Annotated in this window: 103 protein-coding genes, 2 pseudogenes and 1 riboswitch (1 of these 106 running past the window's edge); of the genes and pseudogenes, 53 read left to right on the forward strand and 52 right to left on the reverse strand. The window is 72.2% G+C overall.

Annotated features, from left to right (window positions below; all coding sequences use genetic code 11):
- Positions 1 to 46: 46 nt before the first annotated feature.
- The 3 genes from ACFVYR_RS08315 to ACFVYR_RS08325 all read right to left on the reverse strand — a co-directional run bounded on the left by ACFVYR_RS08315 (position 47) and on the right by ACFVYR_RS08325 (position 4096).
- Positions 47 to 1288, reverse strand: coding sequence for a VWA-like domain-containing protein (locus ACFVYR_RS08315; protein WP_384253110.1), 1242 nt, complete (start codon positions 1286 to 1288; stop codon positions 47 to 49).
- Positions 1285 to 2562 (reverse strand): AAA family ATPase, encoded by a 1278-nt coding sequence (locus ACFVYR_RS08320; RefSeq protein WP_384253107.1) that lies wholly within the window; start codon positions 2560 to 2562, stop codon positions 1285 to 1287. The genes ACFVYR_RS08315 and ACFVYR_RS08320 overlap by 4 nt, the downstream gene beginning before the upstream one ends.
- A 100-nt stretch (positions 2563 to 2662) precedes the next feature.
- Positions 2663 to 4096: a hypothetical protein gene (locus tag ACFVYR_RS08325; protein ID WP_384253104.1), complete on the reverse strand. Its 1434-nt coding sequence runs from the start codon at positions 4094 to 4096 to the stop codon at positions 2663 to 2665.
- 246 nt (positions 4097 to 4342) lie between these two features.
- Here ACFVYR_RS08325 and ACFVYR_RS08330 point away from each other — a divergent pair, with 246 nt between their 5' ends.
- The 3 genes from ACFVYR_RS08330 to ACFVYR_RS08340 all read left to right on the forward strand — a co-directional run bounded on the left by ACFVYR_RS08330 (position 4343) and on the right by ACFVYR_RS08340 (position 10160).
- Positions 4343 to 5707: an FAD-dependent oxidoreductase gene (locus ACFVYR_RS08330; protein WP_384253101.1), complete on the forward strand. Its 1365-nt coding sequence runs from the start codon at positions 4343 to 4345 to the stop codon at positions 5705 to 5707.
- A gap of 195 nt (positions 5708 to 5902) precedes the next feature.
- On the forward strand, positions 5903 to 9211 hold the full coding sequence (locus ACFVYR_RS08335) for a BTAD domain-containing putative transcriptional regulator (protein ID WP_384253098.1): 3309 nt from the start codon (positions 5903 to 5905) through the stop codon (positions 9209 to 9211).
- Positions 9212 to 9497: 286 nt separating this feature from the next.
- A complete protein-coding gene (locus ACFVYR_RS08340; RefSeq protein ID WP_384253095.1) occupies positions 9498 to 10160 on the forward strand; it encodes a M15 family metallopeptidase in 663 nt (220 codons plus the stop codon).
- On the opposite strand, the gene ACFVYR_RS08345 is transcribed toward ACFVYR_RS08340, so the two are convergent.
- Both ACFVYR_RS08345 and ACFVYR_RS08350 read right to left on the reverse strand, forming a co-directional pair.
- On the reverse strand, positions 10161 to 10856 hold the full coding sequence (locus ACFVYR_RS08345; protein WP_384253092.1) for a type 1 glutamine amidotransferase domain-containing protein: 696 nt from the start codon (positions 10854 to 10856) through the stop codon (positions 10161 to 10163).
- Between the two features lie 83 nt (positions 10857 to 10939).
- A complete protein-coding gene (locus ACFVYR_RS08350; RefSeq protein ID WP_384253089.1) occupies positions 10940 to 11518 on the reverse strand; it encodes a TetR/AcrR family transcriptional regulator in 579 nt (192 codons plus the stop codon).
- Positions 11519 to 11761: 243 nt separating this feature from the next.
- Here ACFVYR_RS08350 and ACFVYR_RS08355 point away from each other — a divergent pair, with 243 nt between their 5' ends.
- Genes ACFVYR_RS08355 through ACFVYR_RS08370 form a run of 4 tightly spaced genes read left to right on the forward strand, consistent with a single transcriptional unit; the run spans position 11762 to position 16593 of the window.
- The gene (locus tag ACFVYR_RS08355; RefSeq protein ID WP_384253086.1) at positions 11762 to 12304 is read left to right on the forward strand and encodes a (2Fe-2S)-binding protein; all 543 of its coding nucleotides are present in this window, start codon (positions 11762 to 11764) and stop codon (positions 12302 to 12304) included.
- The gene (locus ACFVYR_RS08360) at positions 12301 to 13293 is read left to right on the forward strand and encodes an FAD binding domain-containing protein (protein WP_384253083.1); all 993 of its coding nucleotides are present in this window, start codon (positions 12301 to 12303) and stop codon (positions 13291 to 13293) included. The genes ACFVYR_RS08355 and ACFVYR_RS08360 overlap by 4 nt, the downstream gene beginning before the upstream one ends.
- Positions 13290 to 15428 carry a xanthine dehydrogenase family protein molybdopterin-binding subunit gene (locus tag ACFVYR_RS08365; RefSeq protein WP_384253080.1) on the forward strand — a complete coding sequence of 713 codons (2139 nt, stop codon included), beginning with the start codon at positions 13290 to 13292 and terminating at the stop codon, positions 15426 to 15428. Before ACFVYR_RS08360 ends, ACFVYR_RS08365 begins: the two co-directional genes overlap by 4 nt.
- Positions 15421 to 16593: an XdhC family protein gene (locus ACFVYR_RS08370; RefSeq protein WP_384253077.1), complete on the forward strand. Its 1173-nt coding sequence runs from the start codon at positions 15421 to 15423 to the stop codon at positions 16591 to 16593. The genes ACFVYR_RS08365 and ACFVYR_RS08370 overlap by 8 nt, the downstream gene beginning before the upstream one ends.
- Before the next feature lie 89 nt (positions 16594 to 16682).
- Here the strand turns inward: ACFVYR_RS08370 and ACFVYR_RS08375 are convergent, their stop codons facing one another.
- A complete protein-coding gene (locus ACFVYR_RS08375) occupies positions 16683 to 17405 on the reverse strand; it encodes a dienelactone hydrolase family protein (protein ID WP_384253074.1) in 723 nt (240 codons plus the stop codon).
- A gap of 232 nt (positions 17406 to 17637) precedes the next feature.
- On the opposite strand from ACFVYR_RS08375, the gene ACFVYR_RS08380 reads away from it, so the two are divergent.
- Positions 17638 to 18012 carry a VOC family protein gene (locus ACFVYR_RS08380; RefSeq protein ID WP_384253071.1) on the forward strand — a complete coding sequence of 125 codons (375 nt, stop codon included), beginning with the start codon at positions 17638 to 17640 and terminating at the stop codon, positions 18010 to 18012.
- 38 nt (positions 18013 to 18050) lie between these two features.
- Here the strand turns inward: ACFVYR_RS08380 and ACFVYR_RS08385 are convergent, their stop codons facing one another.
- On the reverse strand, positions 18051 to 18521 hold the full coding sequence (locus tag ACFVYR_RS08385) for a GNAT family N-acetyltransferase (RefSeq protein WP_384253069.1): 471 nt from the start codon (positions 18519 to 18521) through the stop codon (positions 18051 to 18053).
- 185 nt (positions 18522 to 18706) lie between these two features.
- On the opposite strand from ACFVYR_RS08385, the gene ACFVYR_RS08390 reads away from it, so the two are divergent.
- A complete protein-coding gene (locus ACFVYR_RS08390; protein WP_384253066.1) occupies positions 18707 to 19603 on the forward strand; it encodes an MEDS domain-containing protein in 897 nt (298 codons plus the stop codon).
- Positions 19600 to 20580: an anti-sigma factor RsbA family regulatory protein gene (locus ACFVYR_RS08395; RefSeq protein ID WP_384253063.1), complete on the forward strand. Its 981-nt coding sequence runs from the start codon at positions 19600 to 19602 to the stop codon at positions 20578 to 20580. The genes ACFVYR_RS08390 and ACFVYR_RS08395 overlap by 4 nt, the downstream gene beginning before the upstream one ends.
- A gap of 76 nt (positions 20581 to 20656) precedes the next feature.
- Here the strand turns inward: ACFVYR_RS08395 and ACFVYR_RS08400 are convergent, their stop codons facing one another.
- The 3 genes from ACFVYR_RS08400 to ACFVYR_RS08410 all read right to left on the reverse strand — a co-directional run bounded on the left by ACFVYR_RS08400 (position 20657) and on the right by ACFVYR_RS08410 (position 25728).
- Positions 20657 to 22207: an FAD-dependent oxidoreductase gene (locus ACFVYR_RS08400; protein ID WP_384253060.1), complete on the reverse strand. Its 1551-nt coding sequence runs from the start codon at positions 22205 to 22207 to the stop codon at positions 20657 to 20659.
- Between the two features lie 118 nt (positions 22208 to 22325).
- The gene (locus tag ACFVYR_RS08405) at positions 22326 to 24350 is read right to left on the reverse strand and encodes a CocE/NonD family hydrolase (RefSeq protein WP_384253057.1); all 2025 of its coding nucleotides are present in this window, start codon (positions 24348 to 24350) and stop codon (positions 22326 to 22328) included.
- 64 nt (positions 24351 to 24414) lie between these two features.
- Entirely contained in the window at positions 24415 to 25728 is a 1314-nt protein-coding gene (locus tag ACFVYR_RS08410; RefSeq protein WP_384253055.1) for an acetyl-CoA carboxylase biotin carboxylase subunit family protein, read from the reverse strand.
- Positions 25729 to 25887: 159 nt separating this feature from the next.
- Between ACFVYR_RS08410 and ACFVYR_RS08415 the strand changes: the two genes are divergently transcribed.
- The 7 genes from ACFVYR_RS08415 (at position 25888) to ACFVYR_RS08445 (ending at position 31818) form a co-directional block, all read left to right on the forward strand.
- Entirely contained in the window at positions 25888 to 26856 is a 969-nt protein-coding gene (locus ACFVYR_RS08415) for a tellurite resistance/C4-dicarboxylate transporter family protein (protein ID WP_384253052.1), read from the forward strand.
- 138 nt (positions 26857 to 26994) lie between these two features.
- Entirely contained in the window at positions 26995 to 27573 is a 579-nt protein-coding gene (locus ACFVYR_RS08420) for a suppressor of fused domain protein (RefSeq protein ID WP_384253050.1), read from the forward strand.
- A gap of 117 nt (positions 27574 to 27690) precedes the next feature.
- Complete coding sequence (locus ACFVYR_RS08425; protein ID WP_384253048.1) at positions 27691 to 28188, forward strand: winged helix-turn-helix transcriptional regulator; 498 nt, start codon at positions 27691 to 27693, stop codon at positions 28186 to 28188.
- A 104-nt stretch (positions 28189 to 28292) separates the two neighbouring features.
- Entirely contained in the window at positions 28293 to 28829 is a 537-nt protein-coding gene (locus tag ACFVYR_RS08430) for an SRPBCC family protein (RefSeq protein ID WP_384253045.1), read from the forward strand.
- Positions 28829 to 29881 carry an LLM class flavin-dependent oxidoreductase gene (locus ACFVYR_RS08435; protein ID WP_384253043.1) on the forward strand — a complete coding sequence of 351 codons (1053 nt, stop codon included), beginning with the start codon at positions 28829 to 28831 and terminating at the stop codon, positions 29879 to 29881. The genes ACFVYR_RS08430 and ACFVYR_RS08435 overlap by 1 nt, the downstream gene beginning before the upstream one ends.
- 98 nt (positions 29882 to 29979) lie before the next feature.
- Positions 29980 to 31140 (forward strand): 12-oxophytodienoate reductase, encoded by a 1161-nt coding sequence (locus tag ACFVYR_RS08440; protein WP_384253403.1) that lies wholly within the window; start codon positions 29980 to 29982, stop codon positions 31138 to 31140.
- An 81-nt stretch (positions 31141 to 31221) separates the two neighbouring features.
- Positions 31222 to 31818: a CGNR zinc finger domain-containing protein gene (locus tag ACFVYR_RS08445; protein ID WP_384253041.1), complete on the forward strand. Its 597-nt coding sequence runs from the start codon at positions 31222 to 31224 to the stop codon at positions 31816 to 31818.
- A gap of 60 nt (positions 31819 to 31878) precedes the next feature.
- On the opposite strand, the gene ACFVYR_RS08450 is transcribed toward ACFVYR_RS08445, so the two are convergent.
- The 3 genes from ACFVYR_RS08450 to ACFVYR_RS08460 form a co-directional block, all read right to left on the reverse strand.
- Positions 31879 to 32319, reverse strand: a complete 441-nt coding sequence (locus tag ACFVYR_RS08450; protein WP_384253038.1) for a nitroreductase family deazaflavin-dependent oxidoreductase — start codon at positions 32317 to 32319, stop codon at positions 31879 to 31881.
- 107 nt (positions 32320 to 32426) lie between these two features.
- Positions 32427 to 32834: a CoA-binding protein gene (locus tag ACFVYR_RS08455; protein ID WP_384253036.1), complete on the reverse strand. Its 408-nt coding sequence runs from the start codon at positions 32832 to 32834 to the stop codon at positions 32427 to 32429.
- A 51-nt stretch (positions 32835 to 32885) separates the two neighbouring features.
- Entirely contained in the window at positions 32886 to 33461 is a 576-nt protein-coding gene (locus ACFVYR_RS08460; protein WP_384253034.1) for a TerD family protein, read from the reverse strand.
- 150 nt (positions 33462 to 33611) lie between these two features.
- Between ACFVYR_RS08460 and ACFVYR_RS08465 the strand changes: the two genes are divergently transcribed.
- A complete protein-coding gene (locus ACFVYR_RS08465; RefSeq protein ID WP_384253031.1) occupies positions 33612 to 34028 on the forward strand; it encodes a BlaI/MecI/CopY family transcriptional regulator in 417 nt (138 codons plus the stop codon).
- A gap of 23 nt (positions 34029 to 34051) precedes the next feature.
- Complete coding sequence (locus tag ACFVYR_RS08470) at positions 34052 to 34984, forward strand: M56 family metallopeptidase (RefSeq protein WP_389611500.1); 933 nt, start codon at positions 34052 to 34054, stop codon at positions 34982 to 34984.
- Between the two features lie 30 nt (positions 34985 to 35014).
- Here ACFVYR_RS08470 and ACFVYR_RS08475 read toward each other — a convergent pair whose 3' ends face one another.
- Entirely contained in the window at positions 35015 to 35470 is a 456-nt protein-coding gene (locus ACFVYR_RS08475) for a tellurite resistance TerB family protein (protein WP_384252997.1), read from the reverse strand.
- Between the two features lie 159 nt (positions 35471 to 35629).
- On the opposite strand from ACFVYR_RS08475, the gene ACFVYR_RS08480 reads away from it, so the two are divergent.
- Positions 35630 to 36289: a transcriptional regulator gene (locus ACFVYR_RS08480; RefSeq protein WP_384252994.1), complete on the forward strand. Its 660-nt coding sequence runs from the start codon at positions 35630 to 35632 to the stop codon at positions 36287 to 36289.
- Positions 36290 to 36343: 54 nt separating this feature from the next.
- On the opposite strand, the gene ACFVYR_RS08485 is transcribed toward ACFVYR_RS08480, so the two are convergent.
- On the reverse strand, positions 36344 to 37021 hold the full coding sequence (locus tag ACFVYR_RS08485; protein ID WP_384253025.1) for a 4'-phosphopantetheinyl transferase: 678 nt from the start codon (positions 37019 to 37021) through the stop codon (positions 36344 to 36346).
- Positions 37022 to 37181: 160 nt separating this feature from the next.
- On the opposite strand from ACFVYR_RS08485, the gene ACFVYR_RS08490 reads away from it, so the two are divergent.
- The 3 genes from ACFVYR_RS08490 (at position 37182) to ACFVYR_RS08500 (ending at position 42282) form a co-directional block, all read left to right on the forward strand.
- Positions 37182 to 37808 (forward strand): YigZ family protein, encoded by a 627-nt coding sequence (locus ACFVYR_RS08490; protein ID WP_384252992.1) that lies wholly within the window; start codon positions 37182 to 37184, stop codon positions 37806 to 37808.
- A gap of 143 nt (positions 37809 to 37951) precedes the next feature.
- Positions 37952 to 39130 carry an exonuclease SbcCD subunit D gene (locus ACFVYR_RS08495; RefSeq protein ID WP_384252990.1) on the forward strand — a complete coding sequence of 393 codons (1179 nt, stop codon included), beginning with the start codon at positions 37952 to 37954 and terminating at the stop codon, positions 39128 to 39130.
- Positions 39127 to 42282, forward strand: a complete 3156-nt coding sequence (locus tag ACFVYR_RS08500) for an AAA family ATPase (RefSeq protein WP_384252988.1) — start codon at positions 39127 to 39129, stop codon at positions 42280 to 42282. The genes ACFVYR_RS08495 and ACFVYR_RS08500 overlap by 4 nt, the downstream gene beginning before the upstream one ends.
- A gap of 127 nt (positions 42283 to 42409) precedes the next feature.
- Here the strand turns inward: ACFVYR_RS08500 and ACFVYR_RS08505 are convergent, their stop codons facing one another.
- The gene (locus ACFVYR_RS08505) at positions 42410 to 42847 is read right to left on the reverse strand and encodes a hypothetical protein (RefSeq protein WP_384252985.1); all 438 of its coding nucleotides are present in this window, start codon (positions 42845 to 42847) and stop codon (positions 42410 to 42412) included.
- A gap of 16 nt (positions 42848 to 42863) precedes the next feature.
- Positions 42864 to 43616: a peptidase inhibitor family I36 protein gene (locus ACFVYR_RS08510; protein ID WP_384252983.1), complete on the reverse strand. Its 753-nt coding sequence runs from the start codon at positions 43614 to 43616 to the stop codon at positions 42864 to 42866.
- Between the two features lie 416 nt (positions 43617 to 44032).
- On the opposite strand from ACFVYR_RS08510, the gene ACFVYR_RS08515 reads away from it, so the two are divergent.
- The 3 genes from ACFVYR_RS08515 to ACFVYR_RS08525 all read left to right on the forward strand — a co-directional run bounded on the left by ACFVYR_RS08515 (position 44033) and on the right by ACFVYR_RS08525 (position 49024).
- A complete protein-coding gene (locus tag ACFVYR_RS08515) occupies positions 44033 to 48472 on the forward strand; it encodes a hypothetical protein (RefSeq protein WP_384252981.1) in 4440 nt (1479 codons plus the stop codon).
- A 117-nt stretch (positions 48473 to 48589) separates the two neighbouring features.
- On the forward strand, positions 48590 to 48778 hold the full coding sequence (locus ACFVYR_RS08520; RefSeq protein WP_384252978.1) for a hypothetical protein: 189 nt from the start codon (positions 48590 to 48592) through the stop codon (positions 48776 to 48778).
- Positions 48779 to 48895: 117 nt separating this feature from the next.
- Positions 48896 to 49024, forward strand: a complete 129-nt coding sequence (locus ACFVYR_RS08525; RefSeq protein ID WP_384252975.1) for a hypothetical protein — start codon at positions 48896 to 48898, stop codon at positions 49022 to 49024.
- Positions 49025 to 49346: 322 nt separating this feature from the next.
- On the opposite strand, the gene ACFVYR_RS08530 is transcribed toward ACFVYR_RS08525, so the two are convergent.
- Positions 49347 to 49715: an STAS domain-containing protein gene (locus ACFVYR_RS08530; RefSeq protein ID WP_384252972.1), complete on the reverse strand. Its 369-nt coding sequence runs from the start codon at positions 49713 to 49715 to the stop codon at positions 49347 to 49349.
- Positions 49712 to 51109: a PP2C family protein-serine/threonine phosphatase gene (locus tag ACFVYR_RS08535; RefSeq protein ID WP_384252969.1), complete on the reverse strand. Its 1398-nt coding sequence runs from the start codon at positions 51107 to 51109 to the stop codon at positions 49712 to 49714. Before ACFVYR_RS08535 ends, ACFVYR_RS08530 begins: the two co-directional genes overlap by 4 nt.
- Before the next feature lie 382 nt (positions 51110 to 51491).
- Here ACFVYR_RS08535 and ACFVYR_RS08540 point away from each other — a divergent pair, with 382 nt between their 5' ends.
- Both ACFVYR_RS08540 and ACFVYR_RS08545 read left to right on the forward strand, forming a co-directional pair.
- Positions 51492 to 51932 (forward strand): ATP-binding protein, encoded by a 441-nt coding sequence (locus ACFVYR_RS08540; protein ID WP_384252966.1) that lies wholly within the window; start codon positions 51492 to 51494, stop codon positions 51930 to 51932.
- A gap of 330 nt (positions 51933 to 52262) precedes the next feature.
- Positions 52263 to 53663, forward strand: a complete 1401-nt coding sequence (locus ACFVYR_RS08545; RefSeq protein WP_384252963.1) for a protein kinase — start codon at positions 52263 to 52265, stop codon at positions 53661 to 53663.
- A gap of 111 nt (positions 53664 to 53774) precedes the next feature.
- Here the strand turns inward: ACFVYR_RS08545 and ACFVYR_RS08550 are convergent, their stop codons facing one another.
- Positions 53775 to 54221 (reverse strand): Lrp/AsnC family transcriptional regulator, encoded by a 447-nt coding sequence (locus tag ACFVYR_RS08550; RefSeq protein WP_384252960.1) that lies wholly within the window; start codon positions 54219 to 54221, stop codon positions 53775 to 53777.
- A gap of 103 nt (positions 54222 to 54324) precedes the next feature.
- A complete protein-coding gene (locus tag ACFVYR_RS08555; protein ID WP_384252957.1) occupies positions 54325 to 55062 on the reverse strand; it encodes a S1 family peptidase in 738 nt (245 codons plus the stop codon).
- A 486-nt stretch (positions 55063 to 55548) separates the two neighbouring features.
- Between ACFVYR_RS08555 and ACFVYR_RS08560 the strand changes: the two genes are divergently transcribed.
- Positions 55549 to 56037: a rhodanese-like domain-containing protein gene (locus tag ACFVYR_RS08560; RefSeq protein WP_384252954.1), complete on the forward strand. Its 489-nt coding sequence runs from the start codon at positions 55549 to 55551 to the stop codon at positions 56035 to 56037.
- 138 nt (positions 56038 to 56175) lie between these two features.
- Here ACFVYR_RS08560 and ACFVYR_RS08565 read toward each other — a convergent pair whose 3' ends face one another.
- Positions 56176 to 57894: a DUF885 domain-containing protein gene (locus ACFVYR_RS08565; RefSeq protein WP_384252951.1), complete on the reverse strand. Its 1719-nt coding sequence runs from the start codon at positions 57892 to 57894 to the stop codon at positions 56176 to 56178.
- Between the two features lie 32 nt (positions 57895 to 57926).
- Complete coding sequence (locus tag ACFVYR_RS08570) at positions 57927 to 58442, reverse strand: Lrp/AsnC family transcriptional regulator (RefSeq protein WP_384252948.1); 516 nt, start codon at positions 58440 to 58442, stop codon at positions 57927 to 57929.
- Between the two features lie 60 nt (positions 58443 to 58502).
- Between ACFVYR_RS08570 and ACFVYR_RS08575 the strand changes: the two genes are divergently transcribed.
- The gene (locus tag ACFVYR_RS08575) at positions 58503 to 59780 is read left to right on the forward strand and encodes a trans-sulfuration enzyme family protein (protein WP_384252945.1); all 1278 of its coding nucleotides are present in this window, start codon (positions 58503 to 58505) and stop codon (positions 59778 to 59780) included.
- On the opposite strand, the gene ACFVYR_RS08580 is transcribed toward ACFVYR_RS08575, so the two are convergent.
- Both ACFVYR_RS08580 and ACFVYR_RS08585 read right to left on the reverse strand, forming a co-directional pair.
- Positions 59713 to 61200 (reverse strand): GNAT family N-acetyltransferase, encoded by a 1488-nt coding sequence (locus tag ACFVYR_RS08580; protein ID WP_384252943.1) that lies wholly within the window; start codon positions 61198 to 61200, stop codon positions 59713 to 59715. The genes ACFVYR_RS08575 and ACFVYR_RS08580 overlap by 68 nt on opposite strands.
- Positions 61201 to 61377: 177 nt before the next feature.
- Positions 61378 to 62958 (reverse strand): alkaline phosphatase D family protein, encoded by a 1581-nt coding sequence (locus ACFVYR_RS08585; protein WP_384252940.1) that lies wholly within the window; start codon positions 62956 to 62958, stop codon positions 61378 to 61380.
- Between the two features lie 284 nt (positions 62959 to 63242).
- On the opposite strand from ACFVYR_RS08585, the gene ACFVYR_RS08590 reads away from it, so the two are divergent.
- Positions 63243 to 63653 carry a VOC family protein gene (locus ACFVYR_RS08590; protein ID WP_384252937.1) on the forward strand — a complete coding sequence of 137 codons (411 nt, stop codon included), beginning with the start codon at positions 63243 to 63245 and terminating at the stop codon, positions 63651 to 63653.
- Here ACFVYR_RS08590 and ACFVYR_RS08595 read toward each other — a convergent pair.
- Entirely contained in the window at positions 63611 to 65101 is a 1491-nt protein-coding gene (locus ACFVYR_RS08595) for a PLP-dependent aminotransferase family protein (RefSeq protein WP_384253023.1), read from the reverse strand. The two genes, ACFVYR_RS08590 and ACFVYR_RS08595, sit on opposite strands and share 43 nt — an antisense overlap.
- A 150-nt stretch (positions 65102 to 65251) precedes the next feature.
- Here ACFVYR_RS08595 and ACFVYR_RS08600 point away from each other — a divergent pair.
- A pseudogene (locus tag ACFVYR_RS08600) lies at positions 65252 to 66040 on the forward strand (DMT family transporter); the annotation flags it as partial.
- An 87-nt stretch (positions 66041 to 66127) separates the two neighbouring features.
- On the opposite strand, the gene ACFVYR_RS08605 reads toward ACFVYR_RS08600, so the two are convergent.
- Complete coding sequence (locus tag ACFVYR_RS08605; RefSeq protein ID WP_384252934.1) at positions 66128 to 66958, reverse strand: alpha/beta fold hydrolase; 831 nt, start codon at positions 66956 to 66958, stop codon at positions 66128 to 66130.
- Positions 66959 to 67105: 147 nt separating this feature from the next.
- Between ACFVYR_RS08605 and sigJ the strand changes: the two genes are divergently transcribed.
- The gene (gene sigJ, locus ACFVYR_RS08610; RefSeq protein ID WP_384252931.1) at positions 67106 to 67996 is read left to right on the forward strand and encodes an RNA polymerase sigma factor SigJ; all 891 of its coding nucleotides are present in this window, start codon (positions 67106 to 67108) and stop codon (positions 67994 to 67996) included.
- Between the two features lie 308 nt (positions 67997 to 68304).
- Positions 68305 to 69051 carry a GntR family transcriptional regulator gene (locus ACFVYR_RS08615; RefSeq protein WP_384252928.1) on the forward strand — a complete coding sequence of 249 codons (747 nt, stop codon included), beginning with the start codon at positions 68305 to 68307 and terminating at the stop codon, positions 69049 to 69051.
- A gap of 101 nt (positions 69052 to 69152) precedes the next feature.
- Here the strand turns inward: ACFVYR_RS08615 and ACFVYR_RS08620 are convergent, their stop codons facing one another.
- The 3 genes from ACFVYR_RS08620 to ACFVYR_RS08630 all read right to left on the reverse strand — a co-directional run bounded on the left by ACFVYR_RS08620 (position 69153) and on the right by ACFVYR_RS08630 (position 72299).
- Positions 69153 to 70310 (reverse strand): ROK family transcriptional regulator, encoded by a 1158-nt coding sequence (locus tag ACFVYR_RS08620; RefSeq protein ID WP_384252925.1) that lies wholly within the window; start codon positions 70308 to 70310, stop codon positions 69153 to 69155.
- Between the two features lie 97 nt (positions 70311 to 70407).
- Complete coding sequence (locus ACFVYR_RS08625; protein WP_384252922.1) at positions 70408 to 71070, reverse strand: response regulator; 663 nt, start codon at positions 71068 to 71070, stop codon at positions 70408 to 70410.
- 14 nt (positions 71071 to 71084) lie between these two features.
- Entirely contained in the window at positions 71085 to 72299 is a 1215-nt protein-coding gene (locus ACFVYR_RS08630) for a sensor histidine kinase (protein WP_384252919.1), read from the reverse strand.
- 130 nt (positions 72300 to 72429) lie between these two features.
- On the opposite strand from ACFVYR_RS08630, the gene ACFVYR_RS08635 reads away from it, so the two are divergent.
- Genes ACFVYR_RS08635 through ACFVYR_RS08645 form a run of 3 tightly spaced genes read left to right on the forward strand, consistent with a single transcriptional unit; the run spans position 72430 to position 74617 of the window.
- Positions 72430 to 73362: an ABC transporter ATP-binding protein gene (locus ACFVYR_RS08635; protein WP_384252916.1), complete on the forward strand. Its 933-nt coding sequence runs from the start codon at positions 72430 to 72432 to the stop codon at positions 73360 to 73362.
- Positions 73363 to 73364: 2 nt separating this feature from the next.
- The gene (locus ACFVYR_RS08640; RefSeq protein WP_384252913.1) at positions 73365 to 74114 is read left to right on the forward strand and encodes an ABC transporter permease; all 750 of its coding nucleotides are present in this window, start codon (positions 73365 to 73367) and stop codon (positions 74112 to 74114) included.
- 53 nt (positions 74115 to 74167) lie between these two features.
- Positions 74168 to 74617 carry a hypothetical protein gene (locus ACFVYR_RS08645; protein WP_384252910.1) on the forward strand — a complete coding sequence of 150 codons (450 nt, stop codon included), beginning with the start codon at positions 74168 to 74170 and terminating at the stop codon, positions 74615 to 74617.
- Positions 74618 to 74659: 42 nt separating this feature from the next.
- Here ACFVYR_RS08645 and ACFVYR_RS08650 read toward each other — a convergent pair whose 3' ends face one another.
- From ACFVYR_RS08650 to ACFVYR_RS08670, 5 genes are all read right to left on the reverse strand, one after another.
- Positions 74660 to 75712, reverse strand: coding sequence for an enoyl-CoA hydratase/isomerase family protein (locus ACFVYR_RS08650; protein WP_384252907.1), 1053 nt, complete (start codon positions 75710 to 75712; stop codon positions 74660 to 74662).
- Between the two features lie 17 nt (positions 75713 to 75729).
- Entirely contained in the window at positions 75730 to 76737 is a 1008-nt protein-coding gene (meaB, locus tag ACFVYR_RS08655) for a methylmalonyl Co-A mutase-associated GTPase MeaB (RefSeq protein WP_384252904.1), read from the reverse strand.
- Between the two features lie 18 nt (positions 76738 to 76755).
- On the reverse strand, positions 76756 to 78957 hold the full coding sequence (scpA, locus tag ACFVYR_RS08660) for a methylmalonyl-CoA mutase (RefSeq protein WP_384252902.1): 2202 nt from the start codon (positions 78955 to 78957) through the stop codon (positions 76756 to 76758).
- Positions 78957 to 80804, reverse strand: coding sequence for a methylmalonyl-CoA mutase family protein (locus tag ACFVYR_RS08665; protein ID WP_384252899.1), 1848 nt, complete (start codon positions 80802 to 80804; stop codon positions 78957 to 78959). Before ACFVYR_RS08665 ends, scpA begins: the two co-directional genes overlap by 1 nt.
- Positions 80805 to 80955: 151 nt before the next feature.
- Positions 80956 to 81744, reverse strand: a complete 789-nt coding sequence (locus tag ACFVYR_RS08670; RefSeq protein WP_384252897.1) for a GNAT family N-acetyltransferase — start codon at positions 81742 to 81744, stop codon at positions 80956 to 80958.
- Between the two features lie 450 nt (positions 81745 to 82194).
- Here ACFVYR_RS08670 and ACFVYR_RS08675 point away from each other — a divergent pair, with 450 nt between their 5' ends.
- Together ACFVYR_RS08675 and lysA are read left to right on the forward strand one after the other, a co-directional pair.
- Positions 82195 to 82572: an SAV_915 family protein gene (locus tag ACFVYR_RS08675; RefSeq protein ID WP_384252894.1), complete on the forward strand. Its 378-nt coding sequence runs from the start codon at positions 82195 to 82197 to the stop codon at positions 82570 to 82572.
- Positions 82573 to 82597: 25 nt separating this feature from the next.
- Complete coding sequence (gene lysA / locus ACFVYR_RS08680; RefSeq protein WP_384252892.1) at positions 82598 to 84064, forward strand: diaminopimelate decarboxylase; 1467 nt, start codon at positions 82598 to 82600, stop codon at positions 84062 to 84064.
- 269 nt (positions 84065 to 84333) lie between these two features.
- Here lysA and purB read toward each other — a convergent pair whose 3' ends face one another.
- Both purB and ACFVYR_RS08690 read right to left on the reverse strand, forming a co-directional pair.
- Complete coding sequence (gene purB / locus ACFVYR_RS08685; protein ID WP_384252889.1) at positions 84334 to 85776, reverse strand: adenylosuccinate lyase; 1443 nt, start codon at positions 85774 to 85776, stop codon at positions 84334 to 84336.
- A gap of 98 nt (positions 85777 to 85874) precedes the next feature.
- Positions 85875 to 86654 (reverse strand): SGNH/GDSL hydrolase family protein, encoded by a 780-nt coding sequence (locus ACFVYR_RS08690; protein WP_384252887.1) that lies wholly within the window; start codon positions 86652 to 86654, stop codon positions 85875 to 85877.
- A 159-nt stretch (positions 86655 to 86813) separates the two neighbouring features.
- Here ACFVYR_RS08690 and ACFVYR_RS08695 point away from each other — a divergent pair, with 159 nt between their 5' ends.
- Positions 86814 to 87068 (forward strand): holin, encoded by a 255-nt coding sequence (locus ACFVYR_RS08695; RefSeq protein ID WP_384252885.1) that lies wholly within the window; start codon positions 86814 to 86816, stop codon positions 87066 to 87068.
- A 21-nt stretch (positions 87069 to 87089) separates the two neighbouring features.
- Here ACFVYR_RS08695 and ACFVYR_RS08700 read toward each other — a convergent pair whose 3' ends face one another.
- From ACFVYR_RS08700 to ACFVYR_RS08720, 5 genes are all read right to left on the reverse strand, one after another.
- Positions 87090 to 88103: a hemolysin family protein gene (locus ACFVYR_RS08700; protein ID WP_384252882.1), complete on the reverse strand. Its 1014-nt coding sequence runs from the start codon at positions 88101 to 88103 to the stop codon at positions 87090 to 87092.
- Complete coding sequence (locus tag ACFVYR_RS08705) at positions 88100 to 89434, reverse strand: hemolysin family protein (protein ID WP_384252880.1); 1335 nt, start codon at positions 89432 to 89434, stop codon at positions 88100 to 88102. Before ACFVYR_RS08705 ends, ACFVYR_RS08700 begins: the two co-directional genes overlap by 4 nt.
- A 295-nt stretch (positions 89435 to 89729) precedes the next feature.
- Complete coding sequence (locus ACFVYR_RS08710) at positions 89730 to 90155, reverse strand: GNAT family N-acetyltransferase (RefSeq protein ID WP_384252877.1); 426 nt, start codon at positions 90153 to 90155, stop codon at positions 89730 to 89732.
- A 114-nt stretch (positions 90156 to 90269) separates the two neighbouring features.
- Complete coding sequence (locus ACFVYR_RS08715) at positions 90270 to 92834, reverse strand: ABC transporter permease (RefSeq protein ID WP_384252875.1); 2565 nt, start codon at positions 92832 to 92834, stop codon at positions 90270 to 90272.
- A gap of 13 nt (positions 92835 to 92847) precedes the next feature.
- Positions 92848 to 93777, reverse strand: a complete 930-nt coding sequence (locus tag ACFVYR_RS08720) for an ABC transporter ATP-binding protein (protein WP_384252873.1) — start codon at positions 93775 to 93777, stop codon at positions 92848 to 92850.
- 164 nt (positions 93778 to 93941) lie between these two features.
- Between ACFVYR_RS08720 and ACFVYR_RS08725 the strand changes: the two genes are divergently transcribed.
- Positions 93942 to 94190, forward strand: a complete 249-nt coding sequence (locus ACFVYR_RS08725) for an antitoxin (RefSeq protein ID WP_384252870.1) — start codon at positions 93942 to 93944, stop codon at positions 94188 to 94190.
- A gap of 4 nt (positions 94191 to 94194) precedes the next feature.
- Positions 94195 to 94566: a fic family toxin-antitoxin system, toxin component gene (locus ACFVYR_RS08730; protein WP_384252868.1), complete on the forward strand. Its 372-nt coding sequence runs from the start codon at positions 94195 to 94197 to the stop codon at positions 94564 to 94566.
- Between the two features lie 72 nt (positions 94567 to 94638).
- Here ACFVYR_RS08730 and ACFVYR_RS08735 read toward each other — a convergent pair.
- Positions 94639 to 94953, reverse strand: a pseudogene (locus ACFVYR_RS08735) (SAM-dependent methyltransferase); the annotation flags it as partial.
- A 116-nt stretch (positions 94954 to 95069) separates the two neighbouring features.
- Between ACFVYR_RS08735 and ACFVYR_RS08740 the strand changes: the two are divergent.
- A complete protein-coding gene (locus ACFVYR_RS08740) occupies positions 95070 to 95825 on the forward strand; it encodes a DUF1838 family protein (protein WP_384252865.1) in 756 nt (251 codons plus the stop codon).
- On the opposite strand, the gene bioD is transcribed toward ACFVYR_RS08740, so the two are convergent.
- From bioD to bioB, 3 genes are read right to left on the reverse strand one after another with little or no spacing between them, the layout of a single operon-like run.
- Positions 95809 to 96588 carry a dethiobiotin synthase gene (gene bioD / locus ACFVYR_RS08745; RefSeq protein ID WP_384252863.1) on the reverse strand — a complete coding sequence of 260 codons (780 nt, stop codon included), beginning with the start codon at positions 96586 to 96588 and terminating at the stop codon, positions 95809 to 95811. The two genes, ACFVYR_RS08740 and bioD, sit on opposite strands and share 17 nt — an antisense overlap.
- A 3-nt stretch (positions 96589 to 96591) precedes the next feature.
- Positions 96592 to 97872 (reverse strand): adenosylmethionine--8-amino-7-oxononanoate transaminase, encoded by a 1281-nt coding sequence (locus tag ACFVYR_RS08750; protein WP_384252860.1) that lies wholly within the window; start codon positions 97870 to 97872, stop codon positions 96592 to 96594.
- Positions 97865 to 99088 (reverse strand): biotin synthase BioB, encoded by a 1224-nt coding sequence (bioB, locus tag ACFVYR_RS08755; RefSeq protein ID WP_384252858.1) that lies wholly within the window; start codon positions 99086 to 99088, stop codon positions 97865 to 97867. Before bioB ends, ACFVYR_RS08750 begins: the two co-directional genes overlap by 8 nt.
- A gap of 159 nt (positions 99089 to 99247) precedes the next feature.
- Between bioB and ACFVYR_RS08760 the strand changes: the two genes are divergently transcribed.
- Positions 99248 to 100426, forward strand: a complete 1179-nt coding sequence (locus ACFVYR_RS08760) for an 8-amino-7-oxononanoate synthase (RefSeq protein ID WP_384253021.1) — start codon at positions 99248 to 99250, stop codon at positions 100424 to 100426.
- Positions 100427 to 100456: 30 nt separating this feature from the next.
- Here ACFVYR_RS08760 and ACFVYR_RS08765 read toward each other — a convergent pair whose 3' ends face one another.
- The gene (locus tag ACFVYR_RS08765; protein WP_384252855.1) at positions 100457 to 100681 is read right to left on the reverse strand and encodes a DUF397 domain-containing protein; all 225 of its coding nucleotides are present in this window, start codon (positions 100679 to 100681) and stop codon (positions 100457 to 100459) included.
- Between the two features lie 9 nt (positions 100682 to 100690).
- Positions 100691 to 101554 (reverse strand): helix-turn-helix domain-containing protein, encoded by an 864-nt coding sequence (locus ACFVYR_RS08770; protein ID WP_384252853.1) that lies wholly within the window; start codon positions 101552 to 101554, stop codon positions 100691 to 100693.
- 273 nt (positions 101555 to 101827) lie between these two features.
- Here ACFVYR_RS08770 and ACFVYR_RS08775 point away from each other — a divergent pair, with 273 nt between their 5' ends.
- A complete protein-coding gene (locus ACFVYR_RS08775) occupies positions 101828 to 102280 on the forward strand; it encodes an ATP-binding protein (RefSeq protein ID WP_384252850.1) in 453 nt (150 codons plus the stop codon).
- An 86-nt stretch (positions 102281 to 102366) separates the two neighbouring features.
- Here the strand turns inward: ACFVYR_RS08775 and ACFVYR_RS08780 are convergent, their stop codons facing one another.
- From ACFVYR_RS08780 to ACFVYR_RS08795, 4 genes are all read right to left on the reverse strand, one after another.
- Positions 102367 to 102939, reverse strand: coding sequence for a DUF6328 family protein (locus ACFVYR_RS08780; RefSeq protein WP_384252848.1), 573 nt, complete (start codon positions 102937 to 102939; stop codon positions 102367 to 102369).
- A gap of 87 nt (positions 102940 to 103026) precedes the next feature.
- Positions 103027 to 103500: a C40 family peptidase gene (locus tag ACFVYR_RS08785; RefSeq protein ID WP_384252846.1), complete on the reverse strand. Its 474-nt coding sequence runs from the start codon at positions 103498 to 103500 to the stop codon at positions 103027 to 103029.
- Positions 103501 to 103503: 3 nt separating this feature from the next.
- A riboswitch (cyclic di-AMP (ydaO/yuaA leader) is annotated at positions 103504 to 103675 on the reverse strand.
- A gap of 363 nt (positions 103676 to 104038) precedes the next feature.
- Positions 104039 to 104347 (reverse strand): hypothetical protein, encoded by a 309-nt coding sequence (locus ACFVYR_RS08790; RefSeq protein ID WP_384252843.1) that lies wholly within the window; start codon positions 104345 to 104347, stop codon positions 104039 to 104041.
- 7 nt (positions 104348 to 104354) lie between these two features.
- Positions 104355 to 104990: an ATP-dependent Clp protease proteolytic subunit gene (locus ACFVYR_RS08795; protein ID WP_384252841.1), complete on the reverse strand. Its 636-nt coding sequence runs from the start codon at positions 104988 to 104990 to the stop codon at positions 104355 to 104357.
- 122 nt (positions 104991 to 105112) lie between these two features.
- Between ACFVYR_RS08795 and ACFVYR_RS08800 the strand changes: the two genes are divergently transcribed.
- The 8 genes from ACFVYR_RS08800 to ACFVYR_RS08835 all read left to right on the forward strand — a co-directional run.
- Positions 105113 to 105391 carry a type II toxin-antitoxin system Phd/YefM family antitoxin gene (locus tag ACFVYR_RS08800; RefSeq protein ID WP_384252839.1) on the forward strand — a complete coding sequence of 93 codons (279 nt, stop codon included), beginning with the start codon at positions 105113 to 105115 and terminating at the stop codon, positions 105389 to 105391.
- Between the two features lie 373 nt (positions 105392 to 105764).
- On the forward strand, positions 105765 to 106067 hold the full coding sequence (locus ACFVYR_RS08805) for an urease subunit gamma (RefSeq protein WP_384252836.1): 303 nt from the start codon (positions 105765 to 105767) through the stop codon (positions 106065 to 106067).
- A 49-nt stretch (positions 106068 to 106116) separates the two neighbouring features.
- Entirely contained in the window at positions 106117 to 106428 is a 312-nt protein-coding gene (locus ACFVYR_RS08810) for an urease subunit beta (protein ID WP_384253019.1), read from the forward strand.
- Complete coding sequence (locus ACFVYR_RS08815) at positions 106421 to 108142, forward strand: urease subunit alpha (protein ID WP_384252834.1); 1722 nt, start codon at positions 106421 to 106423, stop codon at positions 108140 to 108142. Before ACFVYR_RS08810 ends, ACFVYR_RS08815 begins: the two co-directional genes overlap by 8 nt.
- Positions 108143 to 108172: 30 nt before the next feature.
- On the forward strand, positions 108173 to 108847 hold the full coding sequence (locus ACFVYR_RS08820) for an urease accessory protein UreF (RefSeq protein ID WP_384252832.1): 675 nt from the start codon (positions 108173 to 108175) through the stop codon (positions 108845 to 108847).
- A gap of 127 nt (positions 108848 to 108974) precedes the next feature.
- A complete protein-coding gene (gene ureG, locus ACFVYR_RS08825; RefSeq protein ID WP_384252829.1) occupies positions 108975 to 109658 on the forward strand; it encodes an urease accessory protein UreG in 684 nt (227 codons plus the stop codon).
- 86 nt (positions 109659 to 109744) lie between these two features.
- On the forward strand, positions 109745 to 110512 hold the full coding sequence (locus tag ACFVYR_RS08830; protein WP_384252827.1) for an urease accessory protein UreD: 768 nt from the start codon (positions 109745 to 109747) through the stop codon (positions 110510 to 110512).
- A 94-nt stretch (positions 110513 to 110606) separates the two neighbouring features.
- Positions 110607 to 110820, forward strand: partial view of an MBL fold metallo-hydrolase gene (locus ACFVYR_RS08835; RefSeq protein ID WP_384252824.1) — the start only. 731 nt of this gene lie beyond the right edge of the window; 214 of the gene's 945 nt are visible here — the first part of the coding sequence; the start codon lies at positions 110607 to 110609; its stop codon lies off the right edge, out of view.

Here is a 110820-nt window from a genome sequence, read left to right on the forward strand (position 1 = left end):
GCCCCCCCCCGGCCGCGGCCCCGCCCACGGCTCCGCCGCGGGGCGGTCACCCGATCTCCACCACCCGGGCCCAGACGGGCGGCGTGTCCGGCGTGTAGTCGGGGTCGTCCTCGTCCGCCCGCCCGGAGCCCGCCCGCCGGGGAAAGAGACCCACCACCGTCCGGCACGGAGGTGGCGCGTCCGGCCACGGGGTCTGGCCGTCGGTCAGCACCACGATGACATCGGGACGAGGCCGCGCCCGCAGGGCCCTGGCGAAACCCGCACGCAGATCCGTGCCCCCGCCGCCCGTCAAGGGAATCCCCTCGGACCGGCACAGCCGGTGCACCGACGCGGCGGCCGCGTCGCACGGCAGCACGCCGACCAGATCGCGCCGGCCGCCGACCGCCCGCGAGATGGCGGCCACTTCGAGCAGCGCACTGCCCAGTTCGGCGTCGCTGACCGAACCGGATGTGTCGATGACGACGCAGACCCGGGGCGGCCTGCGCCGCAGGCTCGGCAGGACGACGCCGGGCACCCCGGCCGAGCGGCGCGCGGGGCGGCCGTAGGTGTAGTCCTCGCCCGCGCCGGGCCCGGAGGCCGCCGAGCGGACGGCCGCGCCGAGCAACTCCCGCCACGGCTGCGGCGGATGGAAGGCCTCCTCCGCCCACCGCCGCCATCCTCCGGGCGCACTGCCGGGCCGGGCCGTGATGCCCTGCGCCACCCGGAACCGCACGGCGTCCCGTTCCTGCTCACTGAGCCCGTGGGCACCTTCCGGCCCCCGGTCCCAGTCGCGCGCCCGGCCGTCGGCGCCGCTGCCGCAGTCCAGCCAGGCCATGCCCTGCGTCCTGGGCCCGAGCCGGAACTGACGCAGGTAGTCCTCCATCAGCTCCCCCTCGTCCAGCCCCAACGTCTCGGGCACGACGGCCCCTTCGGGCCGTACCAGGCCGTCCCCGAACGCGTCGTCGTTGATCTCGCAGTCCGCGGCGATGTTCATCCGCAGCCGTTCCGCGGCGCCGGTGAGCCCGCGCTCGCGCGCCACCCGGTCACTGCGTCCGTGGTGGTCGCGCAGCAGGTGGGAGACCTCGTGCACCCATACCGCGGCCAGCTCTTCCACGGGTGTCCGGTCCACGAAGGCCGGTGAGACGTAGCAGCGCCAGTACCGGTCGACCGCCATCGTCGGCACCTGCCGGGACGCGACGGCGTGCAGGGCGAACAGGGCCGTGGCCAGGTAGGGCCGGGCGCGGGCCGCCTGCAGACGGGCGGCGAAGAGCTTGTCGAGGTCCAGCGCCCGCTCCGCGTCGGGGATCATCGGCCCGCCCTGGCGGCGGCACGGGCCGCGGCGCGGTCCGCCCGCAGGGAGAGCGAGACCGTTCCCGTCAGCCGTTCGATGGAGGCCGGGACGTCCCAGTCCTCGCGCCGCAGCGTGGCCAGGGTGGTCGCGGGGACGACGACGAGGTCCGGCGCCCCGGTCTCCACGGCCCGGACAAGGAGCGCCCACGCCGCGTCCCAGCGGGCCTTGTCCGGCCGGTGCCGGACCGCGTCGACCACGGCGTCGAGGACGGCCTGGCGCAGATCGCCGCGTTCGGGCAGGACGGCGGCGGCCGGGTCGGCGAGGAGATCCTCGGGGTCGGGCAGGTCCATCCGGTCCAGAGCGGCAAGGAGTTCCAGCCCCGGGCCGTCTCCCACGGCGCCCCTGACGAGCAGGGAGAGCACATCGCGGGACGAGTCCGCGGCGGTGGCGAAGGCGATCAGGCGCAGTGCCGTCTCCCAGCTCCGGGGCGAGGGCCAGGCGCCGCCCCGGCGCGCCTCGTTGCCGGGCATCTGGTGGACGAGTTTCGGCCGGGCGGCCAGCAGCCCGCACACCGCGCGGCGGGCGAACGCGACGGCTTCCGGCAGCTTCGCCGGGTCGAGCAGGGGCAGCGTCGCCCGCGGCCAGACGCCGCCGAGTCCGCGTACGACGACGTCGTGGTCGTGGGTCCACCGCAGGTGGACGAACCGGTTGGCGAGCGGCGCGCTCAGTTCCCAGCCGTCGGCGGCCGACGAGCGCGGGTTGGCGGCGGCCACGATCCGTACGCCGGGCGGCAGTTGAAGGGCGCCGATGCGCCGTTCGAGGACCAGGCGGAGCAGGGCGGCCTGGACGGCCGGCGGGGCGGTGGAAAGCTCGTCCAGGAAGAGCAGCCCGCGGCCGGCCCGTACCAGGCGTACGGCCCAGTCCGGCGGGGCCATCGGGACGCCGTGCTCGGCCGGATCGTCCCCGACGACGGGCAGGCCGGAGAAGTCCGACGGCTCGTGCACGCTGGCGATGACGGTGGTCAGCGGCAGATCGAGGGCGTCGGCGAGCTGGGTGAGGGCCGCGGTCTTCCCGATGCCCGGTTCTCCCCACAGAAGCACGGGAAGGTCGGCGGCGACCGCGAGGGTCAGGGCTTCCAACTGGGTGTCCGGGCGGGGTTCGGTCGTCGAGTCGCGCAGCAGGCCCAACAGTGCGCTCGCGACGTCCAGTTGGTCGGGTCGAGGTGCGTGCTTGGGGATGTCGACCAAGTCGTCGGGGGCGTCGACAAGAGCGGGCGTGGCGTGGGAGGGCATGTGGGATCACCTTGGGTGTGTGTCGGCTGAGGGGTGGGTGGGCGGCGAGGGGCGAACCGGTCGCAGTCCGGCCCCGACTGCCGCCGTAAGCGTTATGAGGTCAGTGCGTGGTAGAGCGGCGCGGCCGGGTCCGGCGGTCGCGCAGGTTCGGCCGATCGGGGGCCCGAGCGGGGTCGATGAGCCCGGCCCTGTACAGGCCGTAGGTGACGCGCCGGTCGGCGGCCTCCGTCAGCGCGTCCCGCAGCGGTCCTTCGCGCAGCAGCGCGTCGGGGCCGAGCAGCTCTTCCACGACGGCCAGGGCGCCGGTGATGTCGCCGTGGTCGAGTCGTTCGCGGACGCCGCTGAGGCAGTCAGGACGGCGGTGCGCCTCGTCGATGACCCGCAGGCAGGGGAGTGGTGTGCCGGTCAGCGCGGCCAGCAGCTCCTCCCTGCGGATCTCGGCCGGATCGTGGTCCAGCGGCGCGAGGGCTCCGTCGACCAGGGCGATGCGGTGCTTGGCGCCCCGGCACTCGACGAGGCGGGCGCGCCCTGTCCGCTTCGTGGCCGCACCGGTGGCTGTGTCCGTGGCCGCGGACGGCGACGCGACCGGCGTGAATTCCGGTACCAACGCCGACGCGACCAGCGGATGCAGCCGGTCGGCCCCGAAGGCGCCGGAGCGGATCAGCGCGAGATCGGGCGGCACCCAGGTCGCCGCGTCGGGCAGCACCGGCAGGGCGGATACGTCGCCTTCGGCAGGAGTCACCGTGATCCGCGGCGCGCGGGACGGTTCGCCGCCGTCGGCGTCGAGCTCCAGGATCAGCCGTCGCCCGGCGCCGAGTCGCACGACGACAGGTCCTGGGGGCCGTCCGTCGGCACGCAGGAGGAGCTCCGCCTCGGCCGCCCATCGGCCGACCGCGCAGGGGAGCCCCTGTGTCGGCCCCCGCTCCGGAGTCTCCGGCCGGTCGGCCCCGGACCGGGTTCGCAACTCCTCCGTCCTGCGTGCGTCCCACAGGTGGCGGTGCAGGTCGAGGCGGAAACGCCGATGCGGGTGGGGGTGCGGGTGCCGCGCGGCCCCGGCGTCGGCGCGGGTGCCGTCCCACACCGCGAGGCTGATCCGCTGCCCGGCATCGGCCCAGGCGGGCGGGGTCCGGGCCACGAGATGCAGCGGACGTACGCCGACCCGGTCCGGTGTGTCGTACCGGGCCAGGGCGATGGTCAGTCCCGGGCGCAGCAGACCGTCCGGAGCGATCCTCGGCATGTGCCAGCGCAGCAGGTCAGGTGCCAAGTGGCGGAGGTCGGCCCGGAGCCGGGCCGCGACGGCCCGGCCGTGAGTGCGTGCGACGACGCGTGGGCTGAAGTCGACGTCGACGCGTGCGGCGGCGCATGCCCCGGCCCAGTCGCCGAGGCGGCGGCGCGCGGTCGCCGTCTCGATCATGGAGGCCGGTACGGCGAACTCCCGCACGCACGGCCAGAACGAGAAGGGGGAGTGAGGTGGGAAGGGCCCGTAGGGGCGGCTGGAGAGGCGGGAATCCCGGTTCGCGATCTGAGTGAGCATCAGCACTCACCTTGCGCGGACGGGGCCCCCAATCTGTCAACAGAGTGAGTCGTCATCGCGGTGATCGTAACGGTGCCGCCCCGATCTGTCAGCACCGTTTTCCGGGGGGCGACCGATACGGAGCGCTTGGGGAACCCATAAGGCTGGCTTATGACGTCATAAAGATGACCCGCCTACTTACTTAGGCTTGCCTTAGCTTAGGCTTCCCCTTGAGTCACTCCATCACCGCTCGAAGGGAACCTGAACATGCCTCGCCCTCTGCGGGTAGCCATTGTCGGAGCCGGCCCCGCCGGAATCTACGCCGCCGACGCGCTGCTCAAATCCGCAGTGGCGGTCGAGCCGGGTGTGTCGATCGACCTCTTCGAGCGGATGCCGGCGCCCTTCGGCCTCATCCGCTACGGCGTCGCCCCGGACCACCCGCGCATCAAGGGCATCATCACCGCCCTGCACCAGGTGCTCGACAAGCCCCAGATCCGTCTCTTCGGCAACGTCGACTACCCGCGCGACATCAGCCTGGACGACCTGCGCACCTTCTACGACGCGGTGATCTTCTCCACGGGTGCCACGGCCGACCGGGCGCTGGACATACCGGGCATCGACCTCGACGGCTCGTACGGCGCCGCCGACTTCGTCTCCTGGTACGACGGCCACCCGGACGTGCCGCGCACCTGGCCGCTGGAGGCGGAGAAGGTCGCCGTCCTCGGCGTCGGCAACGTCGCGCTCGACGTGGCGCGCATCCTCGCCAAGACCGCCGACGAACTGCTGCCCACCGAGATCCCGCCCAACGTCCACGACGGGCTCAAGGCCAACAAGGCCCTGGAGGTCCACGTCTTCGGCCGCCGCGGCCCCGCGCAGGCGAAGTTCAGCCCGATGGAGCTGCGGGAGCTGGACCACTCCCCGAACATCGAGGTCATCGTCGACCCCGAGGACATCGACTACGACGACGGGTCGATCGCCACCCGGCGTGGCAACAAGCAGGCCGACATGGTCGCCAAGACCCTGGAGAACTGGGCCATCCGCGACATCGGCGACCGGCCGCACAAGCTGTTCCTGCACTTCTTCGAGTCGCCGGTCGAGATCCTCGGCGAGGACGGCAAGGTCGTCGGCCTGCGCACCGAGCGCACCGGCCTCGACGGCACCGGCAACGTCAAGGGCACCGGCGAGTTCAAGGACTGGGACCTCGGAGCGGTCTACCGCGCCGTCGGCTACCTCTCCGACGAACTGCCCAAGCTGCCCTGGGACATCGCGTCCGGCACGGTCCCCGACCAGGCGGGACGGGTGATCGAGGAGAGCGGCGAGCACCTGCGGTCGACGTACGTCACCGGGTGGATCCGACGCGGCCCCGTCGGCCTCATCGGCCACACCAAGGGTGACGCCAACGAGACGGTCGCCAGTCTTCTCGACGACCGTGAGAACGGGCGGCTGCTCACCCCCGCCTCGCCCGAGCCCGAGGCCGTCGACGCCTTCCTCGGCGAACGGAACGTCCGCTTCACCACGTGGGACGGCTGGTACCGCCTCGACGCCGCGGAGAAGGCGCTCGGCGAGCCGCAGGGCCGCGAGCGCGTGAAGCTCGTCGAACGCGAGGACATGCTCAGGGCCAGCGAAGCGTAGGGCCCACGGGTCCCGGTGGGTACGGGGGCGTCGCGCGGTCTCGTCCGGCACGGAGCGGGCGGGCCACGCGCACGCCCCCTCCGCTTGCGGCGCCCCGCCCCGTCCCGCCGCCGCGCCGTGCCCGCTTCGTGCCGTATCGCCGAGCTGGCCTGATTCCCCGCGTACCCACGCGTGTTGCGGCCGCACCGACGTAGGATGACCAGTCGATCGGGCACGGCCGGGCCCGGCGGGTCCGGGCCGGAGGTGAGGTTCGCGGAGCGGGGGCGGTGCGGGGCAGGACCCATGGAGCTGGGCGTGGACACGGACATGCACTTCCGTCTGCTCGGGCCGGTCGAAGCGTGGCGCGCGGGCCGGCGCCTCGCGCTCGGCGGGCCCAAGCCCCGGGCCCTGCTCGCCGCCCTGCTCCTCGAGCCGGGGCGGGTGGTCTCCGCCGAGGCGTTGATCGACGTGATCTGGGGCGAGAACCCGCCGGACACGGCGAGATCCCTGATCCAGTCGTACGTCTCCGCACTGCGTCGCGCGCTGCCCGCCGACGTCATCGAGACCCGGCCGCCGGGCTACCTGATCCACGCGGACACCGACCTCGTCGACCGGGCCGCGTTCCAGCGGCTCACCGCGGAAGGGCGGCAGGCGGCGGCCGCCGGGGACCACGCCGCCGCGGCCCGGTCGCTCGGCGCGGCCCTCGCCCTGTGGCGCGGGCCCGCCCTCGGCGGCATCGGCGAGGCGCTGCGCGCCACGGCCGATCAGCTCGAAGAGGCGCGGCAGGCGGTCCTGGAGGAGCGGATCGCCGCCGATCTCGCGCGAACCGGCCATGAGACGGAGCTGGTCGGCGAGCTCACCGCCCTGGTCGCCACCCACCCCACCCGCGAACGGCTGCGCGGCCAACTGATGCTCGCCCTCTACCGGTTGGGCCGCCAGGCCGACGCGCTCGCCGTGTACGCGGAGGGGCGCGACGTACTCGCCGAGGAGCTGGGGCTCGATCCGGGGCCGGGGATCCAGGCGATGCACGAGGCGATCCTGCGGGCGGACGCGTCGTTGCTGCCCGCCGCGGACAGCGTACGGACCGCCACCCGCACCCCGGCCCCCGCGGCCGGCCCGCCGCCCTCACCCGGTCCGGATCACGAGCACGCCGCCGACGCCACCCCGGCCTCCGCGGACGCCGCGACCCGGACCCGGCCGACCACCCACACGCACGACAACGGCGACGACGCCACGCAGGGCCACACCCGGCCGCCGCCCGCGCCCGCCCTCCTGCCGGCCGCCATCGGCGACTTCACCGGCCGGGCGGCGCAGCTGAGCGAGGTGCGCGCCGCCCTGACCCCGCCGGGAGCGCGGCAGGCCATGCCCGTCGTCGTGATCTCCGGTCCTGGCGGCATCGGCAAGTCCGTCCTCGGTGTCACGGCCGCGCACCGGGCCGCAGACGCGTACCCCGACGGACAGCTCTACGCCGAACTGCGGGGCGCCACCGACCCGGTGGCGCCCGGCGAGGTGCTCGGCCGCCTGCTGCGCGCCCTGGGAGCCGACCCGCCGGAGGGGGACGCCGAGCGCAGGGACCTCTTCCGCAGCCTCGTCGCGGGGCGCCGCGTCCTGCTCGTCCTCGACGACGCGGGCAGCGAGTCCCAGGTGCGGCCGCTGCTCCCGGGAAGCGCCACGTGCGGGGTGCTGATCACCGCCCGCGCCCGCCTCGGCGCCCTGCCCTGCACCCACCGCACCGACCTCGACGTGTTCGACACGGAGCCGGGGACCGACCTGCTCGCCCGGGTCGCGGGCGCGGAGCGGGTGCGCGACGACCCCGAGGCGGCCCGCCGCATCGTGGAGCTGTGCGGCGGGCTCCCCCTCGCCCTGCGCATCGCCGGGGCCCGCCTCGCGACACGCCGCCACTGGTCGGCACGGACGCTCGCCGAACGGCTGGCCGACGAGCGCCATCGTCTGGACGAGCTCTCCGTCGGTGACCTGGAGGTCCGGGCCGGCCTCGGCCTGAGCTACCGCGCGCTGGACGCCCCGGCCCGCACCGCCCTGCGCCGCCTCGGCCTGCTCGCCGCGCCCGACGTCGCGTCCTGGGTGGTCGCCGCGCTCCTCGACGCGCCCGAGAGCGAGGCGGAACGGGTGGTGGAGCAGCTCATCGACGCCCAACTGCTGCACTGCAGCCTGGTGGACCGCGCGGACCAGCCGCGCTACCGGCCGCACGATCTCGTACGCGTCTACGCGGCCGAACGCGCCGAGGCCGAGGACACCCCCGCCGAACGCGCCGCCGCCGTCGGCCGGGCCCTCGGCGCCGGCCTCTGGCTCACCGGCCGCGTCGCCTCCGCCACGCCGTCCGGAGCGGTCGAACTGCACCGGGGCTTCCTCGACTCCTCCGGTCCGCTCCGCGCGACGCCCGGCGCCCTGCACCGCCTCGTGCGGCCGGCCGGGCCCGAGGCCACCCGGCGGGCGCTCGCCGACCCCGCGGCGTGGTTCGAGGCCGAGGCCGACGCGTTCGCCGCCGCCGTGGAGCGGGCAGCCGCCTATGACCTGCACACCCTGGCCTGCGAGGCCGCCGCCGCCCTGTGCTCCTCCGCGTACGCCGTCGGGAACCGCTTCGAAGCCTGGTGGCGCAGCCACGACGCGGCGCTGGCCGCGGCCCGCCGCGCCGAGGACCGCTCGGGCGAGGCCCTGCTGCTCATCGGTCTCGGCCAACTCCGCTACGAACAGGACAGGTTCAACGAATCGCAGGACTACTTCCGGCAGGCGGCCGCCATCTGCGCCGACCTCGGCGACGCGCGCGGCCGGGCCGCCGCCCTCGCCGGACTCGGCAGCGCCCTGCGCGAGGCGGGACGGCTGCGCGCCGCCCTTGACGTGCTGGGGCGCGCCGTCGAGGGCTTCCGCGGGCTGCACGACGACCCGGGGCTCGGTCTTTCCTGCCGTTTCGCGGGCACCGTCCACCTCGAACTCGGCGCGCACGACGCCGCCTTCACGCTCCTCGACGAGTCCCTGCGCGCCTACCGCAGGCTCGGCAGCCGCCGCGGTGAGGCGCTCACGCTGCGGTCGCTGAGCCTGGTGCACCGCTCGCTCGGCGCCTACGCCGAGGGCGAGCGGCTCGCCGACCGCTCCGTGGCCCTCCTCGCCGCCCTCGGGGACCCGCTGATGTCGGCGTACGCGGTGCAGGCGCGGGCCAAGTGCCGGATGCGGCTGGGGCGTTCGGCCGAGGCGGCCGCGGAGCTGCGTGGCGTACTCGAGACCTGCCGCGCCCACCGCGACCGCTTCGGCGAGGCGCTCGCGCTGCGCACGCTCGGCGAATGCGAGCTGGCCGCCGGGCGCGTCGACGAGGCCGAGCGGCGGCTCACCGCGGCGGCCGGTCTCTGGGCGGCCCTGGAGCTGCCGCTGGCCCGCGCCCGTACCCTGCGCGATCTCGCCGCGGCGCGGGAGGCCGCGGGCGAACCGGCGCAGGCTGCGGCGCTGCGGGCGGAGGCGCGGGGCGTCTTCGCGGCGTACGAGGCCCGCGAACGGCACGAGCCCGGCATCTGAACGCGCTGCGGCAGCAGTGCACTTGGCTCGGATTTGCAGAGGAATTGCAGCGACCCGCGGCAGGCTCTACGTGTCGGCGGCGCAGAGGCCGGCAGCGACAGCGGATCTAACGGGGGAGAGGCCACTGTCGCGTGCGGCCCATACGACCGAGCAGTCGGGCGTATGGGCCGTCTGTCGCGTGGCGCCACCGCACGGCCGGGGGACTTCCGGGGGCGGGCTGCAGCCCGCCCCCGGACGTGTGTCCCCCTTCGCTGCCAGGAAGACGTCCGTCCCGAAGGGCCCGAGCATGCCGCCGATCATCCTCATGAGCGACCCCCGGGTCGTCGACATCCCCGTCGACGACTGCGGCGAAGGCCTCGTCGACCTGCGCCACCTGCCCTTCGTGGATGTCGACGGCCGCCTCGCCGACCCGGCCGGTGCCTACGCCCAGCTGCGCGAAGGCGTCGTCTGGCGGCTGGCCCGCGCCGCGCGGCTGCTGCCCGAAGGCCTGCGCCTGCTGGTCACCGAGGGCTACCGGCCCCTCGACCTGCAGATCAAGTACTTCGAGGAGTACGCCGCCGAACTCAGACGGAGCCACCCGCACTGGGCGGAAGGCCACCTCCACCGCCAGACGAGCCGCTCCCTCTCGCCGCCCGAGGTCGCCCCGCACGTCGCGGGCGCCGCCGTCGACGTCACCCTGTGCACCACGAGCGGCACCGAACTGGACCTGGGCACACCGGTGAACGCCGGTCCTGAGGAGAGCGACGGCGCCTGCTACACCGACACCGACCGCATCTGCGCCGAGGCCCGCCGCAACCGCCGCACCCTCACCGCGGCCCTGGCCACGGCGGGCCTCGTCAACTACCCGACCGAGTGGTGGCACTGGTCCTACGGCGACCGCTACTGGGCCCTCGCGACGAGCAGCCCCCGCGCCCACTACGGCGCGGTGGCCTTCGGCGCCCAGCAGTGATCAGTCCAGCTTCTTGAGCAGTTCGGCGGCGAGCGGGGCGGAGGACGCCGGGTTCTGGCCAGTGACCAGGTTGCGGTCAACGATCACGTGCGGGGCCCACGGCTCGCCCTCCCGGAAGTCGGCGCCGCCCCGCACCAGGCGGTCCTGGAGCAGCCACTCGGCGCGGTCGGCGAAGCCCGCCTGGGCCTCCTCGGCGTTGGTGAAGCCCGTCAGGCGGTACCCCGCGAAGGCCGGGGTGCCGTCGGCCTTCGCGGCGGCCAGGAGCGCGGCCGGGGCGTGGCAGACGATGCCGAGCGGCTTGCCCGTCTCCAGGGCGCGGGTGAGCAGGCGGCCGGAGTCGGCGTCGACGGCGAGGTCCTCCATGGGGCCGTGGCCGCCGGGGTAGAAGACGGCGGCGTAGTCGTCGAGGTCCACCTCCGCGATCTTGACGGGTCCCTGGAGCTCGGTGAACGCGGCGAGCGAGGCCTCCACCCTGTCGGCGCCCTCCTGGCCGCCGTTGACCTCGGGCGCGAGGGAGCCGCGGTCGACCGTGGGGACGACACCGCCGGGGGTGGCGACGACGATCTCGTGGCCCGCGGCCTTGAACGCCTCGTACGGGGCGACGGCCTCCTCGGCCCAGAAGCCGGTCGGGTGGCGGGTTCCGTCGGCCAGCGTCCAGTGGTCGGCGCCGGTCACCACGAACAGGATCTTCGACATGGGTACTCTCCGGAACGGGTCGGATCGTGTGCAGCGATCTTTCGACCGTAGACCGATCGGACGGCGGTTTCCAACCTCCGCGCTCAGCGTCCGGGCGCGCCGGCCCGCAGCCCGTCCATGACGAGGTCCATGAGGCGGCCGGCCCGGGACTCCCAGTCGCTGCGCGGGTCGATCTGCCAGAGGCCGGCGATGGCGAGCAGGAAGTCGTCGGGGGTGACTCCCGGCCGGATGGTGCCGGCCTCCTCGTTCGCCCGCAGCAGGTGCGCGACGGCCTCGGTCAGTGGGCCGGGACCCACTCCGGCCAGGCTGCCGAGCGCGCTGGTGGCCTTGCGTATGGCGTCGGCCAGACCGGCCTTGGCCATCCCGAACCGGACGAGCCGGTCCATCCACTCCCGCAGCGCCCGGTCGGGGGGCCGGCTCGCCAGCAACTGGCAGGCGGCGTCGCAGACATGCTGGACCTCGTAGCGGTACACCTCGAGGACGAGCGTCTCGCGGTTGGGAAAGTTGCGGTAGAACGTGCCCTGGCCTACGCCCGCCTTCTTCGCGATCACGCTGAGCGGCGCGTCGCTCGCCCGCGTCAGCTCCTCCAGGGCCACCTCGAGGATCCGCTCGCGGTTGCGTTGCGCGTCCGAGCGCAAGGGCTGGTTCTTGTGCTGCCCCATGGGCTCTCCTTCCCCTTCCGCGCACCACGGCCCGGTTGAGCCTTGCTGAGCGGACAACTGTCCGCTAGGTTCAACCACTAGCGGACATCTGTCCGCTTGAGGTCACCATAGCGGCAGCCGCGGCCGCCGGGGACCCCTGCCGTCGAAGCGGCGGGGCGCCCCCGTCCCAGTTCAGCGCCACCCTCTCCCGAACTCCCCGCCGGGACCGCCTCGTTCGACGCGATTCGCGAAAGAAGGCTGCTCATGGCTCCATCGACGTCCAGTGCCGTCACCCTGAACATCAACGGTGAGAAGCACACACTGTCCGTCGACCACCGCACCACGCTGCTCGACGCACTGCGTGAGCGGCTCGATCTGACCGGCACCAAGAAGGGCTGTGACCAAGGCCAGTGCGGGGCCTGCACAGTGCTGATCGACGGCCGACGCGCCGTCTCCTGTCTGCAGCTCGCGGTCGCCGCCGAGGGACGTGAGATCACCACCATCGAGGGCGTCGCGGACGGCGACCGGCTGCACCCCGTGCAGCAGGCCTTCCTCGACCTCGACGGTTTCCAGTGCGGCTACTGCACGCCGGGGCAGATCTGTTCCGCCCTCGGCGCACTCCAGGAGCACGCCGACGGCTGGCCCAGCGCCGCCACCACCGACGTACGGCCCGAGGCGGGCGTGCCCGAGCTCACCGCCGAGGAGATCCGCGAGCGGATGAGCGGCAACCTGTGCCGCTGCGGCGCGTACGTGTCGATCGTGCAGGCCGTCGCGAAGGCGGCGCGCGCCGAGGAGGAAGCGGTATGAGGGACTTCGGCTATCAGCGGGTGTACGACGTGCCGGGCGCGGTGGCCGTGCTCGGCGCCGACCCCGAGGCCCGCTACCTCGGCGGTGGCACCAACCTCGTCGACCTGATGAAGAGCGGCGTGGAGCGGCCCGCGCTCCTCGTCGACGTACGCGAACTGCCCCTGGACCGGATCGAGACGACCGCCGACGGCGGGCTGCGCATCGGCGCGACCGTCACCAACAGCGACCTCGCCGCCCACCCCGAGGTGCGCCGCCGTTACCCGGCGCTCTCCCAGGCGGTCCTCGCGGGCGCCTCCGGCCAGCTGCGCAACATGGCGACGGTCGGCGGCAACCTCCTGCAGCGCACCCGCTGCGGCTACTTCACGGACCTGGCGAGGCCCTGCAACAAGCGCGAGCCCGGCACCGGCTGCTCCGCCGTCGAGGGCGAGCACCACAACCACGCGATCCTCGGCGCCACCGAGCACTGCGTGGCGATCCACCCCTCCGACATGGGGGTGGCGCTGGCCGCCTTCGACGCCGTCATCCACTACGAGACGGCGGACGGCCCCGGCGAACTGCCGATCGCCGAGTTCTACCTGCCCGTGGGCGACACCCCGCACCTGGAGACCGCGCTGCCGTCCGGCGCGCTGATCACCGGTGTGAGCCTGCCGCCCGCCCCCGTCGCGGCGCTCTCCCGCTACCGCAAGGTGCGTGAGCGCGCCTCCTACGCCTTCGCCATCGGCTCGATCGCGGCGGCCCTCGACGTACACGACTCAGTCGTACGGGACGTACGCATCGGCATCGGCGCGGTCGCCTCGCGGCCGTGGCGGGCCCGGGCCGCCGAGCAGGCGCTGACCGGCGGCCCGGCGAGCGCCGCAGCCTTCGCCGCCGCGGCCGACGCCGAACTGGCGGCCGCCCGCGCGCTGCCCGGCAACGGCTACAAGGTGACGCTGATCCGCAACCTCGTCGTGGCCCTGCTGACCGAACTCACCGAGGAGGCCACCCGATGACCACGACCACCGCAACCACCGCGGTGACGGGCGCCGTCGGCACCGCGCACTCCCGCGTCGAGGGCCGCGAGAAGGTCACCGGCGCCGCCCGCTACGCCGGCGAGATCCCCTTCGCCGACCTCGCCCACGGCTGGCTCGTGCTGTCCACGATCGCCCGCGGCCGGGTCCACTCGGTCGACGACGCCGCCGTCCTCGCGATGCCCGGCGTCCTCGCCGTGCTGCACCACGGGAACGCGCCGCGCGTCGACGCGGACTACGTGGGCATGCTGGGGAAGCCCGACCCGCTCATCGGACTCTTCCAGCACGACCGGGTTCCCTTCGTGGGCTGGCCGGTGGCGCTGGTCGTCGCCGAGACGTCCGAGCAGGCCAGAGCAGCCGCCGACGCGCTGGTGGTCCAGTACGACCAGGAACCGCACGACGTCGACTTCTCCGCGGGACGTCCGGGCACGTACACACCGGACGGCGACGGGATGCGTACGGAGAAGGGCGACCTGGAGGCCCAGCTCGCCGCGTCCACCCACCTGGTGGACGCCGAGTACACCACGCCCGAGGAACACCACGCGTCGATGGAGCCGCACGCGGCGATGGCGCGCTGGGAGGGCGGGCGCCTGGAAGTGGCCGACTCCAACCAGGGCAGCACCTGGGTCGCCGACGAGCTGTCGAAGCTGTTCTCCCTCGACCCCGCCTCGGTGCGGGTGCGGTCCGAGCACGTCGGTGGAGCTTTCGGGTCCAAGGGGCTGCGGGCCCACCAGGTCGCCGCCGCCATGGCGGCGACCGCGCTCGACCGGCCGGTCCGCGTCGTCATGACCCGTCGGCAGATGTTCTCGCTCGTCGGCTACCGCAGCCCCACCACGCAGCGCGTCCGGCTCGGCGCCGACCCGGACGGCCGGCTGCGCGCCTTCGACCACCAAGGGCAGAGCCTGTCGTCCACCGTCCACGAGTTCGTCGAGACGAGTGCCGGATTCGCCCGCCCGATGTACGGGGCCGACGCGCACCACACCGTCAACCGCGTCGTACGCCTCGACGTGCCGACCCCGACCTATGTGCGGGCTCCCGGCGAGGCGCCCGGCTCCTTCGCGGTGGAGTCCGCGCTCGACGAACTCGCCGAGAAGTGCGGCATGGACCCCATCGCGCTGCGGGTCCGCAACGAACCCGAGACGGGCCCCGTCTCCGGCCTGCCGTTCAGCAGCCGCAACCTGACGGCGTGCTACGAGGAGGGCGCCCGCAGGTTCGGCTGGGCGGACCGCGACCCGCGGCCGGGGCTGCGCCGCGAAGGGCGCTGGCTGCTCGGCACCGGCATGGCCGCCGCCACGTTCCCGGTGCTCGTCGCCCCGAGCACGGCCGCGGTGACGGCGGAGGCCGACGGCACCTTCACCGTGCGCATCACCGCGGCGGACGTCGGCACCGGCGCACGGACCGCCCTCACCCTGATCGCCGCGGACGCCCTGGAAGTGCCGCCGGAGCGCGTGCACGTGCGGATCGCGGACAGCGACTTCGGTCCCGCGATGATCGCGGGCGGCTCCATGGGCACCCGCTCCTGGGGCTGGGCGATCAACCTCGCGGTCCGCGAGCTGCGGGAGAAGCTGGTCCCCGGCGGGGAGATCCCGGCAGAGGGCATCACCGCGCGCTCCGACACCAGCGAGGCCATCGGCGCGCTCACCCAGAAGGAGCGGCACTCCTTCGGCGCGCAGTTCGCCGAGGTAGCCGTGGACGTCACCAGCGGCGAGGTACGGGTGCGGCGCATGCTCGGCATCTTCGCCGCGGGCCGGATCGTCAACCCGCTGACCGCCCGCAGCCAGCTGATCGGCGGCATGACCTGGGGCCTGTCGATGGCGCTGCACGAGGAGGCGGTCAGGGACGCCGCGTCGGGCGGGCTCGTCGGCCCCGACCTCGCGGGCTACCACGTCGCCACCCACGCCGACGTGCCGCACATCGAGGCGGACTGGGTGGCCGACCCGGACGACGACGACCCGGTCGGCATCAAGGGCATCGGGGAGATCGGCATCGTGGGCGCAGCGGCGGCCGTCGCCAACGCGGTCTGGCACGCGACGGGTGTGCGCCACCGCTCCCTGCCCATCCGCCCCGACCGCGTCCTGCGGCCGCTGACCGGGCCCGGGGACGACACCCGTGCTTGACATCGCCGCCGACCTGGACCGGTGGATCAGGGGGGGCCGGGACTTCGCCGTCGCGACCGTCGTGAGCGTCGGCGGCAGCGCACCGCGCGGTCCCGGCGCCGCCATGGCCGTCGACGGCGGCGGCACCGTCATCGGCTCGGTCTCCGGCGGCTGCGTGGAAGCGGCGGTCTACGACCTGTGCGTCCAGGCCCTCCAGGACGGCGAAGCCACCGTCGAGCGGTTCGGCTACAGCGACGAGGACGCCTTCGCCGTCGGGCTGACCTGCGGCGGAACCATCGAGGTCCTGGTCGCCCCGGTGGCCGCGGACGCACCGGACAGGGCGGTGTTCGCCGCCGCCCTTTCCACCGCCGCCCGCGGCGGGGCGACGGCCCTGGCCCGGGTCTTCAGGGGCCCGGCCGAACTGCTCGGCAGGCCGCTCCTGGTGGCCCCCGCAGGATCGGACGGAGAGCGGCGGAGCGGAACGTACGAAGGGACGCTGGGCGGCCACCCGGAGCTGGACCGCACCGCGGTGGGGGAGAGCCGCGCCCTGCTGGCGGCCGGCCGCACCGGGGAGTTCGTCGTCTCCGAGAGCGGCGCGCACTGCGGAAGCGAGGTGACGGTCCTCGTCGAGTCGAGCGTGCCGCCGCCCCGCATGATCGTCTTCGGTGCCGTCGACTTCGCGGCGGCCCTGGTCCGCGCGGGCAAGTTCCTCGGCTACCACGTGACGGTCTGCGACGCCCGCCCCGTCTTCGCCACCCGGGCCCGCTTCGCGGAGGCCGACGAGGTCGTGGTCGAGTGGCCGCACCGCTATCTCAGCGAGACGGAGACGGACGGCCGCACCGTCCTGTGCGTCCTCACCCACGACGCCAAGTTCGACGTGCCGCTGCTCGCGGCGGCGCTGCGGCTGCCCGTCGCGTTCGTCGGCGCGATGGGATCGCGCCGCACGCACGAGGACCGCAACCGCAGGCTGCGCGAGGAAGGCGTCACCGAGGACGAACTGGCCCGGCTGCGCTCGCCGATCGGCCTCGACCTCGGGGCCCGCACGCCCGAGGAGACCGCCCTGTCCATCGCGGCGGAGATCGTCGCGACGCGCCAGGGCGGCACAGGCCACCCGTTGACCGGGGCGCGGACGCCGATCCACCACGACAGGCCCGGCAACGCGTCGCGGGCCAGAGCGGTGGCCTGACGGTGTCCCGGCCCTGAAGTGGGGCCGGGACACCGCCTACCGCCTACCGCCTACCGCCTACCGTCCGCCGCCGGTGGGCCGGTCCGGTCTCACTTCAGGTGCCGGTCCAGGAACCGGCACCCGTCCTCCAGCTCGAACTCCGGGGTGCCGGTGTGGCCGCCCAGATTGGCGTGCAGCGTCTTCTGCTCGCTGCCGAAGGCGTCGAACAGGTCCAGGGCCCGCTGCCGGGGGTTCCCCTCGTCGTCCCACTGCAGCAGGAACAGCAGCGGAATGGTGACCTGGCGGGCCTCCTCGCGCTGGGCAAGGGGAACGTACCCTCCGGCGAAGAAGCCCGCCGCCGCGATGCGCGGCTCTGTGACCGCCAGGCGGATGCCGAGGGCGGTCCACCCTCCGGAGTACCCGACCGGCCCGCTGATCCCGGGCAGTTCGAGCAGGGCGTCCAGAGTGGTCCGCCATTCCGGGACCGCGTTCTCGACCAGCGGGCCGATCAGGGACTCGAAGATCTCGTCGACCGGCTCGCCGGCCCGCATCGCCCGCCGGAGGTCCGCACGGGCTTGCTCGGCGGCGGGGGAACGCGGACGGTCACCGCACCCGGCGGCGTCGATGGTGGCCACCGCGTACCCGCGCGCCGCCGTGTACCTGGCCCTGGCCACCAGTCGGGGCTCCGCCTTGGGCAGACCGTTGTTGTGGGCCATCAGGACCAGCGGGGCAGGTGCGCGTCCGGGCGTCCACAGGGTGCCGGGGATCTCGCCGAGGGTGAATTCGCGCTCTACGACGCCGTCGTCGAGGCGCTTTTCGGAAGTGAAGTGCATGGTCGTGCCTTTCGGGAGTGCTCACAGCGGCGCTCCCGGACGACCTGCCGTCCGACCGTGACCCCGGAGGGGAGCACCCATGTCGATTCTGCGTTCACGGGTACCACCTCCTCGTTGTCTCGCACGGCCTGGGAAAAGTAGCAGTGGCCGCCGCGGCCCGCCAACGGGTTTTCGCGAAGGCCCGGACCGGAGCGATACGAGCGCCGGCCGCACGTCCCTGAAAGGAACAGTCATGCAGATCAACGCCCTCATCCTCGACGCCAAGGACCCCGAGCGGCTCGCCGCGTTCTGGTCCGAGCTGCTCGGCAGGCCGATCGTCGGCCGCACCGGACCGTACGTATGGCTCCGCCGTGAGAACGGCCTCGGCATGGGGATCCAGCGGAACGACGCGCCCGATCCCGGCAAGAACCGCATGCACTTCGACCTCGAATCGCCCGATCCCGCCGCCGAGCAACGGCGGGTGGAGACGCTCGGCGGACGCAGGCTTCAGGGGTACGACGACGGCGGGTTCCTGGTGATGGCCGACCCCGAGGGCAACGAGTTCTGCATCATCCCCGAGGGGCCCTTCGAACTCGACGACGAAGGGCGTGCGGACTACCTCGGCTGACACCTGACAGGGGGCGCGGAGCGTACGGCGTCGGCCGCTCAGACCAGCTCCAGCGCCCCCACCGTCTGACCCCCGCTGGTCTCCCCGGTCGGCCGGAAGCCGAGCGTCAGGTAGAAGCCCTCCGGGCCGTCGCTCCCCGGATGCCAGGTGGTCGTCAGGCGCGTGCCGCCCCGGCGCCGGATCTCGGTGGCCACGGACTCCACCGCGAAGCGCCCGCAGCCCCGCCCCTGCTTCTCGGCCGCGACGTTGAGGCGCCAGAGACCGGAGCGGAAGTCCGTGCCCTGGCCGGTCCCGCTCCACTCGATGTCGAAGAAGGCCATGAGGAAGCCGACGACCTCGTCCCCGTCACAGATGAGCCGGGGCCACGCGACACCGGGATGGACGTACGCCTCGGCCAGCGACTTCACCACCGGTGCCACCAAATGTTCCTGGTCGGGGCGGACCCGCAGGCCGATCGCGGACTCGAAGTTTCCGGGAGTGATTTCCCGCAGACACAGTGACGTAGACATGCCCGCAGCCTACGAAGCGCCGCAAATGGTTTTCCGCCGACCGAAAACCGCCGTGCTCCTCCCCGCACCGGCCTGTCGCCGCTCCCCAACTCCGTTCCGCAGGGCCCCGCGTATGCGTACCGTGTAATCGTCCAGCCACAACGGGTAGCGATGCGGCGGACGTTGTGCGGAGGGGGTACGTGAGGATGGACGCGGCGCCTGCCCTGCGGGCCGTGGGGCAGATGCGGCCGGGGGATCATCTCTTCCTCGGCTACCACACGGACGAGGAACGCGCGGCGGTGCTCGGCGCGTTCCTCGTGGACGGCCTGGCCTGCGGCCAGCGTGGACTGCTCCTGACGTCGGAAGGGGCGTCCTCAAAAGCTCTGCTCGGGGCTCTGCGGCGCGAGGGGTGCGACGTGGCGGGCGCACTGGCCGCGGGCAGACTGAAGGCGCGCTCCCGGCCGGACGCCGCCGGGGGAGGAGCGCGGGGCGTCGCAGAACTGGTGCGCCACGAGACACGGGAGGCATTGGCCGACGGCTTCCTGGGGCTGCGGATCGCCTGCGAGGTGACGCCGGACCCCGGCGCGGGCCGGACCGAGGGGATCCGCGAGACCGAGCGGCTGCTCGACTCGGTCTTCGCGACGCTGCCCGTGCTCGGCCTGTGCCTGTACGACCACCGCCTCGTCGACCCCGGCCAACTGGCCGCGCTCGACGCCCTGCACCACGGCCAAGCGGTCGCCGACGACGTCTGGCAGGACGAACTGCTCCGCATCACAAGGACGTTCACGCCCCCGGGCCTCGCCCTGTGCGGCGAGATCGACGACAGCAACGTCACCGCGGTGGCCCGCGCCCTGCGCGCCGAGACCGAGCGCGCCACCGAGCGGCCGGACGACCCGCACCGCACCCGGCTCGACCTCCGCGGCCTCACCTTCATCGACGTGTGCGCGCTACGGCTGCTGGTCTTCACCGGGTTCGGCCTGTACGCGATGGGCGGCGCCCTGGTCCTGGACGGCGTCGCCCCGCATGTGCGCAGGATCATGCGGGTCACCGGCTGGGACCGCGTCCCCGGCCTGGACATGGGAAAGGGACGCGAGGATTCATGACACGCACCGGCTTCGTCCACCAGGCGCTGTGCTACGCCTCGGACGACGAGTTCCTGTCCGGCACGGTCGGCTTCGTCCGGGACGGTCTCACGGCGGGCGACGCGGTGCTCGCCGTCGTCGGCCGGGACAACATCACGCTGCTGCGGGACGCGCTCGGCAGGGCCGCAGGGGAGGTCGACTTCGTCGACGCCCTGGACTGGTACCACTTCCCGTCGCGCACCCTGGGCCGGTACAACGACTACTGCGCGGACCACGACGAGGGCGGCGCCCGGCGTGTCCGCGTCATCGGCGAGCCGGTCTGGACGGGGCGCACGGCCGTCGAGACCAGGGAGTGGCAGCGGTACGAGTCGCTGATCAACGTGGCGTTCGCGGAGTCGGACCACTGGATCGTGTGCCCCTACGACGCCCGCGCCCTCCCCGACGACGTGCTCACCGCTGCCCGCCGCACTCACCCCGAGGTGGCATCCGGCCCCGGTGGCCCGGTCACCGAGGGCGCGTACACGGACCCGGCCGACTTCTACGCCGCGTGCGACGAACTCGCGCGCGCCGCACCCGGCGTGGCCGAACCGTCCGGACCGGCCCGAGCGGTCCCCTTCGCCCGGGGCGAGTCGGTGGCGGTCCGGCTGGCCGTCGCCGAGTACGCCCGGCGCTGCCGGGTCGCCGAGGACCGCGCCCGCGACATGGTCGCCGCCGTGCACGAGGCCGTGGTGAACGCCGTCCGCTTCGGTGGCGGCCGGGGCGTGCTGCGGCTGTGGTGCGACTCCGACTGGATCGTCTGCGAGGTGACCGACGCCGGGAGCGGGCGGCCCGCCGTTCCGGCGCCGGACGCGGCCTACCTGGGGCACCTCCCGCCCGATCCGCGCGCCGCGAGGGGCCATGGCCTGTGGGCCGCACGCCAGTTGAGCGACCTGCTCACCGAACGGCTGGGCGCGGAAGGCACGGTGGTACGGATGCACTTCCGGCGCCGAGAGCACTGACCGGCAACGGCCGCACCGCCGCCACACCGCTCGCGCCGCGCCGCCGCGGTGCCGGAGACTTCGCGCGGCAGGATCCTCATGACCTGGGCAGCTCCCTGGGCTCCAGCGGACGGGTCGCCGGGCCCTGCAGAACCGAGCCGTCGGTGGCGAAGCGGGAGCCGTGGCAGGGGCACTCCCACGTCGTCTCCGCCTCGTTGAAGGCGACCAGGCAGCCCAAGTGGGTGCAGCGTGCGGAGACGGCATGCAGCGCGCCGCTCTCGTCCCTGTGCACCGCGCAGCGGCGCCCCTCGACGCGCACCACCGCACCGGACCCCGTGGGGATCTCGTCGACGGAGTCGACATGGGTGGTGCGGAGCCGGTCACCGATGAAGTGCTTCGCGACGTCGGCCTGCTGACGGAGCAGCGCGGGGGCCTCCCGCACGGTGCTCCACAGCCGGCGCGGGTCGTACAGCTCCGTCCAGGGGGACGTCTCCCCGCCGATCAGCCGGGTGAGCAGCTGCCCGGCCAGCACCCCGCCGCTCATGCCCCAGCCGCCGAACCCGGTCGCCACATAGGTGTGCCGGGCGCCGGGGTGGAAGGCGCCGATCATCGGCACGCCGTCGATGACGTCGTTGTCCTGCGCCGCCCACCGGTAGGCCGTCTCCCCGACCTCGAAGCGCTCACGCATCCAGGCGTCGAGGGCGGTGAAACCGGCGGCGGCGTCGCCCGTCCCCGGGGTGAAGCTGTCGCCCGTGACGATGAGGAGCCGCCCGCCGTCGCCACCGTAGGGCGCGGTACGCACCGAGCGCTTCCCCTCGTCCTGCGTGATGTACATGCCGCCCGGGTCGCCGCCCGCGGCCAGGGGCGCGGCGACGACGAGTTCACGCCGGGGGGAGAGGCGGGCGAACAGCAGGGCACGGTCGAAGACCGGGTAATGCGTGGCGACGACGACGGACCGTGCGGTGACCGTGCGCCCTGACTCGGTGGTCACCGTGCAGGGTGAGCCCTCGTGCAGGCCGGTCACCCGGGTCCGCTCGTGGATGACGCCGCCGCGTGCGCAGAGGTCGTCGGCGAGCGCGAGCAGGTAGGCGCGGGGATGGAACTGCGCCTGGTCCTCCACGCGCACCGCGCCCGCCACGGGGAAGGGCAGGCCGGTCTCCTCCGTGTACACGGCGGGCAGGCCCGCCTCCCTGGCCGCGGCGGCCTCGGCCCGCAACTGGCCGGTCTCGGAGGCCCGGACGGTGTAGGTGTAGGCGGGCGCGCGCTCCAGGTCGCAGTCGATGCCGAGCTCGGCGCAGACCGCCGCCACGTGCTCCACCGCCTGCTGCTGGGACTCGGCGTAGAGCCGGGCCCCCTCGGGGCCGCGGGTGCGGCGCAGCCGCTCGTACACGAGGGAGTGCAGCGCGGTCACCTTGGCGGTGGTGTGGCCGGTGACGCCGGCGGCGATCCGGTCGGCCTCCAGGACGGCGACCGACCGGCCGCCGCGGGCCAGCTCCCACCCCGTGCTGAGCCCCGCGACGCCGCCGCCCACCACGGCGACGTCGACCTCGATGTCGTCGGTCAGGGGCGGGTGGGCCGACGCCGCGGCGGTCTCCATCCAGTACGACTCGGGGCGGCCCGGCAGCGGTCCGGGCTTCTGTGCGCTCATGCGTGCTCCGTGACGGTGGACATGACGGTCTCCATGGTCTTGGCATCCGGTGGGGGCGAGTCTCCCCCGGGGCGCGCGGCAAACCCGGCCGCCGCGCCGCCGCACGGGGGCGGGCGGGTCACAGCCAGTCACGCGGCAGGGTCTCGTTCCACGTACGGGAGAAGACCCGGCGCCCGCCCTCGTAGCCGTCGAGTGTCGCGTCGACGAAGAAGTTGTCCTCGTCGCACGTCAGCACCGTGCGGGTGCGCACGCTCACCTCCCAGTCACCGCGCTGGAACCGCATCGTCCAGTCCGTCTCACCGCCCACCGAGGTGAAGTCGTCGCCGGTCGCGGTGTACCGCTCGTAGGCCCGGCAGCCGACGTCGAGCCCGATCTCCTCGTAGCGCACGGTGCCACGGTCCTTGACGATCTCCAGCGCCCAGTCGTATCCGATGAGGTCGCGCTTGACCTCCCACTTCTGCTCCGGCTGGGTGATCCGGGTGGTGGCGAGCGGCCGGGTGCCCTCGGGCTCGTCGAAGGGCCGCTGCGGCACGCCGTCCGGCGCCGAGGCCGGGCGCACCGGCAGCCGCAGCGCGCTGGTCCCCTCGTACACGCTGAGCAGCACGGGCCGGGGCGGGGGCCAGGCCAGCGGCCAGTAGGAGGTGGACAGGGAGAGCCGGATGCGGTGGCCCGGCGGGAACGACTGGGCGACGCCGTTGAGCTGGAGGGTCGCCCGGTAGCGGCGGCCCGGTTCGAGGGGTTCGGGCTCGCCGGTGCCGTCCCTGCGGGTCAGGTTGAGTACGCCGTAGGTGACGCGGGTGGCGCTGCCGTCGGGGGCGATGTCGGAGATGCGGGCCGCGACCGTGGCCACCGGCTCACTGACCGACAGATCGAGTTCCACGGCGGGGGAGCCGAGGATCTCGACGGTCTCGGTCAGCTCCGGCGAGTCGAAGACCAGTGACCCGCCGTCCTCCTCGCGCTGGTCGTAGGGCAGGTCGGGCGGCGCGTTGTACGACGCCCACTTCCCGGCGAACTGGCCGACGGACAGCGGGGACTGCACGGTCATGGCCTCGCCCTGCGGCGCGTCGCCCGCCATGACGATGCGGTGCGGCGCCAGCGGATGGCTGACCTGCTCGATGTGCGGTGAGGGCCACTCCGGCTCGCCGACCCAGCGCCCGGGGCGCTCCTCGTACGCGGTGGAGGGCGGCACGCTCTCCTGCATCCAGGCCCGCAGCATCGGGCCCTCCATCACGCCGTTCTCCTCGCCCTTGAGCCAGTGGTCCCACCAGCGCACCACTTCCTGGAGGTAGCCGATGGCGGGGCCGGGCTCGCCCAGGTGCGGGTACTTGTGCGACCAGGGGCCGATCAGACCCTTGCGGGGCACGTCGAGGTTGCCCAGCAGCCTGGTCACGGCGTTGGAGTAGCCGTCCGCCCAGCCGCTGGAGGCGAGGACGGGGCACTGCACGTCCTGGTAGTTCTCGCAGACCGAAGCGTGCCGCCAGTACGCGTCGCGGCGCTGGTGGCGCAGCCACTCCAGGACCCACGGCTTGGCGTGGTCGAGCCGCTCCTGCCACATGTCGCGCCAGCGGTCGCCGACCACCGTCGGATCCGGCGGACAGGTGGCGTAGGCGAACATGGTGCCCGCCTCGGCGAGGTTGTCCGACAGCATGGCGCCGCCCATGTAGTGCATGTCGTCGGCGTAGCGGTCGTCGGTGAACGAGGAGATGACCACGGCGCGCAGGCTCGGCGGCCTGCGGGCCGCCACCTGGAGGGCGGCGAACGCGCCCCAGGAGATGCCCATCATGCCGGTGGCGCCGTCGCACCAGGGCTGCTCCGCCAGCCAGGCGAGCACTTCCTCGGCGTCGGTCTGCTCCTGCTCCACGTACTCGTCGGTGAGCACGCCCTCGGACTCGCCGGTCCCGCGCAGGTCCACGCGGACGCACGCGTACCCGTGCCCCGCGATGTAGGGGTGGTGCATCGAGTCGCGCTCGGAACTCAGATCGCGTTTGCGGTACGGGATGTACTCCAGGACGGCCGGCACCGGGTCGTCGTCCGAGGACGTGGGACGCCAGATGCGGGCCGAGAGCCGGATACCGTCGGACATGGGGATGACGACGTGTTCTTCTTCTTTCGTCGCGTACGGGAGATGGTCCACGTAGCGCATGGAGCGGTGCCGTCCTCTCGGTTGCTTCCCCGCCGGGCAGGCGGGTTCCGTTTCCGTCCTTCGGTCAGTCGTTGGTGACGTCGCGGCCGCCGGGCTCGGTGTCGTCGAAGTCGAGTCCGAGCGCGGCCACGCACTGGTCGTACTTGCGGCGCAGGTCCTCTTCACTGTCGCCGCCGGTGTCGATGTGCGCCAGCTCGAAGCTGTAGCTGTCCTGGTGGGTGGCTTCGGACAGCTTCCGGCCCTCCTCGACACCTACCTCGATGCGCACCCCGGGGATCTCGCGCTCGATCCGGTCGATCTCCTCGCGCGAGGGCACGCTGTGCGCCACGCCGTCGGCGAACCACCGGTAGTACCACTTGGCCGACGCCTCGTACGGCCCTTCGCGGTAGGGCAGCGCGGGGTCCTCGTCGAAGGCGAGGCTGACCATGCAGTGGTGGTTGGGGACGCCGTCGACGTACGCGAAGAGCTCCGCGTGCGCCTGCGAGTGCCGGGGATTGATCTCCAGGAGATTCACGGCGTCGGTGCTCGGATCGTAGAAGTACTCGATGCTGAACGTCGCCGCGTCCATACCGATCTGCCGTATCACCCGCTTCGACACGTCGCGAAGGCGCTGCTGCACCGGCTCCGGCAGGGCCGACGGGTACTGGTGGCGCAGGAAGCACGAGGAGTCCGGGTAGTTGATGGAGTCGAGGACGCCGTAGACGACGACCTCGCCCCGGTGGACGTACCCCTCCACGGCGACCTGGACGCCCGAGAGCGCCTCCTCCGCGAGACACACCTCACCGCCGACGCCCTCCATCTCGGGAGGCAGGTCCACCTGCTTGAGGATGTACTCGAAGGGGCGGCCGACCCGGCTGATCCCCTCCTTGATGCGGGCGACGGCCTCGCGGAACTCCTCCTGGTTCTTGACGCTGTAGGCCAGCTCGGAGGAATACGACAGCGCGGGCTTGAGCCACATCGGGAAGCGCACGCCCTCCGGCGGACGCGGATCGTCCGTGTCGAGATCGACCCGGCCGAAGCGCGGGTGCTCGTCGATGACCTTCTGCTGCTCCAGCCTGCTCCAGTACTTGTGCTCGCACTTCACGACCGATTCCAGGCTGGTGTGGTGCGTGCCGTACCGGTCGCCCAGGATCGCCACCAGCGTGCTGACGGGGAAGTCCCAGTAGCCGACGATCGCGTCGATGCTGCCGTCGAAGGCGTCGAGGATCCCCTGCGCCTTCTCCAGGAGCGCCGGTACCGAGACCTCACCGCCCTGCAGCTCCTCGACGGTGAGCAGCTGGTGGAAGCGGTACTCCTCGGCGCGGGGGATCTCGCCCAGGGCCGGCAGATTGGCGTCGTCCAGACCGATCACGAAGATGTTCTTGCGATGTGCAGCCACAATGCTCCTTCAGCTCGTCGTCGCGGCCGTGTACCCGCAGGTCGAACAGGCACACGTCCACGGAATCGGAGGCGGAGCGGACGGCGGGACCATCCCCCGCGGCACGCGGTCGGCACCGCTCGACCGGCGGGCCCGGGCCCGGTCGCCGATGCTGGGGCCATGACCCAGGGCCCCGGAACGCCAACGACGCGCGAGGCGCGCTTCGCCGCCTGGTGGACGGCGCTGCCGCCGGCGGCCGGATCCGCGGTGATGGCCACCGGGATCCTCTCCGTCGGCCTGTACCTCCTCGGACACGAGACGCTCTCGCGCGCGGCGCTGGCACTGGCCGCGGTCGCCTGGCTCGGCCTCGCCGCGGACTTCGCCCTCCGGCTGGTGGACCAGCGTGCCCGCTGGCGGACGGAGGCGGACACTCCAGCAGCGCTCACCGCGGTCGCGGCGACCTGCGTGCTCGGCACCCGCCTGGCCCTCCTCGGCCCGGCGCCACTCGCCCTGCCCTTTTTGCTGGTCGCGGCCGTCCTCTGGCTGGTCCTGCTGCCCGCCGTGGTACGTCACTGGGGGCACCGCATGCCGGGCGCGGTCTTCCTCGTCGGCGTCGCCACTCAGGGGATCGCGGTCCTGTCCGCCACCCTCGCCGCCGTGCTGCCCGCACGCCCGCTCTTCCCCGTCGCGCTCGTGTTCCTCTGCCTGGGGCTCGTGCTGTACGTGGCGGCCCTCGCCCGGTTCGACCTCGCGAACGTCCGCACAGGGGCGGGCGACCAGTGGGTGGCGGGCGGCGCCCTCGCGATCTCCGCGCTCGCCGGTGCGAAGCTCGTCGCCGCGCCGCAGTCCGCCGGCGCCTGGCACGACGTGCTGCGCACGGTGACGCTGATCCTGCTCGCCCTGGATCTCGCCTGGTACGTGGTCCTGCTCGTCGCAGAGGCGCGCTGGCCCCGGCCGCGCTACGACGTGCGGCGCTGGGCCACGGTCTTCCCGATGGGCATGACGGCGGTCGCCGCTCTCTCGACGAGCGCCGCGGCCGAGGTGCCCTGGCTGCGGGAGCTCGGCCGGGTACTCCTGTGGGTCGCGGTGGCGGTCTGGCTGTGGGTGTGCGTGGGTGCGGTCAGGTCGGCGACGGGCCGGGCGAAGTGAGGACCGGCGCAGGCGGCCTGCACCTCGAACAGCTTGCTCGCGGTCCGGGCCTCGGACCGGCAGCCGTCGCGGATTGCGGGCCTCGTACGCTGCCACCAGCGTGTCAGGAGCGGTCGATCGCGGTGGGATGATCGCGCGGTGAGTGATGCGAGAGGGTTGGCCGCGGAGGCCGTTGAGTCACATGTTCGGGCGTTCTTCGAAGGGCACTCCGTGGAGGTCGTCGACTGCGACCTCGGGCCGGACCGGCGAGAGGTGGCGCCGGGTCTGGCAGTTCTCGTCGTGTCGCCCGGCCCACGCGGCGACAGCTGGGCCTACGTGACCGCCGGGTGCTGGGCCGCGATGAAGAAGGACGGTCACGGCCTTGAGTTCGTCATGACCGCCCACGTCCGCGACCAGCGGTTCATCGAGCTCATGAAGATGATCGCCTACTACCACTGCGGTGGACATCAGCTCGACCTGGAGCACAGCATGCCGATCGGTGAACCGTGGGTGCCGGGGTCGGCCTGCGATCACCTGCTGATCAGCCTGCCCTATCTCCACGGACCAGACCTCGAGCACTGTCCCGTCCCCGGGGGCCGCGCCCGCATCCTGTGGACCCTGCCCGTAACGACAGCCGAGATCGAGTTCCGCAGGCGTCACGGGAATGAGGCGCTGGAGCAGCTCTTCGATGAGGCGGAGATCACCCCCACCGATCCTTTCAGGGCGTCGGTTGCCTGAGTTCCCGCAGCCTCGGGGCGGGGCCTGCGGGACGAGCGCCCGTGGCTCCGCTCCTTCCTGCTGGGTCTCAAGGTGAGACCCTCGAAAACCGGCGCCGTCACTCCGTATCCTTGCGTCATGAGGCGGACTTCCTTTGCGAACTGGCCGTGCTCCATCGCCCGCACGATGGACCTGCTCGGCGACTGGTGGACACCGCTCGTCCTGCGCGAGGCGTTCTACGGCATCAAGCGCTTCGACGCCTTCCAGCGGGAGCTCGGTATCGCGAGGAACACCCTCACCGACCGGCTGCGCAGGCTCGTCGACGAGGGACTCCTGGAGAAGCGGGCGTACCAGCAGGATCCGGTGCGCCACGACTACGTCCTGACGGAGAAGGGCCGCGACTTCTTCGGGGTCCTCGCCGCCATGAACAGCTGGGGCGATCGCTGGCTGAGCGGCGAGGAGGGCGCCCCGGTCGTCTTCCACCACGACCGCTGCGGCCACGACAGCCACGCCGAGGTCGTGTGTGCCGACTGCAAGGAACCGATGACGGCCGCGAACACGAGCCCCCGCCTCGGCCCCGGCTACCCGCCCCGGCTCGCCGAGCGCCCGGACGTCCGGGCGCGGTTCAACCGCTGACGGTACGAAAAGGCCCGCCGCATGAGCGGCACACGTCGACTCTTGACGAGTGAGTCTATCTACGCAACTCTCGTGGTCACAGCCAACATGAAGGGCGGCCGACCATGGAGTGGACAGGCGCGCGTTACGCGGACGGGCCAACGGTGGAGGTGCGCGAACGGATCGCCGCTTCGCCGGAACGGGTGTGGGAACTGGTCTCCGACATCGGCCTGATGCCCGCGCTGAGCGGCGAGTTGCGGTCGGTCGCCTGGCTGGACGGGGCGACGGGGCCCGCGCTCGGTGCGCGGTTCACCGGGCGCAGCCGCCACGAGTCGCTGGGGGAGTGGGAGACCACGTCGTACGTCGTGGCGTGCGAGGCGCCGCGGGTGTTCGCCTGGGCGGTCGGCGACGCCGAACGGCCCAGCGCGCTCTGGCGGTTCGGCCTGGAAGCCCTGGAGGACGGCGGCACGCTCCTGACGCAGTGGATGCGGCTCGGCCCCGGCCGCTCTGGTCTCTCCCTCGCGATCGAGCGGATGCCGGAGAAGGAGCAGAAGATCGTGTTCGTACGGCTGCGGGAGTTCGAGCGGAACATGGCCGCCACGGTCGGCGCGGTCAAGGCGCTGGCCGAGGGCGCCGCGACCGTGGAAGGGGTGCGCGCGTGATGCGTACGTCGACGACGGTCGAGGCGTCCGGGGCGAACTGGGGGGAGACCGTCGACTTCGTCACCGAGGCCGAGAAGCTCGGCATGGACATCTGCTGGGTCGCGGAGGCCTGGGGCTCCGAGGCGCCGTCCCCGCTCGGATACCTCGCGGCCCGCACCGAACGGATGCTGCTGGGCTCCGGCATCATCCAGCTCGCCACCCGCAGCCCCGTCGCCATCGCCCGGGCGGCCCTCACGCTCTCGCAGCTCTCCGAAGGCCGCTTCCTCCTGGGCCTCGGCCCCTCGGGGCCGCAGGTCATCGAGGGACTGCACGGCGTGCCGTTCGCGCGCCCGCTGGCCCGGATGCGGGAGACCGTGGAGATCGTCCGGCAGGCCGCTTCGGGGGAGAAGATCGCGTACGAGGGGCGGGAGTTCACCGTGCCGCTGCCGGGCGGCGAAGCCCGGCCCATGCGCCTGTCGCTGCGCGCCGAACACGACCTGCCGATCTACCTCGCGACCCTCTCCCCGAAGATGCTCCGCCTGACAGGAGAGGTGGCGGACGGCTGGCTCGGCACCAGCTTCGTGCCGGAAGGGGCCAAGGAGGCGTACTTCGACCATCTGGACGAGGGCCTCGCGGCGTCCGGCCGCACCCGGGCCGACCTCGACATCTGCCAGGGCGCCGAGGTGGCGTTCGCGGACGACGAGGACGCCCTGCGCACGATGGTCGCCGGACGGAAGAAGGAACTCGCCTTCAGCCTCGGCGGGATGGGCTCCGCCACGACCAACTTCTACAACAGCGCCTACAGCAGGCAGGGCTGGGCCGACGTCGCTGCCGAGGTCCGTGAGCGCTGGCAGGCGGGCGACCGTGACGGCGCAGCCCGCCTCGTCACCGACGAGATGGTCCTCGCGACCACGCTGATCGGCACCGAGCAGATGGTGCGCGAGCGGCTGCGGGTCTGGCGCGCCGCCGGTGTGGACACGGTGCGCTTCTATCCGGCGGGCGACACGCTCGACGCGCGGCTCACCACGCTGGGCCGGGCGATCGACCTCGTGCGCGAGCTGGATCGCGAGTGATCCGGTTCACTCTCGCCGACATAGGTAAAAGGGTTACGCTTCTTTCATAGTTCTCGTACTCAAGAGCAGAGGAACCTGCCGTGGAGACTGTGGAGACCGTGGAGCCCGGGCGGCACCCTTCCGAAGATGCCCGGAGCGTCGTCCCGGACGAAGAGGCGTCGCGCGCCGCACGCCTGCTGGGCCGGCCCTTCACCCTCGGCGCCCTGACGCTGCGCAACCGCATCGCGATGGCCGCCGTGACCCGGCGCTTCTCCCCGGACGGCGTGCCCGGCGAGGACGTCGCCGCGTACTACGCGCGGCGCGCGGCCGGGGGCGCCGGCTTGATCGTCACGGAGGGGACGTACGTACGGCGGGACGCGGCCGCCGCGTACGACCGCGTGCCGCACTTCCACGGCGAGCGGGCGCTGGCCGGCTGGGCGCGGGTGGTCGAGCGGGTGCATGGGGCGGGCGGCCGGATCATGCCGCAGCTCTGGCACACCGGGGTCCTGCGGACCGGCTCGGGCCCGCGGCGCGGCGTTCCCGCGGAGGGTCCTTCCGGCATCGACCTCGACGGGCGCGCGCACGGCAGGGCCATGACCCTGGACGACATCGACGCGGTCGTCCGCGCCTTCGCCGAGGCGGCGGCCGACGCCGAGCGCATCGGCTTCGACGGCGTCGAACTGCACGGCGCCCACGGCTACTTGATCGACGACTTCCTGTGGCGCGGCACCAACACCCGCACCGACGCCTACGGCGGCGACCCCGCCTCCCGCGCCCGGTTCGCCGCCGAGATCGTCGCCGCGGTACGGACCGCGGTCTCACCCGGCTTCCCGGTCCTGTTCCGTCTCTCGCAGTGGAAGACCGACCATTACGACGCGCGGATCGCCGAACACCCGCGGGAGCTTGAGGAGTTGCTCACCCCGCTGGCCGCGGCGGGAGTGGACGCCTTCCACGCCTCGACTCGCCGCTATTGGCTCCCGGAGTTCGAGGGCAGCGCCCTGAACCTCGCGGGCTGGACGAAGAGGCTCACCGGCAAGCCCTCGGTAACCGTCGGCTCGGTCGGCCTCGACCAGCAGTTCGCGGGCGCCCCCGGGCGTACGCAGCGGTCCGCGGTCACCGGCATCGCCCCGCTCCTCGACCGTCTGGAGCGGGACGAGTTCGACCTCGTCGCCGTCGCCCGTGCGCTGGTCGCCGACCCCGAATGGCCCGCGAAGGCCCTCGGTGGCCGTCTCGACGAAGCGGTTGCCTACGACGCCGCGCTGCTGAGCGCCCTGGTGTGAGCCGGGGCTCCCCGCGGTGAGGGAGTCCGTCGGCGTGAAAGAGTGAGAGGTGCCCGCACGTATTCCGGAGAGTGATCCACGATGACCTGGTCGGCGACCGCGAGGTACCGCCTGGAGTCCGCGCCCGGCGGCCTCGGACTCGTCCAGGACCTGCTCAACACGGTCTCCGCGGGGGCGCCCCCGCACCCCGACCTGCTCGACGACGAGGCGGACGCGCGGAACTGGGTGGACCAGGCAGTGGCGGAGTGGGCGGCCGTCACCGGAAGGCAGGCGCCGCAGACGGCCCTGGACGCCGAGGGGCTCCGTGAACTCCGCGCCGTGCGTGAGGGGCTGTTGAGGGCCACCTCACGGGCGGCACGGGGCGAGGCCAAAGACCCGCCGCGGGAGCCGGTCCCTGAGCACTCCGCCGGGGCGGCGCTGCGACTCTGCGAGGACGGTGTCGTACGCCTCGAACCCCGCGGCAGCGGCCTGCGCCACCTTGTCGCGCTGCTCCTCGCGGAGGTGTACGAAGGGCAGCGGGCGGACACCGCGCGGCGCCTGAAGCCCTGCCGCAACCCGCTCTGCCGCGTCACCTTCTTCGACCGGTCCCGCAACAACAGCGGCGTCTGGCACGACGTCAAGACCTGCGGCAACGCGGCCAACCTGCGGGCCTACCGCGCCCGGCAGCGGGAGCGATAGGCCCAGGAGTCAGGACGCGACCCGAATCAGGACGCGACCCGAATCAGGACGCGACCCGAATCAGGACTCGATTGGGGTCAGGACGAAGAGCGGGATCTCGCGGGACGTCTTCTTCTGGTATTCGGCGTACTCCGGCCACGCCGCGACCGCACGCTCCCACCAGATCTCCCGCTCCTCGCCGGAGGCGACCCGCGCGCGGTAGTCCTTCTTCACCGGGCCGTCCTGCAGCTCCACATGCGGATGGGCCACCAGGTTGTGGTACCAGGACGGGTTCGCGGGGTCGCCGCCCTTCGACGCCACCACGGCATACTCCCCGTCGTGCTCGACGCGCATCAGGGGGTTCTTGCGGAGCTTGCCGCTCTTGGCGCCCACCGACGTCAGCAGGACGACCGGCTTGCCCTGCATGGTCGTCCCCTGCGTCCCGCCGGAGCGCTCGTACTCGTCGACCTGCTTGCTCGCCCAGTCCCACGTACCGGGCTCGTACTCACCAGTCAGAGGCATACCTCTCCCAACGACGGACCGGCACGGATTGTTTCCTGCCGGTGGCGGACTCACGGATGCGCTTCCGACGTTACGTGAGCGTGCGGTTCCTGATCGCGGGACAGGCTCTAACCCAGCCGCGGGATCTCGATGGCGGGGCAGCGGTCCATGACCATGTCCAGGCCGGCCGCCCGGGTCCTGTCGTACGCCGCCTCGTCGACCACACCGAGCTGGAACCACACCGCACGGGCGCCCGCGGCGACCGCCTCGTCGGCGACCTGGCCCGCCAGTGCGCTGTTGACGAACACGTCCACCACATCGACCGGAAACGGCACGGCGGACAGGGACGGATATCCCTGTTCGCCGTGGACCGTCTCGGCCTTGGGGTGGACCGGCACGACGCGCTTGCCGAAGCGCCGCAGGACGTCCGCGACACCGTAGGCGGCCCGGTCCCGGTTGTTCGACAGGCCCACCACGGCCCAGGTGGCGCCGAACTCCGTCAGGATCCTGCGCACCGTTTCCTGGTCGCCGTACATGACCTGCCTCCTTCGGGGTCGCGGCCGGATGCCGTCAGAGCCGCACGCGCGTCAGACGTTCACGCCGAAGTCCGTCGCGATGCCGCGCAGCCCACTGGCGTAACCCTGGCCGACCGCGCGGAATTTCCACTCCGTCCCGTGCCGGTAGAGCTCGCCGAAGACCATGGCGGTCTCCGTCGAGGCGTCCTCGGAGAGGTCGTAGCGCGCGATCTCCGCGCCGTCCGCCTGGTTCACCACGCGGATGAACGCGTTGCGGACCTGGCCGAAGCTCTGGCCGCGGTTCTCGGCGTCATGGATCGAGACCGGGAAGACGATCTTCGAGATCTCGGCGGGCACCTGCGCGAGGTTCACCTTGACGGCCTCGTCGTCGCCCTCGCCCTCACCGGTGAGGTTGTCACCGGTGTGCTCGACCGAGCCGTCGGGGCTTGTCAGGTTGTTGTAGAAGACGAAGTGCTGGTCGGAGACGACCTTGCCCGAGGCGTCGCAGAGCAGCGCGCTGGCGTCGAGGTCGTAGTCGGTGCCGGTCGTGGTGCGCACATCCCATCCCAGGCCGACCAGTACGGCGGTGAGGCCGGGGGCCTCCTTGCTGAGCGAGACGTTGCCGCCCTTGGCCAGGGAAACTCCCACGATGTCCTCCTGAGGTCCGAGTTCTGGATACTGGCGTTCTGGCTCCCCGAAATCTACAGGAATGTAGAAGTGGGCCGTGCGGCGGTGCCCCGTTACGATAAGGCGCTCCCCGCCCGTCGTGGAGCACACAGAGCTGGAGGATTTCCGGGCATGACGCACCACGACGAGCGCGACGAGCGCGACGAGCGGCCGCCGCGGCTGCGCCGGCGCGCACAGGGCGAGCTGGAGTCGCAGGTGCTCGCCGCGCTGCACGCCGCGCGCGGACCCGTCAGCGCCGCCTGGGTGCAGCAGCGGATCGGCGGAGACCTCGCGTACACGACCGTCATGACGATCCTCACCCGCCTCCTCGCGAAGGACGTGGTCACCCGCGAGCGCGCGGGACGGTCCTTCGCCTGGCTGCCCGCTTCGGACGAGGCCGGACTCGCGGCCTTCCGGATGCGCAAGGTGCTCGACGGCGAGAGCGACCGCGAGGCCGTGCTGGCCAGCTTCGTCACCACGCTCACGCCCGACGACGAGCAGCTCCTGCGTGAGCTGCTCGGGCAGGCGGGCGCAGAGGCCGACGACTGACGCCCGATAGGGGTTCTTCGCTGATGGGCGTCTTCGTCTTCCTGCCGCTCGTGCTGCCGCTGACCGCGTGGCCGATCGCGCGCCTCGCCGAGCAGCACCTCCACCCGCGCACCGCGACCAGGCTGCTCACCGCCGTCGCCGGCGTGATGGCCCTGTGCAGCACGCTCTGCCTGGCGCTCCTGATGGTCGTCGGCACCGCCCAGCTGCCCGGCAACCCGCTGCCCGACGGCTGGTCCGATCCCGAGGTGCGCGCGGCCGTCCCCTACGACGAGGTCGCGGGGAGAGCCGCGATCCCCGCCCTGCTCGCGGTCTGCGCGGCGTGCGCGCACACGCTCTGGCGCCACGCGCGCGTACGGCTGCGGGGGCGCCGCGCCCTCGAAGGGCTGCCGGGCACCTCGGTGGCGGTCCTCGCCGACGAGGCGCCGTACGCCTACGCCCTGCCCTCGCGGACCGGCGGCCGCGTCGTGGTCACCACCGGCATGCTGGCCCGGCTCGCTGCCCCGGAGCGCCGCGCGCTCTTCGCCCACGAGCGGGCCCATCTGTCCGCCCGGCACCACCGGCACCTGATCGTCACGCAGTTGGCGGCCCGCGCCAATCCCTTCCTGCGGCCCCTGCGCACCTCCGTCGCGTACGCGGCGGAGCGCTGGGCGGACGAGTCGGCGGCCCGCGCGGTGCGGGACCGGCGGGTCGTCGCCCGCGCGATCGGCAAGGCGGCCCTGGTCTCCCGGGGCGTGCCCGCGCCGACGCTCGCCGGACTCGCGGCGCCCGGGCCCGTCCCGCGGCGCGTCGCGGCGCTCCTCGCCCCGGCGCCCGCGGCCCGGACCCGTCCGTCCGTGTTCACGGCGGTCGGACTCGCCCTGTGGTCGGCGGCCTTCGGCACCGCCGTCTCCGCGATGTCCTCGGCGAACGCCGCCGTCACGATGGTCATCATCCTCCGCGCGGCCACACCGCTCTGAGCGGGTGGCCGCGGGGCCGGTGGGCGCGCCCTACAGGTCGAACTCGTGCGGCGGCAGGTCGAGCGCGAAGCACGCCTCCCGCACGACCCCCTGCTCGTCCTTGTCGAAGTCGCCGTCCGCGCCGCCGATGACGATGCCGATCTGAATGACCGCGCGGGCCTCCGCGGGCTTCTTCTTCGCCTTCGCCACCTCCTGGAGGACGCTCACCTTGCCGAAGGCGAAATCGGCGGTCAGCTTGTCCACGTACTCGTCGAAGCGGCGGCGCAGATCGTCCGCGGGGAAGTTCTGCAGGACCTCGTTCGTGCCGATGAGCTGGGCCACGCGCTGGCGCTCGGACGGGTCCACGGTGCCGTCGGCGGCGGCCACCAGGGCGCACATCGCCATGCTCGCGTCGCGGAAGGCGCCGCTCTTGAGGTCGTTCTTCTTCGCCATCAGCTGGGTCTGCATCGTCGATGCGGATTCCTTGACGCGGTCCCACAGAGCCATGGGGAACTCCATAAACGTATCGATGTGTCAGGGGTGTCGGGCGGGGGACCGGTACGCTGCGCGCAGGTCCGGACCCCGCCCGTTTCTACAGCAGAGTAGAAACTAGCAGCCCGGCCGAATGGTTCCCGCCCAGTTCCCGCCCAGCGGAAGGTGCGTGCGATGACGCCGACGGCACATGAACTCCTGCGGTCCGCGGCCGACCGGCTCGCCCCGGACCCCGGCACGAACCCACTGGTCCCGCGCATCGCCGAGGGCTCGGCCCCGGTGCGGACGATGGCCCTCCTCGCGCTGGAGCAACGGCACGTCATCCCCGCCGACCGGCGTTCCTTCCAGCACCTGTCCCGGCGCGCGGCCGAATCCAAGGACCTGGAGTCCGCCGCCTTCTTCGACACCCTCGCCGACGGTGAGAGCCTCGCGGCGGAACGGCTCACCCCGTTGCTCGACGCCTGCGCGGTGGGCGCGGACGAGGCGGCGACGTACGCGCCCCGGGCGGGTTGCCAGGCATACCCGGCGTATGTGGCATGGCTCGCGCTGAACGGCGAACCGGTCGACGTCGTCCTCGCGCTCACCGCGAACTTCGCCGTGTGGGGCCGCAGTTGCGAGACCATCGCCCGCGCGCTGCGCGAGCGCTACGGCTTCGCCGACGAGGCCTGCGGCTTCTTCGACCTCTTCGCGGAACCGGCGCCCGACCTGGACCGGCAGGCGCTCGCCGCGGTGCAGGCGGGCCTCGACCGCAACCGCGTGACGACGGCGCACCTGCGCTTCGGCCGGCTGCTGGGACGCTACGAGGAGATGTTCTGGGAGACACTCGCGGCCTGACCTCGCCGTGTGCGCTGCCGCTGGGGCAGGCCTCCGCGGTCCCTCCCGGCGCCCCTACCCGACCGGCAGCGCGGAAGGCACCGGCAGGACGATGGCCGTGGCGGCGATACCGTCGCGTACGGTCCACCGACCGGAGAACCCCCGCAGCCCGACGCCCCCGACCACGGGCCCCTCGACCAGGAGCCGTGCGGTGAACGTCCCGTCCGGGGTCAGTTCCACATGGGCGTCCTCGAAGCCGAGCCAGCGGCCGGTCAGGGGGAACCACGTCTTGTAGACGGACTCCTTGGCGCTGAACAGCAGCCTGTCCCAGGGCGTGGCGGGGTGCCTGACGCCGAGCGCGGCGAGTGCCGCACGCTCCGTCTCGTCGGCCACCAGGTTCAGGACCTCGGGGTCCCGCAGCGGCTCGCCCGGCTCCGCGTCGATGCCGACCGAGGTCACCTCGCCCGCGCGGGCCACGACCGCCGCGCGGTATCCGGCACAGTGCGTCATGCTGCCGACGACACCGGCGGGCCAGCCCGGCGCCCCGCGCTGGCCCGGCAGGATCGGCGCGGGCGGCACACCGATTCGGGCGAGCGCGGTGCGGGCGCAGTGCCGCACGGTGGTGAACTCGTTGCGCCGCTTGGCCACCGCGTTCGCCACGACTGCCTGCTCCTCGGGGAAGAGGACCGCGTCGGCCGGATCGTCGTGCGTTTCGACGACGGTGACGGGCAGACCGGCGAGCAGGGTGGCCAAGGGCCCGGCGGAGCCCCGGCCTTGGCGCGGGGGCAGCGAAGGTGACGTCACGAGAGATCACGGTACCGGGCGGCTCGCGCACGCGTGCCCGCTGTGGCCTACGCCACCCCACCGGCCTCCCGCGTGCGGCCCGCCGCCGACGAGCGCCTACGCTGGCGTGATGCAGGACGAGTACCGCACAGTGGCCCGCGAGGGCGTGCACGAGACCGAGATCAACCGCTCGCGCTTCCTGTGCGCCCTCGCGCCCGCGGCCACCGAGCGGGAGGCCCAGGACTTCGTCGCACGCGTCCGCAAGGAGCACCCGACCGCCAGCCACAACTGCTACGCCTACGTCATCGGGGCCGACGCCGCCGTGCAGAAGGCGAGCGACGACGGCGAGCCCGGCGGCACCGCGGGCGTCCCGATGCTGCAGATGCTGACGCGCCGCGACATGCGCTACGTCGCCGCCGTCGTGACCCGCTACTACGGAGGCGTCAAGCTCGGCGCGGGCGGTCTCATCCGCGCCTACGGAGGAGCGGTCGGTGAGGCCCTCGACGCTCTTGGCACCGTCACCCGCCGCCGCTTCCGCCTCGCCACCGTCACGGTCGACCACCAGCGCGCGGGCAAGGTCCAGAACGATCTGCGGACGGCGGGCCGTGAGGTGCGCGACGTCCGCTACGGCGACGCGGTCACGATCGAGATCGGCCTGCCCGACGCCGACGTGGAGGCCTTCCGGGGATGGCTGGCCGACGCCACCGCGGGCAGCGCGGTGTTCGAGCTCGGGGGAGAGGCGTACGGGGACGCGTGAGACGCGGGTGCCGGGGCGTCGCGGAAGCGGCTACCCGTACGTACCGGTAGCGAGTGCCGGAATGTCCCGGAATCTTCCGGAAAAGGAGCGGTTGCGGGAGTGGCCGCCCGTGATGTCCGACCCGCCCGTTAGTCTCGTGGTCCATGAGGCTGCTGCACACGTCCGACTGGCATCTGGGGCGATCGTTCCACCGCGTGAACATGCTCGACGCCCAGGCCGCGTTCGTCGGGCACCTGGTGGCGACCGTGCGCGAGCGCGCCGTGGACGCCGTGGTGGTGGCCGGTGACGTGTACGACAGGGCGGTGCCGCCGCTCGCGGCCGTCGAGCTCTTCGACGACGCCCTGCACCGGCTCGCGGACCTCGGCGTACCGACGGTCATGATCTCCGGGAACCACGACTCGGCACGCCGCCTCGGAGTCGGCGCGGGCCTCATCGACCGCGCCGGCATCCACCTGCGTACCGACCCCGCCGCCTGCGCGGAACCGGTGATCCTCGCCGACGCCCACGGGGACGTGGCGTTCTACGGCCTGCCCTACCTCGAACCCGCCCTGGTCAAGGACGAGTTCGGGGTGGGCAAGGCGGGGCACGAGGCGGTCCTCGGGGCCGCCATGGACCGGGTGCGCGCCGACCTCGCCACCCGCGCGCGCGGCACCCGCTCCGTCGTCCTCGCCCACGCCTTCGTCACTGGTGGCCGGGCCAGCGACAGCGAGCGTGACATCACCGTCGGCGGTGTCTCGGCCGTGCCGTCCGGCGTCTTCGACGGCGTCGACTACGCGGCACTCGGTCACCTGCACGGCAGCCAGACCCTCGGCGCGCGCGTGCGCTACTCCGGGTCCCCGCTGCCGTACTCCTTCTCCGAGGCCGACCACCGCAAGAGCATGTGGCTCATCGACCTCGGCCCCCAGGGGGACATCGACGCCGAGCGCGTCGACTGCCCGGTGCCGCGCCCGCTCGCCCGCATCAGAGGCACCCTCGACGACCTGCTCGACGACCCTGGCCTCGCCCGCCACGCGGAGGCCTGGGTCGAGGCCACCCTCACCGACGCGGTACGCCCCGACGACCCGATGGCGCGGCTCTGTGAGCGCTTCCCGCACACCCTCAGCCTCGTCTTCGACCCGGACCGGGCCCCCGACGACCCGGACGTCTCGTACGCCCAGCGGCTCCAGGGCCGCAGCGATCAGCAGATCGCCGTGGACTTCGTGACCCATGTGCGCGGGGCGGGCCCCGATGAACAGGAGGAGGAAGTGCTGCGTTCGGCGTTCGACGCGGTCCGTGCCGACTCCGCCTTCGTCGAAGAGGGCCTCCGCGAGGTCGCCCGATGAGACTCCACCGGCTCCGTATCACCGCCTTCGGGCCCTTCGGCACCACCCAGGACATCGACTTCGACGACCTGAGCGCCGCCGGGCTGTTCCTGCTGCACGGCCCGACGGGCGCGGGCAAGACCTCCGTCCTGGACGCCGTGTGCTACGCCCTCTACGGCTCGGTGCCGGGGGCCCGGCAGGGCAGCGGCGGCCAGGGCATGTCGCTGCGCAGCGACCACGCCCAGCCGGGCACTCGTACGGAGGTGTGCCTCGAACTCACCGTCGCCGGACGACGCCTGGAGATCACCCGCCAGCCTCCGTGGGCGCGCCCCAAGAAGCGCGGCACCGGCACCACCACGGACAAGGCGCAGAGCTGGCTGCGCGAGTACGACACCGGGGCGGTCCGGGACGCGACCGCGGGCACCACGGGCACGGATGCGGCTACGGGCGCGGGTGGCTGGAAGGACCTCAGCCGCTCCCACCAGGAGATCGGCGAGGAGATCAACCAGCTGCTCGGCATGAGCAAGGAGCAGTTCTGCCAGGTCGTGCTGCTGCCTCAGGGCGACTTCGCCCGGTTCCTGCGTGCGGACGCTGAGGCGCGCGGCAAGGTGCTCGGACGGCTCTTCGACACGCGGCGGTTCGCCGCCGTCGAGCAGCGTCTCGCCGAGCAGCGACGCGCCACCGAGGCCGAGGTCAAGGACGGGGACGCGGCACTCCTCGCCGACGCGCACCGCATGCAGCAGGCCGCGGGCGACGACAGCCAGGGAGCCGAACTGCCCCTGCCCGACGCCGCCCCCGGCGACCCGGGCCTGGCGGACGCCGTCCTCACCTGGGCCGCCGTCGCCCGGGCGAGCGCCCGCGAACGCCTCACCGTCGCGCGCTGCGCCCTCTCCACGGCCGAATCCGCCCAGGCCGCCGCGGAGCGCCGACTCGCTGACGTACGCGAACTCGACCGGTTGCAGGGCCGGTTCGCCGAGGCCCGCGAACGCGCCGCGCGGCTGAACGAGCGCGAGGACGAACAGCGCGAGCTCGACCGGCGTCTGGAACGGGCCCGCAAGGCCGAGACGGTGGCGCCCGCGCTCGGCCTGCGCGACACGGCCGAGGCGGAGCACCGCCACGCCACGGAGGCCGAGACGCGCGCGCGTGGCCGGCTGCCCGAGACGTTCGCCGCCTCCGGCGCGGCCGGTCTCGCCGCCGCCGCACGCACGGCGGCCGAGGAGCTGGGGGGCCTCGCGTCGGCCCGGCGCGCCGAGCGGCGGATCGCCGACATCACCGCCGAACGCGCGACCCTCGACCGCCAGGAGCGCGCGGACGACGAGCTGCTCCAGGACGCGACGGCCTGGCTCGACGGCTGGGAGGCGACCCGGGCCGCGCTCCAGGAGCGCATCGAGTCCGCCCAGGAAGCCGCGACCCGCGCCGAGCGTCTTGCGGGCCGCCTCGAACCGGCCCGGACCCGGCTGGACGCGGCCCGCCGCCGCGACCGCCTGGCCCAGGACGCGGCGGCGGCACAGGAACACGCCCTCGCCGCCCGCGAGTCCGCCACCGCGGCCCACGAACACTGGCTCGCCCTCAAGGAGCAACGCCTCACGGGCATCGCCGCCGAACTGGCCGCGCACCTGACCGACGGCGAGCCGTGCGCGGTGTGCGGAGCGAAGGACCACCCGGCGCCCGCGCGGAAGGTCGCCGGGCACGTGGACCGCCAGGCAGAGGAGGCGGCGCTCGCCGCCCACCGTCGCGCGGTCGAGGCCCGCGAGAAGGCCGAGCGTGCCCTCGGGGACGTACGCGCATCCCTCGCCGCGGCGACGGCAGCCGCACGCGGCGGCCCGGCAGCGGAACCGGAACCGGACGGGGCGCCCGCAGCCACGGAGACCGCTGCCGCCGCCGACTCCGCGACCGGCACCGCCGAGGACCCCACCACCGACGAACTCGCCGCCGCCGTCGACGCGTTGCGGCAGGCGTACACCGAGGCCCGCGACCAAGCCGCCGGCCTGCACGCCGCCAGGGAAGCGCTGGCGCGGGCGGAGAGCGAGTACGACCGCAGGCTCGCCGGGCAGCAGGAAGCCGCCCGTCGCGTCGCGTCCCGGGCCACCCTGCGCGACGCCCTGGAGCGCGAACAGGGCGCCCTGGAAGAGGAGTTGACCCGCGCGCGCGGCGCCAGCGGCAACGTCGCGGACCGCGCCGCCCAGCTGGAGCGGCAGGCGGCACTGCTCACCGAGGCCGCGGACGCCGCACGCGCCGCCGCCGACACCGCCGAGCGGCTCAAGGACGCGGACGCGCGCCTCGCCGACGCCGCCTACCGCGCGGGCTTCGACACGCCGGAGGCCGCGGCCGCCGCACTGCTCGGCGACGCCACATACCGCGAGATCCAGCACCGCATCGACGCCTGGCGCAACGAGGACGCCGCGGTGCGTTCCGTGCTCGCCGAACCGGACACGGCCGCCGCCGCCCAGCAGCCCCCCGCCGACCTGCCCGCCGCGCGCGCGGCAGCGGAGGCGGCGGGCCTGCGCCTGCGGGCCGCCGCCTCCGCACGGGACGCGGCCGACCGGCGCTGCGCCGAACTGGACCGCCTCTCCGCCCGCTCACTCAGAGCGATGCGCGCACTGGCACCCGTGCGGGCCGCCTACGACAGGGTGGCCAGGCTCGCCGGCCTCGCCGCGGGCACATCGGCGGACAACGAACGCCGGATGCGCCTGGAGTCGTACGTGCTCGCCGCCCGCCTCGAGCAGGTCGCCGCCGCGGCGACCGTCCGGCTGCGGAGTATGTCCTCGGGCCGCTACACCCTCGTGCACTCCGACGACCGTACCGGACGCGGCCGTTCGGGCCTCGGCCTGCACGTGGTGGACGCCTGGACGGGCCGCGAGCGCGACACGTCGACCCTGTCGGGCGGCGAGACGTTCTTCGCCTCGCTCGCCCTGGCGCTCGGCCTCGCCGACGTGGTCACGGACGAGGCGGGCGGCGTCCGGCTCGACACGCTCTTCATCGACGAGGGCTTCGGCAGCCTGGACGAACAGACCCTGGACGAGGTCCTGGACGTCCTGGACTCCCTGCGCGAAAGGGACCGCAGCGTAGGCATCGTCAGCCACGTCGGTGACTTGCGGAGACGGGTGCACGCGCAGTTGGAGGTGGTGAAGGGGCGCGCCGGGTCGACCGTGCGACAGCGGGGCGGAGGGTGAGGTCTCAGATCCTCGCTACCGGATCATGCCCTGTCACCGCCACCAGGACTGACACCTCGTACGGTCCGGGGCACGGCGCACCGGGCGCGCCGTGCCCCGACTCCGCATCAGCTCAGAACTCCTCGGCTCAGAACTCCTCGTTGGTGACGAGGGCGTTGCCGAAGACGTCGTACACCGAGACGTAGCCCTCCTTGGAGTCCTTCCAGTCGTCGAAGGCCGCGGCGAGCGCGCGTGCGGTGGCCATGGGCTCCTTGACCGGCGTCGTCCCACCGTTGATGTCGGTGGAGATGTAGGCGTTGCCGGTTCTGTCGTCCCACTCGCCGATGACGCGCCGTACGCGGGACGCCGCCTTCTTCTGCTCCTGGGTGCCGTTGGCCTCGACCCACGCGCGGAAGTCGTCGGCGTTCTTCCGCGACTGCTTCTTGTCGGCGTCGGGCGGCAGGGTCTCCTGCTCGGTGGCGGTGCCCTGGGCCGTCGTGTCGGTCCACTCGCAGCCACTCGTGAGGCCGATGGCGACGCACGCGCCGAGGGCGAGCGCCGCGGATCGGATCAGCCGGGGGCGCATCACGCGCTCCTCCCTCTCAGAACTTGATCGCGTCGGCCTTGTCGTTCCAGTTACCACCGTAAGCGTAGGAAATCTTCGCGAAGTTCGGGTACCGGGTGTATCCGGCCCCGAGGAAGAGGTGCGGGTCGGGCATGCCGGTGCGGAAGTCGTACAGCTCCACACCGCGCTGGGGGCGGTTGACGTACGCGGAGGACGCCTTGTCCCGGAAGCTCGGGCTGTACTGGTCCAGGTGGCGGGTCTTCGCGGTGTCGTACGTCGGCCACTGCAGGCGACGGCCCTTGAAGTCCGCGTCCTGCCACAGGCACACCCAGCTCTTGGGGCAGTCCTGCCAGCTGCTGCGCAGGGCGGTGGCGGCCAGCGCGGCCTTCGGGGAGCTCTGGCCGGCCGCGCCCTCGCGCGCCTGCGGAGTCGGCGCGTGCTCGGCGAGGTAGGCGTCGGCCTCGGCCTGGTCGTCGAAGCACTCCATCGTGCCGTCCTGTGAGACCTCGGCGCAGACCTGCGCGCCGCCGAGGTCGTCGGACCGGGAGTCGATCTTCTCGCCGTGGTAGTACATCTCGACCTTCGGCGCGTTCTCCACGTCCTGGTGGACCTGCGCCTCCTCTTCGGAGGTCGCGGTGCCGGAGACGGCGCCAGGCACCTCGGGGAGGGAGCTGTCGGCGAAGGCCGGAGCGGCGGTGATGCCTGCGGTCGCGAGGGCGAGGGCGGCGGCGGTGGCGGCCATGGTGGTGCGGGCGCTGATGTGCACGGGTGTTCCCCAGAAAGACGTCATGTTCGAGCGGATCCACGGAGCTCCGGGTTCTCCGGGGCTCCGTGGATCCGATCAAGGAACGTAATGCGTGGAGCGTGCAGCGATCTAGCGGATGAATCCGCTTAAAGCCGACAAGTGCCACCCACCCCATCTGTGGCGTTAAGCATGGTTGTACGGCGAGGGATAACGGCCCCGTCAAGATCGACTCACGGCACGGTCAAGCACGTCGTGACGCGGCGTCACGCGGTGACGAGTCCTCATATGTCCGTCGTGGCACCCGGTTTACGGCCACCCTTATCCACGCCTTACGATGATCAATCCCATTTCCCCCACACCTCACAGCTTGACCAGCAACGCACCGACATCACGGGAGAAGACCCGTAACGCACCATCGGTGCTGCTTTGCCATGCGCCAACTGTGAGAGAAAGAGCATGAGTTGACATCGCACATACGGAGACCGGCACGCGCCGGGATCGCGGGCCTCGCGGCCGCCGCGGTCCTGGCCGGGCTGATCCAGACCGGCACGGCCCACGCCGCGCCCGACGGCACGACCGTCACCTCCCAGCCGAAGTCGGCCGGAGACGGACCCGGTTCGGGTGCCGTCACCGACCCCGACGAGAAGCTCGGCAAGGACTGGGACACCTCGAAGGACCGGGCCGTCACCGCCGCCGCCGACTCCGAGGGGCTGCGCATCCTCGCCGCCGCGTCGGACGAGGCGTACGCGTGGAAGACCGCCGCCGTCCTCAACGAGCCCGGAATGCCTGCCGATTCGTGGATCGGCAACCAGTGCGTCATGGACGACTCCCATGTCGCCGCCGTGTACGCGCCTCGCGCGTTCACCAACAAGCCGGACCTGATGCAGGGCGGCGCGTTCACCGCGATCGTGAACACGAGGACGGGGGACGTGACGAAGCTGCCGTTCACCGGCACCCTCGCCTACTTCGACCCCACCTGTAACACCACCACGCACACCGCGGCCTTCACCCAGTACCGCGACATGAACGACGTGTCGCAGGTCAAGACGCAGGTGATCACGGTGGACACGGCGGGCAAGACCATCGCCAAGACCGGTGAGCTGCGCGGCCAGGTGTCGTCGGCGGCGCCCGTGAAGGACGGTGTGGTCGCCGGTCTTGGCCGCGACCTCGTCCACGTCGACGGCAAGGGCGAGATCCGCAAGGTCGCCGAGGGCGACAGCGTCCCCTTCGACATCCGCCCCATGGGCGGCGACCGCGTCGGCTTCGTGGACCGCAAGGGCACGAAGACGGCGCAGGCGAAGGTGTACGACGGGCACGGCGAGCCCCGCACCATCGCCACCGGCCGCCTCGGCGACCTCGGCCTCGAAACCGGCGCGCGGGGCCGCACCTTCCTGACTGGCGAGGCCAAGGACGTACGACTGCGGGACAGCGGGGTCACCCGGGTCGACGCGCCCGCCGACACCGACCTCTCCTCGCACGGACGGCTCGCCGTCGAGCCCGTCCTCACCCCCGGCGTCCGCGCCGGACTGACCCGCATCAAGGGCGCGGGCAAGGGCTTCGACAAGGCGAACGAGCCCCAGGCGGGCGTGCGTTCGCGCTCCGGCCGGGCCCCGGGCACCGCGGACGACGAGACCACCATCACGGTGACGTCGACCGCGACGACCACCGGCGAGAAGGTCGAGCAGCGGGTCGAGTCGGCGCAGCCGCGCACCACCGCGGGACTCTCCCCCGCCCTGACCGGCGACAGCAGGCCGCGCACGCTGACCCGCGCCTCGGCCGTCAAGACCGCGGCCGCGTCCGCGCCCGTCTCGCACGATCCCGTCGACACCGACCGCTGGTGCTCCGTCTCGCGCAACGACATGAGCGCCCAGGCGTTGCAGCCGACGCCGAACCAGGTGGAGTGGGCGGTGGACATGGCCGTACGCGGTGAGCTGCGCGCCAAGTGGATCCGCCAGGGCGACTACCGGGGCCAGGCGGGGCTCGGCACGATCGACCCGCAGGGCCTGTTCCCGCTGCCGAAGCTGAACGGGGGCGGCCGGATCCCGGCGAGCGTGCTCCTCGGCATCCTGGCGCAGGAGTCCAACCTGTGGCAGGCCGAGTCCGGCGCGATCCCCGGCCAGATGGGCAATCCGCTGGCCGCCGTGGACGGCTACTACGGTCACAAGGCGAAGGACACGCTCCTCGGCTACTGGCGCATCAACTGGGACAAGTCCGACTGCGGTTACGGCGTCGGCCAGGTCACCGACGGCATGCGCCTGAAGGGTCACGAGAAGAAGGACGAGACGAGCCTCGACCCGAAGCTGCAGAAGGTCATCGCGGTCGACTACGCGACCAACATCGCCGCCTCCATGAAGATCCTCGCCGACAAGTGGAACGAGGTGCACAAGGACGGGCAGAAGATCACGGTCAACAACGACGATCCGTCCCGCATGGAGAACTGGTTCACCGCCGCCTGGAACTACAACCTCGGCTTCAACCCCAAGTCGGAGTCGGGCAAGAACGGCGGACACTGGGGCCTCGGCTGGTACAACAACCCGGCCAACCCCATGTACAAGAAGGGTGCCTGGGACCACCCGTTCATGGATGTCAGCCTCAACGCGAACAACATCCGTGACGCGGCGCACCCGCAGGACTGGCCGTACGAGGAGAAGGTGATGGGCTGGTCCGCCTGGTCCATCGACACCGGCTTCTCCTACGGCACGGACGGCAAGCAGGACTGGAAGGGCGAGTCCGGCTTCAACACCGCCGGGTTCAGTCCCGCGTGGTGGGCGAGCATCGCCGACCGTTCCCGCGTCAGCCCGCCGCTGGACACGTTCTGCAACAAGAAGAACAACTGCGACCCGGTCAACCCGGTCGACTGCCCGGACGAGGCCTGCTACCGGCAGTTCTGGTGGACGCAGGAGAAGGCGGTGTGGAAGCCCGACTGCGACCAGACGTGCGGGCACGAGAGCATCAAGTACGTCACGCTGCGTTCCGAGCCGGGCCGCGGCTACCGGCTGAAGAACGGCGACCCGGTGTGCGGGGGCGCCCCCGTGGGCTCCGACGTCGTCGCCTCCGTACCCAACGGAACGCCGACCTGGTCCACTTGCGGCAAGGCGTCCTCGACGGGCTCGTTCCAGTTCACCTTCCATCCTGACTGGGACAAGCACTACGAGGCCAAGGCCGATCTGCACTCCATCGGCGGTGGCCACGGCGGCCACTTCTGGTACACCCACACCCGTAACGAGGACCACCTCGGCGGCGAGGGCAACCGGATGACGATCGAGGGCGAGTGGACGGCGGGCAAGAAGTACGACCTCGCCGCCGTCTACGCCTACGTCCCCGACACCGGGGCGCAGACCAGGCACGCGACGTACGTCGTCAGCGGCGCGTCCGGCGGCCCCTACGAGCGGGTCGTCGACCAGAACGCGAACAACGGCAAGTGGGTGCCGCTGGGCGCCTACAAGTTCACGGGCACGCCGAAGGTGAAGCTCACGAACTACACGAAGACGGGCACCGCGGACCGCGACATCGCCTGGAACTCCGTGGCGTTCAAGCCGATCAAGGGCAAGTTCGTGCACCGCTCGCTGACCGCCGCGGCGATCTTCGACCCGAACCAGGAGCTGAACTCCAACTGGCCTGTGTCGACCGAGATCAACTCGCCGGTGCGGTCGATGAAGTCGCTCTACGACTGGGGTCTCGGCCTCGCTGACCACGGTCCGCTGTGGAACAACCCGGAGGGCGCCGACGCCGTCGGCATGTCCTCCAAGGCGCGCTGCCCTTCGGCGAAGGCCGTCGGCGAGTGCACGGGCCAGAAGACGTGGGACGCGGCCGACAAGTGGGCCAAGGAGATCAAGGCGGGAGGCTGGAAGCCGCGCGCCGACGGCTCCGCCCCCACGCACTCCATCCCGCGCTGGATGGCCATGTCCAACGAGCGGCCCGACCCGGCCGAGCCCGCGTCCAAGGCGTACGCGGACCCGAACAGCTACAAGATCAAGTCTGATGTGAACGTGACGTTCGTGGTCGGCGAGGACGGGAAGATCGTCGACGGCAGCGTGGGGTCCGACTACCGCGCCCGCGTCGGCAACGCCCACCTGCCGCACTTCGTCACGGACATCATGCAGGCGATCGAGGCGGACTACGGCATCCCGGCGCCGGACATCGACTACACCACACAGGACGCGCTCGAGTACGGCAACGTCCACACGTCCCACCCCTACAAGGACGGTGACACCCCTGGTCAGGCGTACTTCCCGCACTTCCGCGGCGCACGTCTGGACGACGCCAAGCAGTGCGTCGACTTCCGCGGGGTCGGCGGCGGTGTGCACGGCTACCGGGCGATGATCGGCCACAAGTCCGTCAACGACAACGTCAAGGCGTGGGTGGACCAGGTCAACAACGACCTGGAGACTAACCACACCGTGCGGCGGTTCGCCGGGGACGTCTACTCGATGTTCTTCAAGAACACCGGGAAGTGGAACAACAACATGTTCGGCTCCATGATCGGCAACGCCCCGCCGATCTGGCAGGACATCGCCGCGGCCTTCTGCGCCGACGGCTCGGTGAAGCCGACGCACCTGCAGAAGAACAAGGACGCCGATCCGTCCGACGGCATCGTCTTCCAGTCGTACATGCCGGACCTCTATCTGTACGTGGACGACCGGCTGACCGACAACCTCGGCCGGAAGTCGAACCACCGCATCAGCGGCGGCGACTGGCGGAACTTCTCCAACTTCCCCGCCACCGCGCCGAACGGCAACGCCTTCGCCTCCTGCTCCGTCTTCCACCGGGGCAGTGGCGGCAATCCGTGGGGCGTGGACGCTCCCGTTCCGTTCCTCGGGGACGGGCCGGGGAACCGGCCCGGCAGTGTGGTGCACTGTGACGAGCCGGCGAACAAGTTCACCGAGAATCTCACCCGGTGACCCGGAGTGGGTGAGTGAGCGCATGACCACCGACTGATCCGATGCACGAAGAGGGGAGACGGACCGGCCCGCACCGGCCGGCCCGTCCCCCCTCCGCACGTCTAGGGAGAAATCCTCATGGGCTTTCTGTACTTGGCCTTCTTCGCCGCGTTCCTCTACCTGGTGCCCGTGGCCCTGCTCTGCCGGAAGGTCGCGATCAGGACAACGGCGAAGATGGGCTGGACCATGGCTTCCCTACTGATCGGCTTCCCCGTCATCCTGCTGGTCATCGGCGGCGTGGTGGACGCCAAGGGAGCCGCGTCGTAGGCATCTGCCGCATCACGCGCAGAGGGAGCGCGGCATGCGCGTTCCTGGACCCGAGCCGAGAGCGGACGGCGGGGTGGGAGCCATCGCGGAGGCCGGGGGCCTGCACACCTACCAGCTGTGGCTGCACCAGGAGTACGGGCCCGTCGCGCGCGGCCCTGGCGGCGGCTGCTCCTGGAGGTGCTCGCCGGGCGGCCTTCCCACGAGCGGCACTTCGGGGAGTTCGTCTCGCTCGTGGAGGAGCCGTAGTACACGATGACGGGGGGGGGACCAGGCACAGAACGCTGCTTGAGCGCGTTGTCCCCCGCACGTCCCCCCATCATGAGCAAGAGCCCCGAAACGACCAACGGGGCTCTTTTCTTCCCTGTTTTGCCTGCTCAGATGGGTTGCGCTCACAGTTGTCGGACTCGCGACCGCCTTTCATCGACGAGGGCTTCGGCAGCCTGGCTGTGGCCATTGCCTTTCACCGGCTCCCGTGGGTGAGTCAGTGGCTCCTCCTGTCGCCATGTGCTGACTGGACTGGCATGGAGCAGCGGCATCGGACACGTGTCCAGCAATACCCTCGGCCATTTCAGGCCGTCGTGCGGTTGTCCTGTTGTGTGGAGATCGCGGCTTCGACGCTGGCGTGGGCCGGCAGGATGGTGTCCATCCCGGTGACGTTGAGCAAGCGGCTCAATCGGTCGGGGATCGCTGCCAGAGCCAGGGAGCCGTCGGCCTCCTTGGCGCAGCGCCAGATACCGATCAGGGCGCCCAGGCCTGAGGAGTCGCAGAAGGTGACGCCTGCCAGGTCGGCGATCAGGTTGGGGTGTCCGTCCGCGATGAGTTCGAGGGCGCGGGTTCGTACGGCGGGTGCGGCGGCGATGTCGAATTCGCCGGACAGCGTGATCACCGCCCGAGCGCCGTCGGTGTGCGGAACATCGATGTGGAAGGGAACGGTCATGGGTGTCGGTTCTCCTGTCCGACGGAGACGTCGGCGGTCGGGGCGGCGGCGCTGTGAGCGGTGGTGGTGATGCCGGTGGGAGCGGTGTCCGCGGTGGGTACGGAGAGAGCCAGCAGGGCCACGTCGTCACGTTCGGTGTCGGGAAGGGTGTCCAGGAGTGCGACGGTGTCCTCGATCAGCGTGCCGGCGCTGACCGGCGCCGGCCGCTGGGCCAGGAAGTCGGTCAGGCCAGTGTCAGCGAGCATGTGGCCGTCGGCGGTGCGGGCCTCGGTCAGTCCGTCGGTGTACAACAGCAGTCCCTCGCCGGGTGCCAGGCGCAGGGTGCGTGAGGCGAAGGCAGCTTCGGCGAACGCGCCGACCAGCATGCCGCCCTTGGCCCGAACCTCCTTCGCCTGTACGCCGCCGCTCTCGGCGGGACTGAGATGGTAGGCGGGTGGGTGGCCACCGGTGGCCAGGGTGACCGTGAAACCGCCGTCCCGGGCGGGAGCGAGCAGGCCGAAGACGGCGGTGCAAAAGCGGGTGCCGACCGCCGCGTCCAGCAGCAGCGCGGTGTTCAGGGCTTTGAGTGCGGCGGTGGGGTCCGCGTCAACGAGAGCTGCGGCCCGCAGCGTGTAGCGGGTCAGTGAGGTGACCGAGGCGGCTTCGGCACCCTTGCCGCAGACATCTCCGAGGAAGAACGCCCACCGGCCACCGCCGACGGGAAAGACGTCGTAGAAGTCGCCGCCCACTTCCTGCGGAGAGGCGGTCTTGTAGTGGCAGGCCAACTCCAGGCCCGGCACCGCGGGCAACGCGGGAGGCACCAGGGTGCGCTGCAAAGTGGAGGCGAACGTGGCGATGGCCGCCTTGTCCCGCTCCGCACGCCGCCGGGCCTCGGCCTCCGCCTGGCGCTTGTCCTCCTCTGCTTTGCGGCGCTCCTGCTCGGCGCGCACCACGTGCAGAGCCGACAGCCGCAGCTCCAGCTGGTCGCGCACCACTGCGGCCAGGTCCGCCAGCGTGGCTGCGTCAGCCTCGTCCAGTTCGCGGGGACGGGTGTCGAGGACGTTGACCGTACCCAGCCGGTACCCATCGGCTGTGATGATCGGAGCGGCGGCGTAGAACCGCACCCCCATCGGGCCGGCTACCAGCGGGTTGGAGCAGGCGACCGGGTCCAGCAGGGTGTCGGGGATGACGGTGGTGTCATCGGTGAGCACTGCCGATGCGCACAGGCCCGGGTCGCGGCCGATCTCGGTGACGCCTTCCAAGCCGTGGGTGGCTTTGAACCAGATCCGGTCCTCGTCCACGATCGTCACCGTCGCCACCGGCACCTCGAACAGCCGCGCGGCCAGCGCCGCGACCCGGTCGTAGGCGCCGTCCGGAGGGGTGTCGAGGATGTCGTAACGGCGCACCGCCGCCATCCGCGCCGCCTCGGCCGACGTGGCCGCAGGAGCGTTCGCTGTTATGGCAGGCGGGCTCGCTTGTTCCGGCATGTCCCTCGTCTCGTCATCCCCCCAGGAGGCGCCGACCGAACGGTCAGCACCCCAAGAACCCTACCGAACACCCCTGGGCACCTGATTCCTCTGCTGCTTCCCAGGCCACAGTGCGAGACCCCGTCATGCCTCACGTCAGCGTGAGAGGGAAGAGAGCTCACTGTCGACGCCGCCCTCGCTCCGCTCAGGTCCTGAGAGGCGTCCAACGCCGCCTGGCCCGCGCAATAGCCGGAAGACAGACATGGTGGCTCCGAGATCGGAAACCCGTACAACAGCCCTTCGGAGCCTCACGAGCAAAAGGGAGACGGCCATGGACGCCTACCGGAAACATCTACAAGGCGACGTCAGCCCGAGCAGCTTGGCCATCCAAGAGACATGGACTTTCGAGGGCGAACTGAGCGATGTGACCGAAGCGCGCGAGTGCGCAGCCACCTTTCTTCGCCGCCTGCAACTGGTGAAGCCACCGACCTCACCGGAGGCGTACGACGATGTGCTTCTGGTGATCACCGAGCTGACCTCGAACGCCTTCACCTATGCGCCCGGCCCCTTCAGCCTCCGTATGTGCGCAGTGGCCGACACGGTCGAGATCGCCCTCACTGATACCAACTCCACAGCTCCGAAGCCCCGCCCACCCGATCTCACCGGTCGGGGCGGCATTGGATGGCACCTGATCAACACCCTGGCCGAGCAGACCGTCACCGTGCGGAACAGCGAGGGCAAGACCGTGCATGTCTTCCTCCCCTGGCGATGATGACTGCTAGGCCTGGTCGACCACTTGCGCTGCGGACAGCGGAGGCTCTGGGTAGAAAATCAAATCAGGTACGTGCGGGTCCGCGACACTCGCCATCAACTCTTCCAGCAATGCTTCCTCCGCTCGGCGGCGCCCGGGTCGGGTCCTCCGCACGTAGCGAGGCGGTGGCTGGCCCGAAGAGCGCATCCGCTCGCGCGGACAGACGCTCGTAGAAGGCCGTCCGGTACTTGGTCGTTCCGTGAACCCCTTTCAGGCCGGGGCAAGAAGTCGCCTGATTCATGGAGTTGGGCCAGTAGCAGTCCTGTGAGGTCGCCCGGATATATTCCGTCCGTGGACGGCGATCACGGGCAACTCCTCGCGGACAGATACCGGCTGACTGATTTGCTTGGTCAAGGCGGGATGGGCGCGGTCTGGCATGCCTACGACGAGCAGTTGGGGCGGGACGTGGCCGTGAAAGAGCTGCGCCTGCCTGAGCACCTGGGGGCCGAGGAGCGGGCCAATTGGATTGCCCGGCTGGAACGCGAGGCGCGGGCGGCCGCGCGGCTGAAGCATCCAGGCATCGTGACCGTCTACGACCGGATCGCCGGTGCGGACGGGCGGCCGTGGATCGTCATGGAGTTGGTGACCGGGGGGTCACTGGACGACCTGTTGCGCCAGCAGGGCCCCCTGGCACCGCAGCACGCTGTCGACATCGGGCGACAGGTGGCCGCCGCGCTGAGCGCCGCGCACCAGAGAGGCATCACCCATCGGGACATCAAGCCCGCCAACATCCTGATCGAGGACGGGCGGGCCGTCCTGACGGACTTCGGGATTGCGGCCCTGGAGGGCGACGCCACCCTCACGGCCACTGGCATGATCATGGGCACACCCGCGTTCATGGCCCCGGAGCAGGTGCGGGGCCTTCCGGCCACCGCCGCGTCCGACCTCTGGTCACTGGGGGCCACTCTCTACACCGCCGTGGAGGGGCGCCCGCCCTTCGCGGGGACGGCCCCGAGCGCCGTGCTGGTCGCCGTCGTGACCGAGGAACCTGCCCCTGCCGTGCAGGCTGGGCCCCTCGCTCCCGTGCTGGAGGGCCTGCTCCGCAAAGAACCGGCTGGGCGTCTGACCGTGCAGCAGCTGCAGGCCCAGCTGGATCAGGTGGCCGCCGCGCCGCCGACCCCTCACACGCCGACCGCAGACGTGTCCCATTGGCCCACGGCCCCCGCGCACCCACCCGCCATACCGTCGGCAGGTCCGGCGGGTCGGCCCACGGCGCCTGCGGGACCGCCCGTCGTAGGCCGCCGTCGGGTAGCCCGTCGGGTCGCGTGGATCAGCGCGGCAGTGCTGGCCGCGGTGGCGTCCGCGCTACTGATCCCCAGTCACGGGGATAGCGATGCTTACCGGGAGAATCTTCAGGCAGCCGAAGCCATGGGCCATCCGCCGGACTACACCGTGAAATCCAAAACCCGTGTCGACGGGGACCGGGCGCGAATCGTCTACCTGGGAGGTCCCGTTACTGGCGCACCGAGCGCCGGACAAAAGGATGCGATCGGGCGCTGGCTGAAGGCGGTCCCGGGCGTCTCAACGGTCGGGATGCCCGGAGTGGACGCCACATGCATGACTGCGGAATCCGGCTGCATCTTGGCCGTCGACCTCAAGGACGACTACACCGAACCATCCGTCCTCTTCGCCCAGATCCACAAGGAAGACGGCAAGTTGGCCCTCCAGGTCACGGTCGGCCCCTTCGACTGAGTAATCGCCCACCGACAGCTGACATTTACACCAGCTTGTTGCCTCGTTTGGTTGTGAAGGGGCGTGCCGGGGCGAACGTGTGGCAGCCGGGTGCGGTCTGAACCGCCGAGGTCAGCGTCCCAGTGGGCGGCGCGGCAGCGGCGAGGAGTAGACGACGCTCGTCGTCACCGAACCCAGCGCGCCGATCCTCCCCGAGACCTCCTCCAGGTGCTGCATCGAGCGTGCGGTGACCTTGATGACGAAGCAGTCGTCGCCCGTGACGTGGTGTGCCTCAAGGATCTCGGGGGTCGCGTCGAGCAGGTCGTGGAAGGGTTTGTAGTTGCCGTTGGGGTACCTCAGCCGGACGAAGGCGAGGATGGGGAGCCCCAAGCGTTCCGGGTCGACCACGGCCGCGTACCCCTGGATGACGCCCGCCTCCTCCAGGCGCCGCACGCGCTCGGTGACGGCGCTCGCGGACATCGAGACGGCGCGCGCCAGTTCGGCGTAGCTGGCGCGGCCCTCGCGCTGGAGGACTTCGAGTATGCGCCAGTCGGTGGCGTCCGTGGAATAACCGGTCATAGCGGAGAGGTAACAGGGAAATCCCCGGCCGATCAAGAGGGGGCCGGGGACTCCGTGCGGGGCAGCTGCGGGGCAGAGCGACGCTGCCGGGGCGAACGATGTGTCAGACGCCCGCGATGCTCTGGATCCAGGAGCGGTACGCCGTCACGTTCGTGTACGCGGTGGTGGTCTGGCGGTCACTGGTGGAGGCGACGCCGACCTGCACGCCGTTGCCCATCATCGGACCGCCCGAGTCGCCGCCCGCGGTGATGCCGTTGCCGCGCCGGGCGCAGATGGCCTGTCCCTGGTAGGCGTCGCGGCAGCCGCCCGTCACGACGACGTCGGCGACCTTCAGGAGCCGGGACTGACAGTTGATCTCCTGGCCGCACTGGGAGGTCGCACCCCAGCCGTACACCTGCACGGTCTGGCCCACGGTGACGGAGCCGGGGGTGCCCAGGCGCGCGTAGGTGCCCGGCACGGAGCGGTCGAGGCGGACGAGGGCGAGGTCCGCGCTCGGGTGGGTCTGCACGCCGACGCCGTTGGCCGTGGTGCCGCCGGACGTCTGGTCGAGGCTGCCGATGCGGAACGAGAGGCCCCCGCCGCTGACGCAGTGCTTCGCGGTGAGGATCCAGGTCGGGGCGATGATCGTGGAGCTGCACGTCTGCTGGCCGTTGGAGAAGAGCCTGGCCGCCCAGGGCGCGTTGCTCGCGTAGCCGCCGCCGATGATCGGCCGGGAGGAATCGACGGACGCCATGGTGGGCGCGTCCGCGCGCGCCGCACTCTGGGCCGCCGCCGTGGGGGCCAGCCCCAGCACGGCGAGTGCGGTGGCTGCGAGCGCGGGGACGAGTCTGGATATTCGCACGTTCGTCTCCATTGTGTGGGGATGGAACGTCCTGGATGAGGACGGCACTGCATAGGTATGCAGTAGCTGCGCGGGCAGGGGGCGGGTATCCCCTGTCGCGAGCATGCCATTTCTGGCTGGGGGAGAATCTGGCAGAGGAGGCGTCGGCGGCGCAAGAGGTCGGGAGCCGCTGTCCGGATGGCGTCACTCCGGAAGGTGCTCGGGCCCGGTGCGGGGTGTTGGGTCGCATCCGTAGGGGCCGGTGCTGGCCGCAGGGGGTGCCTGTGTGGTCTTGCGGCTTCCTGCATGGCGAATCTTGTTTCGGTTCGAACCATTCCCAAAGGGGAGAAGTGAGCCCCAGAGGAACTTGCCTTTGGGGCTGAACTGTTGTCCCGCCGGGGTATACGGCGCCCCTTCCTTCCATCGCCGGGGATTCGACGGCGTAGACGTCAAGACGCCGGGGATCATCCCTTCAGGCTGCCGGTCGCCGCCCGTAGATTTCTGGCCATGAACAACACGAACCCCCAGCTGATCGACAACCCCGTCCTGCGGGTCCCGCCGGCCTCCCCGGCCGCGGCCGCCGCGTACTTCGGGGCGAGCCTCGCCTTCCACGCCGACGTCTCCGATGTGGCGTCCGCGCTCGCCGCCGAAGGCGATCCGGGCTTCGTCGTGGTCGACACCCGCTCCACCGCCTCCTGGGACCAGGGGCACATCCCGGGCGCGGTCCACCTGCCCACCGCCCTGATCCCCGAGCAGGCCGAAGCGCTGCTCGACAAGTCGGTGCCCGTGGTCACCTACTGCTGGGGTCCCGGCTGCAACGGCGCGACCCGCGCGGCGCTCGCCTTGGCCCAACTCGGCTTCCACGTCAAGGAAATGCTGGGCGGGTTCGAGTACTGGGCGCGCGAGGGCTTCGAGTTCCAGACGTGGGAGGGGCACGAGCGGCGCGACCCGGACGCGCTGACGGCGCCGGTCGACGGAGCGGACTGCGGCTGCTGAGGTGCCGGGGCGAGGGGCGAAAGGTCGCCTGCGTCGTTGACTTCGGTCATCGACCTCGATCGCTGACTGCGATCGGGCAGGCGGCGGGGCGGTGGGCGAGGCGTGCCGCGCTGCCATCCGCCCCACCGCCCCGGATCGTCACAGCTTCGACAGCTCGTCCACCAGGTCGTCCAGGCCCAGCGAGCCCTGCGAGAGCGCGGCCATGTGCCACGCCTTGGCGTCGAACGCGGCGCCGTGCCGCCGCCGCGCGTTCTCCCGGCCGAGCAGCCACGCCCGCTCGCCCAGCTTGTAGCCGATGGCCTGGCCGGGGATGGTCAGGTAACGCGTCATCTCGCTGGCCACGTACTCCGTGGGTCTGCTGCAGTGCGCGTCGTAGAACTCCTGGGCGAGATCCGGCGTCCAGCGCTCACCCGGGTGGAAGGGCGAGTGCGCCGGGATCTCCAGTTCCAGATGCATGCCGATGTCCACGATGACCCGCAGCGCGCGCATCATCTGGGCGTCGAGATAGCCGAGCCTGCGCTCCGGATCGGTGAGGAAGCCGAGCTCATCCATGAGCCGCTCCGCGTACAGCGCCCACCCCTCGACGTTGGCGCTGACCAGGCCGACGGTCGCCTGGTAGCGGGAGAGGTTCGCCGCGACGTGCGCCCACTGGGCGAGCTGCAGGTGATGGCCGGGCACGCCCTCGTGGTACCAGGTGGAGACGAGGTCGTAGACCGGGAAGCGGGTGTCGCCCATCGTCGGCAGCCAGGTGCGTCCGGGACGCGAGAAGTCCTCGGAGGGGCCCGTGTAGTAGGGGGCGGCCGCGCTGCCGGGCGGGGCGATGTGGGACTCCACCTTCCGCACCCGTTCGGCGAGTTCGAAGTGGGAGCCGTCGAGGGCGTCGATCGCCTCGTCCATCAGCTCCTGCAACCAGACCCGGACCTCGTCCACACCTTCGATGTGGGCCCCGTGCTCGTCCAGATGGGCCAGCGCCACCCAGGGGGTGGCCGCGCCCGGCAGGACCCTCTCGGCCTCGGTCCGCATCTCGGCGAGCAGCCGGTGGAACTCCGACCAGCCGTACGCGTACGCCTCGTCCAGGTCCAGGTCGGCGCCGTTGCACTCGCGGGAGAGGAGGGCATAGCGGTCGCGGCCCACGATGTCGGCGGCGCCCTCGACAGCGGGTGCGTAGACGTCCCGCATCCAGTCGCGCAGCGCGACCACGGACGCGGTGGCCTCCAGCGCGGCGGCGTCCAGGTCGGTGCGCAGCGAGTCGGGACCGGCCGACGCGAAGTCCTCGAACCAGCCGCGCCCGCTCGCGCCGCCGCCGGCCTCGCCCACCCACTCGGTGAGCTGCCCGATGAAGGTGGCCGTCGGGCGCGGTGCGCCGAACAGCTCGCGCTCCAGGCCGAGTTCGAGCGATGCGCGGTAGCCGTCGAGCGCGGCGGGTACGGCGCGCAGCCGCTCGGCGATCGCCGCCCAGTCCTCCTCCGTCTCCACCGGGGTCACGTTGAAGATGCCCCGCACCTGATGCGGAAGCGTGTGCATGTTGCCGACGGCGCGCAATCCTTCGCCGGCCTCGTGGACGGCAAGCTGCGCGGTGAGCCGCTCCCGCAGCAGCCGTCCGCAGCGACGTTCTATCTCACTGTCCGCGCCGGGCCGCTGCTCCGCCTCGTCCAGCCGCGTCAAAGTCGTGCGCGCCAGGCTGGCGACGGCTTCCTGGCCGGCGGGGGAGGCGTCGGGGAGCCTGCTGTGGCTCTCCTTGACACCAAGGTAGGTGCCGGTGATGGGGTCGAGGGCGACGAGCTCGTCCACGTAGGCGTCGGCCACGGCGCGGGGGAGCGGGCCGGTGTTCGGCTGCGGGTTCTTCGTGTCTGACATGCGGACATCGTCGTACGTTCGAGGGGCCGGCGTCACCATGATTTGGCGGACGGATCCTGCGGGCTCTCGGTCGCGGCGTCGGGCGGCAGCAACGGACCGCACGCCCACTGCTGGAAGATCAACCGTGTCTCCACGCGCGCCACTTCCCGCCGTGCGGTGAACTCGTCGAGAACGAGCCGCTGAAGATCTGCGGGCCCCGCCACCGCCACGTGCACCAAGAAGTCTTCGGGCCCCGTGAGGTGGAACAGGGACAGCGACTCGGGGAGCGCCCTGACGCGCTCCACGAAGGGGCCCACCAGATCCCTGCGGTGCGGCCGGACCTGCACGGAGAGGAGCGCTTGAAGTCCACGGCCGAGCTTCGCAGGGTCGAGCCGCAGCTGATGTCCGAGAATCACTCCCGAACGCCGCAGCCGCGTCACGCGGTCCAGACACGTGGACGGCGCGACACCGACCTGGGCCGCGAGATCGCGGTAAGTGGTCCGGGCGTCGTTCTGCAGCAGGCGCAGTATGTGGAGGTCCACCGGGTCCAGTGTGACGGAATCGGCCATCGGCCGAACGTAGCACGGCCCTCTGACACCGCTCCCCGGCGGATGTTCAGCCTGTGGGGCATGGCAGCGAACACCGGGAAAGCCCCGCACAAGACCGCAGTCGGCACCCCGTCCGCGCAGCGCGCCCTGGCCACCGAGGCCGTGCACGCGGGGCGGGACGATCTGGCCGGGCTCGGCCTGCACGCCCCGCCGATCGACCTCTCCACGACCTACCCCTCACGGGACAGCAGGGCCGAGGCCGCCCGCATCGACGCCTTCGCCGCCGACGGGACCGTCGACGAGGGACCGCCGGTCTACGCCCGCCTCGGCAACCCCACCGTCGCCCGTTTCGAGACGGCCCTGGCCCGGCTCGAAGGGACCGAGAGCGCGGTCGCGTTCGCGAGCGGCATGGCGGCGCTGACCGCGGTCCTCCTGATGCGGGGCGCCGCCCGCCTCCGCCACGTCGTGGCCGTCAGGCCGCTGTACGGCTGCAGCGACCACCTGCTCACCGCGGGCCTGGTCGGCACCGACGTGACCTGGGTGGACCCGGACGGCATCGCCGACGCCATCCGCCCGGAGACCGGCCTGGTGATGGTCGAGACGCCCGCCAATCCCACCCTCGCCGAACTCGACCTGACGGAGGTCGCCGGCGCCTGCGGCGCGGTCCCGCTGCTCGCCGACAACACCTTCGCGACGCCCGTACTGCAGCGGCCCGCCGAGAGCGGTGCCCGCCTGGTGCTGCACAGCGCCACGAAGTACCTGGGCGGACACGGCGACGTCCTCGGCGGAGTCGTCGCGTGCGACGAGGAGTTCGCCAGGGGGCTGCGCCAGGTGCGGTTCGCCACGGGTGGGGTGCTGCATCCGCTCGCCGGGTATCTGCTGCTGCGCGGTCTCGCGACGCTGCCGGTCCGGGTGCGCGCCGCCTCGGCCACCGCGGCGGAACTGGCGGGCCGCCTGGCCGGTGACCCGCGGGTGGCCCGCGTGCACTACCCGCGCCTGGGCGGCGCCATGGTCGCCTTCGAAGTGCACGGCGACCCGCACGAGGTGATTGCCGGAGTACGGCTGATCACCCCGGCGGTGAGTCTCGGCAGTGTCGACTCGCTCATCCAGCACCCGGCGTCCATCAGCCACCGCGTGGTGGACGCCGACGACCGGCGCTCGTCCGGCGTGAGCGACCGCCTGCTGCGCATGTCCTGCGGCCTGGAGGACGTCGAGGACCTGTGGCGCGACCTGGACCAGGCGTTCGGACCGGTCCAGGCCGTCGCCCACGCCGTGCCCGTCCCATCGGCGGTCAGCCCCGGTGCTGCCCGACACGGCCGTCGGGACGCCGTGCGTGGTCGTACGGCAGCAGCGAACTGACCGGCGTCGCCTCCAGGCGGGCGGTGATCACCAGCGTGCCCTCCTCGATCTGGTAGTCGAGCGGCAGGCCGAGCCCGCGCATCGCGGCCACCATCCCGGTGTTGGACGCCTGCGTCACCGCGTACACGCTCTCGCAGCCGGCCTCGACCGCCATCGTCACCAGGCGGCAAAGGAGCTGGCTCCCGATGCCGCGGCGCTGCCAGTCGTCCTCGACGAGGAGCGCGACCTCGGTCTCGTCGCCGTCCCAGAGGAGATGGCCGATGCCGACGATCCGGTCGGACGCGGTCCGCACCGCGAGTGTGCGGCCGAACCGCGGGCTGAGCAGGTGGTTGAGGTAGCGGTCGGCGTCGTGCACCGGGCCGTGGTAGCGCATGTCGAGGGTGCGCGGGGAGCAGCGCTCGTGCATGGCCTTGGCGGCCTCGATGTCGGCCGTGCCTGCGCGCCGCACGGTGATGGAGTTGCCCTCCGGGAGCGTCAGGACGTCCTGGCTGCGCGGGATGCGCGGGCCGAGCCGGGTGTCGAGCTCCACCAGGGCCCGCGCGCGGGCGAACTCCGTGGGGGTGAACGGCAGGTAGGGCCGCTCCACGGTGATGGTCTCACCGTCGGGCCCGTTCAGGCGCAGCACCGTGCCTTCGAGTACGCCGTCGACCGGGGCGGCCTCCTTGGCGGCGGCCCCGTCCTCGCGGGGTCCGGACCGCGCGTCGGCGGAGCGCGAGGCGGCTGGGCGCGACGCGGCGGGCAGCGAGCGGATGGTGCAGCGGCCAAGCAACTGCCTCAAGGCAAGCGGGAGTTCGGCCGCGTCGAGCGCGGTGCGGGTGGCCAGGCCGAGGATGCGGGTGGGCGCGTCCACCAGGTCGTGGGCGTCGGCGCGCTCGATCCAGGTGCCCGCGCCGCCCGCCCGGGCGATCGACCGGGTGATCTCGGTGCCGGACAGCTCCGCGGGAGCGCGCAGCAGGAACTCGTCGACGGTTCCCTCGGCCAGCGGGTGTGCCTGGAGGCTGAGGATGTCCACGCCGCGCTCGGCGAACGTCACGCACAGCGCGGCCAGCGACCCCGGCTCGTCCCGCACGGTCGTCCGCATCCGCCACAGGGTGGTCGCGCCCGGCTCCGGGGCGGGGTCCGGGTCGGCGGTCGTCGGGGGCCCGGCCTGCTCCGCGTCGGCGGGCGGCCGGGCGCCGGTATCGTCCGCTGTCGGTGGGGCGTGGTTGTGGCGCCGGGCCCACCAGGTGTGGAAGCCGACCGTGGCGACGAGCACCACGGCCGATACGGCCAGGAGGACCGGCCCGTCCGGCCCGTGCCCCACCATGTTCGCCACCGCGTCGGCCACCGCCACGGCCGTGAACAGCGCCGCCAGCTCCACCACGTCGCGCCGCCACTGATGGACGGGGCGGCCGTGTTTGGTCCGTGTCACGTCAGACATCTCAGCTCTCATACGGACACTGTGCTGGACCGGTGTTGCGTGATCGCGAACGCCCTGTGACCGATGGGTAAAGAGGCCATCTGACCCTTTTGGCGGCGTTTTCAGCCGCGCTGCCGCGAGTGCCGCCACCGCCCCCGCCACTGCCTCCCGGCCACTGCCCCGGGCTACTCTCCCGAGCTACTGTCCCACCCGGCCCGGCCGCAGCACCTGGGTGAACAGCACGCCGCCGCCCTCCTGTCGCAGTCGCACCGTCAGCTCGCCGCTGCCGCCGTCGATGTCGACCTCGCCGAAGTACTGCGGGGTCTCGGCGGGTGAGGTGTTCGCCCGGTTCGGGGCCTTGATGAACTTCTGCTCGGGGCCGAACGTCCCGTCGAGCTTCGTCGCGGCGAAGCCGCCGGCGGCCAGCGGCCCGGAGACGAACTCCCAGAAGGGTGCGAAGTCCTTGAAGGCCGCCCGCGACGGGTCGTAGTGCTGCGCGGAGGTGTAGTGCACGTCGGCGGTGAGCCACAGGGTGCCGGTGATCTTGCGGTGCTTGATGTGCCGCAGGAGTTCGGCGATCTGCAGCTCGCGGCCGAGCGGGGCCCCGGGGTCGCCCTGCGCCACGGCCTCGAAGTTGGCCCGGCCGTCCGGTACGACGAGGCCGAGCGGCATGTCGGAGGCGATGACCTTCCAGACGGCCCGCGACCGGGACAGCTCGCGCTTGAGCCAGGCCAGCTGCCGGGCGCCGAGGATGCCGGTGGTGTCGTCGGGCTGCCTGCCCGGCGAGTTGGCGTTGCGGTAGGTGCGCATGTCCAGGACGAACACGTCGAGGAGCGGGCCGTGCCGCAGCACCCGGTACACCCGTCCTTCCTCGTCGCCCGGCGCCAGTGTGGACACGGGAAAGTACTCGCTGAACGCGCGCAGCGAGCGCCCGGCCAGGGTGTCCACGTTCTTCTCCGTGTACCGCGCGTCGTCCAGGATCTGGCCCGGGTACCAGTTGTTGTGCACCTCGTGGTCGTCCCACTGGACGATGGACGGCACCTGCGCGTTGAACCGCCGCAGGTTCTCGTCGAGCAGGTTGTAGCGGAACGCGCCCCGGAACTCCGCGAGGGACTCGGCGACCTTGGACTTCTCCTCAGTCGTGATGTTCCGCCACACGGAGCCGTCGGGCAGCGTGACGCTCGGCAGGATGGGGCTGTCGGCGTAGATGTTGTCGCCGCTGCACAGGAAGAAGTCCGGGTCCCGGCGGCGCATCTCGTCGAAGACGCGGTAGCCGCCGCGGTCGGGGTTGATGCCCCAGCCCTGGCCCGCGATGTCGCCCGACCACAGGAAGCGCACGTCCTCCTCGCGGCCCTTCGGTGTCGTGCGGAAGGTGCCGCGGACCGGCTCGCCCGTCCGCCGGGGGTCGTCGGGGTCGGCGAGCAGCACCCGGTAGTGGATCTGCTCACCGGCGGGCAGTCCGCGCAGTCGCGTCGTCCCCGTGAAGTCGGTGCCGGGGCCGAGCAGGGGTCCTTGCCAGCGCCGCGGGTTGCGGAACGACTCGGTGGCCGACGTCTCCACGACCATCCGGACCGGCCGGTCGGACCGTACCCACACCAGTCCCGCGTGCGCGCTCACGTCCCCCGCCTGCACGCCCCAGTCGGCCTTCGGGCGTCCCGAGAGGGCGAGTGAGGGCGCCGCCCCGGCCAGTGCGGGCACGGCGAGCGCCGCAGGCACGGCGAGCGATCCGCGCAGCACGCTGCGGCGACGGGGTGACGGGCTCGGCTGACGTTGCGACATGAATGCGCCTCCAGTTGACGGGTGCGACCAGTCTGCGGGCGCCCGGCCGGTAGCGCGCCACAACACCCACGCGAACCACAAGTGAACAACTCCCGGCAGGAGCAGGGAACCGCCGCGCGGAACCCGTCTCCGCCGGACCGGGCGCGGCACCCGCCTACGTCCTCGGCCGTACGTCGCCGGGCCGCCCGCCCGAGGACCGACGACCGATGGCCACAAGATCCACGCCTGCCTACGATCGGACGCAGCGCACGCCGGCCGGTGTGCCGTACCGAAGGGGGAGCCCCGTGCCCGTCAACGGCCAGAGCCATGTCCGCATCGCCCGTCCGTCCCGTGATCTGGCGGCGGCCGAGCGGTTCTGGACCGGCGGACTCGGGTTGAGTGTCTTGTACCGGGCCGAGAGCGGCGGCGCCCCGGGGAAGCACGACCTGCTCATGGTCGGGTGGCCCGACGCCTCCTGGCACCTCGAACTCGTCCAGGAGGCGGGCTCGCCCGTCCGCCCGCGCCCCACCGAAGAGGACCTGCTCGTCGTCTACCTCGACGAAGAGATCCCCGAGGGGCTGGTGTCGCGGCTCGAGGAGCACGGCGGGAAGCAGGTCATGTCGCCCAACCCCTACTGGAACGAATGGGGGGTCACCGTAGAGGACCCCGACGGCTACCGGCTGGTGCTCTGCACGCGCGCGTGGTCCAGCTCCTGAACCGCCCGAGCCAGCAGCCGTACGCCCTCGCGGATCCGTGGCGGTGCCACGTGCGCGTAGCCCAGTACGAGGTGCACTGCGTCGTCAGGCGCCGCCGTTCGGCCGGACGTCGCTTCCGGGGGGCGGGGGACGGCGTAGTCGCTCAGCGGGCGGACCGCGACACCGGCCGCCGCGGCGCGTGCCAGGAACGCGTCCTGCGGCCCCCAGCGGCCGGGCAGCCGGGCGATGACGTGCAGGCCGGCCGCGATCCCCGTGACCCGCACGCCCGGGAAGTGCTCGTCGAGAGCGGCCGCCAGGACGTCCCGGCGTTCTCGGTAGGCACGCTGGCAGCGGCGCAACTGCCGGTCGTAGTCGCCCCGTTCGATGAAGTGCGCCAGGAGCTCCTGGTCGAGGGCCGGGTTGCCCAGGTCCATCACGCGTTTGCGTTCGACGACCTCCTCGGCGAGGTCCTCCGGTACAAGGAGCCAGCCGAGGCGCAGCCCCGGGGCGAGCGATTTGCTCACCGAACCGGTGTACGCGACGTGCTCGGGGTCGAGTCCCTGGAGCGCGCCCACCGGGGCGCGGTCGTAGCGGAAGTCCCCGTCGTAGTCGTCCTCGACGAGCAGGCCGCCGACGGACCGTGCCCAGTCCAGGAGTTCGGCGCGGCGCTTCGCCGAGTAGGCGATGCCCGACGGGAACTGGTGCGCGGGCGTCGTGACGACCGCGCGCACACCCCGCTCCCGTAGCGCCATAGGGCTCACGCCTTCGTCATCCACAGGTATGCCCACCGGGGAGACTCCCGCGGCGGCGAGCAGCGTCGCGTGCTCGGGGCTGCCGGGGTCCTCCACCCCGATCGCGGTGTGCCCGCGCGCGCGGAGGGCGAGGGCCAGCAGCGTCATCGCCTGGGCCACCCCGGAGCAGACGATCACGCGCTCCGGTTCCGCGACCACGCCGCGGCGCCGCGCCAGCAGGTCGGCCAGGGCGGTACGCAGTCTCGGCAGCCCGCGCGGATCGGGGTAGCCCAGCATGTGGTGGGGCAGCTGGGCGAGCACCTGGCGGTGGGCGGTGGCCCACGCGGAGCGGGGGAACAGCGACAGGTCGGGGACGCCGGGAAGAAAGTCCACGCGCGCGTGCCCGGCCCGCGGCGCGCGGTCACGCACCGCGGGCGCCGCGGCCCGCGCCGCGTCCCCCACCCAGGTCCCCGAGCCCCGGCCGCTGCGCAGGTAGCCCTCCGCGGCCAACTGCTCGTACGCCTCCGTGATCAGGCCGCGCGAGACGCCTAGATCGGCGGCGAGCTCGCGCGTGGAGGGCAGCCGCGTGCCCGCCGTGAGCCGCCCCGACCTGACGGCCTCGCGCAGGGCCGAACGGAGGCTGCGGCCACGGTTGCGCGCGGGGGCGGAGGCGGCCGGCAGGAGCAGTTCCCAGGCGGCGCTCCACCGCGCGCGGTCGTCGGCGCTCTGGCTGGGCAGGGGGACACACCCTCTTCGGTATCGGCGGGGATCGGCGGGGGTCTGCGGAGCGTTCGGTCGAGCACGGCGCGGGGCGCCCGGAAAGTGGTCCCCGAACAGGCCGTGAAAGTGGACCTTAATGGGGGCCGCCCGGTTTCCTAGCGTCGGGGCATGAACACGAACTCCTCCCGCGGGGCGCTCCTCGCGGGCCTCGCCTGCCTCCTCGTCGGCGGCTCCTTCACCGCCAACAGCCTGCTCGGCGACTATCCCTACAGCGGCGGCCAGTTCATCAGGTACGGCCTGGCCTGCCTGCTTCTCCTGCCCTGGCTCGGCAAGGAGGGCACCGGCGCGCTGCGCGGGCTCCGCGGGCCTCAGTGGGGGCGCCTGGCGCTGCTCGCAGCCGTGGGGATGGTCGGCTTCAACCTGGCGATCCTCGCCGCGGAGCAATCAGCGGAACCTGCCGTACCGGGTGTCTTCGTAGGATGCGCCCCCGTAATCGTCGCCCTCCTGGTGCCGCTCCTGGAACGGCGCACTCCGCAAAGGGGCGTCCTGCACGGCGCGCTCCTCGTGGCCGCCGGGGCGTTCGTCGTGCAGGGCTGGGGCCGCACGGACGTACCCGGGCTCCTCTACTCGGTCGGCGCGCTCGCCGGAGAGGTCGGCTTCGCGGTGCTCGCCGTGCCCGTGCTGCGCCCCCTCGGCCCCCGGCTCCTGGCGGCCACCGTGTGCGCCGTGGCCGCCGCCGAATCGGCCGTCCTCGGGCTCGTCCTCGACGGCGGCGGCTTCGTGCGGTGGCCCGACCGCACCGAGGGAGCCGCCCTGCTGTGGCAGGCGGTGATCGTCACCGTCGTCGGTTTCGTGCTCTGGTACACCGGGCTCCAGCGCATCGGCGCCGAACGCGCCACGCTGTTCTCCGGCCTCATCCCGGTCGCCGCAGCCTGCACCGCTCCGCTGGTGGGGACGGGCTCCTACGGCGTGCCCCAGGCCGCGGGCAGCGCGCTGGTCGGCGCGGGCGTGGCGCTGGGGTCGGGAGTCTTCGCGAGGCGGCCGTCAGCGGCAGGTGTCGAGAATGACGCGGGCGACGAGCGCCGGGTCGTCGTGCATCGGGACGTGGCCGCAGCCCGGGAGGCGGACCAGGCGCGCCCCGGGGATGGTGTGCTTGGCGCGTATCCCCTGGCGGCGCAGGAGCAGCCGGTCCCGCGTGCCCCAGGCGACGGTGACCGGCAGGCCCGGCACATCGACCTGGGGGAGGACGTGCCGCCCGGCCGCCAGCGTCGCCTCGAAGGCCGAGGCGTTGCGCAGCGCGAGCGTCTCGGCGACGACGGCCTGCGGTGAACGGCGCCAGGGACGGGCGTAGATGGTGCTCGTGAGCGCCGTGCGCCCGGCCGCGCTCCCGGACAGCCGCTCGATCGCCGGCACCGGCAGCAGACGCGCGCCCTGCCGCATCGCGAGGAGCGTGGCGAACGCGTACCGGCGCTCCGCGGACGTCCAGAAGCCGGCGGGGGAGAGCGCGGTGACGGAGCGGACCAGCTTCTCGCGGCCCAGTTCGAGGGCGAGCAGCCCGCCGAGGGAGTTGCCCGCCACGTGCGGACGCTCCACCTCCAGCGCTTCGCACATCGCGGCCAGCGCCAGGACGACCGTGGCGAGGTCGTGCCCCAGACCGTCCGGCAGCGCGGGCGACCGCCCGAAGCCGGGCAGGTCGACGGCGATCACATCGTGCTCGGCGGCCAGGATCTCGAACACGGGGTCCCAGGCCTGCCGGTGGTGGCCGATGCCGTGCAGCAGCAGCAACGGCTCGCCCGTGCCCGCCCGTTCGTAGGAGACCGTCACGGTGCGCGCGCCGTCGGGCGACGCGACGCTGTAGGACACCTCTGCGGCCATGACTGCTCCTGTCCACGCCGTCGGGCGACGGCCTCTCGGATGCGTTAGACACGTTGTCAGCAACAATTACCGCTCAGTAGCCCGCACTTCAAGAGGCGGGCCGCGGCCGGCCTGGACACGTGCTGTCCGGTGGGCTGGGATGGGAGGGTGGCTACCGACAGCGTGACCGACGTCTTCGAAGAGCACCGTTCAGTTCTCATGGGCGTCGCCTACCGCATGCTCGGCCGCGTGGTCGACGCCGAGGACGTCGTCCAGGAGGCCTGGCTCCGCTGGTCGGCGTCCGACCGCGGCCAAGTGCGCGAACCGCGCGCCTACTTGGTGCGCGTCACCACCCGGCTCGCCATCGACCGCCTGCGCCACCTGCAGTCCCGCCGCGAGGCGTACGTCGGGCCGTGGCTCCCCGAGCCCTGTGTCACCGAGTTCGGTCCTACGGTCCCCGACACCGCCGAGCGGGCCGTGCTCGCCGACTCCGTCTCCCTCGCGGTCCTGGTGGTCCTGGAGTCCCTCTCGCCCCTGGAGCGCGCCGTCTTCGTGCTCCGCGAGGCCTTCGGATTCCCGTTCTCCGAGATCGCGCTCACGCTCGACCGCAGCGAGGCCGCCGTGCGCCAGCTCGCCGGGCGGGCCCGCAAGCACGTCGACGCGGGCCGGCCCCGCTACAAGGTGGACCCGGCCGAGCGGCGCGACCTGACCGAGCGGTTCCTGGCCGCGGCGACCGAGGGCGACCTGGACGGGCTGATGTCCCTGCTCGCGCCGGACGTACGGCTGGTCGGCGACGCCGGCGGCAAGAGCAAGGCCCCCCTGCGCGTCCTGGAGAGCGCCGACAAGGTGGGCCGCTTCCTCAGCAGTACCGCCGCCGGCGTGATCCGGACCGCGGGCGAGGTCGAGATCCGCTTCGGCGAGCTCAACGGCGCCGCGTCCGCGCACATCTTCCTCGACGGCAAGCTCGACAGCGTCTTCCAGCTGGACGTCGCCGAGGGCCTCGTCCAGAAGATCTACATCATCCGCAACCCGGACAAGCTCGTCGGACTCCGTCGGTAGAGTTCCGGCCGCATCTCGCGCGCGGTGGCGCGTTCACGCGGTGCGGAGCCCCCGTCCGGCAGGGCGGGGGCTCCGTCGTGCGGATGCATGTCGGCCGTTGCCGCACACGTGGCCGGTTACGCCCGCTTGGCCTCGTGCGAACTTCGCATGAATGCTCTGTGGCACCGATCCTGTGCAGCCTGTAACGGATGGAGGATTGGTCTTGACCAAGGGTGGGTGCGGCTTTATGGTCGCAGAGATAGTGCAGGAACCTTTAATAAACAAGGGCGCTTAAACGCCGCCGGTCAACGGCGATTGCGGAGGACAGGGTGGGGACCACGCAGCTCGAAACGGTGCCGGAGCCGAAGTACTGGCATCTGAAGACCGTGCTCAGTGAGGCGCTCGACTCCGAATTCGCCGTGGGAGAGATCCTGCCGAACGAGCGCGATCTCGCCGCCCGGTTCGGAGTCGCCCGCGCCACGCTCCGCCAGGCACTGGAGCAACTCGAACTCGAAGGCAGACTGCAGCGCCGCCGCGGAGTGGGCACGACCGTGGCTCCGCCGCGGATGGGCGTGGCCGTCGGATCCGCCCAGGGCACGTGGCCGGGCGCGGTCGGCGACGCCTGGCAGCCCGCGGACTGCGCTCCGGCGGCGCCGCCCGCGCCGGTGGCTCACATGCTGGAGACCGGCACGGACGAGCAGGTCCACGTGGTGCGCCGCACCCGCGTCTCGCAGGGGCAGCCCGTCGCCGCCGAGCTGCTGTACGTCCCCATGACATCGGTCGCCGAGCTGACCGGCATGGATGCGCCTTCCGGTGCGGCACGCGCGCGCGTGGTCCTGCGCGAGCTGGCCCGGCTCGACCTGGAAGGGCAGGACCGGGCCGTCGAGCTCGGCTCGGCCCGCGCCGACGACGCCAGGGCCCTCGACCGGCTCCCCGGCGCACCCGTGCTTCTCGTGACGACCCGCTTCTTCGCCGAGGGACGCACGGCCGCGGTCTCCGTGGCCACCTACCGCGCCGACACCTGCAAACTCACCTTCGGCGACTCCGGCGGTGTGGAGATCCACCACGAGTCGTAGCGCCGCGCTCTCCGACACCACGGGCCGACACAGGTCCGGCACCCGCCCGGCACCTGAGGTGCCGGGCGCGACGCATGTCCCGCCCCGGCCCGAACGTCACCTCACTGCCGCGCGGTCACGGTCCCCTCGACGGCGAACAGCTGCTCCTCGACATGGTCGAGCGCCAGCCGCAACGCCCCGGTCGACACCGCCGCCTCGCCGAGCACCGACAGCGCGACCCGCGGCGGCCGCAGGCAGTAGCGGGCCAGCTCCTGGTGGAGCGGCTCCAGGACTCCGTCCAGGCCCGCCGCCCAGCCGCCCACGACGACCAGTTCGGGATCGAGGGCCAGGACCAGGGCGGCCACGTCGTGCACGAGCCGCTGGATGAACCGCTCCACGGCCGCCTGCGCCCGCGCGTCACCCTCCCGCGCATGGGCGAAGACCTCGGCGACGGCCTGCTCGTCCAAGGGGTGCAGCGGCCGGCCGGTGGTGGAGAGCAGCGTCTCCGGAGTGACCTCCCGGCCCAGCAGATGCAGCGCGCCGATCTCGCCCGCCGCGCCGCCGTACCCCCGGTGCAGCCGCCCGCCGATCAGCGAACCGGCCCCCGGACTCAGCCCCGCGAGGACGAACACCACGTCGTCGGTGCCGGCCGCGGCGCCCTTCCAGTGCTCGGCCACGGCGGCCGCGTTCGCGTCGTTCTCCACCAGCACCGGGCACTTGAACGAACGGCGCAGCCGCTCGCCCAGCTGGAGCCCCGTCCACTCGGGCAGCGCCGTGCTCAGCCGCACCGTGCCGTCCGCCTCCAGGATGCCGGGGCTCCCCACGCCGACGGCGCGCAGCGAACTGCGGGCGATCCCGGCACGGCGCAGCAGATCGGCGACCACGGTGCGCAGGCGTTCGAGCCGGTCGTCCGCGGAGGCCTCTTCGGAGACACTCTTCGACGCCGTGCCGAGCACCGTGCCGTCCAGATCCGAGAGCGTGGCGGCCACCCGGTGCGGACCGATCTCCAGGCCGAGCAGATGACCCGCCTCCGCCCGGAAGCGGAACTTCCGTGCGGGCCGCCCCTGACGGCGCGCGGCGCCGTCCTCGGCCGCGGACTCCACCACGAGCCCGGCCTCGATGAGCCCTTCGACGACCCCCTCGACGGTCGGCCGGGAGAGCCCGGTCACGCGGGTGATCTCCGTCAGCGTCGCCAAGTCCGCGGCGCGCAGCGCGTGCAGCACCACCGCGGAGTTGATACGTCGCAACAGAGAGGGGTCCCCGCCGGTCAGCCGCCCCAACGTCCGTCCTCCCAGCTCGTGCGCATGATGGCCGGATCGTACTCGCCGCGCGGTGCTGCGGCGAGTGCCGGGCCCGTATTCCCCCTGCGTACGGCCGTCATCCCGGCGACACGAAGCCCGACTCGTACGCGACGATGACCGCCTGCGTCCTGTCGCGCGCCCCCAGCTTGGCCAGTACGGAGCTGACATGCGACTTGACGGTCTCCGTGCCGACCACCAGACGGGACGCGAGCTCCGCGTTGGAAAGGCCGCGCGCCATCAGCCGCAGCACCTCGGCCTCGCGCTCGGTCAGCGCCGCCCGGTCGAGCGCGGCCCGCGCCCTGGCGTTGCCGCGCCGCTTGCCGTGCTCACCCGCGAGTTGCCGCACCGCCGCGGGGAAGAGGAGCGACTCGCCCTCGGCGACCAGCCGCACGGCGTGCACGATCTCCGCCGGCCTGGCCCGCTTCAACAGGAACCCGTCGGCGCCGGCGCGCAGCGCCTCGTACACGTACTCGTCGTTCTCGAAGGTCGTCACCACCAGGATCTTCGGCGGGTCCGCAACCGTGCGCAGCACCGCGCGCGTCGCCTCGATTCCGTCGAGGAGCGGCATCCGGACGTCCATCGCGACCACGTCGGGACGCAGTTCACGGACGAGCGGGATCACCGCGGCGCCGTCCGCCGCCTCACCGACGACACGGATGTCGGGCTGCGCCTCGAGGACGGCGCGCAGACCCGCGCGTACGAGGGGCTCGTCGTCGACGAGGAGCACTGTGACCGGCATCCGGTCAGCGTAGATCACCCGAGGGGCAGCTCGACGTGCACCTGCCACTCACCGTCGGCCGGTCCCGTGGTGGCCCGCCCGCCGAGCAGCGTGGCCCGCTCCCGGATGCCCCGCAGACCGCTGCCGCCGCGCCCCGTCGATCCGGCCGCGACCGGCAGGGCGTTGCGTACGTCCATGACCAGGCGGGCCTCGTCGACGGCGATCCGCAGCCGCACGGGCACCGGGCCGCAGTGTCGCAGGACGTTGGTCAGCGACTCCTGGAGCATGCGGTAGCCCTCCCGCGAGACAGGGCCCGGCAGCCGGTCCAGGGGGCCCGAGATCTCCGCGTCGACCTTCGTGCCCGATGCGCGGGCCGAGTCGAGGAGGCGCTCGGCGTCCGCGAGGGTCGGCCTGCCGCTCGCGGGCCGCCCGTCCTCGCGCAACACCCCAAGGACCCGCTCCAAATCCTCCAGGGCGGCCCGGCCCGTCTCCTCCACGGCCTCCAGGGCGCGGTCGGTGAACTCCGGATCGGCCGCGGCCCTGGCGGCGCCCGCCTGGACGACGGCGACGGTCAGCGCGTGCCCGATGGAGTCGTGCAACTCCCGGGCGATGCGGTTGCGTTCGAGGAGCTGCTCGGTGCGTTCCTCCAGGGCGGCGAGGCGTTCGGCGGGGGAGGGGCCGAGGAGGCGCAGGGCCGCCCGGGCCATCAGACGGCCCGCCGCCACGATCATCGCGCACTGCGCCAGGACGAGGAGAAGACACAGCGGCAGCGCCGCCCAGCCGTGGAGGGGAACCGGCAGGAACAGTCCGTCGGTCTCCGAAGGCTCGTCCGTCGCGCCCAGCGAGGCGAAGACCGAGCCGATGAGCTGTCCCGTGAGCAGAACCATCGCGCAGCCGGCCTCCAGCCGGAGCACGAGCCAGAGGGCGGTCCTGGCCCGGTCGCGCCACGACGCGGACGGCGTCACGGAAATGCCGTGGCCGATCTCATCAACGTCCGATCGCGCGTGCGGGCCCGAAAACAGCATCATCCGTGCCTGCAGCCCCTCCGCCCGTCGCATGGCGGGCACCAGTGCGGCCAGCACCATCAGAGGAAGGGGATCCGCCAGGATGAGCAGCCAGTCGGTGCGCGAGGGGCTCGCGAGCCCGGGATAGACCGAGGCACAGACCCACGCGACTCCCGAACCGATGAGGAGGTGCAGCCATCGCGTGTAGGTGACCACTCGCACCAGAGGTCTCAGGAAGCCGGGCATGGCGCCATCGTGCCAGGCACCCCGTTGTCGGTGGCTCCCCCGGGCGAGGGAGAACAACCCCCCGCGCGGGGGAGAACAACCCCCTGGGCGGGGGAAGACCCAAGGCGCCGCCGCCCGCGACGCTGACCCCATGACCAGCATCGACGTCCAAGACCTGACCAAGGAGTACGGCACGACCCGCGCCGTGGACGCCCTCACGTTCAGCGTCCGCCCCGGCCGCGTCACCGGCTTCCTCGGCCCCAACGGCGCCGGCAAGTCGACCACCATGCGCCTCGTCCTCGGCCTTGACCGCCCCACCTCGGGGACGGCCACGGTGGGCGGTCACCCCTACGCCGGCCTCGAAGAACCCCTGCGCCACGTCGGAGCGCTCCTCGACGCCCAGGCGGCCCACGGTTCGCGTACCGCCCGCAACCACCTCCTGGCGCTCGCCGTCAGCAACCGCCTCCCCGCGCGCCGGGTCGACGAAGTCATCGAGGAGACCGGGCTCGCCCCGGTAGGGGACAACCGGATCAAGACGTACTCGCTGGGCATGCGCCAACGCCTCGGCATCGCGGCCGCCCTCCTCGGCGACCCCGAAGTCGTGTTGCTGGACGAGCCCTCCAACGGTCTCGACCCCGAAGGCATCATCTGGATCCGCGAGTTGATGCGGCGCCTGGCCCGCGAGGGCCGCACGGTCCTCGTCTCCAGCCACCTCATGAACGAGACGGCCACCTTCGCCGACCACCTCGTGGTCCTCGGCCGCGGCAGGCTCCTCGCCGACACCTCGATGCGGGAGTTCATCGCGGGGCACAGCCGCGCCCGGGTCCGGGTGCGCACGACGGACCCGGACCGGCTCCGCGGCGTCCTGGCGGGGAAGGGCTACGCACTCGGCGAGGCGGTGGACGGCCGGTGGACCGTGGACGGGGCGAGGGCCGAGGAGGTCGGCGCCATCGCCGCGGGCGCCGGGGTCCCGGTCCTCGAACTCGCCGACGAGCAGGCCTCCCTGGAGCAGGCCTACCTCGCCCTGACCGCCGACGTGACCCCGTACGCGGCCGCCGTGCCCGCGTCCCGCCAGGAGGCCTGACCATGTCGAACGCCGCCGTACTGCCGCCCGTCGTGCACGCCGAGTGGATCAAAATCAGGTCGCTTCGGTCGAGCCTGGTCTCGCTCATCGCCGTCTTCACGGTGACCGTCGCCATCACCGCGCTCGTCTTCGCGACGGTGGGCCGGGCCGAGGCGGACAACGCCGACGCCGAGCCGGTCTTCGGCGCCTTCTACGCCCTCAACTTCGGCCAGATCGCCGCCATCTGCTTCGGCACGACCGCGGTCTCGTCCGAGTACACGAGCGGCGCCCTGCGGATCTCGCTCGCCGCAGTGCCCCGTCGCGGACGCTTCTACGCCGCGAAGATGGCGGTCGTCGGCTCCCTGGCCCTGCTCGTCGGGGTCGCCACCAGCTTCGGCACGTTTCTGACCGGCCAGGCCTTCCTGGGTGAGTACGCGATCGGGCTCGGCCACCCCGGGGCCGTCCGAGCCTGCGTCGGCGGGGGCATCTACCTGGCGTTGATGACCCTGCTCGCCGCGGGACTGACGGCCGTACTGCGCAGCGGAGTCGCCGTGCTGAGCGTTCTGATCCCCTTCACCCTGATCGTCTCCTTCGTGGTCGGCGACGTATCGAGCGGTGTGGCGGGCTTCCTGCCCGATCAGGCGGGCCAGCAGGTGCTGCACGAGACCCCGACCGGGACCCTCGGCCCGTGGACCGGGCTCGCGGTCTGCGCGGCCTGGGCGGTCGCCGCGCTCATCGCCGGATGGTGGGCGCTGCGGCGCCGCGACGCGTGACGGGCGCGGGCACGCGTGACGCTTTGTCAGTGGTGCCCGCTTTACTGGAGACCATGAGCACCGCACAGCATCTCGCCGCGATCGACCTGCTGCGCTCCAGGGAGTTCCCCGCGGAGCACGGCAGGTCGCGGTGCGGCAGTGAGGGTCCTGGCTACCACATCGCCGAGTTACTGACGAGCGAGGCCTTCTGGGAGGACGACGGCACGCTCCGGGAGGCGACCGAGGAGCAGTACGAGGCGGAGCGCGACGGCCTGAGTGTGCTTCTCGCCGACCGCTGGGGGCCGCCACAGCGGTTCAGCCTGGCGAGTCTCTTCGAGCGTGCCCTGGACCCCGGCCGCACCGGCGAGGAGATACCGGAGCCCTGGGCCCGGTTGAGTTCGTCCGTGCCGGACCTGCACCTGTGGCATGCGGACGGCCGCTGGATAGCGCTCGGCGTCGCCCAGTGGGACAGGGAGCTGCCCTTCCAGCTCCTCGCCGTGGTCACGGAGATCGACCCGCCGTGAGGCCCCGTGCGGGGAGACGGGCTCTCGGTCCGCCCGCACGGGTCAGTCGAGGTGAAGTCCGCCCCCGTCGACCGGTTCGAAGAAGCGCGCCACGTCCGCTTCGGTCACCCGCTCCAGCTCCGCGGGCGACCAGCGCGGCATGCGGTCCTTGTCGACCACCTGGGCACGGACGCCCTCCACCAGGTCCGGCGAGGCCAGCGCGGCGCAGGAGACGCGGTACTCCTGCTCCAGGACGGCCTCCAGACAGGGGAGTTCACGGGCCCGGCGCAGCGCCGCGAGCGTGACCTTCAGGGAGGTGGGGGACTTCGCCAGGATCGTCTCGGCGGCCTGCTTCGCGTGCCGGTCCCCGGACGCGTGGAGTCGGTCGACGATCTCCTCCACGGTGTCCGCGGCGTAACAGTGGTCGATCCACTCCCGGTGCGCGGCCAGTTCGCCCTCGGGGGCCTCGGCCGTGAACTCCCGCACAGCGTCGGCCGCTTCGGTGCCCGCGAGCGCCGCGGTGAACTCCGGCAGCCGCCCGGACGGTACGAAGTGGTCGGCGAGCCCGCACAGCAGCGCGTCGCCCGCCCCCACCGCCGACCCCGTCAGCGCCAGGTGGGTGCCGAGCTCACCCGGGGTGCGGGTGAGCAGATGGGTGCCGCCCACGTCGGGCACGAAGCCGATGCCGGTCTCCGGCATCGCCACCCGGGAGCGTTCGGTGACCACCCGCACGCTGCCGTGCGCCGACACGCCCACGCCGCCGCCCATCACGATGCCGTCCATGACGGCGACGTACGGCTTGGGGAAGCGGGCGATACGGGCGTTGAGGCGGTACTCGGCGTGCCAGAAGGCGGCGGCCTCGGCCGCCCGGCCCGCGCGGACGTCGTCGTGGACGGAACGGATGTCCCCGCCCGCGCAGAGCCCGCGCTCCCCGGCGCCGGTGAGCACCACCGTCGCCACCGCGTCGTCGTGCTCCCACTCGCCGAGGGCGTCGTCCATGATCCGGACCATCGCGTGGTTCAGGGCGTTGATGGCCCGGGGCCGGTTCAGGACGATGCGCCCGGCGCGGCCTTCGCGGCGCAGCAGGACGGGGGCGTCGTCAGGGGCGGTGCTCATGGTGCGGGTGGCTCCGTTCACGTGAGGCGCGTCGCGGGGCGCTCGCCCTGGAACGCGTCGAGGATCTGCTCGGCGGCCGATGTGGCCGTCAACGTACCCTCCCGCACCCGCTGCTCCAGCTCGGGGGTGACGCCTCGCACGGCCGGGTCGTCCCGCAGCCTGCCCAGGAGTTCGTCCCGCACCATCGACCACGTCCAGTCGATCTGCTGGTCGCGGCGCTTGGCGGCGAGCCTGCCGGATGAGTCGAGCAGCGTGCGGTGCTGCTCGATCCGGTCCCACAGGGTGTCCAGGCCGCTGGACTCGCGGGCGCTGCATGTGAGGACGGGGGGCGTCCACGCGGCGTCGGAGGGGTGCATCAGGCGCAGGGCCCCCGCCAGTTCGCGTGCCGCCGAGCGCGCGTCCCGCTCGTGCGGGCCGTCCGCCTTGTTCACGGCGATCACGTCCGCGAGCTCCAGGACGCCCTTCTTGATGCCCTGCAGCTGGTCGCCGGTGCGGGCGAGAGTGAGCAGCAGGAACGTGTCGACCATGTTCGAGACCGCGGTCTCCGACTGCCCGACCCCGACGGTCTCCACGAGAACCACGTCGTACCCCGCGGCCTCCATGACCACGATCGACTCCCGGGTCGCCTTGGCGACCCCGCCGAGCGTCCCGGCGGACGGGGACGGGCGGACGAAGGCGGCGGGATCCAGCGACAGCCGCTCCATCCTGGTCTTGTCGCCCAGGATCGAGCCGCCCGTGCGCGTGGACGACGGGTCGACGGCGAGCACCGCGACCCGGTGCCCCAGCGAGGTGAGCATCGTGCCGAGCGCGTCGATGAACGTGGACTTGCCCACGCCCGGCACACCGCTGATGCCGACCCGCCGCGCCCGCCCGCTGTGCGGAAGCAGCTCGGTCAGCAACTCCTGCGCCAGCGCCCGGTGCTGCGGCCGGGTCGACTCGACGAGGGTGATGGCGCGCGCGACATACGCGCGCTTCCCGTCGAGGACGCCCTTCACATACGTGTCGATGTCGATCGTCACAGGCATGAGTCGGCGCTCACCGGCTCACAGCGCGTGGCCGAGATCGGCCGCGAGTCGGTTCACCAGGTCGTACGCCGCGTCCGGGATCACCGTGCCGGGCGGGAAGACCGCCGTGGCGCCCGCCTCGTGGAGGGCGTCGACGTCCTGCGGCGGAATCACCCCGCCCACCACGATCATGATGTCGTCGCGGCCCTCGGCGGCCAGCTCCTCGCGCAGCGCCGGTACCAGGGTCAGGTGTCCGGCGGCCAGCGAGGAGACGCCCACGATGTGCACGTCCGCCTCGACCGCCTGGCGCGCGACCTCCGCCGGGGTCTGGAACAGCGGGCCGACGTCGACGTCGAAGCCCAGGTCGGCGAAGGCACTGGCGATGACCTTCTGGCCGCGGTCGTGGCCGTCCTGGCCCATCTTGGCGACCAGGATGCGCGGCCTGCGCCCCTCGGCCTCGTCGAAGGCGTCGACGAGCGTACGCGTGCGCTCGACGGACGGGGAATGGCCTGCTTCGGTGCGGTACACACCGGAGATCGTACGGATCTGGCCCGCGTGCCGCCCGTACACGCGCTCCAGTGCGTCGGAGATCTCACCGACCGTGGCCTTCGCGCGGGCGGCGTCCACCGCGAGCGCGAGCAGGTTCCCTTCGAGGCCCTGTCCCGGCCCGCGCTCGGCCGCCGCGGTGAGGGCGCGCAACGCGTCCCGGCAGGCCGCCTCGTCGCGCTCCTCGCGCAGCCGCTTCAGCTTGGCGATCTGCTGGGCGCGCACCGAGGAGTTGTCGACCGCGCGGACCTCGATCTGCTCGTCCGTCTCCACCCGGTACTTGTTGACGCCGATGACCGGCTGGCGCCCGGAGTCGATGCGGGCCTGCGTGCGGGCCGCGGCCTCCTCGACGCGCAGCTTCGGGATGCCCGCGTCGATGGCCTGGGCCATGCCGCCCGCCGCCTCGACCTCCTCGATGTGCTGCCAGGCACGGCGTGCCAGGTCGTACGTCAGCTTCTCGACGTACGCGCTGCCGCCCCACGGGTCGATGGTCCGGGTCGTCCCCGACTCCTGCTGGAGCAGGAGCTGGGTGTTGCGGGCGATGCGCGCGGAGAAGTCGGTCGGCAGGGCGAGCGCCTCGTCCAGGGCGTTCGTGTGCAGCGACTGCGTGTGGCCCTGCGTCGCCGCCATCGCCTCGACACAGGTGCGCGTGACGTTGTTGAAGACGTCCTGCGCGGTCAGCGACCAGCCCGACGTCTGCGAATGGGTGCGCAGCGAAAGGGACTTGGGGTTCTTCGGATCGAACTGCTTGACCAGCTTCGCCCAGAGCAGGCGCGCCGCGCGGAGCTTGGCGACCTCCATGAAGAAGTTCATGCCGATCGCCCAGAAGAACGAGAGCCGCGGCGCGAACGCGTCCACGTCCAGGCCCACCTCCTGGCCGGCGCGCAGGTACTCCACGCCGTCGGCGAGCGTGTACGCGAGCTCCAGGTCGGCCGTCGCGCCCGCTTCCTGGATGTGGTAACCGGAGATGGAGATGGAGTTGTAGCGCGGCATCTTCTGCGAGGTGTACGCGAAGATGTCCGAGATGATCCGCATCGAGGGCTTCGGCGGATAGATGTAGGTGTTGCGGACCATGAACTCTTTGAGAATGTCGTTCTGAATGGTCCCGGCGAGCTTCTCGGGCGGCACACCCTGCTCGCCGGCCGCCACGATGTACAGCGCCAGTACGGGCAGTACGGCGCCGTTCATCGTCATCGACACCGTCATCCTGTCCAGCGGGATGCCGTCGAAGAGCTGGCGCATGTCATAGATGGAGTCGATGGCGACGCCCGCCATGCCGACGTCGCCCGTCACGCGCGGATGGTCGCTGTCGTACCCGCGGTGCGTGGGCAGGTCGAAGGCGACCGAGAGGCCCTTCTGGCCCGCCGCGAGATTGCGGCGGTAGAAGGCGTTGGACTCCTCGGCGGTGGAGAAACCCGCGTACTGCCGGATGGTCCAGGGCTGGTTCACGTACATCGTCGGGTACGGGCCGCGCAGGTACGGCGCGACGCCCGGATACGTCCCGAGGAAGTCGAGGCCCTCCACATCGGCGCCGGTGTACAGCGGCTTGACCGCGATGCCCTCGGGCGTCTCCCACAGCAGGTCGCTCTCGGACCGGCCGGTGGACTCCTTCACGGCCGTACGCCACTGCTCGTGCGAGCCCGCGGCACCCGCGCCGGGGCCCAGGTCGACGGAGGAGAAATCGGGGATCCGCATTACGCCACTCCCATGCGGTCGAGGGTGGAGGAGAGCACGGCGACGGCGTCGCAGCCCGCGAAGACGTACGCGTCGACACCGGCGTACTCCCCGCGCCCGGCGAGGAAGACGCGCTCGGCGCCCGCCGACGCGAGGGCCCGCGCGAGCGTCTCGGCCTGTTCGGCGTAGAGCGCGTCGCTGGAGCACAGGCACGCGACGCTCGCGCCGCTGGCCCGGAAGGCCTCGGCGGCCGTCGCGGCGTCCACCGTCGCGGGATCGTGCACGGCCTCGATGCCGCCGGCCTGGAAGAGGTTCGCGGCGAAGGCGACCCGCGCGGTGTGCGCGGCGGCGGGACCGAGCGCGGCGAGGAACACCCGCGGCCGGGCGCCGGTCCGTTCCAGGTGCGCGTCCGAGCGGGCGCGCAGCTCCTCGTACGCCTCGTCGCGACGCACCCGCGGCAGACCGCCGGACGGCGCGACCGGTGCGGCGTCGCGCTCCACGGGACGCTCGGAGAGCTCAGGGAACTCGCTGACGCCGGTGATCGGTTCGCGGCGCGAGTCGAGCTTCTTGCCGCGCTCGGCCCAGGTGGCCGAGAGGCGCTCGCCGATCAGCCCGGACCGCAGGGCCGCCGCCTGGCCGCCCGCCCGCTCGATCTCCTGGAAGAACTCCCAGCCCGCCCGCGCGAGTTCGTCGGTGAGACGCTCGACGTACCAGGAGCCGCCCGCCGGGTCGATCACGCGCGCGAGGTGGGACTCCTCGATGAGGATCGTCGAGGTGTTGCGGGCGATCCGGCGCGCGAACGCGTCGGGCAGGCCCAACGAGTGGTCGAACGGCAGGACGGTGACGGAGTCCGCGCCGCCGACGCCCGCCCCCAGGCAGGCCACCGTGGTGCGCAGCATGTTCACCCACGGGTCACGACGGGTCATCATCACCGACGACGTCACCGCGTGCTGACGCTGCGCGCCCGCCGCGGGGGCCCCGCACACCTCGGCCACCCGGGCCCAGAGGCGCCGTGCCGCGCGCAGCTTGGCGATGGTCAGGAACTGGTCCGCGGTCGCCGCGTAGCGGAACTCCAGCTGTGCGCAGGCCTCTTCGACACGGAGCCCGGCCGCGGTCAGCTCGCGCAGGTGGGCGACGCCCGTGGCGAGCGAGGCGCCCAGCTCCTGCGCCGCCGAGCCACCGGCCTCGTGGTAGGGCAGCGCGTCCACCGCGAGCGCGCGCAGACCGGGGTACCGCCGAGTGCACAGCCGCGCGAGTTCCACGGCGTCGGCCGGGTCCAACGCCTCACCGGTGCGGGCCTCGTGGGCCAGGACGTCCGCGCCGAAGGTGCCGCGGGCCGACTCGTCGGGGACGCCCGCGGCCTCGTACAGGGCAAGGAGCGCGCGGGCGGCCGGGGCGAATTCCGCGCCCGCGTCGAGCGCGATGGGGGCCAGGTCGAGATAGACGCCCTTCAGCGCCGGGGCCAGCGCGGAGACCGGGACGCCGCCCGCACCCACGCCGAGCCACACCGACGTGACGCCGTTCTCGAGGTCCCCGAGCACGGCCTCGTTGGTCCGGGCGGGGTCGGTGCTCGCGTGGCGCTGCCGGACGTCCCAGCCCGTGGCCGCGTTGCCGCCGGGCGTACCACCCCGTACGAAGGGGGCGAAGCCGGGATGTCCGACATCGGGCGCGGCGTCGCGTGCGGTGTACAGCGGGCGGGTGATGAGCCCGTCCTCGAGAGCGGTGGACAGTGCTTCCTCGGCGGCCGTCCCCGATACGTCCTTACCCGATTTGCGGAGCACGCCTTCCACCAGGCGGTGCCACTGCTCATGGGTCGCATCAGGGAATTCGGCGGCCAGTGAAAGCCCGTCGTCAGGCAGGACCGTCATGCCCCGATGCTAGGGCGCAATGCCTGGCACGGGGTGCCATCAAGGGCTGTGACCTTGCCCTCTTCTGATCACCCTTGATCTCGAACGAGCAGGCGACTATTGATTGCCGCGGGCACCGAGCCGGATGGCCGCACGGTGGTCCCTCAGCTCGTCAGGCCGAGACGCGGGACGCGTGCCGGGGCGGGGCGACGGGTTTGCCCGTGACGTACTGGACGTACTCGCGCTGCAACCGGAAACCCGCCGTCCAGGCCAGCAGCCGGCTGGGGCGGTTGTCGCGGGAGCAGGACCAGCTCGCGGAGCGGCCGCGCGCGCCGATGTCCGCACACAGTGCCGTCACGCAGGCCAGCGCGAGACGCTCGCGGCGGCGCTCGGGCGCGGTGACCACCGCCACGTCCTCGTACGCGGCGCCGGTGAAGTAGCTGCAGGCCACGGCGGCGACCTGACCGTCGCGGTCGACCGCGGCCCAGCCGTGCCCGGAGGCGGCCAGGCCAGCGGGTCCGCCCCAACTGTCATGGATCCAGGACGAGCCGGTGTCGAGGGCGGCGAGCGCGGGAGCGTCGCCGGGCGTCAGCCTGCGGACGGTCACGCCCCGGGGCGGGTGGGGCGGGGCGACCTCCTCGCGCTTCACGTACACCATCCGCTCGGCCGGTACGAGCCGGTCGAAGGCGGCGCCGAGCACCGGCAGGAAGCGTGCGGGAGTCTCGACATGGCTGTGCGCGAAGGGGGAAAGCAGGTCCGGCGCGACGCTGCCCGGGTCACCGCTCAGGAGCACATGGCCCGCGCACGAGACCGCCACGGCCCGCGGGTCGAGCGCGCGGTCGGCCCACCACCGCCCCGTGCCGAACGCCGCGACGTGCTCGGGCAGGGAGCCGGGGCCGGGCGTCCCGGCAGGGAACCAGCGGGGCACCGCGGGCAGGCGGTGCGGGGGCAGCTCAATCATCAGGGGGCTCCTCCGGAGTGAGACCTTCGAGTGAAACGGGTGCGCCGGCCGGCAGGGCCATGACCGGCGGCCGGCTGCGTCCGCGCGCCGGTTCCCGTTCCCTCGGACATCCAACTGTCCCGAGCCCCTCGGCTCAAGAGCCCCCGTCAAGTCGTGCTCGACCCGAACGGGTGGGGGCCCATGCGTCGGCATCGCGTCAGAGGACGGCGTCGTTGCGTCAACGTCGCGTCATGAAGGGTCGGTTGGCACCCTGTGCCGGGCATAACGTCACCGTGTGCCGCAGATTTCCGCTCGGCCCGCGGCGCGCCCCGCCCCGACCGCACCGCTTCTCACCGGCTCCACCGACCCCGGGCCGCCCGCGCCCGCGCAGTTCCCCCGATGGCCCCACTTGTCTCCACCTGTCTCCATCTGTCTCCATCTGTCTCCATCTGTCTCCACTGGAGGAACCTCATGGCAGAGATCCCCTACGGCGAGGACCCCGAACCCGGTGAACCCGGCCCGGCCGGACCCCTGTTCGTCCCCGTCCGGCCGGGACCCGCGGGCTGTGTGGCCCGCCTGTTCCGCACACCCGTCGGCGGACGCACCGCCGTCGCCTTCACCACCCCGCAACGCCTGAGCGCCGCGCTCGGCTCCCGTCAGCCGTGGGTCAGGCTCTCCGAACCCGCGCTGCGGGCCCTCGCCGCGCCGCTCGGCGTCACCGCGGTCACCGTCGACCCGAAACTCGCCGCGCACCCCGTCGGCTCGCCGCAGTTCCACTCCGACGAGCGGTACAGCCCCGTCCGGCGGGACAAAGCCCTGGCGGGCGCCATGACCCGGTGGACCGGCTGAGACCTCGGCCAAGAGAGAAGCTGTCATGACCACACTGCGCGTACCCCGGCTCCCGGTACCGTCCCCGTCTCCGTCCACCTCGCCCTCGCCGTCCCCCTCCCCGTCTCCGCCGCCGGTCCCGGCCCCGGCCTCGACCACCGGGCCGGTACCGGTACCGGCGCCCGCCGCGCCGGCCGGCCGCGTCGCCCGGCCCGACGAGGAGCTGTCCGTCTGGCCCCTGTCCACCACCCGGCTCGCCCACGCTGACCTCGCCGTCGGCGGGGTGCGGCTCGCCGAGGTCGCCGAGCGCTTCGGCACCCCCGCCTACCTCGTCGACGAGGACGACGTACGCGCCCGCTGCCGCAGGTACCTGCGCGCCTTCCCGGACGGCGAGGTCCTCTACGCCGCCAAGGCGTTCCTCTGCCGCGCCATGGCGCACTGGATGGACGAGGAGGGGCTCGGCCTGGACGTGTGCTCGGCCGGTGAGCTGGAGCTCGCCGTCACGACGGGTTTCCCCGCGGACCGCATCGTGCTGCACGGCAACGCGAAGAGCCCCCACGACCTGCGGGCCGCCCTCCGGCTCGGGGTGGGCCGGATCGTCATCGACAGCGCGTCGGAGATCGCCCGCCTGGCCGCGGCCGTGCCGCCGGGCAGCCGGCAGAAGGTGCTGGTCAGGGTGGTGCCGGGGATCGCAGCGGGCGGGCACGCCAAGATCCGGACGGGCACCGACGACCAGAAGTTCGGCCTCTCCATCACGGACGGCTCCGCACACCACGCCATCGCCCGCATCCTCGGCCAGCCCACGCTCGAACTGGTGGGCCTGCACTGCCACCTGGGCTCGCAGATCACTACGGAGAAGCCCTTCCTCGCCGCGGTGCGCCGCATGGTCGGGCTGATGGCGCGGATCGAGGACCAGCACGGCGTCACCCTTCCCGAGCTGGACCTCGGGGGCGGCCACGGTGTCGCCTACCGCCCCGGCGACGAGGCGCTCGACATCGCCACGCTCGCGCAGAAGGTACGGGCCGAGCTGGTCGAGAGCTGCGCGGTGGCGGGCCTGGCGGTGCCGCGCCTGATCGTCGAGCCGGGGCGGGCCATCGCGGGCCCCGCCGGGGTGGCCCTCTACCGGGTCCTCGCGGTCAAGCGGACCAGCGGCAGGACGTTCGTCGCCGTGGACGGCGGGATGAGCGACAACCCGCGCCCGGCGCTCTACGGCGTGCGGTACGTGCCCCGCATGATCGGGCGGCGCTCCACGGCCGAGCCCGCACCGGTGACCGTCGTCGGCCGGCACTGCGAGGCGGGCGACATCCTCGCAGCGGACGTCCCGCTGCCGGGCGACGTACGGCCCGGGGACCTGCTCGCCGTCCCGGTCGCCGGGGCGTACCACCTGTCGATGGCCTCCGGCTACAACCTCGTCGGCCGGCCGCCCGTGGTCGCCGTGTCCGGCGGGCACGCCAGGCTGCTCGTCCGGCGTGAGTCGCTGGAGGACTTCCGCAGCCGGGACGTGGGTCTGTAAGAGCCTGGCTTTGCACGCGATGCGCCGAAGGCCCCGGGCGTCCTGCCCGGGGCCTTCGCGTCGTACGTGGTGACCGTCTGCGCGGTGCGGCTACGCGGTGACCGTCAGAGCCTGTGTCATATCCCCGGCCGGGTGGTCGCCGCCTGGCACGCACGCTCGCCGCGTTGCCGAAAAGCCCTAGTAGCTCCGCTACGAGGACTTCCCGGCGCCTTGCGATCGCACGCACCAGACGACGCCCACTGATCCGACCGGGGATATGACACAGGCTCTCAGAGGATCGCGCCCGGCGTGTAGACCGCGGCCTCCGGGTGCTCCTTCAGGAGCGCCTCGATCTGTGCGACGACTGTGCCGACCTGGTCGCTCGCGGCGCCGGTGAAGGACAGCTTGTCGGCCATCAGCTCGTCCAGCTGTGCGCGGTCCAGCGGGATGCGGGAGTCCGCGGCGAGCTTGTCGAGCAGCTCGTTGCGCTCGGCGCCCTGCTCCCGCATCGCGAGCGCGGAGGCGACCGCGTTCTCCTTGATGGCCTCGTGGGCCTCCTCGCGGCCGACGCCCGCGCGCACCGAGGCCATCAGGACCTTGGTGGTGGCGAGGAAGGGGAGGTAGCGGTCCAGCTCGCGCGCCACGACGGCGGGGAACGCCCCGAACTCGTCGAGCACGGTCAGGAAGGTCTCCAGGAGACCGTCGAGCGCGAAGAACGCGTCGGGCAGCGCGACCCGGCGTACGACGGAGCAGGAGACGTCGCCCTCGTTCCACTGGTCGCCCGCCAGCTCACCGGTCATCGAGGCGTAGCCGCGCAGGATCACGGTGAGGCCGTTGACGCGCTCGCAGGAGCGGGTGTTCATCTTGTGCGGCATCGCGGACGAGCCGACCTGGCCCGGCTTGAAGCCCTCGGTGACCAGTTCGTGGCCGGCCATCAGGCGGATTGTCTTGGCCAGCGACGAGGGCGCCGAGGCGACCTGCACCAGCGCCGTCACGACCTCGTAGTCGAGCGAGCGCGGGTAGACCTGGCCGACCGAGGTGAACGCGCGGTCGAAGCCGAGGTGCCCGGCGATGCGCTGTTCGAGGTCGGTCAGCTTGTCGGCGTCGCCGCCGAGCAGGTCCAGCATGTCCTGGGCGGTGCCGACCGGGCCCTTGATGCCGCGCAGCGGGTAGCGGCCGAGCAGATCGTCCAGGCGACGGTAGGCGACGAGCAGCTCGTCGGCGCCGGTCGCGAAGCGCTTGCCCAGCGTCGTCGCCTGCGCGGCGACGTTGTGGGAGCGGCCCGCCATGACCAGCTCGGCGTACTCGCCGGCGAGCTTGCCGAGCCGGGCGAGGACCGCGACGGTGCGGGAGCGGATCAGTTCCAGGGAGAGCCGGATCTGCAGCTGCTCGACGTTCTCGGTGAGGTCGCGGGAGGTCATGCCCTTGTGGACGTGCTCGTGCCCGGCGAGGGCGTTGAACTCCTCGATGCGGGCCTTCACGTCGTGGCGCGTGACCTTCTCGCGTTCGGCGATGGAGGCCAGGTCGACCTGGTCGAGCACGCGCTCGTAGTCGGCGATGGCGGCGTCGGGGACCTCGATCCCGAGGTCCTTCTGCGCGCGCAGCACGGCGAGCCAGAGCTGACGCTCCAGCCTCACCTTCTGCTCGGGCGACCAGAGGGTGGCGAGCTCGGCGGAGGCATAACGTCCGGCGAGGACGTTCGGGATACGGGGCTTTGCGGGCGCGGCAGTCACGTGACGTGATTCTACTGGGCGTTCCTGCAGGCCAGCGCCACGCCCCCGTTCGTCGGAAGCTACGAGAGCGGACGCCGGGTGCCGCTACGCCGGGTGCCCTACGAGGACGGGCCCTCGTAGGGCAGCAGGTCGGGGCGCTTGGGCGCGCGGCCGTCGCCGGAGGAGCGGCCGGTGAGGCGGCGGCCTATCCACGGGCCGAGGTGCTGCCGGGCGAAGCGGACGTCGGCGACGCGGCGCATGGCCCAGCCCGGCGGAACGACGGTGGGCAGCGGGCTCTGCCAGTCGTCCTCGGGGTCGTGGCCGAGCGCCTGCCACACGGCCTCCGCGATCCTGCGGTGACCCTCGGCCGTGGGGTGCAGCCGGTCCACGTCCCACAGGCGCTGGTCGCCGAGGACGGCGGCGCCGTAGAGGTCCACGACGAGGGCGTCGTGCCGGGCCGCCAGGTCGTCGACGTACGAGAAGAGCTCCTCCATGCGCGGGCGGAACCGCTCCATCACCGGGCCGTTCCGTCCGGGGCTGCGCATCAGGACGAGCTGCTTGCAGGACGGGGCGAGGCGCTCGACGGCTTCTTCGAGCAGCCCGCGCACGCGGCCCATGTCGCACTTGGGCCGCAGTGTGTCGTTGAGCCCGCCCACCAGGGTGACCACGTCGGCCTGCATCGCGGCGGCGACGCCCACCTGCTCGTCGACGATCTGGCCGATGAGCTTGCCGCGCACCGCGAGGTTCGCGTAGCGGAAGCCGGGCGTGTGCGCCGCCATCCGGGCCGCCAGGAGGTCGGCCCAGCCGCGGTAGGTGCCGTCGGGCAGCAGGTCCGACATGCCCTCGGTGAAGGAGTCGCCCACCGCGACGAGACTGGTGTAGTTGGCATTCATCTGCATGGCGGGAGCGATGGTATCCCGCCGGGGCCGATGGCGCCCGGCGCGACCGGTTTGCGGGCTCGGCTCGCCGGTGACTTCCGTGCTGCGGCGGATCTGGGCACCGTGCGGCGGCAGCGGTATGCCATAGGCACGCCGTCGTCACGAGAGAGTGGGCCCGCCATGTGGACCGCAGCATTCTGGAAGGCCACCGCGGAACGCGCGATCCGCACCTTCGCGCAGGCACTGGCCGCCGTACTGGTGGCGGGGGCGACCAGCCTCCTGGACGTCGAGTGGGGCGCCGCCTTGGCCACGGCGGGGATGGCCGCGGCCCTGGCGGTCCTGACGGCTGTCGGGGCCTCGGAGGTCGGGGCGCGCGGCCCCGGCCTCACCGAACAGCCCACCCCGACGGCGGGCGCGGGCGGTCCGGCTCGGTGACGGCCCGCCCGCTCCTCACTGTCACACCGGCTGGCCGAACAGCTCCCGCAGCACGTCCTCCATCGTGACCATGCCGGCGAGCCGGCCGTCCGCGCCGAGCACCGCGGCCACGTGGGTACGGCTGCCGCGCATGGCGGTCAGCACATCGTCCAGCGGGGTGGCCTCGCGCACCTGGGCGATCTTGCGCATCTCCGGGACCCGGAACGGCAGATCGCGCGGCGCCCGGTCCAGGGCGTCCTTGACGTGCAGGTAGCCGACGATGCGCCGGCCGTCGTCGACCACGGGGAAGCGGGAGAAGCCGGAGTCGGCCGAGAGCTGCTCCAGCTTCTCCGGGGTGACGCCCACGCGCGCGTAGACCACGTCCTCCAGCGGCAGGACGACGTCCCTGACCGGACGGCGGCCCAGTTCCAGCGCGTCGTGCAGCCGTTCCTGCGCGCGGTCGTCGATCAGGCCCGCGTCACCGGAGTCCTTGACCATGCGGGCGAGGTCGGCGTCGGAGAAGCTCGCCGACACCTCGTCCTTCGTCTCGACGCGCAACAGCTTCAGGAGGCCGTTGGCGAACGCGTTGATCGCGAAGATCACCGGGCGCAGCGCCCGCGCGAGCGCGACCAGCGGCGGGCCGAGGAGCAGCGCCGAGCGCACCGGCTCGGCGAGCGCGATGTTCTTCGGGATCATCTCGCCGAGGAGCATGTGCAGATAGGTCGCCACGATCAGCGCGATGACGAACGAGATCGGATGGACCAGGCCGTCCGGCACACCGACCGCGTCGAACACCGGCTCCAGCAGGTGCGCGATGGCCGGCTCGGCGACGATGCCGAGGACGAGGGTGCACAGCGTGATGCCCAGCTGCGCGGCGGCGAGCAGCGCCGACACGTGCTGCAGGCCCCACATCACGCTCTTGGCGCGCCGGTCCCCGTCGTCGGCGTACGGCTCTATCTGACTGCGGCGTACGGAGATGAGGGCGAACTCGGCGCCCACGAAGAAGGCGTTGACGACGAGCGTCGCCAGGGCGATCAGCAACTGGATGGCGGTCATCGGGCATCGTCCTCGTGGTCGGCGGCGGCCGGTGGGGCGTGCAGCAGGACGCGGGCGGCGCGGCGTCCCGAGGCGTCGACGACGTCGAGCCGCCAGCCGCCCACCTCGACGCCGTCACCGACGGCGGGGATGCGTCCCAACTCCGTCGCGACGAGGCCGGCGAGCGTCTCGTACGGCCCGTCGGGCACCCGCAGGCCGACCCGCGCGAGCTGGTCGGTGCGTGCCGCGCCGTCGGCGGAGTAGAGGGTCCTGCCCTCCTCGTCGGTGCCGGCCGGGTCGATGTCGGACGTCTCGTGCGGGTCGTGCTCGTCCCGCACCTCGCCGACGACCTCCTCGACGATGTCCTCCAGGGTGGCGACGCCCGCGGTACCGCCGTACTCGTCGATGACCACGGCCATGGTGCGCTTGCCGGAGAGCCGGTCAAGGAGCCGGTCGACGGTCAGCGTCTCCGGTACGAGCAGGGGCTCACGCATCCGCTCCGCGACGGACACCCGGTGCCTGCGCTCGGCGGGTACGGCGAGCATGTCCTTGATGTGGGCGACGCCGACGACCGTGTCGAGGTTGCCGCGGTACACGGGGAAGCGGGAGAGGCCGGTGGCGCGCGTGGCGTTCGCGACGTCCTCGCAGGTGGCGTGCACGTCGAGGGCCATGACCTGGACGCGGGGCGTCATCACGTTCTCCGCGGTGAGGTCGGCGAGGTTCAGCGTGCGCACGAACAGCTCGGCGGTGTCCGCCTCGAGGGCGCCCTCCCTGGCGGAGTGGCGGGCAAGCGCGACCAGCTCCTTGGGCCCGCGGGCGGAGGCGAGCTCTTCCGTGGGCTCCAGGCCGAAGCGGCGTACGGAGTGGTTCGCGGTGTTGTTCAGATGGGCGATGAACGGCCGGAACATGGCGCTGAACAGGCGCTGGGGCGTGGCCACCCGCTTGGCGACGGCGAGCGGCGAGGAGATCGCCCAGTTCTTGGGGACCAGTTCACCGATCACCATCAGGAAGACCGTCGAAAGGGCCGTTCCCAGGGCCAGGGCGATGGAGGTGGCCGCCGACCGGGGGACGCCGAGGTCGCGCAGCGGGCCCGCGATGAGCTTGGCGATGGAGGGCTCGGAGAGCATGCCGACGACGAGGTTGGTGACGGTGATGCCGAGCTGGGCGCCGGAGAGCTGGAAGGTGAGGTTCTTGACGGCTTTGAGGGCGCCGGCGGCGCCGCGCTCACCGCGCTCGACGGCCTGTTCGAGTTCGCTGCGCTCGACCGTCGTGAGGGAGAACTCCGCGGCGACGAACACGCCGCACGCCAGGCAGAGCAGCAGCGCCACGAGGAGCAGGAGCACTTCGGTCATCGGGTCACCTCCGTCCCATGATCGGGCAGGGGCGGGAGGAATGCGCGATGTCGGGTACTGGGAGGCTCGCCCATGGGCGGACGCTCACACCTTTCAGTCGGATACGAGTAGTGGGTCCATGGTAAAGGATCAGCAAAGCCGCTTGTGCCCCTGTCGGGTCGAAGGGCCCGGAGGGATGCGAGGACCGGACGCCCTGGCGTGCAGTTCAGTGCACTAGTAGCCAGGAGACGCCGATTCAGTCCGAGAGCGGTCCGTCAGGGAGCGGTCCGTCAGGGAGCGGCCCGTCAGGCAGCGGTCACTCCGTGAGCGGCTTGACCCAGCGGCTCCACTGCGGTTCGGGGGCGTAGCCCGCGGCGCGCCAGGCGTGCTGGGCGAGATCGTTGCGGTCGAGGACCATCGCGTCGCCGCGGCGCCCGCCGAGCCGTACGAACCGTTCCTCCGCGGCGGCGAGCAGTGCCGAGCCCACGCCGCGGCGGCGGTGCTCCGGATGCACGGCGAGCCGGTAGAGGTGACAGCGCCAGCCGTCGAAACCGGCGATGACGGTGCCCGCGAGCCGGCCGCCGCGCTCGGCGAGGAGCAGCGCCTCCGGATCGCGGGCGACGAGCCGTTCCACCCCGGAGCGGTCGTCGCTGATGCTCGTGCCCTCCGCCGCGGTCTTCCAGAAGGCCAGCACCGCGTCGAGGTCCTCGGGCCCCGCGGCCCGTATACGAAGATCGTCCATGGCTGTATCCCATCACCGGTCCGCGCCCCGGCGCATGGAAATTTCACCATGCGGGCCGCGGGGGAGCGGTCGCCGTCAGACGCCGACCAGCTCCTCGATGGCGGGGCCGGTCCCTCACTCGTGCGCGATCGCAGCCAGGACGTTCATGCGTGACGCGCGGAGCGCCGGCAGCAGCGCCGCCGCGAGGCCGACGACGACCGAGCCGATCACCACCGCGACGATGGTCGTCCAGGGGAACGCCAGCTCCTTCATCCCCTGCATCGCGAGCACCTGCTGGACGGCGACGCCCCAGACCAGGCCGAGCGCGAGCCCGAGCAGCGCCCCGAACACCGCGATCACCACCGATTCCAGGCGGATCATCCGGCGCAGCTGGCGCCGGCCGAGACCGATGGCGCGCAGCAGCCCGATCTCCCGGGTGCGCTCCACGACCGACAGGGCGAGGGTGTTGACCACGCCGAGCACCGCGATGACGATCGCCAGTCCGAGGAGCGCGTAGACGAGGTAGAGCATCACGGCGATCTGCTGCCGGATCAGCTCCTTGTAGTCGGCCTGGTCGCGCACCTGTACCTGCGGATACGGGTCGAGCGTCCGGTCCAGACGCGCCCGCAGGGTGTCCACGTCCGTGCCGGAGGCCGCGTTGACGTACAGCGCGGAGTCCTGGCCGCCCGGCACGTACTTCTCGACCGTGCCCAACCCGAGGAAGAGCCCGCCCTCCACGCCGAACCCCTCGGCCGAGTCCTGGTCGGTGAGCGCGCCGACCGTCAGCTTCGCCTTGCGTTCGCCGGGGAACGTCGCCGCCAGCGTGTCACCGAGACGCACCTTGTGCTTCTTCGCGTAGTCCTTGTCCATCCCGATCCGGCCGTCCGCGAGCGCGGTGCGTGAACTGCCCTGCGCGTACGTGACCTTGGCGACGTCGTCGAGCCGCGGACCGTAGCCCGCGGCGGTGGACTCGACGTGTTTGCCGTCGGGCATCGCCAGCTTGAGGGGCGTGAAGCGCTGGCGCACCACGAGGCCCGCGCCTTCGGTGCCCCCGACCTTCTCGGTGATCTCCGACGAGAACGGCACGAAGTTGCTGTTCTGCACGACGAAGTCCGCGCCGAGCGTCTTGTCTATCTGCCGGTCGAACGACTTGGTCATGGACGCGCTGGCCACCGAGAGGCCGCCGACCAGCGCGAGCCCCACCATCAGCGCGGCGGCCGTGGCGCCGGTACGACGCGGATTGCGCAGCGCGTTGCGCTGGCTCATCCGGCCGATCGAGCCGAAGACGGCCGGGAACGCGCCGCCGAGGACCCGGATCACCGGGCGGACCAGGAGGGGCCCCGCGATGACCGTGGCGATCAGGGTCAGGACGATGCCGAGCCCGAGCAGGGACGCGGCCGACGAGGTCTTCGACGCGTTCGCGCAGCCCACCAGCGCGGCGGCGCCGGCCGCCCCGACGAGCGCGCCCGCGACGGCCCGCACCTTCAACGGCCGCCCCACCCCGGCGATCTCGGCGTCGGCGAGCGCCGCCATCGGCGAGACGTGCGCGGCCCGCCGGGCGGGGAGGTACGCCGCGACGAAGGTGACGCCGACCCCGACGACGTACGAGGCGACGGGAGTGGCCCACCCGACGACCATCTCCGTGGACTTCAGGTTCATCCCGAGCAGGCCCATCAGCTTGATCAGGCCGAGGGCGAGACCTATGCCTGCGGCGAGCCCCAGCGTCGAGCCGGCCAGGCCGAGCAGCAGCGCCTCGATGAGCACGGAGCGGCGCACCTGCTTGCGGTCGGCGCCGAGCGCGCGCAGCAGCCCCAGTTCGCGGGTGCGCTGCGCGATGAGCATCGAGAAGGTGTTGACGATCAGGAAGATGCCGACGAGCACGGCGACTCCGGCGAAGCCCAGCATCACGTACTTGATGACGTCCAGGAAGCCGCCGAGCTCGGACGCGGCGGACTCGGCCTGCTCGTCGGCGGTCTTGAGGTCGTAGCCCGAGCCCAGTTGGGCGGCGATCCGGTGTTTGAGCGTCGTATCGGCGACACCGTCGGCGGCCGTCACCGAGATGCTCGTCGCCCGGTCCGTCGAGCCGAGCAGTTCGCGCTGGGCGGTCGGGGTGTCCAGGAAGACGAGGGCGGCGCCGGGATTCGTCGTGGTGAACGTGGCGATGCCGACGATCTCGACCTTGAAGGAGCCCGGGCGCGCGAGAACGGTGAGGGTGTCGCCGATCTCCACGTCCTTCTTGTCGGCCGTGTCCGCGTCGAGCAGTGCCTGACCGGCGCCGCGCGGGGCATGGCCGGAGGTGAGCTCCACGGGGCTGCGGTCGGTGGGGTACCAGTTGGTGGCGATGGTGGGGGCGCCGGTCGTCGGGCCCACGGATTCGTTGTCGCGGTCGACGACGGTGATGTTCTCCACGGCCGCGTCGATGTGCGCGTCCCTGACGCCGGGGACCGCGGCCACCCGCTCCTTGAGGCGCGCGGGCACCGTCGACGTCTGCCCGGAGGGCACCGCCTCGTCGAGGTCGTCCTTCGCCTCGACCGTCACATCGGCCGAAGTCGAGGCGAACAGCCGGTCGAAGGTGCGGGTCACGGTGTCCGAGAAGATCAGGCTGCCCGCGACGAACGCCACCGAGAGGATGACGGCGAGCGCGGAGAGCATGAGCCTGCCCTTGTGCGCGAGGAAGCTCCTGAGTGTCGCCTTCAGCACCGCGGCCCCCGGCTCAGCTCTGTTCCGACGGACTGTCGGAAGTATCGGATGGGTCGGGCGTGTGGGACGTGTCGGACGCTTGGGACCTGTCGGACGGAGTGTCGGGCGGGCTGCCGGACGGACCCTTGGCGGGTACAGGGGTGGACGCGGGAGTACCGGGATGCACCGCGTGCAGCGTGTCGAACCGCTTCATGCGTTCCAGGACCGTCTCCGCCGTCGGGCGCTCCATGTCGTCCACGATCCGTCCGTCGCCGAGGAAGAGGACCAGGTCGGAGTGGGCGGCGGCCCCGGGATCGTGGGTCACCATCACCACCGTCTGGCCGAGCTGGTCCACCGCGTCCCGGAGGAAGCCGAGGACTTCGAGGCCGGCCCGCGAGTCGAGGTTGCCCGTCGGCTCGTCGGCGAAGATCAGCTCGGGCTTCGCGGCGAGGGCCCGCGCGCAGGCCACCCGCTGCTGCTGCCCGCCGGACAGCTGTGAGGGGCGGTGCTTCAGCCGGTCCCGCAGCCCCAGTGTGTCGATCACGTGCTCCAGCCAGTCGCGGTCGGGCCGCTGGCCCGCGATGTCCATCGGGAGCGTCATGTTCTCCAGGGCGTTGAGCGTGGGGATGAGGTTGAAGGACTGGAACATGAAGCCGATGCGGTCCCGCCGCAGCCGGGTCAGCTCGCGCTCCTTGAGGCCGGTGATCTCCGTGTCGCCGAGCCACACCTGCCCCGCGGAGACGCTGTCGAGCCCGGCCAGGCAGTGCATCAGGGTGGACTTCCCCGAGCCGGAGGGGCCCATGACGGCCGTGAAGCGCTCGCGCGCGATGTCCACGTCCACCGAGTCGAGGGCGAGGACGGTCGTCTCGCCCGAGCCGTACGCCTTGGTGAGACCGCGGGCGCGCGCGGCGGCCCCGGCGGGCCCCGAGCGGCCCGTGAACGGTGCCGAAGCAGGTGCGGACAAGTCGGCCTCCTGGGTTGTGGCCGTTCCAACTCCCCTGACCCCGCAGAGAGTAGTGGGGTCACCTGGGTGTCCGGTATCCCTCCGAGGTCGGGCCCCGGATACGTATGTAAGGGGCAAGGTTCTGCGCCCTTGTCGTGCTAGCACCCGAGCGCTAGCTTGACGGTATGGCGAAGACCCAGTTGAACGTGCGGGTGGACGAGGACACCGCGAGGGCCGCGCGTGAGCGCGCCCTGGCCCGGGGCATGAGCGTCAACCGCTACATCGAAGAGCTGGTCAAACAGGACTCCGGCGAAGTGGGGCACACCTTCGTGGAGGCCGCGGCCGACTTCATGAAGCAGTACGAATCCGTCTTCGCCGACGAGTTCGGCGTCGAACGCGAGGGCAGCCGCCCGGTGCGTGAAGGTCGTCGCTGAGCCCTTGAACCTCAGAATCGACCTCGCCTGGCTCCTGATGGTCGCCGAACACAAGACGCCCGGTGACCCCCAGGTCACCGACTGGGGCGCGCTCGTCGCCGCCGTCGCCAGACACGAGGCGGAAATATTCGGACTGCCCGTCTACGAGACGCCGCACGACCGCGCGGCGGCCCTCCTCCAGGTCCTGCTCCACATCCCCGCACTGGAGCGCTCCAACGCACTCTTCGCCTGCTCCGTCGCGTACGCCTACCTCGTCTCCAGCGGCCTGAAGGTCGTCACCTCGCCCGAGCAGGTGCGTGAGCTCGCCCGCCTGGTGAAGGAGGACGGCGCGAACGTGCACGCCATCGCGGACGAGCTGCGCCAGTGGAGCCTGTGAGAGCGGCCGATGGGTTCTGCCCCGGGAGCGGGTGCGCACGTGACTCGTCCGGACCGGGTGCGTCCGGACGTCGGGCAGCGCTTCGGCGGCGCCCGGTACGACATCGACGGGCACGTCCGCGCGCAGGGCCGCTGACACCGCGAGGCGGCGCAGAATCCGCTCCGGTTCGATCGCCACGACCTCGCAGACGGCGCGGGGGTAGTGCGCGAAGTTGAGACCGTTGCCCGCACCGACCTCGATGACCCGCCCGGAGAGCCCGGTGAGGAGTTCCCGGCGATGGCGGCCGAGCACGGGTTCGAGGGCCACGCTCTGACGGGCGTAGAAGCGGGCGAAGACGGGGTGGCGCACGGCGTCCCTGGGCACGGATGCGGTGGAGCGAGGCGACATAGGTCCTCCTCGACGGAGCGGGCGGATACCGCCATGGTGCGGTATTCCGGCCATTTCCGGGCCCGGTCGTCGGGCGCCCGCCCCGACCGCGGCGGCGGGCGCGCAGAGTACTTCCCATGACGAGTACGACCACACCCGCAGAACTGCTCCGCTCCTTCGCCCGTACCCGGGCCTCACTGGATGGTGAGGAGGTCACCTACTGGTGGACGGGAGACGTGTACTCCTGGGCCCCCGACGAGCCCTACCAGCGCCTCTTCGGCTTCGAGGGGCTCAACGTCTCCCGCCTCGTCCAGGACGCCGAGAACGGCCCGGACGCCTACCAACTGCTCACCCGCGAGGCCGCGTTCTACCTGGACCCCGTCACCCGCGAGATCCTCGAGACCTGGCAGGACCTGCCGGTGGTGCACGTCTGGAACGACCCGGCGAACCAGAAGTGGCGGCCCTTCCCGATCCCGACGACCGACCTCGGCGGCCAGATCTGCTTCAGCCTGGAGATCCCGCTCGCCTACCCTTCGCCGCTGCCGGTGGCCCAGTACCCGGTCCACTCGTCCGGCGACACGTACAAGGCCCTCGAACTCTTCCAGTTCTTCGTCGACCGCGCCGATCTGGCAGGACCGGCGCCCAGTGTGCCCGCCACCATGTCGTGGACGCGGATGTCGCCGTGGCTCCCGTGGATGGCCCGCGGGCAGTGCCCCGGCGGCCTGACCTACCACTGCCGGGGCCGCAAACTCGGCTCGCACGCCGAGGTCCCCGAGCGCACCCGCGCCTATGTCGCGGGGCACCACCCGGAGTTCGCCCATGCGCCGGAGAAGTGGAGCGAGCCGAACGAGACCAGCTGGACGTACTTCCGCAAGCTCAACCCACCGAAGTAGCTGTTCGCCCCGGTGCGGGCCGCTTCTCCCTCCGCCCCCACGCCGCAGGCGCCTCCCGCTCCCTGAACGCCGCCGCGTCCCACATGCCGCCCAGCTCCGGGCCCAGCCAACTGCCCGCCGCCGCACGGAAGCCGGGCCCGTCGAGCAGGCCGGAGCCTGCCGGTACCGCGCCGATGAGGTCCGCGCCCGCCGACTCGGGCAGGTCCACGAGATTGCACCGGGAAGCGAGGTCGGGCGCCGTGGGCCAGCTGCCGACGACGACGCCCAGCTGGGTGAGCCCGCGGGCCCGCAGCGCCTCCCCGGTGAGCGTCGCCGAGTTGAGGGTGCCGAGGCCCGCCGTGACGACCACAAGGACCGGCGCGCCGAGCAGCCGGGCGGTGTCCGCGAGCGTTCCGCCCTCGTCGTCGAGGCGTACGAGCAGACCGCCCGCGCCCTCGACGAGCACCAGATCGTGCTCCGTCGCCAGCTTGGCCGCGGCCTCGGCCACGTCCGCCGGCCGTACGGGCGCCAGCCCCGCCCGGCGTGCGGCGGTGTTCGGCGCCAACGGCTCGGGGAACCGGGCGAGTTCGAGCGTGGTGATGCCGTCGCCCGCGAGCCGCGTCACCTCCCGCACGTCACCCGGCTCGTCCGGCGCGACCCCGGTCTGCGTGCCCTTGAGCACGGCGACACTGCGCCCCGCCGCGAGCGCGAGGGCGGCCACCGCGGCCGTCGTCACCGTCTTGCCGATCTCCGTGCCCGTCCCGGACACCACGATCACTGCCATATGTCATCCCTCCTTCGCCGCGGCGCACACGGCGCGCGCGATCCGTGCCACGTCGTCGTCGCCCGTGACGAACGGCGGCATCGTGTAGATCAGGTCGCGGAACGGCCGCACCCACACGCCCTCGCGGACCGCAGCCCGCGTCGCCGCCGCCATGTCCACCGGGTGGTCCAGCTGGACGACCCCGATGGCGCCGAGGACCCGGACCTCCCGTACGGAAGGAAGACCGGCCGCCTCGGCCAGACCGTCCCGCAGGCCGGACTCGACGCGCTTGACCTCGGTCTGCCAGTCCTGCCCGAGCAGCAGGTCGATGGAGGCGCCCGCCACCGCGGCGGCCAGCGGATTGCCCATGAACGTCGGCCCGTGCGCCAGGACGGGCACCTCGCCCCGCGAGATGCCGTCCGCGACCCGCGGCGTGCACAGCGTCGCCGCCAGCGTCAGATAGCCGCCGGTCAGCGCCTTGCCCAGGCACATCACATCGGGCGTGACACCCGCGTGATCGGCCGCGAACAGCGCTCCGGTGCGGCCGAAGCCCGTCGCGATCTCGTCGAATACGAGCAGCACGTCGTGCGCGTCGCACGCCTCGCGCAGCACCCGCAGGTAGTCGGGGGAGTGGAAGCGCATGCCGCCCGCGCCCTGCACCACGGGCTCGACGATCACGGCCGCCAGCTCATGGGCGTGGCGCTCGACGATGTCGTGCAGGTGCGTCGCGTACGTCTCCTCGTACGCGGCGGGCGGCGCGTCGGCGAACACCTGGCGCGGCAGGACGCCCTGCCACAGGTCGTGCATGCCGCCGTCGGGGTCGCAGACGGCCATCGGCTGCCAGGTGTCCCCGTGGTAGCCGCCGCGCCAGGTCAGTACCCGCTGCTTCGCCGGGCGGCCCAGCGAGCGCCAGTACTGCAGGCACATCTTGAGGGCGACCTCGACCGAGACGGAGCCCGAGTCGGCGAGGAAGACATGTTCGAGACCCTCGGGTGACATGTCGACAAGGCGCTTCGCGAGCCGGACGGCGGGCTCGTGCGTGAGCCCGCCGAACATGACGTGGCTCATGCGGTCGAGCTGGCCGCGCACCGCGTCGTTGAGGACGGGGTGGTTGTAGCCGTGGATCGCCGACCACCACGACGACATGCCGTCGACCAGCTCGGGGCCGCCGTCCGCGAGGCGCAGTCGGACGCCGCTCGCCGACTCGACGACCAGGGGCTCCTGGCGGCCCGGCATCGGCCCGTAGGGGTGCCAGACGTGCTGCCGGTCGAGCGCGAGCAGTTCGGCAGTGGAGAGGTCAGGCATTGGGCGCGAGATCCGTTCCCGCGCCCCGGCGGCGTACCGCCACCAGGTCCGTGCGTGCCTCGCCGGGCTCGGCCACCGGAGCGGCGGCGGACTCCGGAGTCCCGCACGGCCCGCAGCCGCCGCCCTCGTGCGAGCCGCAGCCGCCCTCGGTGTGCGAGCCGCAGCCGCTCCCGGCATGCGAGCCGCAGGCCCCCGCGGCGGCCGCCGCGTCCGCGCGGTGCTTGGGCAGCGTCACCTGATCCGTGCCCTCGATCTCGAAACCGGCGTCCGCGATCATCTCCAGGTCCGCCTTGCCCGCCTGGCCCTCGCTGGTCAGGTAGTCGCCCAGGAAGATGGAGTTGGCGAGGTTGAGGGCGAGCGGCTGCATCGAGCGCAGATGGACCTCGCGGCCGCCCGCGATGCGCACCTCGACGTCCGGGCAGACGAAGCGGACCATCGCGAGGATGCGCAGGCAGCGCTGCGGGGTGAGGTTCCACTCCTTGGCCAGCGGCGTGCCCTCGAAGGGGATCAGGAAATTGACCGGCACCGAGTCCGCGTCCAGCTCGCGCAGCGCGTACACGACGTCGACGAGGTCCTCGTCGCTCTCGCCCATGCCCGCGATCAGCCCCGAGCAGGCCGAAAGACCCGCCGCGTGCGCCTTCTGGACGGTGTCGACGCGGTCGGCGTAGGTATGGGTCTTCGTGATGTCCGCGTAGGTCGCCTCGGACGTGTTGAGATTGTGGTTGTACGCGTCCGCGCCGGCGCCCCGCAGCCGCTCCGCCTGGCCGTCCGAGAGCAGGCCGAGGCAGGCGCAGACCTCGACGCTCTCGTTCTGCTCCTTGACCGCAGCGATGGTCTGCGCCACCCGGTCCACGTCACGGTCGGTCGGGCCGCGGCCGCTCGCCACCAGGCAGACCCGCTTGGCGCCGCCCGCGACCCCGGCCGCCGCGGCCCGCGAGGCCTCGTCGGGCTTCAGCCACGTGTACTTGAGGATCTCTGCCTTGGAACCGAGGCGCTGCGAACAGTACGAGCAGTCCTCCGGGCACAGGCCCGACTTGAGGTTGACCAGATAGTTGAGTTTCACCCGTCGCCCGAACCAGTGCCGCCGCACCCTCCCGGCGGCGGCCACTACGTCGAGGAGATCGTCGTCGGAGGTGGCCAGTACGGCCAGCGCCTCTTCGCGGGTCGGCAGCTCGCGCCGAAGCCCCTTGTCCACCAGCGTGTTCAGCAGGTCCATGGCGCTGATCCTTACGCACAGCAGGGTTCCCGGCCAAGGAGGATCCGCACAACAGAACCGGTTTGAGGTGTGGGTATTGCCACACCCTGGCCAGGTGGCAGGACGGCTAGGGTCTGTGCAATGTCTACAAACAGGCACCCCGTGCCGGGCGCGTCCCCCATGCCGAGCGACCCGTCGGACGGTACGCCGGGCACCGCATCCGGCTCGGCGTTCGGCTGGCTCGACGAGCAGGCGCGGCTGCGGGCCGACGCCGGTCTCGTCCGCACCCTGCGCCCGCGCCCCGCCGACCCGGGCCTCCTCCTCGACCTGGCGGGAAACGACTACCTCGGTCTGACCAGGCACCCGGAGATCACCGAGGGCGCGGCCGCCGCGGCCCGGCGCTGGGGCGGCGGCGCCACCGGGTCCCGGCTCGTCACGGGCTCCACGGAACTGCACGCCGAACTGGAGCGGGAACTCGCCGACTTCTGCGGCTTCGAGGCGGCCCTCGTCTTCTCCTCCGGCTACGCGGCGAACCTCGCGGCCGTCACCGCCCTCGCCCCGCACGGTTCGCTGATCGTCTCCGACGCGGGCAACCACGCGTCGCTGATCGACGGTTGCCGGCTCGCGCGCGCGGCGACGCAGGTGGTCCCGCACGCCGACCCCGAGGCGGTGCGCAAGACGCTCGACGCCCACGGCGGCCCCGCCGTCATGGTGTCCGACTCGGTGTTCTCGGTGGACGGCGACATGGCTCCACTGGCCGAACTGGCCGCTGTCTGCCGCGAGTTCGGGGCGGGACTCATCGTCGACGACGCGCACGGGCTCGGTGTCCTCGGCGACGGCGGCCGGGGCGCCCCGCACGCCGCGGGGCTCGCGGGCGCGGACGACACCGTGGTCACCCTCACCCTCTCCAAGTCCCTCGGCAGCCAGGGCGGCGCCGTGCTCGGCCCCGCCCGGGTCATCGAGCACCTGGTGAACGCGGCCCGCACCTTCATCTTCGACACGGGCCTCGCCCCCGCCTCCGTCGGCGCGGCGCTCGCGGCCCTGCGCCTGCTGCGCCGCGAACCCGAGCGCGCCGCCCGCGCCCGCGAGGTCGCGGCCGAGCTGTATCGCCGCCTCACGGCGGAAGGTCTTTCGGCGGTACGTCCCGACGCCGCCGTCGTCTCCGTGCGCGCGCCTTCGCCCGAGCAGGCCGTCCGATGGGCCGCCGACTGCCGGGCCGAGGGCCTGGCCGTCGGCTGTTTCCGTCCGCCGTCGGTGCCGGACGGCATCTCACGGCTGCGGCTGACCGCCCGCGCGGACCTCTCCGACGCACAGATCGCCGGTGCCGTACGGGTGATCAGCCGCTGTGCACCCAGGTGACGCGTTCCGGGCCCGCGAGGGGCGGTCCGCTCACCGGAGGCTGTTGACGAACGTCTCCCAGGGGCCGGGGGAGAAGAGCAGGGCGGGCCCTGCGGTGTTCTTCGAGTCACGCACGGCTCGCAGGCCGGTCAGCGGACCCGAGTCGAGTGTGGCCGTCTCGACACAGTTGTTCATTCCGTTGCTGTAGTCGCTGCGCTGCCACTGCGCACCTTGAAGCATCGTGCTGGAAGGTACGTACCGAGGCATTGCGGTCATGGTGCCTCCTTACGCGCCGTCGCCTAGCCCGGCGATGAATTCCGTTGATTCCTCGGGTGAAAGCGCCTGTACCTGAAGGGAGTCGAAGGTCTCCGTGTAGGCCTGGAGGTCTTCTTTCCGTTCGAGGTAGAGGCTACTCGTCAAATGGTCGAGAACAACCACATCCAGATCAGCAATGTCCGGAAATGAAAAGATAACGAAAGAACCGATCAGGCCCGCATGCTCACCGGCGGCGTACGGCAACACCTGAAGCCGGACATGAGGCAGAAGGGACACCTCTCGCAACCGCGCCAACTGCCCCGCGTGAACCCGCGTCCCGCCCACCGGGCGCCGTAGCACCGCCTCGTCCAGGACCACGCTCAGCCGCAGCGGCGGATCCGCGCGCAACACGTCCTGGCGGGCCAGGCGCACCTCCACCAGCGCGTCGACCCGCTCCTCCGGCAGCCCGCCGAGCGCGGCCCGGGTGACCGCGCGGGCGTACTCCGGGGTCTGCAAAAGACCGGGGACCACACTGGTTTCGAGGGTGCGCACCCAACACGCCTGCGACTCGAGGCTGATGAAGTCGCGATAGGTGGCGGGCAGCAGGTCGCGATACGCCTTCCACCAGTGATGACGTCCCGTGCCGGGGTCGTCGGCGCCCGCGAACGCGACGAGCAGCTCACTGCGCCGGGAGTCCCGCACCCGGTACGTGGCGAGCAGCAGCCGCACGTCGGAGGCCTTCACGCCGCTGCGGCCCGTCTCGATCCGGCTCACTTTCGACTGGTGCCAGCCGAGCCGGGCCGCGGCCTGGCTGCTGGTGAGTCCCGCCTCGCCGCGCAGCGCGCGCAGTTCGGCACCGAGCTGGCGGCGACGCACCGCGGGGCCGTACTGCATGCCCGTCTCCTTCCGGCGGAGCCGTCGGATTCTCCCGGCGGCAGGGCGGGGCAGTAGGCGAGAGTAGAGGAACCGCGAGGCGTTCGCCCAAATACGTTCGGCAGTAGCAGAGTTCACCGCTTCGAGCGACAGATATATGCACATCTCGGTGGATCGCCGGGCGTGACCGGCCAAGGAGTGGCAGTCTGGCGCGAAGCACCAGTCCGGGACGGTCGTCGAGTCATCCGCCGAGAGTCGGCAGGCCGGTCCCGGTGGGAAAGGGACAGCGTCGCCATGGCAGACCACCAGGAAGCCTCCGTCACCCTGCCGAGTGATCCTGCCTCGGTCCCCGCGGCCCGGAAATACGTCTCGCGCGTGCTCAGCGAATGGGGCCTGCCCGGTGACGCCGAGGTGACCGACACGATCCGGCTCATCGTCTCCGAACTCGCCACCAACGCCGTGCAGCACACTCTCGGCCAGTCGCCCACCTTCACCGTGGACATCGAACTGGACCAGGACGAGCAACTGCGGATCGGCGTCACCGACAGTCACCCGCGCTACCCGAGACGACTGCCCGCGGCGGTCCAGCAGGACAACGGCCGTGGCATGGTCATCATCCGCTGGCTGACCGCGGAGTGCGGCGGCAGGCTCTCGGTCAGCCCCACCGACGAAGGGGGCAAGACCGTGTGGATCGCGCTGCCCTGGCGAGCGCCCGTCCAGCGCAAACACCGCGACGCCGCCCACTGACCGCGCGGCGGCTGCGTACCGTCCGCGTCCGCGTCGTCCGCGTCGTCCGCGTCGTCCGCGTCGTCCGCGCTGCCGTGGCTGTCACGTCACCGGCACCGCTCTCGGCGCATCGGGCCCGGTGCTCCTCCGCGAGCCGTTCCTGACGTCACGGCGGGCCTGGCCGGCGCCGTCCCGCCCTCATGAGCAGCGGGGCGTCGTACGAGGCGCGGCAGCACGCCCCACAGTCCGATACAGACCAGCAGCGTCCCGACGCCCGCGGCGGCCCCCGCGACCCGTCCCACCGTCACATCGACGACGAGCAGTACGGAGCCGGTGAGCGCCAGTACCAGCACGCCCAGGCCGACCCCGGCGAGCCGGGACGACACCCGCACGACGAGCGGCTTGGCGCGCTGCTGGAACAGCGACCGGTGCAGCGCCGCGGGGGCCGTGAACAGCGCCGCCGCGAGCACCGCGAGCAGCAGCGTCGTGACGTAGGTGCCGCGCTGCACGGCGTCCAGGGCCGGGAACCGCGAGGTGAAGGCGAGGGAGAGCAGAAAGGCGAACAGAATTTGCACGCCGGTCTGCGTCACCCTCAACTCCTGGAGCAGCTCCGCGAAGTTGCGGTCGGCGCGCTCCAGCGGCGTTTCGTTGCGGGCGGTACAGGAATGCTCGTCAGCCATCCGGTACGGATATCCCGGCCGACGCGTTCCAAGCACCGGTACCGGTACCGGGCGGCGCGAGGCATGCGCCGGCCGGCCGCGGCAGGGTCAGCGGACCCTCCCGTACCAGACGTTCTGGGACCAGATCTTCTCCAGGCGCACGAGGGTTCCGGTCTTCGGGGCGTGCCAGATGCGGTTGTTACCCGCGTAGATCCCGACGTGGTAGACGTTCCGCCCGGAGTGGAAGAACACCAGGTCGCCGCGGGTCCGCTGCGACCTGGAGATGTGCTTGGTCTTGTTGTACTGCCCGGCGGCGGTACGCGGCAGCTTCTTGCCCGTTCGCTTGAACGAGTAGAGCGTCAGGCCCGAGCAGTCGAAGCGGTTGGGCCCCACCGCTCCGTAACGGTACGGGGAGCCCTTCTTCGAAGCCGCGATCTGGAGCGCCTTGGTCCCATGGGTCGCTGCCTCGGCCTCCGAGGTGAGCCCGGGGGCCACGACGGTGCCGCCCACGACGGCGAGCGTGAGGACCGATGCGGCACCGGTCCTGCTGAGCAGCGACGGAACATGATTCAGCGCGGTCATGCGCAACCCTTCGTCAGCCGCCTGTGAAGGATGACCTGTCGGGTTCGGGCAGGCGAAGATGCCCGGCCGCGTCGTGCTCTGCGGCTTCACCCCAAGGGCGTCGTCCCGGACTTTCCGGGCGGGCCCGTCGTGCTGGGTCCTCCACTCCTGCCGTTGCAACCAATGTCGACCGGTCATCCGGGTGGCGGCAGGACTCGGCGTCCGCCCGGACCGCCCCGCCGCTGTGGCGGGGGCTTGTCGTCGGAAGGGATCTTGACCCGAAACAGGTCCGAAAACCGAGCCGAAACGGCCTTTTGTGAGGCTCCTCACGACTGACCTGTTCAGGTGGACACGGTCGAAATCGGTACCGGGACCCGCGGTCTGACGACGGCTCGACCAGCAGTGGAACGCGAAATTCCGAAGTTGCCGTAGCCGTCGGGCGCAAGTGGAGACCGCGTGGCAAAGGATGTTCGAATACGCCGTCCGGGGTAGCCCGACTGGTCCGTTTCGAAGCGGGCCGGGACGTGCCGGTGGCAGGAGGCGGGCGGCTGACGGGGGTTCAGGCGTCCGGGAGGGGTGGCACGGCGACCCGTCCGGCCCGCCGTTCGCCGTCGAGGACGCGCAAGGCCCGGGCGAGCGTGGGCGCGTGCACCTCACTCTCCCCCCGCCGGTGCATGAGGGCGAGTGCGTCCCGCAGGGCGGTCGCCCGGCCGACCAGCGCCTGGGCGGCGCGGAGTCCGCCATAGGTGTGTTCGGCGCGGGCCGGATTGATCCGGCCGAGCAGGTCGACGACTTCGAGGTAGCGGTCGATCAACTCCGCCTCGGCGCGTGTCAGGGCGGGCAGGGGCGGGAGTTCGGGCGGCAGCATCGGCGGTTCACCTCGGGTCCGGTGCGGTGAGCGAGGTCTTGCGGCTGGGAATGATCCGGTCCACGAGCCCGTACTCCACGGCCGCTCGGGCGTCGAGGATCTTGTCCCGCTCGATGTCCGCGGTGATGCGTTCCGGGCTCTGCCCCGTGTGCCGTACGAGCAGTTCCTCCAACAGCGCCCGGATCCGCAGCACTTCGGCCGCCTGGATCGCGAGGTCGCTCGCCTGCCCCTGGACCGGTTCGGAGAGGGCGGGCTGATGAATCAGCACGCGCGCACCGGGCAGCGCGGACCGCTTGCCGGGCGTGCCGGCGGCGAGCAGGACGGCGGCCGTCGACGCGGCCTGACCCAGACAGGTCGTCTCCACGTCGCAGCTGACGAACCGCATCGTGTCGTAGATCGCGGTCATCGCGCTGAACGAGCCGCCGGGGGAGTTGATGTACAGCGAGATGTCGCGGTCGGGCGCCTGGTATTCGAGGTGCATGAGCTGCGCCATCACATCGTTCGCCGACGTGGCGTCGATGGGGGTGCCGAGGAAGACGATGCGCTCTTCGAGGAGCTTGGAGTACGGGTCCATGGTCCGCGTCCCCGAACTGGTGCGTTCGGTGAACTCGGGCAGGACGTAACGGGCAGAAGGACGGTTCATGGCACGCCTCTCTTCCGCTGGTCGCGGCACGACCAGCCTACGTACAAAATGTACAGGACGTACGGAGCGTGGTGGAGTGCTCGGACTCGGAGCCCGGGAAACGCGGCGTCTAAGCTGGAGGCATGGCCTACGAGATTCCAGTGACGCAAGCCCGCGCAGAGCTCGCCGAGCTGATCAACCGCGTCGTGTACGGCGGCGAGCGGGTCGTCGTCACCCGGCACGGCAAGCCGCTCGTGGCGCTCGTCTCCGCCGAGGATCTGGAACGCCTCGAAGGGCTCGCGGACGCCGCGCAGGAGCGAACGGTCAGTACGGTCACCTCGGTCGGCTCCGTGTCGCCCGCGCCCTCGGAGCGCCGACGGTTCGGCATCGCGGCCGAGCACCGCGGACCCGACGCGACGTAGCCGAGTGGCACGGGGCGGGCGGCGCCAGGCGGGGCAGTGAGCCGCTTGCTTACGACTTCCGTCAGGAGTCCGCTCCTGACCGCCGAACTGACGGAATGTGTGTCAGAAGCCGGAGGGACCCGCGCGCCCCGAAACCGCCTCAAGGCATTGATCGGTATGGCGCAGCCCAGCTGATGGTCATGGATCAGTCAATGGCTGGTTAACCTCGTTGAAACTCCTCTCAACTACCTTCCCTGGGCACGCCACCAGCGGATTCTCTATCCGGGGTGCGCAAGATCGCGCACCTTCGCTGTGTGTTACATCTATATCCGTCGCGGTGGCCGCGGCAGCCGGACCCCGTACGGTCCGGAGTGAGAACTTTGAGGTGGGACGCGTGCAACTGACCCCGCACGAGCAGGAGAGACTGCTCATCCATGTGGCCGCGGACGTGGCCGAGAAACGAAGGGCGCGGGGGCTGCTGCTCAACCACCCCGAGGCCATCGCCCTCATCACCTCGCACATCCTCGAAGGGGCCCGCGACGGCCGCACCGTCGCCGAGCTCATGTCGTCAGGGCGGAAGGTCCTCACCCGTGACGACGTCATGCCGGGCATCCCGGAGATGATCCACGACGTCCAGGTCGAGGCCACCTTCCCGGACGGCACCAAGCTCGTCACTGTCCACGAGCCGATCGTCTGACGGGAGTTCGCGCCTCATGCATGCCGCAACGCACGGCACGGGCCGGGGGATGGTTCCCGGAGAGATCCTCTTCGCGGAGGACCCCGTCCTCTTCAACGAAGGCCGCGAGGTCACCCGCCTCACCGTCCTCAACGCCGCCGACCGCCCCGTCCAGGTCGGCTCCCACTACCACTTCGCCGAGGCCAACCCGGGGCTGGACTTCGACCGCGGCGCCGCGCACGGACTGCGGCTCAACGTCGCCGCGGGAACCGCCGTGCGCTTCGAGCCCGGAATCCCCGTCGACGTCGAACTCGTCCCGCTGGCCGGCAAGCGCGTCGTGCCCGGTCTGCGCGGCGAAACCGGAGGTGCCCTCGATGCCTGAGCTGTCCCGTGCCGCGTACGCCGATCTCTTCGGCCCCACCACCGGCGACCGGATACGACTCGCCGACACCGACCTCCTGATCGAGATCGAGGAGGACCGCTCGGGCGGTCCGGGACGCTCCGGTGACGAGTCGGTGTTCGGCGGCGGCAAGGTCATCCGCGAGTCGATGGGCCAGTCCCGCACCACCCGCGCCGAGGGCGCCCCGGACACCGTCATCACCGGCGCCGTGGTCATCGACCACTGGGGCATCGTCAAGGCGGACATCGGCATCCGCGACGGCCGGATCACCGGCATCGGCAAGTCCGGCAACCCGGACACGATGGACAACGTCCACCCCGACCTCGTCATCGGCCCGGAGACCGAGGTCATCGCGGGCAACGGCAAGATCCTCACCGCGGGCGGCATCGACACCCACATCCACTTCATCTCGCCGACCATCGTCGACGAGGCGCTGGCCTCGGGTGTCACCACCCTCTTCGGCGGCGGCACAGGACCCGCCGAGGGCAGCAAGGCGACCACCATCACCCCCGGCGCCTGGCACCTCGCCCGGATGTTCGCGGCGCTCGAATCCAGCCCGGTCAACATCGGGTTCCTCGGCAAGGGCAACACCGTCAACGCCGAATCGATGCACGCCCAGCTCCGTGCCGGCGCCGTCAGCTTCAAGATCCACGAGGACTGGGGCGCGACGCCCGCCGCCATCGACGCCTGCCTGAACGTCTGCGAGGAGACCGGCGCGCAGCTCGCCGTCCACACCGACACGTTGAACGAGGCGGGCTTCATCGACGCGACGTTCGACGCGGTCGCGGGCCGTACCCTGCACGCCTTCCACGTGGAGGGCGCGGGCGGCGGACACGCCCCCGACATGATCACGGCGGTCTCGCTCCCCAACATGCTGCCGAGCTCCACCAACCCGACCCGGCCGCACACCGTCAACACCGTCGAGGAGCACCTCGACATGCTGATGGTCTGCCACCACCTCAACCCGGCCGTCCCCGAGGACCTCGCCTTCGCCGAGTCCCGCATCCGGCCCACCACGATCGGGGCGGAGGACATCCTGCACGACCTCGGCGCCATCTCGATCATGTCCTCGGACTCCCAGGCCATGGGGCGCATCGGCGAGGTCATCATGCGGACCTGGCAGACCGCGCACGTGATGAAGCGGCGCCGCGGCTTCCTGCCCGGGGACACCCGCGCCGACAACCGCCGCGCGCGCCGTTATGTCGCCAAGTACACGATCAACGCGGCCGTAGCCCAGGGCATCGACCACGAGATCGGCTCGGTCGAGCCGGGCAAGCTCGCCGACCTGGTGCTGTGGGAACCGGCGTTCTTCGGCGTCAAGCCGCAGCTCGTCATCAAGGGCGGCCAGATCGCGTACGCGCAGATGGGTGACGCAAACGCCTCCATCCCGACCCCGCAGCCGGTCCTGCCGCGCCGCATGTACGGAGCCCATGGCAAGGCGCCGGGCCTCAACTCGATCAACTTCGTGACGCAGTCGGCACTGGACGACGGCCTCCCGGAACGCCTCGGCCTGGACAAGCCGTTCACCGCGATCCGCTCCACCCGCGGCCGCAGCAAGGCCGACATGCGCGAGAACGACGCGCTGCCCCGGGTCGAGGTCGCCCCCGACAGCTTCGCCGTCACCATCGACGGTGAGCTCGTCGAACCGTCACCCGCCGCCGAACTGCCGCTCGCCCAGCGGTACTTCCTCTTCTGACGGCCCCGAAGCGTTCAGGCGACGATTCCCATGTCACGAGCAGCACTCCTCGTCCTGGCCGACGGCCGCTTCCCCGCCGGGGGGCACGCACACTCCGGCGGGGCCGAGGCGGCCGTCAAGGCAGGCCGCGTCACCGGCGCCCCGAGCCTGGAAGCGTTCTGCAAGGGGCGGCTCCACACCTCCGGGCTCGTCTCGGCGGCCCTGGCCGCGGCGGCCGCCCTCGGCGTCGACCCGGAAGCCCTGGACGAGGCCGCGGACGCCCGCACGCCCTCGCCCGCCCTGCGGACGGCGGCGCGGCGGCTCGGCCGGCAGATGATGCGGGCCGCCCGCGCCACCTGGCCGCACCCCGAACTCGACGCACTGGCCCGGCGGTATCCCAAGGGGGCCCACCAGCCCGTCGTCCTCGGGCTGACCGCCCGCGCCGCCGGACTCGGGCCCAAGGATGCCGCGTACTGCTCGGCGTACGAAGGAGTCAGCGGCCCGGCGACGGCGACCGTGCGGCTGCTCAGCCTCGACCCCTTCGACGCCACGGCGGTCCTGGCCCGGCTCGCCCCTGACCTCGACCTCGTGGCCCAGCAGGCGGCCGACGCGGCGATACGCGCACTTCAGGAGGGGGTCGACGCGCTGCCCGCTGCGTCGGCGCCGCTCCTGGAGATCAGCGCGGAGGCCCATGCCGCATGGCCCGTGCGATTGTTCGCCTCGTAGCCGCCGTCCTGACCGACCGTCCGACCACCCCAGGGGCCACGCCCCACACGCCGCCGGTCTGAATGGCCCCGTCCGCGAACACCGGACGGGCCGACGTTCCCGACCGAGCCGAACCATTGGAGTTCCCATGCACCTCGACCACTCCCACGACGGCCCCGCCGCCGTCAGCGCCGACGCCCACCGCCCCGACGGGACCCGCCGCGCCCTGCGCATCGGCCTCGGCGGGCCGGTCGGCTCGGGGAAGACGGCGACGGTCGCCGCCCTCTGCCGCGAGCTGCGCGACACGCTCTCCCTCGCCGTCGTCACGAACGACATCTACACCCGTGAGGATGCCGAGTTCCTGCTGCGCGAGGCCGTCCTGCCGCCCGAGCGCATCACCGCCGTGGAGACCGGCGCCTGCCCGCACACCGCGATCCGCGACGACATCTCCGCCAACCTGGAGGCCGTGGAGGACCTGGAGGACGAGGTCGGCCCGCTCGACCTGATCCTGGTCGAGTCCGGCGGCGACAACCTCACGGCCACCTTCTCCAAGGGTCTCGTCGACGCCCAGATCTTCGTCATCGACGTCGCGGGCGGCGACGACATCCCGCGCAAGGGCGGCCCCGGCGTCTCCACGGCCGACCTGCTCGTCGTCAACAAGACCGACCTCGCCCCGCACGTCGGCTCCGACCTCGCCCGGATGGCCGCCGACGCCAAGGCGCAGCGCGCCGAACTCCCCGTGATCTTCCAGTCGCTGCGGACGGGCGACGGCGTCGGCCCCGTCGCCGCCTGGGTGCGCGAGCAGTACGCCGCATGGACCGCGTCGGCGTGACGGTGGAATTCGCCCTCCGGGGCGCACGGGAAGAAGCGGGGCAGGCGCCGACGGCGGCGAGGGTGCCCGGATCTGTCGTCGGGACCGTGACCGGGGTCGGTGGCGCGGGTATTCGTGCCACCGCCCGCGTCGAGGCGCGGGCCGACGACGACGGCCGCACCTCGCTGCCCGTCCTCGACGGCGAGGGCCCGCTCGCCCTGCGCCGCACCCGCTCCACCGGCGCCGCGGCGCACGTCACGCTCGTGGGCGCGATGAGCGGCCCGCTCGGCGGCGACCACCTCACCGTCGAGGCCGCCGCCCACCCGGGCTCGGCGCTGCACATCGCCTCGGCGGCGGCCACCATCGCCCTGCCGGGCCAGACCGAGGCGACGGCACGCTACGACGTCAGGCTCACGGTGGGCGAGGACGCCGAACTGCGCTGGCTGCCCGAGCAGTTGATCTCCGTGCTCGGCAGCGACCTGCGCGTCACCACGCGGGCCGACCTCGCCCCGGGCGCCCGTCTCGTGCTGCGCGAGGAGCAGGTCCTCGGCCGCACCGGCGAGGCCCCGGGCCGTCTCACCAGCCGCCTCACCGTCCGCCGCGCGGGCCGGATCCTCCTGGACCAGGAGCTGGCCTGCGGTCCTGGCGCGCCCGGCGGCTGGGACGGCCCCGCGGTGCTGGCCGGACATCGCGCGGTCGGCCAACTGGTCGTCGTGCGGCCGGAATTCGAGCGGCGCAAGCCCGATGCCGCGCCGCTGGGGGAGTGGGCCGCACTTACCCCGCTCGCGGGCCCCGGCGTCCTGGTGACCGCCGTCGCGCCGGATGCCCTCCTGGTCCGCAAGGCGATGGACGGGGCGCTGCGGCAGCTGGGCTGAACGCCGTGCCCGTGGCGGGGGCGCGGGGCGCGGAACAGATCGCTGTGTGCCACGCGACGTGCGAAGGAGTGTCCGAATCGGACAGAATGCGGCCATGAACCTCCCTACCCAGCTCACCGCGGTGACCGGCACCGACGAGCTCTTTCTGTGGACGCCCGAGGGCACGGGCCGTTGGGGCTACGCGAACTGTCTGTGGGTCATATCGGGGCCCGACGCGGCACTCATCGACACCCCCTATGACGGGCCGATGACCGAGGCGATGATCGCCGCGGCCGGGCCACGGCTCGGCGACCGTACGGTGGGGACCG

Origin of the sequence: Streptomyces sp. NPDC058284 (genome assembly GCF_042881135.1) — a bacterium.
Taxonomy (GTDB): Bacteria; Actinomycetota; Actinomycetes; order Streptomycetales; family Streptomycetaceae; genus Streptomyces.

Bases quoted from the DNA above. Each gene is read 5' to 3' on its own strand.
- ACFVYR_RS08315 (WP_384253110.1), bottom strand. From the start codon at position 1,288: ATGATCCCCGACGCGGAGCGGGCGCTGGACCTCGACAAGCTCTTCGCC.
- ACFVYR_RS08320 (WP_384253107.1), bottom strand. From the start codon at position 2,562: ATGCCCTCCCACGCCACGCCCGCTCTTGTCGACGCCCCCGACGACTTG.
- ACFVYR_RS08325 (WP_384253104.1), bottom strand. From the start codon at position 4,096: ATGCTCACTCAGATCGCGAACCGGGATTCCCGCCTCTCCAGCCGCCCC.
- ACFVYR_RS08330 (WP_384253101.1), top strand. From the start codon at position 4,343: ATGCCTCGCCCTCTGCGGGTAGCCATTGTCGGAGCCGGCCCCGCCGGA.
- ACFVYR_RS08335 (WP_384253098.1), top strand. From the start codon at position 5,903: ATGACCAGTCGATCGGGCACGGCCGGGCCCGGCGGGTCCGGGCCGGAG.
- ACFVYR_RS08340 (WP_384253095.1), top strand. From the start codon at position 9,498: ATGCCGCCGATCATCCTCATGAGCGACCCCCGGGTCGTCGACATCCCC.
- ACFVYR_RS08345 (WP_384253092.1), bottom strand. From the start codon at position 10,856: ATGTCGAAGATCCTGTTCGTGGTGACCGGCGCCGACCACTGGACGCTG.
- ACFVYR_RS08350 (WP_384253089.1), bottom strand. From the start codon at position 11,518: ATGGGGCAGCACAAGAACCAGCCCTTGCGCTCGGACGCGCAACGCAAC.
- ACFVYR_RS08355 (WP_384253086.1), top strand. From the start codon at position 11,762: ATGGCTCCATCGACGTCCAGTGCCGTCACCCTGAACATCAACGGTGAG.
- ACFVYR_RS08360 (WP_384253083.1), top strand. From the start codon at position 12,301: ATGAGGGACTTCGGCTATCAGCGGGTGTACGACGTGCCGGGCGCGGTG.
- ACFVYR_RS08365 (WP_384253080.1), top strand. From the start codon at position 13,290: ATGACCACGACCACCGCAACCACCGCGGTGACGGGCGCCGTCGGCACC.
- ACFVYR_RS08375 (WP_384253074.1), bottom strand. From the start codon at position 17,405: ATGCACTTCACTTCCGAAAAGCGCCTCGACGACGGCGTCGTAGAGCGC.
- ACFVYR_RS08380 (WP_384253071.1), top strand. From the start codon at position 17,638: ATGCAGATCAACGCCCTCATCCTCGACGCCAAGGACCCCGAGCGGCTC.
- ACFVYR_RS08385 (WP_384253069.1), bottom strand. From the start codon at position 18,521: ATGTCTACGTCACTGTGTCTGCGGGAAATCACTCCCGGAAACTTCGAG.
- ACFVYR_RS08390 (WP_384253066.1), top strand. From the start codon at position 18,707: ATGGACGCGGCGCCTGCCCTGCGGGCCGTGGGGCAGATGCGGCCGGGG.
- ACFVYR_RS08395 (WP_384253063.1), top strand. From the start codon at position 19,600: ATGACACGCACCGGCTTCGTCCACCAGGCGCTGTGCTACGCCTCGGAC.
- ACFVYR_RS08400 (WP_384253060.1), bottom strand. From the start codon at position 22,207: ATGAGCGCACAGAAGCCCGGACCGCTGCCGGGCCGCCCCGAGTCGTAC.
- ACFVYR_RS08405 (WP_384253057.1), bottom strand. From the start codon at position 24,350: ATGCGCTACGTGGACCATCTCCCGTACGCGACGAAAGAAGAAGAACAC.
- ACFVYR_RS08415 (WP_384253052.1), top strand. From the start codon at position 25,888: ATGACCCAGGGCCCCGGAACGCCAACGACGCGCGAGGCGCGCTTCGCC.
- ACFVYR_RS08425 (WP_384253048.1), top strand. From the start codon at position 27,691: ATGAGGCGGACTTCCTTTGCGAACTGGCCGTGCTCCATCGCCCGCACG.
- ACFVYR_RS08430 (WP_384253045.1), top strand. From the start codon at position 28,293: ATGGAGTGGACAGGCGCGCGTTACGCGGACGGGCCAACGGTGGAGGTG.
- ACFVYR_RS08435 (WP_384253043.1), top strand. From the start codon at position 28,829: ATGCGTACGTCGACGACGGTCGAGGCGTCCGGGGCGAACTGGGGGGAG.
- ACFVYR_RS08445 (WP_384253041.1), top strand. From the start codon at position 31,222: ATGACCTGGTCGGCGACCGCGAGGTACCGCCTGGAGTCCGCGCCCGGC.
- ACFVYR_RS08450 (WP_384253038.1), bottom strand. From the start codon at position 32,319: ATGCCTCTGACTGGTGAGTACGAGCCCGGTACGTGGGACTGGGCGAGC.
- ACFVYR_RS08455 (WP_384253036.1), bottom strand. From the start codon at position 32,834: ATGTACGGCGACCAGGAAACGGTGCGCAGGATCCTGACGGAGTTCGGC.
- ACFVYR_RS08465 (WP_384253031.1), top strand. From the start codon at position 33,612: ATGACGCACCACGACGAGCGCGACGAGCGCGACGAGCGGCCGCCGCGG.
- ACFVYR_RS08470 (WP_389611500.1), top strand. From the start codon at position 34,052: ATGGGCGTCTTCGTCTTCCTGCCGCTCGTGCTGCCGCTGACCGCGTGG.
- ACFVYR_RS08475 (WP_384252997.1), bottom strand. From the start codon at position 35,470: ATGGCTCTGTGGGACCGCGTCAAGGAATCCGCATCGACGATGCAGACC.
- ACFVYR_RS08480 (WP_384252994.1), top strand. From the start codon at position 35,630: ATGACGCCGACGGCACATGAACTCCTGCGGTCCGCGGCCGACCGGCTC.
- ACFVYR_RS08490 (WP_384252992.1), top strand. From the start codon at position 37,182: ATGCAGGACGAGTACCGCACAGTGGCCCGCGAGGGCGTGCACGAGACC.
- ACFVYR_RS08495 (WP_384252990.1), top strand. From the start codon at position 37,952: ATGAGGCTGCTGCACACGTCCGACTGGCATCTGGGGCGATCGTTCCAC.
- ACFVYR_RS08500 (WP_384252988.1), top strand. From the start codon at position 39,127: ATGAGACTCCACCGGCTCCGTATCACCGCCTTCGGGCCCTTCGGCACC.
- ACFVYR_RS08505 (WP_384252985.1), bottom strand. From the start codon at position 42,847: ATGCGCCCCCGGCTGATCCGATCCGCGGCGCTCGCCCTCGGCGCGTGC.
- ACFVYR_RS08510 (WP_384252983.1), bottom strand. From the start codon at position 43,616: ATGACGTCTTTCTGGGGAACACCCGTGCACATCAGCGCCCGCACCACC.
- ACFVYR_RS08520 (WP_384252978.1), top strand. From the start codon at position 48,590: ATGGGCTTTCTGTACTTGGCCTTCTTCGCCGCGTTCCTCTACCTGGTG.
- ACFVYR_RS08530 (WP_384252972.1), bottom strand. From the start codon at position 49,715: ATGACCGTTCCCTTCCACATCGATGTTCCGCACACCGACGGCGCTCGG.
- ACFVYR_RS08535 (WP_384252969.1), bottom strand. From the start codon at position 51,109: ATGGCGGCGGTGCGCCGTTACGACATCCTCGACACCCCTCCGGACGGC.
- ACFVYR_RS08540 (WP_384252966.1), top strand. From the start codon at position 51,492: ATGGACGCCTACCGGAAACATCTACAAGGCGACGTCAGCCCGAGCAGC.
- ACFVYR_RS08550 (WP_384252960.1), bottom strand. From the start codon at position 54,221: ATGACCGGTTATTCCACGGACGCCACCGACTGGCGCATACTCGAAGTC.
- ACFVYR_RS08560 (WP_384252954.1), top strand. From the start codon at position 55,549: ATGAACAACACGAACCCCCAGCTGATCGACAACCCCGTCCTGCGGGTC.
- ACFVYR_RS08565 (WP_384252951.1), bottom strand. From the start codon at position 57,894: ATGTCAGACACGAAGAACCCGCAGCCGAACACCGGCCCGCTCCCCCGC.
- ACFVYR_RS08570 (WP_384252948.1), bottom strand. From the start codon at position 58,442: ATGGCCGATTCCGTCACACTGGACCCGGTGGACCTCCACATACTGCGC.
- ACFVYR_RS08575 (WP_384252945.1), top strand. From the start codon at position 58,503: ATGGCAGCGAACACCGGGAAAGCCCCGCACAAGACCGCAGTCGGCACC.
- ACFVYR_RS08580 (WP_384252943.1), bottom strand. From the start codon at position 61,200: ATGTCTGACGTGACACGGACCAAACACGGCCGCCCCGTCCATCAGTGG.
- ACFVYR_RS08585 (WP_384252940.1), bottom strand. From the start codon at position 62,958: ATGTCGCAACGTCAGCCGAGCCCGTCACCCCGTCGCCGCAGCGTGCTG.
- ACFVYR_RS08605 (WP_384252934.1), bottom strand. From the start codon at position 66,958: ATGGCCGCAGAGGTGTCCTACAGCGTCGCGTCGCCCGACGGCGCGCGC.
- ACFVYR_RS08625 (WP_384252922.1), bottom strand. From the start codon at position 71,070: ATGCCGGTCACAGTGCTCCTCGTCGACGACGAGCCCCTCGTACGCGCG.
- ACFVYR_RS08630 (WP_384252919.1), bottom strand. From the start codon at position 72,299: ATGCCCGGCTTCCTGAGACCTCTGGTGCGAGTGGTCACCTACACGCGA.
- ACFVYR_RS08635 (WP_384252916.1), top strand. From the start codon at position 72,430: ATGACCAGCATCGACGTCCAAGACCTGACCAAGGAGTACGGCACGACC.
- ACFVYR_RS08640 (WP_384252913.1), top strand. From the start codon at position 73,365: ATGTCGAACGCCGCCGTACTGCCGCCCGTCGTGCACGCCGAGTGGATC.
- ACFVYR_RS08645 (WP_384252910.1), top strand. From the start codon at position 74,168: ATGAGCACCGCACAGCATCTCGCCGCGATCGACCTGCTGCGCTCCAGG.
- ACFVYR_RS08650 (WP_384252907.1), bottom strand. From the start codon at position 75,712: ATGAGCACCGCCCCTGACGACGCCCCCGTCCTGCTGCGCCGCGAAGGC.
- meaB (WP_384252904.1), bottom strand. From the start codon at position 76,737: ATGCCTGTGACGATCGACATCGACACGTATGTGAAGGGCGTCCTCGAC.
- scpA (WP_384252902.1), bottom strand. From the start codon at position 78,957: ATGCGGATCCCCGATTTCTCCTCCGTCGACCTGGGCCCCGGCGCGGGT.
- ACFVYR_RS08665 (WP_384252899.1), bottom strand. From the start codon at position 80,804: ATGACGGTCCTGCCTGACGACGGGCTTTCACTGGCCGCCGAATTCCCT.
- ACFVYR_RS08670 (WP_384252897.1), bottom strand. From the start codon at position 81,744: ATGATTGAGCTGCCCCCGCACCGCCTGCCCGCGGTGCCCCGCTGGTTC.
- ACFVYR_RS08675 (WP_384252894.1), top strand. From the start codon at position 82,195: ATGGCAGAGATCCCCTACGGCGAGGACCCCGAACCCGGTGAACCCGGC.
- lysA (WP_384252892.1), top strand. From the start codon at position 82,598: ATGACCACACTGCGCGTACCCCGGCTCCCGGTACCGTCCCCGTCTCCG.
- ACFVYR_RS08690 (WP_384252887.1), bottom strand. From the start codon at position 86,654: ATGCAGATGAATGCCAACTACACCAGTCTCGTCGCGGTGGGCGACTCC.
- ACFVYR_RS08695 (WP_384252885.1), top strand. From the start codon at position 86,814: ATGTGGACCGCAGCATTCTGGAAGGCCACCGCGGAACGCGCGATCCGC.
- ACFVYR_RS08700 (WP_384252882.1), bottom strand. From the start codon at position 88,103: ATGACCGCCATCCAGTTGCTGATCGCCCTGGCGACGCTCGTCGTCAAC.
- ACFVYR_RS08705 (WP_384252880.1), bottom strand. From the start codon at position 89,434: ATGACCGAAGTGCTCCTGCTCCTCGTGGCGCTGCTGCTCTGCCTGGCG.
- ACFVYR_RS08710 (WP_384252877.1), bottom strand. From the start codon at position 90,155: ATGGACGATCTTCGTATACGGGCCGCGGGGCCCGAGGACCTCGACGCG.
- ACFVYR_RS08725 (WP_384252870.1), top strand. From the start codon at position 93,942: ATGGCGAAGACCCAGTTGAACGTGCGGGTGGACGAGGACACCGCGAGG.
- ACFVYR_RS08740 (WP_384252865.1), top strand. From the start codon at position 95,070: ATGACGAGTACGACCACACCCGCAGAACTGCTCCGCTCCTTCGCCCGT.
- bioD (WP_384252863.1), bottom strand. From the start codon at position 96,588: ATGGCAGTGATCGTGGTGTCCGGGACGGGCACGGAGATCGGCAAGACG.
- ACFVYR_RS08750 (WP_384252860.1), bottom strand. From the start codon at position 97,872: ATGCCTGACCTCTCCACTGCCGAACTGCTCGCGCTCGACCGGCAGCAC.
- bioB (WP_384252858.1), bottom strand. From the start codon at position 99,088: ATGGACCTGCTGAACACGCTGGTGGACAAGGGGCTTCGGCGCGAGCTG.
- ACFVYR_RS08760 (WP_384253021.1), top strand. From the start codon at position 99,248: ATGCCGAGCGACCCGTCGGACGGTACGCCGGGCACCGCATCCGGCTCG.
- ACFVYR_RS08765 (WP_384252855.1), bottom strand. From the start codon at position 100,681: ATGACCGCAATGCCTCGGTACGTACCTTCCAGCACGATGCTTCAAGGT.
- ACFVYR_RS08770 (WP_384252853.1), bottom strand. From the start codon at position 101,554: ATGCAGTACGGCCCCGCGGTGCGTCGCCGCCAGCTCGGTGCCGAACTG.
- ACFVYR_RS08775 (WP_384252850.1), top strand. From the start codon at position 101,828: ATGGCAGACCACCAGGAAGCCTCCGTCACCCTGCCGAGTGATCCTGCC.
- ACFVYR_RS08780 (WP_384252848.1), bottom strand. From the start codon at position 102,939: ATGGCTGACGAGCATTCCTGTACCGCCCGCAACGAAACGCCGCTGGAG.
- ACFVYR_RS08785 (WP_384252846.1), bottom strand. From the start codon at position 103,500: ATGACCGCGCTGAATCATGTTCCGTCGCTGCTCAGCAGGACCGGTGCC.
- ACFVYR_RS08790 (WP_384252843.1), bottom strand. From the start codon at position 104,347: ATGCTGCCGCCCGAACTCCCGCCCCTGCCCGCCCTGACACGCGCCGAG.
- ACFVYR_RS08795 (WP_384252841.1), bottom strand. From the start codon at position 104,990: ATGAACCGTCCTTCTGCCCGTTACGTCCTGCCCGAGTTCACCGAACGC.
- ACFVYR_RS08800 (WP_384252839.1), top strand. From the start codon at position 105,113: ATGGCCTACGAGATTCCAGTGACGCAAGCCCGCGCAGAGCTCGCCGAG.
- ACFVYR_RS08810 (WP_384253019.1), top strand. From the start codon at position 106,117: ATGGTTCCCGGAGAGATCCTCTTCGCGGAGGACCCCGTCCTCTTCAAC.
- ACFVYR_RS08815 (WP_384252834.1), top strand. From the start codon at position 106,421: ATGCCTGAGCTGTCCCGTGCCGCGTACGCCGATCTCTTCGGCCCCACC.
- ACFVYR_RS08820 (WP_384252832.1), top strand. From the start codon at position 108,173: ATGTCACGAGCAGCACTCCTCGTCCTGGCCGACGGCCGCTTCCCCGCC.
- ureG (WP_384252829.1), top strand. From the start codon at position 108,975: ATGCACCTCGACCACTCCCACGACGGCCCCGCCGCCGTCAGCGCCGAC.